At 71.6% G+C, this 115,343-nt stretch carries 89 protein-coding genes, 4 pseudogenes and 1 riboswitch (2 of these 94 only partly in view); of the genes and pseudogenes, 36 read left to right on the forward strand and 57 right to left on the reverse strand.

Annotated elements, in window-relative coordinates:
- Nucleotides 1-487, forward strand: the 3' portion of a protein-coding gene (locus MMA15_RS00585; protein WP_241056973.1) for a gamma carbonic anhydrase family protein. It extends 50 nt beyond the left edge of the window; 487 of the gene's 537 nt are visible here — the last part of the coding sequence; the start codon falls outside the window, past its left edge; it ends in the stop codon at nt 485-487.
- 81 nt (nt 488-568) lie between these two features.
- Here MMA15_RS00585 and MMA15_RS00590 read toward each other — a convergent pair whose 3' ends face one another.
- The 4 genes from MMA15_RS00590 to tuf form a co-directional block, all read right to left on the reverse strand.
- Nucleotides 569-1,243 (reverse strand): DedA family protein, encoded by a 675-nt coding sequence (locus MMA15_RS00590; protein WP_241062895.1) that lies wholly within the window; start codon nt 1,241-1,243, stop codon nt 569-571.
- A gap of 305 nt (nt 1,244-1,548) precedes the next feature.
- A complete protein-coding gene (locus MMA15_RS00595) occupies nt 1,549-2,004 on the reverse strand; it encodes a DUF4442 domain-containing protein (RefSeq protein WP_241056974.1) in 456 nt (151 codons plus the stop codon).
- A gap of 104 nt (nt 2,005-2,108) precedes the next feature.
- Nucleotides 2,109-2,957: a spermidine synthase gene (locus tag MMA15_RS00600; protein WP_241056975.1), complete on the reverse strand. Its 849-nt coding sequence runs from the start codon at nt 2,955-2,957 to the stop codon at nt 2,109-2,111.
- Nucleotides 2,958-3,157: 200 nt separating this feature from the next.
- Complete coding sequence (gene tuf / locus MMA15_RS00605; protein ID WP_241056976.1) at nt 3,158-4,333, reverse strand: elongation factor Tu; 1,176 nt, start codon at nt 4,331-4,333, stop codon at nt 3,158-3,160.
- Between the two features lie 200 nt (nt 4,334-4,533).
- Here tuf and MMA15_RS00610 point away from each other — a divergent pair, with 200 nt between their 5' ends.
- The 7 genes from MMA15_RS00610 to MMA15_RS00640 all read left to right on the forward strand — a co-directional run bounded on the left by MMA15_RS00610 (nt 4,534) and on the right by MMA15_RS00640 (nt 14,792).
- Nucleotides 4,534-4,731 carry a hypothetical protein gene (locus MMA15_RS00610; protein WP_241056977.1) on the forward strand — a complete coding sequence of 66 codons (198 nt, stop codon included), beginning with the start codon at nt 4,534-4,536 and terminating at the stop codon, nt 4,729-4,731.
- Nucleotides 4,732-4,909: 178 nt separating this feature from the next.
- Nucleotides 4,910-5,806 (forward strand): TVP38/TMEM64 family protein, encoded by an 897-nt coding sequence (locus tag MMA15_RS00615; protein WP_241056978.1) that lies wholly within the window; start codon nt 4,910-4,912, stop codon nt 5,804-5,806.
- A 91-nt stretch (nt 5,807-5,897) separates the two neighbouring features.
- On the forward strand, nt 5,898-6,782 hold the full coding sequence (locus MMA15_RS00620) for an undecaprenyl-diphosphate phosphatase (protein WP_241056979.1): 885 nt from the start codon (nt 5,898-5,900) through the stop codon (nt 6,780-6,782).
- 148 nt (nt 6,783-6,930) lie between these two features.
- Nucleotides 6,931-7,953, forward strand: coding sequence for a DMT family transporter (locus MMA15_RS00625; protein WP_241056980.1), 1,023 nt, complete (start codon nt 6,931-6,933; stop codon nt 7,951-7,953).
- A gap of 1,357 nt (nt 7,954-9,310) precedes the next feature.
- Nucleotides 9,311-11,392 (forward strand): bifunctional polysaccharide deacetylase/glycosyltransferase family 2 protein, encoded by a 2,082-nt coding sequence (locus MMA15_RS00630; RefSeq protein ID WP_241056981.1) that lies wholly within the window; start codon nt 9,311-9,313, stop codon nt 11,390-11,392.
- Between the two features lie 46 nt (nt 11,393-11,438).
- Nucleotides 11,439-12,956 (forward strand): LCP family protein, encoded by a 1,518-nt coding sequence (locus MMA15_RS00635; protein ID WP_277399980.1) that lies wholly within the window; start codon nt 11,439-11,441, stop codon nt 12,954-12,956.
- Nucleotides 12,957-13,148: 192 nt separating this feature from the next.
- Entirely contained in the window at nt 13,149-14,792 is a 1,644-nt protein-coding gene (locus MMA15_RS00640; protein WP_241056982.1) for a hypothetical protein, read from the forward strand.
- A 102-nt stretch (nt 14,793-14,894) separates the two neighbouring features.
- Here MMA15_RS00640 and MMA15_RS00645 read toward each other — a convergent pair whose 3' ends face one another.
- Together MMA15_RS00645 and MMA15_RS00650 are read right to left on the reverse strand one after the other, a co-directional pair.
- Nucleotides 14,895-16,685 carry an IlvD/Edd family dehydratase gene (locus MMA15_RS00645; protein ID WP_241056983.1) on the reverse strand — a complete coding sequence of 597 codons (1,791 nt, stop codon included), beginning with the start codon at nt 16,683-16,685 and terminating at the stop codon, nt 14,895-14,897.
- Between the two features lie 148 nt (nt 16,686-16,833).
- The gene (locus MMA15_RS00650) at nt 16,834-19,227 is read right to left on the reverse strand and encodes a GH92 family glycosyl hydrolase (RefSeq protein ID WP_241056984.1); all 2,394 of its coding nucleotides are present in this window, start codon (nt 19,225-19,227) and stop codon (nt 16,834-16,836) included.
- A 374-nt stretch (nt 19,228-19,601) separates the two neighbouring features.
- On the opposite strand from MMA15_RS00650, the gene lnt reads away from it, so the two are divergent.
- Nucleotides 19,602-21,374, forward strand: coding sequence for an apolipoprotein N-acyltransferase (gene lnt / locus MMA15_RS00655; protein ID WP_241056985.1), 1,773 nt, complete (start codon nt 19,602-19,604; stop codon nt 21,372-21,374).
- Between the two features lie 117 nt (nt 21,375-21,491).
- On the opposite strand, the gene MMA15_RS00660 is transcribed toward lnt, so the two are convergent.
- On the reverse strand, nt 21,492-22,778 hold the full coding sequence (locus MMA15_RS00660; RefSeq protein WP_241056986.1) for an FAD-dependent monooxygenase: 1,287 nt from the start codon (nt 22,776-22,778) through the stop codon (nt 21,492-21,494).
- A 130-nt stretch (nt 22,779-22,908) separates the two neighbouring features.
- Here MMA15_RS00660 and MMA15_RS00665 point away from each other — a divergent pair, with 130 nt between their 5' ends.
- On the forward strand, nt 22,909-23,580 hold the full coding sequence (locus MMA15_RS00665) for a TetR/AcrR family transcriptional regulator (RefSeq protein WP_241056987.1): 672 nt from the start codon (nt 22,909-22,911) through the stop codon (nt 23,578-23,580).
- A 32-nt stretch (nt 23,581-23,612) separates the two neighbouring features.
- Here the strand turns inward: MMA15_RS00665 and MMA15_RS00670 are convergent, their stop codons facing one another.
- From MMA15_RS00670 to MMA15_RS00700, 7 genes are all read right to left on the reverse strand, one after another.
- Nucleotides 23,613-24,086, reverse strand: coding sequence for a hypothetical protein (locus MMA15_RS00670; protein WP_241056988.1), 474 nt, complete (start codon nt 24,084-24,086; stop codon nt 23,613-23,615).
- A 58-nt stretch (nt 24,087-24,144) separates the two neighbouring features.
- Complete coding sequence (locus tag MMA15_RS00675; protein WP_241062897.1) at nt 24,145-24,858, reverse strand: uracil-DNA glycosylase; 714 nt, start codon at nt 24,856-24,858, stop codon at nt 24,145-24,147.
- A 236-nt stretch (nt 24,859-25,094) separates the two neighbouring features.
- The gene (locus MMA15_RS00680) at nt 25,095-26,687 is read right to left on the reverse strand and encodes an ABC transporter substrate-binding protein (protein ID WP_241056989.1); all 1,593 of its coding nucleotides are present in this window, start codon (nt 26,685-26,687) and stop codon (nt 25,095-25,097) included.
- Between the two features lie 326 nt (nt 26,688-27,013).
- Nucleotides 27,014-27,787: an SDR family oxidoreductase gene (locus tag MMA15_RS00685; protein ID WP_241056990.1), complete on the reverse strand. Its 774-nt coding sequence runs from the start codon at nt 27,785-27,787 to the stop codon at nt 27,014-27,016.
- Between the two features lie 17 nt (nt 27,788-27,804).
- The gene (gene fabG, locus MMA15_RS00690; RefSeq protein WP_241056991.1) at nt 27,805-28,566 is read right to left on the reverse strand and encodes a 3-oxoacyl-ACP reductase FabG; all 762 of its coding nucleotides are present in this window, start codon (nt 28,564-28,566) and stop codon (nt 27,805-27,807) included.
- A 180-nt stretch (nt 28,567-28,746) separates the two neighbouring features.
- A complete protein-coding gene (locus tag MMA15_RS00695) occupies nt 28,747-29,154 on the reverse strand; it encodes a DUF3037 domain-containing protein (RefSeq protein ID WP_241056992.1) in 408 nt (135 codons plus the stop codon).
- A complete protein-coding gene (locus MMA15_RS00700; RefSeq protein WP_241056993.1) occupies nt 29,151-29,993 on the reverse strand; it encodes a HipA family kinase in 843 nt (280 codons plus the stop codon). The genes MMA15_RS00695 and MMA15_RS00700 overlap by 4 nt, the downstream gene beginning before the upstream one ends.
- A gap of 416 nt (nt 29,994-30,409) precedes the next feature.
- Between MMA15_RS00700 and MMA15_RS00705 the strand changes: the two genes are divergently transcribed.
- Nucleotides 30,410-30,850, forward strand: a complete 441-nt coding sequence (locus tag MMA15_RS00705) for a Rieske (2Fe-2S) protein (RefSeq protein WP_241056994.1) — start codon at nt 30,410-30,412, stop codon at nt 30,848-30,850.
- 233 nt (nt 30,851-31,083) lie between these two features.
- Here the strand turns inward: MMA15_RS00705 and MMA15_RS00710 are convergent, their stop codons facing one another.
- Nucleotides 31,084-32,415, reverse strand: coding sequence for an aminotransferase class I/II-fold pyridoxal phosphate-dependent enzyme (locus MMA15_RS00710; RefSeq protein WP_241056995.1), 1,332 nt, complete (start codon nt 32,413-32,415; stop codon nt 31,084-31,086).
- A gap of 65 nt (nt 32,416-32,480) precedes the next feature.
- Between MMA15_RS00710 and MMA15_RS00715 the strand changes: the two genes are divergently transcribed.
- Nucleotides 32,481-33,209, forward strand: a complete 729-nt coding sequence (locus MMA15_RS00715) for a pyridoxamine 5'-phosphate oxidase family protein (RefSeq protein ID WP_241056996.1) — start codon at nt 32,481-32,483, stop codon at nt 33,207-33,209.
- Between the two features lie 108 nt (nt 33,210-33,317).
- On the opposite strand, the gene MMA15_RS00720 is transcribed toward MMA15_RS00715, so the two are convergent.
- Nucleotides 33,318-34,379, reverse strand: coding sequence for an EamA family transporter (locus MMA15_RS00720; protein WP_241056997.1), 1,062 nt, complete (start codon nt 34,377-34,379; stop codon nt 33,318-33,320).
- 37 nt (nt 34,380-34,416) lie between these two features.
- Nucleotides 34,417-34,962 (reverse strand): Clp protease N-terminal domain-containing protein, encoded by a 546-nt coding sequence (locus tag MMA15_RS00725; RefSeq protein ID WP_308290484.1) that lies wholly within the window; start codon nt 34,960-34,962, stop codon nt 34,417-34,419.
- Between the two features lie 212 nt (nt 34,963-35,174).
- Here MMA15_RS00725 and MMA15_RS00730 point away from each other — a divergent pair, with 212 nt between their 5' ends.
- Nucleotides 35,175-35,855 (forward strand): DUF4232 domain-containing protein, encoded by a 681-nt coding sequence (locus MMA15_RS00730; RefSeq protein WP_241056998.1) that lies wholly within the window; start codon nt 35,175-35,177, stop codon nt 35,853-35,855.
- 114 nt (nt 35,856-35,969) lie between these two features.
- Here MMA15_RS00730 and MMA15_RS00735 read toward each other — a convergent pair whose 3' ends face one another.
- Nucleotides 35,970-36,599 (reverse strand): PadR family transcriptional regulator, encoded by a 630-nt coding sequence (locus MMA15_RS00735; RefSeq protein WP_372498155.1) that lies wholly within the window; start codon nt 36,597-36,599, stop codon nt 35,970-35,972.
- A gap of 203 nt (nt 36,600-36,802) precedes the next feature.
- Here MMA15_RS00735 and MMA15_RS00740 point away from each other — a divergent pair, with 203 nt between their 5' ends.
- Complete coding sequence (locus MMA15_RS00740) at nt 36,803-37,657, forward strand: PhzF family phenazine biosynthesis protein (protein WP_241057000.1); 855 nt, start codon at nt 36,803-36,805, stop codon at nt 37,655-37,657.
- 102 nt (nt 37,658-37,759) lie between these two features.
- Here MMA15_RS00740 and MMA15_RS00745 read toward each other — a convergent pair whose 3' ends face one another.
- Nucleotides 37,760-38,584, reverse strand: coding sequence for a CPBP family intramembrane glutamic endopeptidase (locus MMA15_RS00745; protein ID WP_241057001.1), 825 nt, complete (start codon nt 38,582-38,584; stop codon nt 37,760-37,762).
- Between the two features lie 167 nt (nt 38,585-38,751).
- The gene (locus MMA15_RS00750; protein WP_241057002.1) at nt 38,752-40,248 is read right to left on the reverse strand and encodes a glutamate-cysteine ligase family protein; all 1,497 of its coding nucleotides are present in this window, start codon (nt 40,246-40,248) and stop codon (nt 38,752-38,754) included.
- 495 nt (nt 40,249-40,743) lie between these two features.
- Between MMA15_RS00750 and MMA15_RS00755 the strand changes: the two genes are divergently transcribed.
- Together MMA15_RS00755 and MMA15_RS00760 are read left to right on the forward strand one after the other, a co-directional pair.
- Nucleotides 40,744-41,352, forward strand: a complete 609-nt coding sequence (locus tag MMA15_RS00755; protein WP_241057003.1) for a hypothetical protein — start codon at nt 40,744-40,746, stop codon at nt 41,350-41,352.
- 267 nt (nt 41,353-41,619) lie between these two features.
- Nucleotides 41,620-41,826 (forward strand): DUF5999 family protein, encoded by a 207-nt coding sequence (locus MMA15_RS00760; RefSeq protein ID WP_028437360.1) that lies wholly within the window; start codon nt 41,620-41,622, stop codon nt 41,824-41,826.
- Between the two features lie 85 nt (nt 41,827-41,911).
- Here the strand turns inward: MMA15_RS00760 and gcvP are convergent, their stop codons facing one another.
- A complete protein-coding gene (gene gcvP, locus MMA15_RS00765) occupies nt 41,912-44,800 on the reverse strand; it encodes an aminomethyl-transferring glycine dehydrogenase (RefSeq protein ID WP_241057005.1) in 2,889 nt (962 codons plus the stop codon).
- A 184-nt stretch (nt 44,801-44,984) separates the two neighbouring features.
- A riboswitch (glycine riboswitch) is annotated at nt 44,985-45,080 on the reverse strand.
- A 256-nt stretch (nt 45,081-45,336) separates the two neighbouring features.
- On the opposite strand from gcvP, the pseudogene MMA15_RS28390 reads away from it, so the two are divergent.
- Nucleotides 45,337-45,477 (forward strand): annotated as a pseudogene (locus MMA15_RS28390) (PRC-barrel domain-containing protein); the annotation flags it as partial.
- 152 nt (nt 45,478-45,629) lie between these two features.
- Here MMA15_RS28390 and MMA15_RS00775 read toward each other — a convergent pair.
- The 10 genes and pseudogenes from MMA15_RS00775 to clsA all read right to left on the reverse strand — a co-directional run bounded on the left by MMA15_RS00775 (nt 45,630) and on the right by clsA (nt 55,464).
- Nucleotides 45,630-47,207: a DNA polymerase IV gene (locus MMA15_RS00775; RefSeq protein ID WP_241057006.1), complete on the reverse strand. Its 1,578-nt coding sequence runs from the start codon at nt 47,205-47,207 to the stop codon at nt 45,630-45,632.
- Between the two features lie 47 nt (nt 47,208-47,254).
- Nucleotides 47,255-47,569: a hypothetical protein gene (locus tag MMA15_RS28395; protein ID WP_372498156.1), complete on the reverse strand. Its 315-nt coding sequence runs from the start codon at nt 47,567-47,569 to the stop codon at nt 47,255-47,257.
- Between the two features lie 9 nt (nt 47,570-47,578).
- Nucleotides 47,579-47,788, reverse strand: a pseudogene (locus MMA15_RS28400) (MerR family transcriptional regulator); the annotation flags it as partial.
- A 263-nt stretch (nt 47,789-48,051) separates the two neighbouring features.
- Nucleotides 48,052-48,525: a bifunctional nuclease family protein gene (locus MMA15_RS00785; protein WP_028437364.1), complete on the reverse strand. Its 474-nt coding sequence runs from the start codon at nt 48,523-48,525 to the stop codon at nt 48,052-48,054.
- A gap of 356 nt (nt 48,526-48,881) precedes the next feature.
- On the reverse strand, nt 48,882-49,415 hold the full coding sequence (locus MMA15_RS00790; RefSeq protein WP_372498157.1) for an FHA domain-containing protein: 534 nt from the start codon (nt 49,413-49,415) through the stop codon (nt 48,882-48,884).
- A gap of 430 nt (nt 49,416-49,845) precedes the next feature.
- Nucleotides 49,846-50,958, reverse strand: a complete 1,113-nt coding sequence (locus MMA15_RS00795) for a DUF881 domain-containing protein (protein ID WP_241057008.1) — start codon at nt 50,956-50,958, stop codon at nt 49,846-49,848.
- 5 nt (nt 50,959-50,963) lie between these two features.
- On the reverse strand, nt 50,964-51,296 hold the full coding sequence (locus MMA15_RS00800) for a small basic family protein (RefSeq protein WP_028437366.1): 333 nt from the start codon (nt 51,294-51,296) through the stop codon (nt 50,964-50,966).
- The gene (locus MMA15_RS00805) at nt 51,297-52,193 is read right to left on the reverse strand and encodes a DUF881 domain-containing protein (protein ID WP_241057009.1); all 897 of its coding nucleotides are present in this window, start codon (nt 52,191-52,193) and stop codon (nt 51,297-51,299) included.
- Between the two features lie 58 nt (nt 52,194-52,251).
- Nucleotides 52,252-54,747 (reverse strand): mannose-1-phosphate guanyltransferase, encoded by a 2,496-nt coding sequence (locus tag MMA15_RS00810; RefSeq protein ID WP_241057010.1) that lies wholly within the window; start codon nt 54,745-54,747, stop codon nt 52,252-52,254.
- Between the two features lie 108 nt (nt 54,748-54,855).
- Nucleotides 54,856-55,464 carry a cardiolipin synthase ClsA gene (clsA, locus tag MMA15_RS00815; protein ID WP_241057011.1) on the reverse strand — a complete coding sequence of 203 codons (609 nt, stop codon included), beginning with the start codon at nt 55,462-55,464 and terminating at the stop codon, nt 54,856-54,858.
- A 691-nt stretch (nt 55,465-56,155) separates the two neighbouring features.
- On the opposite strand from clsA, the gene MMA15_RS00820 reads away from it, so the two are divergent.
- Nucleotides 56,156-56,605: a PTS sugar transporter subunit IIA gene (locus MMA15_RS00820; protein WP_241057012.1), complete on the forward strand. Its 450-nt coding sequence runs from the start codon at nt 56,156-56,158 to the stop codon at nt 56,603-56,605.
- Nucleotides 56,606-56,693: 88 nt separating this feature from the next.
- Entirely contained in the window at nt 56,694-58,364 is a 1,671-nt protein-coding gene (gene ptsP / locus MMA15_RS00825) for a phosphoenolpyruvate--protein phosphotransferase (protein WP_241062900.1), read from the forward strand.
- 99 nt (nt 58,365-58,463) lie between these two features.
- Here the strand turns inward: ptsP and MMA15_RS00830 are convergent, their stop codons facing one another.
- Together MMA15_RS00830 and MMA15_RS00835 are read right to left on the reverse strand one after the other, a co-directional pair.
- Nucleotides 58,464-59,450: a DUF8829 domain-containing protein gene (locus tag MMA15_RS00830; RefSeq protein WP_241057013.1), complete on the reverse strand. Its 987-nt coding sequence runs from the start codon at nt 59,448-59,450 to the stop codon at nt 58,464-58,466.
- An 83-nt stretch (nt 59,451-59,533) separates the two neighbouring features.
- Nucleotides 59,534-61,588 carry an acetoacetate--CoA ligase gene (locus MMA15_RS00835; protein WP_241057014.1) on the reverse strand — a complete coding sequence of 685 codons (2,055 nt, stop codon included), beginning with the start codon at nt 61,586-61,588 and terminating at the stop codon, nt 59,534-59,536.
- Nucleotides 61,589-61,884: 296 nt separating this feature from the next.
- Between MMA15_RS00835 and MMA15_RS00840 the strand changes: the two genes are divergently transcribed.
- Nucleotides 61,885-64,299 (forward strand): glycoside hydrolase family 31 protein, encoded by a 2,415-nt coding sequence (locus MMA15_RS00840; RefSeq protein WP_241057015.1) that lies wholly within the window; start codon nt 61,885-61,887, stop codon nt 64,297-64,299.
- A 13-nt stretch (nt 64,300-64,312) separates the two neighbouring features.
- Nucleotides 64,313-65,178, forward strand: a pseudogene (locus MMA15_RS00845) (M15 family metallopeptidase).
- Nucleotides 65,179-65,275: 97 nt separating this feature from the next.
- Here the strand turns inward: MMA15_RS00845 and MMA15_RS00850 are convergent.
- Nucleotides 65,276-66,736, reverse strand: a complete 1,461-nt coding sequence (locus MMA15_RS00850; RefSeq protein WP_241057016.1) for an aldehyde dehydrogenase family protein — start codon at nt 66,734-66,736, stop codon at nt 65,276-65,278.
- 651 nt (nt 66,737-67,387) lie between these two features.
- Here MMA15_RS00850 and MMA15_RS00855 point away from each other — a divergent pair.
- Together MMA15_RS00855 and glpK are read left to right on the forward strand one after the other, a co-directional pair.
- A complete protein-coding gene (locus MMA15_RS00855; RefSeq protein WP_241057017.1) occupies nt 67,388-68,122 on the forward strand; it encodes an MIP/aquaporin family protein in 735 nt (244 codons plus the stop codon).
- Between the two features lie 62 nt (nt 68,123-68,184).
- Nucleotides 68,185-69,693: a glycerol kinase GlpK gene (gene glpK, locus MMA15_RS00860; RefSeq protein WP_241057018.1), complete on the forward strand. Its 1,509-nt coding sequence runs from the start codon at nt 68,185-68,187 to the stop codon at nt 69,691-69,693.
- A gap of 186 nt (nt 69,694-69,879) precedes the next feature.
- On the opposite strand, the gene MMA15_RS00865 is transcribed toward glpK, so the two are convergent.
- The 4 genes from MMA15_RS00865 to MMA15_RS00880 are packed head-to-tail and all read right to left on the reverse strand — an operon-like array spanning nt 69,880 to nt 74,227.
- Entirely contained in the window at nt 69,880-70,509 is a 630-nt protein-coding gene (locus tag MMA15_RS00865) for a GTP-binding protein (protein WP_241057019.1), read from the reverse strand.
- Nucleotides 70,490-70,963, reverse strand: a complete 474-nt coding sequence (locus tag MMA15_RS00870; RefSeq protein ID WP_241057020.1) for a DUF742 domain-containing protein — start codon at nt 70,961-70,963, stop codon at nt 70,490-70,492. The genes MMA15_RS00865 and MMA15_RS00870 overlap by 20 nt, the downstream gene beginning before the upstream one ends.
- Nucleotides 70,964-70,985: 22 nt before the next feature.
- A complete protein-coding gene (locus MMA15_RS00875; RefSeq protein ID WP_241057021.1) occupies nt 70,986-71,429 on the reverse strand; it encodes a roadblock/LC7 domain-containing protein in 444 nt (147 codons plus the stop codon).
- Nucleotides 71,426-74,227, reverse strand: a complete 2,802-nt coding sequence (locus tag MMA15_RS00880; RefSeq protein ID WP_241057022.1) for a nitrate- and nitrite sensing domain-containing protein — start codon at nt 74,225-74,227, stop codon at nt 71,426-71,428. The genes MMA15_RS00875 and MMA15_RS00880 overlap by 4 nt, the downstream gene beginning before the upstream one ends.
- Nucleotides 74,228-74,461: 234 nt before the next feature.
- Here MMA15_RS00880 and MMA15_RS00885 point away from each other — a divergent pair, with 234 nt between their 5' ends.
- Nucleotides 74,462-74,773 carry a hypothetical protein gene (locus MMA15_RS00885; RefSeq protein ID WP_241057023.1) on the forward strand — a complete coding sequence of 104 codons (312 nt, stop codon included), beginning with the start codon at nt 74,462-74,464 and terminating at the stop codon, nt 74,771-74,773.
- Between the two features lie 168 nt (nt 74,774-74,941).
- On the opposite strand, the gene MMA15_RS00890 is transcribed toward MMA15_RS00885, so the two are convergent.
- From MMA15_RS00890 to MMA15_RS00910, 5 genes are all read right to left on the reverse strand, one after another.
- The gene (locus tag MMA15_RS00890; protein WP_241057024.1) at nt 74,942-79,699 is read right to left on the reverse strand and encodes a coiled-coil domain-containing protein; all 4,758 of its coding nucleotides are present in this window, start codon (nt 79,697-79,699) and stop codon (nt 74,942-74,944) included.
- Nucleotides 79,700-79,764: 65 nt separating this feature from the next.
- Nucleotides 79,765-80,649: a hypothetical protein gene (locus MMA15_RS00895; protein WP_241062901.1), complete on the reverse strand. Its 885-nt coding sequence runs from the start codon at nt 80,647-80,649 to the stop codon at nt 79,765-79,767.
- 44 nt (nt 80,650-80,693) lie between these two features.
- Nucleotides 80,694-80,855 (reverse strand): hypothetical protein, encoded by a 162-nt coding sequence (locus MMA15_RS00900; RefSeq protein WP_241057025.1) that lies wholly within the window; start codon nt 80,853-80,855, stop codon nt 80,694-80,696.
- Nucleotides 80,852-82,462, reverse strand: coding sequence for a hypothetical protein (locus tag MMA15_RS00905; RefSeq protein WP_241057026.1), 1,611 nt, complete (start codon nt 82,460-82,462; stop codon nt 80,852-80,854). Before MMA15_RS00905 ends, MMA15_RS00900 begins: the two co-directional genes overlap by 4 nt.
- Nucleotides 82,463-82,692: 230 nt before the next feature.
- Entirely contained in the window at nt 82,693-84,153 is a 1,461-nt protein-coding gene (locus MMA15_RS00910; RefSeq protein ID WP_241057027.1) for a HEAT repeat domain-containing protein, read from the reverse strand.
- A 375-nt stretch (nt 84,154-84,528) separates the two neighbouring features.
- Between MMA15_RS00910 and MMA15_RS00915 the strand changes: the two genes are divergently transcribed.
- Nucleotides 84,529-86,118: a PP2C family protein-serine/threonine phosphatase gene (locus tag MMA15_RS00915; protein WP_241057028.1), complete on the forward strand. Its 1,590-nt coding sequence runs from the start codon at nt 84,529-84,531 to the stop codon at nt 86,116-86,118.
- A gap of 436 nt (nt 86,119-86,554) precedes the next feature.
- Entirely contained in the window at nt 86,555-88,693 is a 2,139-nt protein-coding gene (locus MMA15_RS00920; protein WP_241057029.1) for a glycoside hydrolase family 15 protein, read from the forward strand.
- Nucleotides 88,694-88,865: 172 nt separating this feature from the next.
- Here the strand turns inward: MMA15_RS00920 and MMA15_RS00925 are convergent.
- A pseudogene (locus MMA15_RS00925) lies at nt 88,866-90,408 on the reverse strand (DNA-binding protein NsdB).
- 246 nt (nt 90,409-90,654) lie between these two features.
- On the opposite strand from MMA15_RS00925, the gene MMA15_RS00930 reads away from it, so the two are divergent.
- Together MMA15_RS00930 and MMA15_RS00935 are read left to right on the forward strand one after the other, a co-directional pair.
- Nucleotides 90,655-91,845: an aminoglycoside phosphotransferase family protein gene (locus MMA15_RS00930; protein WP_241057030.1), complete on the forward strand. Its 1,191-nt coding sequence runs from the start codon at nt 90,655-90,657 to the stop codon at nt 91,843-91,845.
- Between the two features lie 250 nt (nt 91,846-92,095).
- A complete protein-coding gene (locus MMA15_RS00935) occupies nt 92,096-94,270 on the forward strand; it encodes an N-acetylmuramoyl-L-alanine amidase (RefSeq protein WP_372498158.1) in 2,175 nt (724 codons plus the stop codon).
- Nucleotides 94,271-94,385: 115 nt separating this feature from the next.
- Here the strand turns inward: MMA15_RS00935 and MMA15_RS00940 are convergent, their stop codons facing one another.
- The 7 genes from MMA15_RS00940 to MMA15_RS00970 all read right to left on the reverse strand — a co-directional run bounded on the left by MMA15_RS00940 (nt 94,386) and on the right by MMA15_RS00970 (nt 100,975).
- The gene (locus MMA15_RS00940) at nt 94,386-94,883 is read right to left on the reverse strand and encodes a hypothetical protein (protein WP_241057031.1); all 498 of its coding nucleotides are present in this window, start codon (nt 94,881-94,883) and stop codon (nt 94,386-94,388) included.
- Nucleotides 94,884-95,086: 203 nt separating this feature from the next.
- Nucleotides 95,087-95,317, reverse strand: coding sequence for a DUF397 domain-containing protein (locus tag MMA15_RS00945; RefSeq protein ID WP_241057032.1), 231 nt, complete (start codon nt 95,315-95,317; stop codon nt 95,087-95,089).
- A 181-nt stretch (nt 95,318-95,498) separates the two neighbouring features.
- Nucleotides 95,499-96,014 (reverse strand): VOC family protein, encoded by a 516-nt coding sequence (locus MMA15_RS00950; protein ID WP_241057033.1) that lies wholly within the window; start codon nt 96,012-96,014, stop codon nt 95,499-95,501.
- Between the two features lie 132 nt (nt 96,015-96,146).
- Nucleotides 96,147-96,611 carry a VOC family protein gene (locus MMA15_RS00955; protein ID WP_241057034.1) on the reverse strand — a complete coding sequence of 155 codons (465 nt, stop codon included), beginning with the start codon at nt 96,609-96,611 and terminating at the stop codon, nt 96,147-96,149.
- A gap of 172 nt (nt 96,612-96,783) precedes the next feature.
- Nucleotides 96,784-97,488: an alpha/beta fold hydrolase gene (locus tag MMA15_RS00960; protein ID WP_241057035.1), complete on the reverse strand. Its 705-nt coding sequence runs from the start codon at nt 97,486-97,488 to the stop codon at nt 96,784-96,786.
- Nucleotides 97,489-97,498: 10 nt separating this feature from the next.
- Nucleotides 97,499-98,941, reverse strand: a complete 1,443-nt coding sequence (locus MMA15_RS00965; protein WP_241057036.1) for an amino acid permease — start codon at nt 98,939-98,941, stop codon at nt 97,499-97,501.
- A 249-nt stretch (nt 98,942-99,190) separates the two neighbouring features.
- On the reverse strand, nt 99,191-100,975 hold the full coding sequence (locus MMA15_RS00970; protein ID WP_241057037.1) for a phytoene desaturase family protein: 1,785 nt from the start codon (nt 100,973-100,975) through the stop codon (nt 99,191-99,193).
- 662 nt (nt 100,976-101,637) lie between these two features.
- On the opposite strand from MMA15_RS00970, the gene MMA15_RS00975 reads away from it, so the two are divergent.
- The 6 genes from MMA15_RS00975 to MMA15_RS01000 all read left to right on the forward strand — a co-directional run bounded on the left by MMA15_RS00975 (nt 101,638) and on the right by MMA15_RS01000 (nt 107,743).
- Nucleotides 101,638-102,594, forward strand: coding sequence for a hypothetical protein (locus tag MMA15_RS00975; RefSeq protein WP_241057038.1), 957 nt, complete (start codon nt 101,638-101,640; stop codon nt 102,592-102,594).
- A 223-nt stretch (nt 102,595-102,817) separates the two neighbouring features.
- A complete protein-coding gene (locus MMA15_RS00980) occupies nt 102,818-104,269 on the forward strand; it encodes an amino acid permease (protein WP_241062903.1) in 1,452 nt (483 codons plus the stop codon).
- A gap of 174 nt (nt 104,270-104,443) precedes the next feature.
- Nucleotides 104,444-105,373 carry a GNAT family N-acetyltransferase gene (locus MMA15_RS00985; protein ID WP_241057039.1) on the forward strand — a complete coding sequence of 310 codons (930 nt, stop codon included), beginning with the start codon at nt 104,444-104,446 and terminating at the stop codon, nt 105,371-105,373.
- Between the two features lie 251 nt (nt 105,374-105,624).
- Complete coding sequence (dhaK, locus tag MMA15_RS00990; RefSeq protein WP_241057040.1) at nt 105,625-106,617, forward strand: dihydroxyacetone kinase subunit DhaK; 993 nt, start codon at nt 105,625-105,627, stop codon at nt 106,615-106,617.
- Between the two features lie 78 nt (nt 106,618-106,695).
- Entirely contained in the window at nt 106,696-107,328 is a 633-nt protein-coding gene (gene dhaL / locus MMA15_RS00995) for a dihydroxyacetone kinase subunit DhaL (RefSeq protein ID WP_241057041.1), read from the forward strand.
- Nucleotides 107,321-107,743: a PTS-dependent dihydroxyacetone kinase phosphotransferase subunit DhaM gene (locus MMA15_RS01000; protein WP_241057042.1), complete on the forward strand. Its 423-nt coding sequence runs from the start codon at nt 107,321-107,323 to the stop codon at nt 107,741-107,743. The genes dhaL and MMA15_RS01000 overlap by 8 nt, the downstream gene beginning before the upstream one ends.
- Nucleotides 107,744-107,875: 132 nt before the next feature.
- Here MMA15_RS01000 and MMA15_RS01005 read toward each other — a convergent pair whose 3' ends face one another.
- The 4 genes from MMA15_RS01005 to MMA15_RS01020 all read right to left on the reverse strand — a co-directional run bounded on the left by MMA15_RS01005 (nt 107,876) and on the right by MMA15_RS01020 (nt 111,774).
- Entirely contained in the window at nt 107,876-108,562 is a 687-nt protein-coding gene (locus MMA15_RS01005) for a DUF309 domain-containing protein (RefSeq protein WP_241057043.1), read from the reverse strand.
- A 111-nt stretch (nt 108,563-108,673) separates the two neighbouring features.
- Nucleotides 108,674-109,912 carry an NAD(P)/FAD-dependent oxidoreductase gene (locus tag MMA15_RS01010; RefSeq protein ID WP_241057044.1) on the reverse strand — a complete coding sequence of 413 codons (1,239 nt, stop codon included), beginning with the start codon at nt 109,910-109,912 and terminating at the stop codon, nt 108,674-108,676.
- Nucleotides 109,913-110,015: 103 nt separating this feature from the next.
- Nucleotides 110,016-111,122, reverse strand: a complete 1,107-nt coding sequence (gene tal / locus MMA15_RS01015; RefSeq protein WP_241057045.1) for a transaldolase — start codon at nt 111,120-111,122, stop codon at nt 110,016-110,018.
- Between the two features lie 169 nt (nt 111,123-111,291).
- On the reverse strand, nt 111,292-111,774 hold the full coding sequence (locus MMA15_RS01020) for an NUDIX hydrolase (RefSeq protein ID WP_241057046.1): 483 nt from the start codon (nt 111,772-111,774) through the stop codon (nt 111,292-111,294).
- A gap of 190 nt (nt 111,775-111,964) precedes the next feature.
- Between MMA15_RS01020 and MMA15_RS27725 the strand changes: the two genes are divergently transcribed.
- Nucleotides 111,965-113,104, forward strand: a complete 1,140-nt coding sequence (locus tag MMA15_RS27725) for an O-antigen ligase family protein (RefSeq protein ID WP_277399982.1) — start codon at nt 111,965-111,967, stop codon at nt 113,102-113,104.
- 91 nt (nt 113,105-113,195) lie between these two features.
- Here the strand turns inward: MMA15_RS27725 and MMA15_RS01030 are convergent, their stop codons facing one another.
- Both MMA15_RS01030 and MMA15_RS01035 read right to left on the reverse strand, forming a co-directional pair.
- Nucleotides 113,196-113,741 (reverse strand): hypothetical protein, encoded by a 546-nt coding sequence (locus tag MMA15_RS01030; RefSeq protein WP_241057047.1) that lies wholly within the window; start codon nt 113,739-113,741, stop codon nt 113,196-113,198.
- Nucleotides 113,742-113,918: 177 nt separating this feature from the next.
- The gene (locus MMA15_RS01035) at nt 113,919-114,803 is read right to left on the reverse strand and encodes a glutamate racemase (RefSeq protein ID WP_241057048.1); all 885 of its coding nucleotides are present in this window, start codon (nt 114,801-114,803) and stop codon (nt 113,919-113,921) included.
- A gap of 131 nt (nt 114,804-114,934) precedes the next feature.
- Here MMA15_RS01035 and MMA15_RS01040 point away from each other — a divergent pair, with 131 nt between their 5' ends.
- Nucleotides 114,935-115,343 carry the beginning of a glycosyltransferase gene (locus MMA15_RS01040; protein WP_241057049.1) on the forward strand. Its footprint extends 776 nt past the window's final position, so the window shows 409 of its 1,185 coding nt (coding positions 1-409); it begins with the start codon at nt 114,935-114,937; its stop codon lies beyond the right edge, outside the window.

Consider the following 115,343-nt stretch of genomic DNA (forward strand, 5'->3'; position numbering starts at 1 on the left):
GATCGACGAGGATGCGTACGCCGCACCGACATCCGTGGTCGTGGGGGCCGTCTCACTGGGCGCGGGCTCCAGCGTCTGGTACGGGGCCGTGATGCGCGGCGACTGCGACTCGATCTCGCTCGGCGAGGGCTCCAACGTCCAGGACAACTGCACCGTCCACGCCGACCCCGGTTTCCCCACGCACATCGGCTCCGGCGTCTCGGTGGGGCACAACGCCGTGCTGCACGGCTGCACCGTGGAGGACGACGTCCTCGTCGGCATGAGCGCCACGGTCCTCAACGGCGCCCGTATCGGCTCCGGTTCGCTGATCGCCGCCCATGCGCTGGTGCCGCAGGGAATGCACGTACCGCCGGGGTCGCTGGTGGCGGGCGTACCCGCGAAGATCAAGCGGGAGCTGACCTCCGAGGAGCTGGAGGGCATCAAGGCGAACGCCGCCGTCTACCGGGATCTGGCCCGTACCCACCGCGACGAGACCACTCCGCTCTAGGACGGAGCGGTTCCGTTCCGGGGCTCGTGCTGGCGGGAGGTCCGGAAGGCCGCGCCGGTCGCCCGTGCGTACCGCCCGGGACTACGCGCGGCCCTGCCCGGCCCCGGCGTGCTGCTCCCCGTCCGCCTCGGCGGCGGCCGCCGCCTGCTCCGCTTCGGTCTTACGGGCGCGCCTGCGCAGGACGATCATCGAGCCGAGCCCGAACAGCACGGCGACCACGAGACCCATCCACGAGAAGCGCTTCAGCCACGCCTCCGCGACGATCCCCACGTAGTAGATGACGGCCGTCGTACCGCCCGCCCAGACGATGCCGCCCAGCACGTTCGCCGTGAGGAACTTCCAGTACGGCATCCTCAGCACGCCCGCGAGCGGCCCGGCGAAGATACGCAGCAGCGCCACGAACCGGCCGAAGAAGACCGCCCACATCCCCCACCGCTCGAAGGCCCGCTCGGCGGTGGCCACATGGTGCGGCCCGAAGTGCCGTGGGAACTTGCCGCCGAGCCAGCCCAGCAGTGGTTTGCCGCCCTTGCGTCCGATCGCGTAGCCGATGGAGTCGCCGATGATCGCTCCCGTGGTGGCACAGGCGCCGAGGATCAGCGGGTCGATCTCGCCGTGCTGTGAGGCGAGGAGCGCGGAGCTGACGAGGACGATCTCACCGGGAAGGGGAATGCCCAGGCTCTCCAGCCCGATGACCACCCCGACCAGGAGATAGACGCTCATGGGCGGCACGCTCTCGAGCAACTCCTGGACGTGCAACTGGACTTCCTCCCGCCGGTTGTGGATGCGGGAGGCGCCGGTGGGCCACGTCCCGCGCACGCGCCCGGAAGGCCACGGGCACGCGTGCGGGCAGCCTACTCGATGCGGGGAAACGCGGTACGGCACCGCGGAATGCCCCCTCCCAGGTCGCGGGCTGCGCCGGGGTGCCGGGCGGGCGGCTTCGGCCCACGGGCCGTGACTCGCGGCCCCGGACATGGGGCCCGAACGCGGGGTCCCGGACATGGGGCCCGGACGTGGGGTCCCGGACGTGGCCGCGGGTCAGGGCCACGGTCCGGGGGCCAGGCTCAGGATTGCGGGCGGAGGGTCCAGACGATCGTCATCTCGCCGGTGACGGCACCGTCCTCACGGGCGATCCGGACCTCGACGGGGAACTCCGGCCGTTCACCCGCGTCCAGTTCGGCCAGAACGTCCGCTACGGGCCTGCCGAGTTCGGCGGTCGCCGTCACGGCGCCCATGGCCAGCTTCTTGTAGCCGATCTCGGCCTTGACCGCCAGCGGCACCGCACGGCCGAGCTGGTCGCCGAATGCAGCGAGGACGACGGCTCCGCTGGCCGACTCGGCGAGCGTGAACATGGCTCCGGCGTGCGGGCCGCCGACGTGGTTGTGGTAGGCGCTCTGGTCGGGCAGCGATACGACGGCCCGCTCGGCGCTGGTCTCGGAGAACTCGAGGCCGAGGGTGCGGACCATCGGGACGGTGTCCGCCATCATCTGGCCGATGGACGGAAGGGAGTCAGTGGACATGGCGCGACGTTACCACTCAGTAACTACGGCTGGCCAGGGCTTCCTTGCATGAGGCCGCACCCGGGTTCCGCCGGGCCGTGCGCCGCGCCGCGACCGGCCGGCGGTCAGCCGACGGTGAAGGCGCCGTCGGGCGGCTCCGGTGAGGGCACCGCGTCACCGTCCTCCACGGGCGCGGCCCCGTCGATGAAGCGCTCCAGCGCCGCCCCGTGCTCGACCCGGGCGGGAAAGGCGTCCGACGCCGCACGACGGGCGAGCGCGTCGACGGGGAAGGGCGTGTGCGAGGCGATCAGAACGATGTTCCCGAAGCGCCTGCCGCGCAGCACGGACGGCTCGGCCACCAGGCACAGATGCTCGAACTGTGTCTCGAATGTGGCGAGTTGGGAGGCGGCGAAGCGGAACGGCGCGGCGTCGGCGACGTTGAGCACGCAGAAGCCGTCCTCCCGCAGGACACGGCGCACGGCACCCGCGTAGGAGACCGTCGTCAGATGGGCCGGCACATGCACTCCGCCGTACACGTCGGCGATCACCACGTCCGCGGAGGCTTCGTCGCGGCCGTCGAGGAAGTCGCGGGCGTCCTGGGCCGCGACCTCGATCCCGGAGGCGGGCGGCAGCGGAAGATGCTCCGCCACGAAGCCGAGCAGCGCGGCGTCGTCGTCGGCGACCCACTGCCGCGATCCGGGCCTCGTCGCCGCCGCGTACCGGGGCAGGGTGAGTGCGCCGCCGCCCAAGTGCACTATGTCCAGGGCGTGTTGGGGCGGCGCCGCCAGGTCCAGTGCGTGTGCGACGCGGCGCGCGTACTCGAACTCCAGGTGCGCGGGGTCGAGCAGGTCGACGTAGGACTGGGGCGTGCCGTCGACCGTGAGCAGCCAGCCGCCCTCGTTGTCGACGTCGGGCAGCAGCTTGGCGGTGCCGCCGTGGACGGCACGGCTCACGGGTATCGGCTCATCGTCCACCGTGCCATTGTGCGGGCGGACGGCGCGCTCGTGACCGGTACGTACCCGATGGCCCGTCCGCGGGGGAAGCGGCAGCGCGGGAGCCGTGTGCCGGGCGGGCCGAGACGAACGGGCGGCCGGGCCGATGCCCGCCCGCCCGTTCGCTCCCCGCGCCTCTCTCAGCCGGCGCCGGTCACCCGGAGCCGGTCACCCGGAGCCGGTCACTCGTCGCCGACGCTTGTGACGGTCCCCGCGCCGACGGTGTGGCCGCCCTCGCGGACCGCGAAGCCCAGGCCCTTCTCCAGCGGCACCTCGTGGCCGAGTTCGACGTCGAGCGTCACGGTGTCGCCGGGCAGGGCGACCGCGTCCGCGCCGAGGGTGACCTCGCCGACCACGTCGGCCGTACGCAGATAGAACTGCGGCCGGTAGCCGCTGTGCACGGGGGTGCGGCGACCGCCCTCCCGCGTGGACAGCAGCCGTACCCGTGCGGTGAAGCGGCGGCGCGGAGTGAGACTGCCCGGCGCCGCGACGATGTGCCCGCGCCGGACCGCGTCGCGTGGCACGCCGCGCAGCAGCAGGGCCACGTTGTCCCCGGCCTGCGCCTCCTCCATGGGCTTCCCGAAGGTCTCCACTCCGGTCACGACGGTCTCGATGCCCGCGCCCAGCACCTCGGCCTTGTCCCCGACGCGTACTGTGCCGCGCTCCACCGCGCCGGTGACGACGGTGCCGCGCCCGGTGATGGTCAGCACGTTCTCCACCGGCAGCAGGAACGGCGCGTCGAGATAGCGCTCCGGGACCGGGACGTAGGTGTCCACGGCGTCCAGCAGCGCCTCGATCGCGGCCGTCCAGCGCTGGTCGCCCTCCAGGGCGCGCAGTCCGGAGACCCGTACGACGGGCAGCGTCTCGCCCGCGTAACCGTGGGCGGTCAGCAGCTCACGTACCTCCAGCTCGACCAGTTCGGTCAGCTCCTCCTCCCCCGCGTCGGCCTTGTTGAGGGCGACGACGACGTGCTCGACGCCGACCTGCCGCGCCAGCAGCACGTGTTCGGCGGTCTGCGGCATCACGCCGTCCACGGCGGAGACCACGAGAATCGCGCCGTCGAGCTGGGCGGCGCCCGTCACCATGTTCTTGATGAAGTCCGCGTGACCGGGCATGTCGATGTGGGCGTAGTGCCTGGTCTCGGTCTCGTACTCGACGTGCGCGATGGTGATCGTGATGCCGCGCGCCGCCTCCTCGGGCGCCTTGTCTATGCGGTCGAACGGCACGAACGCGCCCGTACCGCGGTCGCTGAGCACCTTGGTGATGGCGGCCGTGAGTGTCGTCTTGCCGTGGTCGACGTGCCCCATGGTGCCGATGTTGAGGTGCGGCTTGGTGCGCACGTACGCCTGCTTGGCCATGTCTCTTCCTCGTGTGCTGCGCCGCGTCCGGGCGGCGCGATGGGAACGGGACCCCCTGAGACGGCCGACCCTCCCCCTGAGGGGTCCTCGGTGCGGTCCGGGAAGGGTCAGCCTCGGGCGCCGTCGGCGGCGACGGAGGCGGCGCCTGCGGCAGCGGCGGCGATGCCGCTGCGGCGCGTGAGGCGGCACAGGCGCACGAGATGGCGCCGTTCCGCGAGAAGGCGTCGTCGGTGTACGAGACCGCCCTGAGGTGTGCGACGCCCTCGACGTTCGAGGCGCCCTCGACGTTCGAGGAAGCGGCAGCCCTGAGCACGCCCGCTGCCGCGGGCCGTGCCGAGTGGAGGGTCTGCCGGAACATGACCTTGATACTGACGCCCCGACAGCCGTACGTCGACTGATTTTCGCCCCGCACGCGGCCGCCCGCTCCGGCCGTCGTACGACCCCGCGAAGCCGCCGCTGAAAGGCGGTGAGACGGCCGCGGACCGGTGCCGCACGGCGGGGGATGTGACCGTTCCGGGGAGAAGCGATGTTCGTTCCGCCCGGCGGGCGGTCACATCCGTCGGTTACGCTCGCCGCGTGTCCGTCCCCGCCAGGCAGCAGCCAGACGGCCTCCCCAGCCGGCTGGCACAGAAGCTGCTCTCCCCGAGGTGCAGGCTGGCAGCACTGCTGGTGCTGCTGAGCGCCGCCGCGATATCGGTGGTGGTGTACGAGCCGCAGCAGTACGTCACGGGCGGACTCCCCGCCCATCTCTCGGGCGGACTCGCGGGCGTCCTCTTCACGGTGTCGTACGGGCTGTGCACCGCGGCCTTCGTTCCGCGTCCCGTACTCAACGTCGCCGCGGGCGCCCTCTTCGGCACCCAGGCGGGCACGGCAGCGGCCGTGGTGGGGACGGTCATCGGCTCCGGTCTCGCGTTCGGCCTCGGCAGGGTCCTCGGCCAGGACGCGCTGCGGCCGATGCTGCGCAAGCGCTGGCTGACCACCGCCGACCGGCAGTTGAGCCGTCACGGCTTCCGTTCGATGCTCTTCATCCGGCTGCTCCCCGGAGTGCCGTTCGCGGCCTCCAACTACGGCGCCGCGGTCTCCCGTATGGGGTGGACGGCGTTTCTGACCGCTACGGCCCTGGGCGTCGTGCCCAACACCGCCGCCTATGTCGTCGCCGGCAGTCACGCCGCGTCGCCCACCTCGCCGCTCTTCCTGGCGGCGTTCGCCTTCATCGCGCTCTCCGGGCTCGGGGGCGCGGTGCTGGCCTGGCGCAAGCGGGCCCTGCTGGGCGGCACGGCACCTTCCACGGCGCCCTCCACGGGGCCGTCGAAGGCAGCGGCTCCGGCCGGGACTCCGCATGGGACTCCGGCCGCCGGCTCCACGACGAGCCCTCCGCACTCCACACCCGTGCCCGCGTCCGCGACGGCCTCCGCGACGGCACACGCGGACGCCGGAAACGGCCCGTACGGCGGGGGCGTTCCGCCCTCCTGAGCCCCTCGAAGAACCCGCCGCAGCGCGCCATCCGCGTGACTGTAGTCTGCTCCGCGTTGATCAAAGCCGCGGCGAAGACGGGTCATTGAAGATGTCTTGGTTCGAATCGTTCATTCTCGGGCTCGTCCAGGGACTGACCGAGTTCCTTCCGATCTCCTCCAGCGCACATCTACGGCTGACCGCGGCCTTCGCCGGATGGCAGGACCCCGGGGCGGCGTTCACCGCCGTCACCCAGATCGGCACCGAGGCGGCGGTGATCATCTTCTTCCGCAAGGACATCGGCCGCATCGTCTCCGCCTGGTTCCGTTCCCTCGCCGACCGCAGCATGCGGCGCGACCACGACGCTCAGCTCGGCTGGCTGGTGATCGTCGGCTCCATCCCGATCGGCGTCCTCGGGCTGCTGTTCAAGGACCAGATCGAGGGCCCGTTCCGCGACCTGCGGCTGATCGCCACGACACTGATCGTTCTCGGCCTCATCCTCGGCGTCGCCGACAGGCTCGCCGCGCGGGACGCGCACCGCGGCGGTCACGCGCGCCCCCGCAAGACCATCGAGCAACTGACCGTCAAGGACGGACTGCTCTACGGCTGCGCCCAGGCGCTGGCTCTGGTTCCGGGCGTATCGCGGTCGGGCGCCACCATCAGCGGCGGCCTGTTCATGGGCTACACCCGCGAGGCCGCCGCCCGCTACTCGTTCCTGCTGGCGATCCCCGCCGTGATGGCCTCCGGAATCCTGGAGCTGGCGGAGATCGGCGAGGGACATGTCTCCTGGGGGCCGACGATCTTCGCCACGCTGCTCGCCTTCGTGGTGGCGTACGCGGTGATCGCATGGTTCATGCGGTACATCTCCACCCGCAGCTTCATGCCGTTCGTGATCTACCGGGTGCTGCTGGGGATCGCGCTCTTCGTGCTGGTCGCGACGGGCGTCCTCAGCCCGAACGAGGGCGCCGACCCGGCCGGACCCGTCTCCTCCGGCTGATCGCGGCGGGTCCGCGGCGGGCCCGTACGTAAGACCTGCGGCGCACGCGGGACGGAGGGTGTACTCCTGGGGCCGTACGGCAGGACTCACCCGGCGGACGAGGACAGCGCGCCCGCGCACGAGGCATCGTTGACGGTATGAACCGGATGTGGACATTCCGCCTGGGTCGTCCGTGAACGCCCTTCTGGCAGCGGTGCTGCTGTCACTGGTGTCGGCGGTCTGCTACGCCACCGCGGCCATCGTCCAGGAGCGCCTCGCCGCGACCACACCGCCCAGCAGGTACGGGCTGCTGCGCTCGCCCCGCTGGTGGGGAGCCGTAGCGCTCAACAGCCTCGGCGCCGTGCTCCATGTGGGAGCCCTCGGGCTGGGGCCCCTCACCGTCGTACAGCCGCTGGGCGTGCTGACCCTCGTACTGGCGGCGCCGCTGGCGGCTCTGCTGGTCAAGCGGCCGGTCAGCGCGGCGGCCTGGCACGGGATCGTCCTCGTCTCCGGCGGACTCGCGGTCCTTCTCGTACTCACGGGGTCGACGCCTGCCCGCGGGCTCGCCGGGACGGAGCAGCTCACGCTGGCGGTCGCCGTCGCCGGTGTGCTGGCCACGTTGCTGCTCACCGCCACGACCGTGGGCCGGCGGGCGCGGATGCTGCGTTCCGTGGCGCTCGCGGCGACGGCGGGCGTCGCCTATGGGACGGCATCGGTGTTCATCAAGACGGTCGCCGACAACTGGACTCCCTCGCTGCCGGGTCTGCTGACCGCGCTGCCGCTGCTGGCGCTGATCGGTCTGCTGGCCGCGGGCGGGCTGGCGGCCTCGCAGTCCTCCTACCGCGGCGGCGGGCTGGCCGCGCCGCTGGCGACGATGACGGTGGTCAATCCGGCGTTCGCCGCGGCCGTCGGCATCGTGCTGCTCGGCGAGGGCTTCCGCTTCGGGGCGCTGGGCGCGGCGGGTGCGGCGGTCGCCGCGCTCGTCACCGCCTGGGGCCTCGTGGTGCTGTCGGCGGACAGTGCGGGGCACCCGCTGCGGCGGCGTCCGGCTCCCCGGCGGGTTCCGGTGGAAGGTCCGGGGCCGGTCGTCGTCCGCGCTCCGGGACGGCTGTCCGGGGCGATGCACCAGGTGGTCGTACGCAGGCCGCACCCCCTCAGGGAGCGCTCGCGGACGCCCGCCTCGCGGCACTGAACACCCGTGTTGTGCCCGGCACTTCGGCCCGCACTCGATTTCCCCGTTGAACACCGGGTGCTCAACTCCGGCCCGGCGCTTGGGAGTCGGGCTTCCGCCCGGGGCGCGGACCCGGTTCGGGCCCGCGATCAGGTCCCGCGCAGGCCCCGCGATCAACGCGGCGGGCACAGAATCTTTACATCGTGTTCATATAGCCAACGGGCGGCGACAGGCAGCACGAAGCCGGCGCCGAATGTCGCTTTTCAGCGGAAGATGCGGCTTCATTCTCCGGCACGCAATTCGTCTTCGCATGAGGGAAACAAAAGCGCATTTCCACAAGGGCGGTTACGCGACGTATTCACAACTTCCTTGCGGAATTCAAGCCGCGCGGCAGCTTTACATGGTGAGGGTGACCCACGGGTATGGAGCGATCGATTCAGGCCAATGTCATGTCCCCGGCAGGCTGATTCAAGTCGCCCCGGACGCTTGCCAATTCAGCATGAAAGGGACAGAACGGCAAGCCGTCCGTATGCGCTTCCGTAGCTGACGGTCCGCCAGTCAACGCGCGTCGCCCGTACCGGAAAACCAGCCCTGAGCTGGGACTTGACGCCGAGCCGAGCCACCCGCCGCAGGGCCGGTCCACGCCGCCGCACCCGCTGCCGCCCGCCTGCCGGGCCCCGCCGGGGCGGATTTCCGCGCCACCTGTCCTCAGCTCGTCCCTGCGGTCAGGACAAGCCCCTCCCTCGCCAGTCGGCGTACAAGCGCGCTGAAGAGCGGCATCATGCGTCTGGGGAGCGGGGGGAGACCGACAGCCCGACCATGAGTTGGTGGACCATGCAAATCCGAACTCTGCTCAGTGAACCCCGGACGAGGGCGACACAGTTCACAGATGGATTACTGAATCTTTCCGGGTCGCTCGCGTTCTCGGCTGGCTACACTCACGCCCCATGCGATCCATGAACCACAGCCGTCGGAGGCGTGCAGACGAGAATCACCCGATATTCATTGCCAGTTCAGGTCGGCGTAGACGCCTGGTCCGGACGGCGGCGGTGACGGTCGGGTGCGCCTGCACCGGGTACATGGCGCTCTTCGTAGCTGTGTTCGGTGGTGTGCACGACCCTGCCGGGGATCAGCCCCCGCGTATGGATCAGCCCCTGCCGAGCAGCTCCTCACAGGACGACTCCGATGTACCTGCGGGCGCTCACTTCCCGGCCCGCACAGCCTCCCCCCACAATTCGTCCTCCCCCCACGACCCCTCGGCCCCGACCAGGCCGGGACGTAAGACCACACCCCCCACCCCCTACGGCGACCCCGCCGGAAGCAACACCAAGACCACCCCCACCCCCGCCACTTCGGCCCGTCCCGGCGGCGCGACCAGGTGAGCCGGCACGCGCTGCGCCGAGACCCACGGGGGCACTGGCTGCTGCTGGTGCTCTTCCTGCCCGTGGTCACCGCCGCCCTCCTCTTCGAGGGCTGGACGAACCACGAGGTCGACGCCGCACGCTACAAGGCCCCCTGCACCACCCCGATCCCGCGCGCCGCGGACAACGGGGACCCCGTACTGCGTCTCGACGGCAACAAGGTCGAGACGGCGTCCATGCCTGCCCGCACGGCGGCGCTGACCTTCAACGGCGGACCGGACCCGGTGTGGACGCCGCGCATCCTCGACCTGCTGCGCGACCGCCACGCCAAGGCCACCTTCTTCGTCTACGGATCGCAGGCCACCCGGCACCCCGAACTGATACGGCGCATCCACGCCGAGGGTCACGAGATCGGCTCGTACACCTACACCGGCGGCGACCTCGGCGTCGCCTCGCCGATCCGCTCGCAGCTCGAACTCTCCCTCACCCAGACCGCGCTCGCGGGCACCGCCGGTGTCAACACCGGCCTGCTGCGGCTGCCCCACACCAAGGCCGCGGACACGATGTGCGGCAAGGAGTGGACCGCGGCTCAGCGCAGCGCCGAGCAGGGCTATCTCCTCGTGGCGACCGACCACAAGTCACGCAAGCCCTCGCAGGGAGTGATCCGCCAGTTCAGCCACACCGACCTCGGTTATCACGAGGCTGAGCAATTGCTCCGCAACCGGAACGTCAAGAAGTTCACCACCGTCACAGGTGGGCTGGGACAGCAGTCCTCCATGACGACGGTGACCGCGGCCGAACGGCTGCGGGGTGAGGGGCTGATATGGGCGCGGACCCTGGGCCGCTTCTTCACCGAGGGCATGGCCTGGGCGCTCGGCATCGCCGGCGGCCTCGGCGTGCTGCGGCTGCTGATGCTCGTGCTGTTCGCCAGGGTCCATATGCGGCGCCTCCAGCGGTTCCGGCCGGGCTCGCCATGGCTGCGCGAGGTCAACGAGCCGGTGACGGTGCTGGTCCCCGCGCACAACGAGGAGGCGGGGATCGAGGCGACGGTGCGTTCGCTGCTGGCCTCGACACATCCGTACCTCCAGGTCATCGTCATCGACGACGGCTCGACGGACCGCACGGCGCAGATCGCCGAGGGCGTCAGGGACCCCCGTGTGACGGTCGTCCGGCAGCCCAACACGGGCAAGCCCGGTGCGCTCAACACCGGCCTGGGATACGCGCGTCACGACATCGTGGTGATGGTCGACGCGGACACCGTCTTCGAGCCCGACGCGCTCTTCCGGCTGATCCAGCCGCTGGCCCACCCGGCGATCGGCGCGGTCAGCGGCAACACCAAGGTCGGCAACAGGACCAAGCTGCTGGGCCGTTGGCAGCATCTGGAGTACGTGTTCGGCTTCAACCTCGACCGGCGGATGTTCGAGGTGCTGGAGTGCATGCCCACGGTGCCCGGCGCGATCGGCGCGTTCCGCAGGGACGCGCTGATGGGCATCGGCGGCGTCAGCGACGACACCCTGGCCGAGGACACGGACCTGACGATGGCGCTGTGGCGCGCGGGCTGGCGGGTCGTCTACGAGGAGTCGGCGATCGCGTGGACCGAAGTGCCGGGCAGCCTGGGCCAGTTGTGGCGGCAGCGCTACCGCTGGTGCTACGGCACGCTCCAGTCGATGTGGAAGCACCGCCGTGCCGTGCTGGAGGTCGGCCCGGCCGGGCGCTTCGGCCGCAGGGGCCTGAGCTATCTGGCGCTGTTCCAGATCGCGCTGCCGCTGTTCGCGCCCGTGGTGGACGTCTTCTTCCTCTACGGCGTCTTCTTCCGCGACCCCGCGCAGGCGGTGGGCGTCTGGCTGGGCTTCATGGCCGTCCAGATGGTCACGGCCGCCTACGCGCTGAAACTGGACCACGAGCGGATGCGCGAACTGTGGGCGCTGCCCTTGCAGCTCTTCGTCTACCGCCAGCTTCTCTACCTGGTCATCATCCAGTCGGTGGTGACCGCCATGCTCGGCAACCGGCTCAAGTGGCAGCGCATGCGCCGCTCTGGCACGGCCGACGAGTACCTGCTCAGCGAACCGGTGCAGCGCAGGAGCCTGTTGCCGAAGTGAACCACCGAACCTGACCGAGTCGACGTGATCGAGGGAGAGTCGGACCATGAAGGACCCACTTGACCAGTGGGCCGAGGGCGAGACGCCAGGGGCGTCTCAGGGGGATTCTCCGGGCTACACCGCCGAGTTGGCCGGCGAGTGGAGGCAGTACGGGCCCCGGGGCTCCAGCGTCCACGGCTGGTCCGGTACGGGGCAGGGCTGGGCCGTCTCGGACCCTGTGAACGTGCGGGGCCCCTCGCGGCGCGGCGACGGGCAGCCCCTGCGGCCGTCCTGGGAGACCAAGGAGACGATCAGGGGCGAGGTGGCCCGCTCGACGACGGAGCCGCTGCCCGGCGGTCCCGCCGCTCCGGCCCGCGCTCCGATGCCCGCGCCGGGGCAGCGGCAGACACCGCAGCCAGGCGGCCCGGGAGAGTACGCGGGTCCCGGCGGCCCGGGTGGGCCGGGAGGCCCCCAGGGTCCCGGAGGCGGAGGACACGGCGGCGGTCCGGCCGGTCCCGGTGGCGGCCCCGGCGGCATTCCGCCGTCCAGGGAGAACAACTCCCGCTTCGGTCCCACTCCCCCGCGTGCGCCGCGCCGCCCCAAGCGCCGCAGGCCGCTGCGGCGTGCGGCCGTGGTGCTGCTCGCCACGATCCTCGTCGGTTCGGGCGGCACCTTTGCCTGGGCGGAGACGAAGCTCCAACGCGACGTGAATCTGGACAAGTTCAGCGGGCGTCCTGCCCCGGGGAAGGGCACCAACTACCTCATCGTCGGCTCCGACAGCCGCGAAGGACTCTCCGAGGCGGACAGGAAGCAGCTCCACACCGGTGTGTTCGGGGGCCGCCGTACGGACTCGATGATCCTGATGCACAAGGGCGCGCACGGCACCACCATGATGAGCCTCCCGCGCGACTCATGGGTGACCATCCCCGGCTACAAGCGCCCGTCGACCGGCAAGCAGTCCAAGGCCGCGGGGAACAAGCTCAACGCCGCGTTCTCGCTGGGCGGTCCGGAGCTGCTGATAGCCACCATCGAGCACAACACGGGGCTGCGCATCGACCACTACGCCGAGATCGGGTTCGCGGGCTTCGTCAACATCGTCGACGCCGTCGGCGGCGTGCCGATGTGCCTGAAGAAGGACATCAAGGACGAGGACTCCGGCGCGGATCTGCGCAAAGGCTGCCAGAACCTCAACGGCGCGCAGGCCCTCGGCTTCGTACGGCAGCGCCACCAGGAGGCGCAGGGCGACCTCGGCCGTACGCAGAATCAGCAGAAGTTCCTCTCCGCCCTTGCCAAGAAGGCGACTTCGCCGGGCACGATGCTCGACCCGTCACAGCTCTACCCGGCTCTCAGCGCGGGCCTGGACACGCTCGTCGTCGACCATGACATGAGCATGAGCGCACTGGCCACCATGTTCCGCTCCGTACAGGGCGTCTCCAAGGGAGGGGGCAAGCAGGTCAACGTGCCTACGGCGGGCGGCATTTCGACGCCCAAGGGCAGTGCCCTGCGCTGGAACAAGACGCAGTCGAAGAAGCTGTTCTCCCAGCTCAAGCACGACCGGCCGGTGACCGTCGGCGGCAGCAAGTGACCTGGGCCGGCGGCCAGTCGAGGGCCGGGTAGCGCGACCGATCCGGTACCGGCGGCGGGCCGGCCCGGCTCAACCGACCGCAGTCGGCGGCCCGTTGCGCCCGCCCCGGTGCCTCGCCGTACCTCCCGCGGCGGCCGGCCGTATGCCGGACCGCCGGGAGTGACCAGGCCGGTCAGCGGATACGGTGCTGACATGGGGAGCGGGGCACGGCACGAGCACAGTGCACAGAACGAACAGGCAGGCCACGGCTACGGACTGCTGGTGGCGGCCACTCCACCCGGCAAGCATCCGGCCGTCGCCGCGACCGACGCCCTTCCCGGGCTCGCCGCGACCGCGCCGCCGGTGCTGCTGGGCACCGGCACCGGCAGCGTCGTGCAACTCCCGGACCCCGCCGACCAGAACACCGTGCTCTCTCATCTTCGTACGGCCGCGGCGCACGACGGTCCGCTGCTCGTCTATGTCGCCGGGCAGCTCATGCTCGACTCGCGGGAACAGCTTCCCCATCTGGCGCTGACACGCTCCACACCGAAGTCCGTGCGCTACACCGGGCTGCCGTGGCACTGGCTGGCCGCCGAGCTGGGCCGCAGACCCGCCGGTCCCACCGCGGTCTTCGCCGATCTGGTCGCGGACGAGGCGATGTGGCGGCAGCGCACGCAGCGCCCACTCGGCGGCCCCGGGCTCCTGCTGTACGGGGTGCTGTCGGCGCCGCCTGCGAGACGGGGCACGCGGGCACCGGAGTACAGCCGTGCGCTCGCCGGTGTGCTGCGTGCGAGCCGGGTGCGTCCGCCGCTGGAGGAGCTTCACCAACTCGCCTTGCACAGCGCCGGGTTCGGGCCGGGCGGCTACGGCGCGGAGGAGCGGATGCTGCTGGGCGGTGCGCCTGCTCCCTCCGGGGGCGGCGCCGTCCCCGGGAACACGGCGGTCAGCACGGCGATCGGCACAGCGGGGAATCAGACGGGTCCCCTCGGGCCGATGCACGCAGGCACGGACATGCCGGGGGTGCCGGGGATGCCGCCCGTGCCCCCGCCCGCATACGCGTCGCCCGTGCCGGGGACCGGCTTCACGGCCCGTACGGACGCCAGTCCGGCACCGCCGAGTCATGCGCCGGGGAACGCGGACGGCGGCCCTGCGGCCGCAGAGGCCCGAGGAACAGCGGGGCCCGGAGAGACCGGAGAGACCGCTTCGGGGGAGGGCGTCGGGTTCCCGGAGGCGCCGTCCGCGGCCCCGCCCGCGAACCCCGCGCCGCAGTCCCCTCCGCCTTCCCCGCCCGCCGCGTCCGCCACGTCGGCGCCCGACTCCCCTGCCGCGCCCGCCGGTTCGCCGCCTCCCTACGGTCCGGCGAGTACGCACGGGGCAGAGGACGCCGCGCTCCCCGGAGACGTACCGCCCCATGTCCATGACGCCATCTACCAGGCGGCAGGCGAGGGACGGCACGGCGAGGCCGCCACCATGGCCGCCCAGTGGGAGACCGCCGCCCTGCGCGCCTGGGGTCCGCACTCGCGGCAGGCCGTCCACTGGGTGGAGGTACGTGCCGACCTCGCCCATCGCGCAGGGGAACCCGCCCGCGCCTGCACGCTGTGGCTCCAGGCCGCGTCCGTACGGCTTCAGAGCGGTCAGACCCCGGACGAGGCCGATGTCTTCGGCGCCGTGGACCGCGCCCACCACTGCTGGCATCAGGTCACCGACCCCGCACAGGCGCACCCGCTCGGAGTGCGCCTGGCGGAGCTGCGGGAGCGCGCGCCCGGCCGCCGCCCCGGGGCGGTACGCGACGTACAGGAACGGCTCGCCTTACTGGCCCCCGGCGAGGGCCGTGGAGAGTGCCCGCCCGCCGGATGACGGCCCGGCGGGCCCCTCCCGGACCCCAACGCGGCCCCGGCGCCCATCAGTTGGGGACGCCGGCGGGGATACGTTCCGCCGTGACGCGTTCGCAGCCGTACGTCAGTGGGAGTGCCGTGGTACGCCGCTGCCGCTGCGGCCGGTGAGGAAGTCCAGGTCGGCACCGCGGTCGGCCTGCATCACATGCTCGGTGTACAGCTTCGCCCAGCCGCGGCGTGCCTCCCCGGAGCCGCCTGCCGTCCCAGGGGCTCCGGCGGCTCCCGGGCCCTGGCTTTCCCCGTCGCCTCCCGCGGCCTTCAACTCCTCGGCACGGGCGGCCAGTTCTGCCTCGTCGACGCACAGGTCGAGCCGCCTTCCCGGCACGTCCAGCTCGACGGTGTCCCCGCTGCGTACGAGAGCCAGCGGGCCGCCGACGGCCGCCTCGGGGGCGACGTGGAGTACGCAGGTGCCGTAGCCGGTGCCGCTCATCCGCGCGTCGCTGATGCGCACGACGTCCTCGATGCCCTCCTCCAGCAGCACCTTGGGTACGGGCACGTTGCCCACCTCGGGGAAGCCCGGGTAGCCCTTGGGTCCGGCGTTGCGCACGACGATGACGGTGGACGGGTCGACCGGCAGTTCCGGGTCGTCGGCGGCGGCCGTGTAGTCCTCGACGCGGTCGAAGACGAGGGCGCGGCCTCGGTGGACGAGCAGTTCCGGGTCGGCGGCGGAGACCTTCAGCACCGCCCCGTCCGGGCAGAGGCTGCCGTAGAGCACCGCGGTGCCGGCACCCGCGGGCATGAACGGTTCGGCCAGGGTGCCGATGACCTCGCGGTTGTAGCACTCGGCACCGGCGATCTCCTCGCCGATGGTCCGCCCGGTGACGGTGATCTCCTCCCGGTGGACGAGGTCGCCCAGTTCGCGCATGACGACCGGGAGTCCGCCCGCGTAGTAGAAGTCCTCCATCAGGAAGCGGCCGGAGGGCATCATGTCGGCCAGCACGGGCACTTCGGCGGTCAGCGCGTCGAACTCGCCCAGCTCCAGGGGCACTTCGACTCGCCCTGCGAGAGCCAGCAGATGAACGACGGCGTTGGTGGAGCCGCCGAGCGCGGCGTTCACGCGGATCGCGTTCTCGAACGCCTCACGAGTGAGCACCTTCGACGGCCGCAGGTCCTCCTCCACGAGCCGTACGGCCTGACGTCCGGACGCCTGCGCCAGGGCGTACCGCCTGGAGTCCGCCGCGGGGATGGCCGCGCCGCCGGACATCTGCATGCCGAGGGCCTCTGCCATGCACGCCATGGTCGATGCGGTGCCCATCGTCATGCAGTGGCCGCGGCTGCGTGACATGCATCCCTCGGCCTCGCGCAGATCGTCCTCCGTGAGCTTTCCGGCGCGCATCTCCTCGCTGAGCTTCCACACCGCCGTGCCCGAACCGATGTCCCCGCCACGGAACTTGCCGTTGAGCATCGGGCCGCCGGTGACCATGATCGAGGGGATGTCGACGCTCGCGGCGCCCATCAGCATCGCCGGTGTCGTCTTGTCGCAGCCGGACAGCAGCACGACTCCGTCGAGGGGGTTGGCCCGCAGGGTCTCCTCGACCTCCATGGCCATCAGATTGCGGTAGAGCATCGTGGTGGGCCGCATCAGCGTCTCGCCCAGCGACATCGTGGGGAACTCCAGCGGCAGTCCGCCCGCCTCCCATACGCCGCGCTTCACGGCGTCGGCCACGTCACGCAAGTGGGCGTTGCACGGGGTGAGTTCGGAGAAGCTGTTGCCGATTCCGATGACGGGCCGGCCGTCGAAGACCTCCGGCCCGAAGCCCTGGTTGCGCATCCAGGACCGGTGGATGAAGCCGTTGCGGCCTTCCGCCGCGAACCAGGCCGAACTGCGCCGCGCGGCCTTGTCGTTGCTGCTCATGCTCACTCCCTGGTGCTGGCGTGCGTCCGTACTCGCTGACGGCCCCCGGGCCGGCAACGATCTTGGGTCGCGTCCGTTGTGCGGGTCAACGGTCGTGCGGGCGGCGTCCTTCGGGTCGGTGCTCGTGCGGGTCGGCGCCCTCCCCGCGTCAATGCCCGTGCGCGCCGGGCTCGTCCGGGCCGCCGAGCGGCGGTGGCGCGTCCTGCTCGCGGGTCCCCCACCGTGACGGCTCGGCGCCGAGCCGCAGTTCGAGGGAGCCCGCGTGCCGGATGTCGTCCGTGGTGATCCAGCTCCGGGGGGTCTGCGAACCGCCGACGGCCGCCGAGCGTATGTAGCGGTCTCCTCGGCCGTGCCCCTGGCCGTCCGCCTGCCCGCCGCGCGGCGCCCGTACGCTGAAGTGCCCGCGCGGATACCACTCGCGGTCCAGCTTCAGCTCGACCCGTTCGAACTCGGGGGTGTTCAGGGCCCAGGTGTCGGTGCCGGGGGCCACGGGATACAGGCCCATGGACGACAGCACCATCCAGGACGACATGGTGCCCAGGTCGTCGTTGCCGGTGACGCCGTCGGGGGCGTCCGTGAAGCGGCACAGCGCGGCGTCGACGACGTCCGCCGTCTTCCACGGCGATCCGGTGGCCAGATACATATACGGGGCGGTCAGATCGGGCTCGTTCTGCGGGTTGTACTTGTCCGAGCCGTAGTAGTCGTAGGGGCCGTCGACCCACTCGTCGTGCACGGTGCCGCGTGGGTCCTCCTTCAGCCGGTCGTAGGCGAAGAAGGAGTCCAGGCGCTTCTCCGCCGCCTTGCGTCCGCCCATGCGGGACATCAGCCCGCGCGGGTCCTGCGGCACCATCCACATGTACTGCGCGGCCGTCCCCTCGTGGAATCCCTTGCTGCGGGCGGGGTCGGCCGGTCCGGCGAAGGTGCCGTCCGCCTCGCGGGCGCGGAAGAAGCCGGTGCCGGGGTCGAGGATGTTGCGGTAGTTGCGCGAGCGGTCGCGGTAGCGCCGGGCGTCGGCGGTATGGCCGAGGTCGCGGGCCATACCCGCCAGGGCACCGTCGGCGGCGGCGTATTCGAGGGTGGCGGAACCACTGTGCCTGAAGTCCGGAGTGCCCGGTTTGATCCGTTCATGGTCTGGTTCGTAGGGGATGTAGCCCTTCTCCAGGTACTCCTTGTTGGCCGTACGCCCCAGATAGGGCGATTCGGCGGGCGGCACACCGTCGGCGTTCTTCTTCAGCGCCCGGTAGGCGCGCTCCTCGTGTCCCTTCAGCAGGCCCTGCTGATACGCGTTGGCGAGGAAGGGCGTGACCGCGTCGCCGGCCATGATGTTCGTCTCCCTCGTGGCGTAGCCCCAGCGGGGCAGCCAGCCGCCCTGCTCGTCGACGTCCAGCAGGGACAGCGCCATGTCACGGGACTCACGCGGTGCCACGAGCGCGAGAAGCTGCGCCTGGGCGCGATACGTGTCCCACAATGACCAGTTCTGGTAGTAGGCGTGATCCTTCGACCGATGTATTCGCTGATCCCAGCCCCGGTAGCGGCGGTCCACGTCCTCGCCGGTGTTGGGGTGCAGCAGCGCCCGGTAGAGCGAGGAGTAGAACACGCGCATGCGCTCCTCGCTCCCGCCGCCGACTCGCACGCTGCCGAGCCGCTGCTGCCAGGCGCGCCGTGCCGCCCGGCGGGTCTCGTCGAAGGAACGGCCGTCCACCGCTTCGAGGTTCCGCTCCGCACCGGCCTGGTCGACGTACGACAGCGACGTCACGGCCTCTACGTCGCGGTCGCCGTCGCGGGTGTCGAAGCGGGCGTAGGCGCCGCGCCGGCCGCCGCCGGCGGAGGAGTCGCCGCCCTCGGTGACCTTGTCGCCGTCCCATGTGCCGTGGGAGGCGAAGGGCCGGTCGAAGCGGGTCACGGTCCACACGCTGTACGGCTCTGTGCCCTGGCAGAAGCCGCTGCCCGTGACCTTGGAGGCGATGGTCCGCTCGTCCAGCACGCGCACCGAGCTGTCGCTCACCTTGTGCAGCGCCTGGCCGGAGTTCAGCAGCACGTTGGCCTTGCCGGTCTCGGGGAAGGTGTAGCGCTGGTGCCCGGTGTGCCGCCCGGCGGTGAGTTCGGCCTTCGTGCCGCCGTAGTCGTCGAGCGAGACCTCGTACGAGCCGGGCGACGCGCTCTCCCTGTCGTGGCTGAACCGGGAGGCGTAGTCGCCGTTGTCGGTGCTGGTGACGTCCCCGGTGGTCGGCATGGCGGGCAGGTCGCCGCCGAGTCCGCATCCCACGCCGGACAGGTGTACGGAGGAGAAGCCGCGGATGCGGTCGTCGTCCCAGTCGTAACCGGTGGTGCTCCCGGTGGTGTCGGGCGAGAGCTGCACCTTCCCGAACGGGACGGCGGCGCCGGGGAAAGTGTTGCCTTCGTTCCGTGTCCCCGTGAAAGGGTCGACGAACGCGGCCGGGTCCTTCACCGGGCCCGCGTGGAACTCCCCTCCCCCGCACGGGGCTGCGGGCGGCGACGCTCCTACGAGCCCCGCCGTGAGCGTGGCGACGGCCAGACCCATGAGGGTCCGGATCCGTTTCGCTCGCAGCACTTGGGCCTCCGGACGGGACATCGTTGTCGAACGGCCCAGCGTTGGGCACGGCCTCGGCCGCTGTCTATGCCCCAGGTCACAACGATTTCGCACGGGTCCGACCGTCAGGGCCTCGGTCCGTACGGGCTTGGCTCCGTACGGGCCTGCCCGGTGCATGCGCGTCATGCCGCCGGGGAAAGTCCTGGCACAGCCGGTGGGCCGGTGGGCCGGTGGGCCGGTGGGCCGGTGGGCCGGTGGGCCGGTGGGCCGGTGGGCCGGTGGGCCGGTGAGCCGGTGAGCCCCGGCGGGAACGGTGGAGTGGACCGGGGGCGAACCGGTACCGGACGGGAGGGTGGAGGCGAGTGATGGCCGCAGGGCATGAGGAGGCCCCTCGCGCACGGGGACTCGGGCGCCGGGCACGTCCCGCGCTGGCGGCCGTGGCGGGCGCGGTGCCCGCGTTCGCTTTTCCGGCGCCCTCGCTGTGGTGGCTCGCATGGGTGGCGCTGGTGCCGTGGCTGCTGCTCGTACGCGGCGCCCCCACGGGGCGTCAGGCGGCGGTGGCGGGCTGGCTCGGCGGTACGGGCTTCATACTGGCCGTGCACCACTGGCTGCTGCCGAGCCTGCATGTCTTCCTCTTCGTACTGGCGGCGCTGCTGGGCCTGTTGTGGGCGCCGTGGGCGTGGCTGGTGCGGCGGCTGCTGGGCGGGCGTCCCGGCCCTGGCGGAGTGGCCGCTGCCGTCGTGCTGGTGCCGTCGGGCTGGCTGATGGCCGAACTGGTCCGCTCCTGGGAGTACTTGGGGGGACCGTGGGGGCTGCTCGGCGCGAGCCAGTGGCAGGTCACGCCCGCGCTGCGGCTGGCATCGGTGGGCGGCGTGTGGCTGGTGACCTTCGTGCTGGTGGCGGTCAACACCGCGCTGGCGGCGCTCGCCGCGATGTTGCTCGTACGCAGGGACGGCGGCGCCGCGGACGCGGGCTCGGGCCCGGGAACCGGCATGGGCATGGGCGCGGCCTCCGGCAAGGACACCGGCGCGGGCGCGCACGAGGCGAAGTCCGGGCGCCCGGCCGTGAGTTCGGCTCTGCGTTCCCCGCTGAGTCCGGCCGTCGCCTCGTGCGCCGCGCTCGCCGTGTGCGGTGGTGCGGTGGCCGCCGCGTGGGCATGGGCGCCCGTACCGCGGACGGACCGCGAGCTGCGGGTCGCCGTCGTACAGCCGGGGGTGGTCACCGGGCAGCGTGCGCGACTGGAGCGCAGCGAGAGCCTGACCCGCGAACTGACCGGCCGTTCCATGGATCTCGTGGTGTGGGGCGAGAGCAGCGTCAGCTTCGACCTGAACTCCCATCCCCGGCTGCGCGAACACCTCTCCGCGCTCTCCTCCAAGGTCGGCTCGCCGATCCTGGTCAACGTCGACGCCCGGCGTTCCGACCGCCCCGGCATCTACAAGTCCTCCATACTGCTCGGCCCCGACGGGCAGGTGGGCAGGCGCTACGACAAGAACCGGCTCGTGCCCTTCGGCGAGTACATCCCCGCACGGTCGCTGCTGGGCTGGGCCACGTCGGTGGGCCGCGCGGCGGGAGAGGACCGGCTGCGCGGCGACGGCCCGGTGATGATGCGGGGTTCGGGCGTGAAGTTCGGGCCGCTGGTGTGCTTCGAGAGCGCCTTCCCCGACATGAGCCGCCAACTGGCCCTCGACGGTGCCCGGTTGATCGTCACCCAGTCCTCCACCTCGACGTTCCAGCACAGTTGGGCGCCCGCTCAGCACGCCTCGCTTGCCGCGCTGCGTGCGGCCGAGACCGGGCGGCCGATGGTGCATGCCACCCTCACCGGGGTCAGCGCCGTGTACGGGCCGCACGGCGAACGCATCGGGCCCTGGCTCGGCACCGACCGCCACACCGCCGAGGTCTACAAGGTGCCCCTGGCCACCGGCAGCACGCTCTACCTCCGTACGGGCGACTGGATCGTGCACACGGCGGTGGCCGCACTGGTCGTCTACGGGGCGGCGGAGGGCGCAGGGGCGTTCCGGCGCCGGCGCCGGGGCGGGGGCCGCGGTGGCGGTGGCAGGGGCAGCAGTGGGAGCAGGGACAGTGGCGAAGGGCCGGAGGGGGCTGGCAGCTCCAAGTCCTCGTCGCCCGGAGGCGATTGAGAGCCACGGGCGGCTCTCAGCAGCCGGTGCGCGCCGCGGACATGAGCGCCCCGGGAGGATCGGACGCCGCCCCTCTCACGTTCACTCAACCCCAACGCACCGCACCCGCACCCCACTTCAGCGCTGTCGCTTACCGTCGCCACCGTGTCCGGGCGGGCTCCAGTCGGCGATCCCGTCGAGTGCGCGCAGTGCGAGGTGCGGCGCGAGCCGGCCGACCGTGACCATCGCGGCGTCGCGCAGTGCGCACGCGGTCGCCGAGGTGAGGGTGATGAATCGGCTGACGCGAATCGCCCGGTGTACCACCTCGCTCGTGCGGGGCAGCCGGTCGTGGGTGTAGGCGGCCAGCGCCGACGGGATGTCCGCCCGTGTCGTGGCGTGGTGTGCGAGCACGACGGCGTCCTCCATGGCCTGGTTGCCGCCCTGTCCGAGCGTGGGCGGCATGGCGTGTGCGGCGTCTCCCAGTACGGCCACCCGCCCGCGGTGGTAGGCGGGCAGCGGCTCGGCCGCCTCGTAGACGTCGTTGCGCAGTACGTCGTCGGGGCGGGCGGCGGCGAGAAGTCCGGGCACGGGCTGGTGCCAGGTGCCGAACCGGCGCCGCAGTTCGGCGAGTTCGCCGTCCGGGGACCGCTCGCCCGCCGGGACGGCCGCGGCTGCGTAGGCGTAGATCCGGCCGTCGTGGAGCGGCTGGGTGCCCCATAGGACGCCCCGCCCCCATGTCTCGTGCGGAGGGCAGGCCACGTCAGGGGCGGGGACCACGAAACGCCATGCGGTGAACCCCGCGTTGCGTGGCGCCGGGCAGCCGGGGAAGAGGAGCGAGCGCGCGGCGGAGTGGACTCCGTCGGCGGCGACGGCCAACTCCGCCTCGTGCTGCGGCAGTTCGCGCGCCGACGGCTCGTGTTCCACTCCGCCCTTGCCCGCCGCGAGCCCCGCCGTCCCATGCTTCGCCACCGTGCGGCGTATGCGAGCGGGGCGATCCGCGTCGCCCGGATCGGCGATCTCGGCCTCCGCTCCGGTGACGACCGCGCTCTCCGGCAGCCGTGAGCGCAGCAGCGAGATCAGCGTGGCCCTGTGCAGCGGCACGAGCGGACCCCCGAAGCGCTCGGCCGCGGCCTCCTGACTGGTGCGGGAGAGCCAACGCCCCGAGGGGGTACGCAGTCCGCCCTCGGCGTTCCACGAGCGCATCGATCTGACCGTGTCGCCGAGGCCGATCATGTCCAGTGCGCGCAGGGAGTTGGGGGTCAGGCCGAGACCCGCGCCCACCGCCTCGATCGCGGGAGCCCGTTCGAGAACGGTGACGTGCCACCCCCGCTGATGGAGCGCGACCGCCGCGGTGAGTCCGCCGACTCCCGCACCGATCACGACGGCACGTGGCCCGTCGACGGGCGAGGAGCTGGATACGGGCATGACGCTCTCCTTCTCCACCGGGCGGGCCGCACGACCAGACGGCCGTCGAACCGCCGTCACTACATCTGTAGTCTACTACATCAGTAGTGACCGGCCGCCGACTGCCCTCTCCCGTCGTACATTTGCTGCCATGAACGCCGCCCGCTCCTCCCCGCCGGCCCCCCGTTCCGAGGTCATCGCCGACGCCGCGATCGATCTGCTCGTGCGAGGCGGCCTCCGTGCGCTGACGCACCGGGCCGTGGACGAGGCGGCCGGACTGCCGCAGGGCTCGACGTCGAACCACGCGCGCACCCGGGCGGCCCTCATCGAGGCCGCGGTGCGGCGCCTGGCGGTACGCGAGTCACAGGTGATCTCGATGGAGGAGATGCCGCAGGGCGAGAGCGCCGCGGAACTCGCGGACGGCCTGGCCCTCGCGCTGTACCGCTACCTCACACGCGACCCGTCGCTGCTGATCGCCCGCTACGAGCTGGCACTTGAGATCACGCGCCGCCCGGAGCTGCGGGAGATGTATGTACGCACCGGCACCGCGGCATTCCGGGAGCCGCTGGTGGCGATGCTCAGCCGCGCCGGATCGGCCGAACCGGAGCGGCACACACTGTCGTTGGTGGCCTGGTGTGACGGCATGCTCTTCTCCTGCACGGCGGGCTCGTACGCCGCGGAGGTGCCCACCTACGATCAACTGCGCGCGGGCCTTGAGGAGTTGCTCGACGGCATGCTGGGCGCGTCGTCGGCCCGCAGCGGCTCGTCGACACGTACCGGATCTTCGGCCCGTAACGGCTCTGCGGCACGCGGGAAGAACTGACGTCGTCAGCCGACGAGCGCAACGGCGGCGGCTCAGCACCCCAGGCGGCTCTCCAGCCTGCCCACGGCCGCCTTGATGCCCGCCCCGTACTCGTCGTCGGCCAGCGATCCCAACGCGCCCCGCGCCCGCCGCAGTTCACGGCGCGCGGAGTCGCCGTCCCCCAACTTCGCATGGTCCGCGGCGAGGTTGAGATAGAGCGAGGGGTACAGGGAGCGCACGGCCAGGGAGTGCTCTCCCCATTCCACCTCCTCCTCGGTGAGGGCGTCCGCGGCGGCGAGCGCCCGGCGGTCCCACTCCAGTTCCGCGCACGGGTCGTCCTGGGTGTCCGCCATGTAGTGCGCGATGGTGCAGCGGTGGAAGAGGTCGCCCTCGCCGCTCGTCTCGGACCACAGCAGCGCGAAGCGGTTCCTGGCCTCCTCGCGGTCGCCCGCGCGGTGAAGCATGATCGCCTGGCCGATCCGGACCGTGATGCCGTCGGGGGACGTCTCCTGCTGCCGCTCCGTCACGGGACTCCTCCTCCACCACCGGGCGCACCGACTGCTGCTCTCACCTGCCTCGACGACGCTAGCCGCCGGCACTGACAATCGCGCTCAGGCGCGTGCGCCGGCTGTCGGGGATGCGCCAGTCGACAGGCGAGTGGCCCGCCGCGGCGACCGCTTCGTCGATCCGGCTGAAGGGCCGTGAGCCGAAGAACTTCTTCGCGGACAGCGGCGAGGGGTGTGCGCCCTGCACCACGGTGTGCCGTGCGGTGTCGATCAGCGGCAGCTTCTTCTTGGCGTGATTGCCCCAGAGCACGAAGACCGCGGGCTTCTCCCGCGCCGCCACGGCCCGGATCACCGCGTCGGTGAACGTCTCCCACCCCTTGCCCTTGTGGGAGTTGGCCTCGCCCGCCCGCACCGTCAGCACGGTGTTGAGCAGCAGCACGCCCTGCTCGGCCCACGGCATCAGATATCCCGTGGCGGGCACCGGGTGGCCGAGGTCGTCGCGCATCTCCTTGTAGATGTTGCGCAGCGACGGCGGGGTGCGCACCCCGGGCCGCACGGAGAAGCACAGGCCGTGGCCCTGCCCCTCTCCGTGGTACGGGTCCTGGCCGAGGATGAGGACCTTGACCCGCTCGTACGGGGTGGCGTGCAGCGCTGCGAAGACCTCTTCGCGCGGCGGGTATACGGGACCCCGCTCCCGCTCCTGCTCGACGAACTCGGCCAGCTCCTTGAAGTAGGGCTTGCCGGTCTCATCGCCGAGGGCCTGCTGCCAGGAGTCGGGCAGCGTGCCCAGCATGTCGTTCAACTCTCGTACCTCCGCGGGGGCTTCACTCCGTCATCGAGGTCACGAACGTACCCGCTGCCACTGACATCGGGCGCCGCGCCCGGTATGGGATCGGGCCGCGCGGACCGGCACGGCACCGCACGCCCCGGCAACGCACGCCCCCGGCAACGAGTGAGCCCCGCCGGTGTCCCGGCGGGGCTCCTGCGCTACCGCTGTTCGTGGCCGTGATCCGCCGGTGCCGCCGTGCCTTACCAGCTCGACTTCTTGTGCAGCTCCCACAGGCGCGGAAGCGTCGACGGGTCGAGCACCCACTCGACACCCGCGACGTCCTTCAGCGAGGCCACATAGACCCGGCCCTGCCACAGCGGCAGCAGCCGCGCGTCCTTCGCGATGATCTTCTGGGCGCGGGTGAAGGCGCGGCTGGCGGTCGCGCGGTTGCTCTCCTTGCGCGAGGTGGGCAGCAGGTCGTCGGTGATCTCGGAGTTCTCGTAGGGGGTGCCGAGCGCGTTGTTCTTGCCTACGAAGGGCGCCACGTAGTTGTCGGCGTCGGGGAAGTCGGGGAACCAGCCGCGGCCGAAGACGGGGTACTTGCCCTTGCTGTAGCCCTCGACGAACTCCGACCAGGGGCGCCCCTTGACCGTGACGTCGAACAGCCCCGACTTGTTGAGCTGGCGCTTCAGCTCGGCGAACGTCTCACCCGTCGTGGAGCCGTAGCGGTCGGTGGTGTACCAGAGCTTCAGCGGCACCTTCTTGTCGATGCCCGCGTCGCTGAGCGTCTTGCTCGCCTTGTCGCGGTCCGGCTCGCCGTAGCGGTCGTAGTAGGCGCTGGTGTGTCCCGTGATGCCGCCGGGGACCATGGAGTAGAGCGGATCGGCCGTGCGGTTGTAGACGTTGCGCACGAGCGCCTTGCGGTCGATCAGTTCGGCGACTGCCTTGCGTACGGCGGGATTTCCCGCCATGGGGTCCTTGGGGTTGAAGACGAGATAGCTGATCTCGGAGCCGAGCAGCTCGGTCAGCTCGATCTGCTGGTCGCCGTTCGCCTGCGCCTTCTGGAATCCGCTGACCTGGTCCGGGGTCAGTCCGCGGTATGCGACGTCGATCTTCTTGGCCTTGAGGGCCTTCACCATCTTCCCCGAATCCTGGAAGTACTCGATGGTGACGACGTCGTTCTTGGGCTTCGCGGGACCGCGGTAACCGTTGTACTTCGTGAGTTCGGCCTTCTTGCCCTTGGTGTAGGACTTCAGCGAGTACGGCCCGGAACCCACGAGTTTGCCGCCCTTGCGCAGCTTCTTCGCCGGATACGTCTCCGGGTCGACGATCGCGGTGGCCGGGGTCGCGAGTATGAAGGGGAAGGTGGCGTCGGACTTCTTCAGATGGAAGACGACGGTGCTCTTGTCCGGTGCCTCCACGCGGTCCAGGCTGCCCATCAGCCCGAGCGGACCGGACTTCGACTTGATCGTCATCACGCGGTCCACGGAGTGCTTGACCGCGCGGGCGTCGACCGGGTTCCCGTTGGAGAACTTCAGCCCGTCGCGCAGTGTGCAGCGGTAGACGCGGCTCGCGGAGTCGGTGAAGCCGCAACGTTTGGCCGCGTCGGGCTCGGGCGAGGAGCTGCTGCTGGGAAAGGAGAGCAGCGTCTGGAAGACGTTCTTGTACAGCTCCCACGAACCGTCCCAGGCCGCCGCCGGATCGAGGGTGCTGGGAGCGCTGGTGGTCCCCGTGACGATCTCGCGGCGCTGCTCCTCGGCGTCGTCACCCGACATCGAACTGCACCCGGCGACCAAGGACGTCACCATGGCGACGGTCGCTGCGATCCTCAGAGGTCCGTTCCGGTCGAACACCTGCGCGCTCCTCAGTCGGCGGGGCCACTTCTGCCGATGCGGTTACAAAAGGGAATGCCGTCGGCTTACCAATGCGCTTGCGCTGTCTACACGCCGTCGTACGGAGCACGTCGACGCCGTACGCGGACCCGCTGGCCGAGAGGCGAGAGAGACCCTACCTCAGCACCCGTGCCATCGAACATGCAGAGGTCAACCATTCGTCAATTGCCAACGAGACTCCGTACTTTCCGATGACAGCGGGTGCCGGTCCGACGACGGACCGGCACCCGAATTCGCGAGAAGCGATGCCCTGCGGAGGGCGAAATCCCACTCTTCCTACTCGGCCCCTACTCGACTCCGGCGTTCAGCGCGAGACCGCCGTCGACGACGAGGGTCTGGCCGGTGATCCACGCCGAATCGGGAGAAGTGAGGAAGGCGGCGGCCCCACCGATGTCAGACGGAACCCCGAGCCTCCCCATGGGATAGCGGGCGGCGGCGTCCTGCTCACGGCCCTCGTAGAGCGCGGCGGCGAACTTCGTCTTCACCACGGCCGGTGCGACCGCGTTGACCCGTACACCCGGCGCGAACTCGTGGGCGAGCTGCTGCGTGAGGTTGATCATCGCCGCCTTGCTCATGCCGTAGGCGCCGATGAAGGGAGAGGCGGACATTCCCGCGATGGAGGCGATGTTGACGATCGTGCCGCCGTGGTCGCGCTGCCAGGCCGCCCAGGTGGACTGTGCGAATCCGAGGGCCGAGACCACGTTGGTCTCGAAGACCTTACGGGCGACGCCGAGGTCGAGTTCGGCGATGGGCCCGAAGACCGGATTCGTACCCGCGTTGTTGACGAGGTGGTCGACGCGGCCGTAGGCCTCCATGACCTGCTCGACGGCGGTGCGCCTGTGGTCGTCGTCGTGTGCCTTGCCCGCCACGTACATGGCGCGCTGCGGACCGAGGGCGGCGACGGCCTCCTTCAGGGCGTCCTCATTGCGTCCAGTGATGCACACTCGGTGCCCTCGGGCGATCAGCGCCTCGGCGACGCCGTAGCCGATGCCCCGGCTTCCGCCGGTGACGATCGCGACCTCGCCGCTGTCCTGCTGCTCTGCTGCGTCGTGCTGTGCCATCTTCGGTGACCCTCCGGTCAGTTGAGCGGGCCGCCGGCCACGTACAGGACCTGCCCGGAGACGAAGCCGGCCTGCTCGCCGCTGAAGAAGGCGATGGCGTTGGCGATGTCCTCGGGCCTGCCGACACGCTGCACCGGGATCTGCGAGGCCGCGGCGGCCTGGAAGTCCTCGAAGCCCATGCCCACGCGCTCGGCGGTGGCGGCCGTCATGTCGGTGACGATGAAGCCCGGCGCCACGGCGTTGGCGGTGATGCCGAACTTGCCCAGCTCCTTGGCGAGGGTCTTGGTGAAGCCCTGCATGCCGGCCTTGGCCGCCGCGTAGTTCACCTGGCCGCGGTTGCCGAGCGCGGAGGACGAGGACAGGTTCACGATGCGCCCGAACCCGGCGTCGACCATGTGCTTCTGGCAGGCACGCGACATCAGGAAGGCGCCGCGCAGATGCACGTTCATGACCGTGTCCCAGTCGGCGTCGCTCATCTTGAACAGCAGGTTGTCCCGCAGCACTCCCGCGTTGTTCACGAGCACCGTGGGCGGTCCCAGCTCGTCGACGACGCGCGCCACGGCCGTCTCGACCTGGCCCGAGTCGGAGACGTCGCAGCCCACGGCGACGGCCTTGCCGCCCTCGGCTGTGATCTTCTCCACGGTCTCCTTGCAGGCCGACTCGTCGAGGTCGAGCACGGCTACGGAGCGGCCCTCGGCCGCGAGCCTTACCGCGGTGGCCGCGCCGATGCCCCGCGCCGCACCGGTGACGATCGCGACGCGCTGGTCGGTGGTGGACATGCTGTTTCTCCTCGCCCTGAATTCGTCGTGAGCCGCGTGGACGGCCATGTGGTGAGCAGTGGTTGTGAGCGGTGGTCCTTTGGACCGCCCTAGGGGTGAGCAACCGCTTAGTCTCTCGCGGTAGTCGTGACGCTATGAGCCGCGCCATCCGCTGTCAACAAGTGCTCCGCGACATGAGATTCACCGCACGAGCAGTTCCAGCAGCCGTCCGGCCTCCGCCTCCGGGTCACAGGTCAGGCCCGTATGCACAGGGCCGGCCTGCACCACCGTGCTACGGGGGGCGACGAGCCAGCGGAAGCGGCTGCCCGGTGACTCGGCCGCCGCCTGGCCCGCGGCCTCACCGCCGTGGCAGACGTCCTCGGCCGCGTGCAGCGCCGCGCGTACGCCCGCCAGGTCGGCCCGGGGGTCGAGTGCCCGCAGACGCGTCTCGTCGAGATGCGTACGGGCCACGACGAGGGATCTGGCGCGGCAGTAGACGACCACGCCCGCGTTCATGACCTCGCCGCGTTCGATCCTCGGCACGACGCGCAGCAGCGCGTACTCGAACACCTCGCGCTGGGCGGCCCGTCCACTCGTGCCGCCGCTCACCGCCGGGCCTCCCGGCCGTCGCGCCGGCTGTGCGGCCAGGCGCCGGTGAGCCAGCCGGGCGCACGCGAGGGGCCGTCGGCGGTCGGTTCGCCGAGGACGACGCGCTCGCCGAGGCCCGGGAGGCGCGCGGCGAGCGTGCTCACATATGCGTCGCGCACCTCGTCGGGAGCGGCGAACCCCGGCTCGTCCGCCAGCCACTCGTCGGGGACTTCGGCCGCGCACTCCGCGAGCAGGTCCTCGGTGACCAGTGGCGCCAACTCGGCGGAAGCAGCGGCCAGATCGGGCCGGAACGGCGCCAGTACGTGGTCGGACGCGTCGTAGGGCCTGCCCGGGGAGGCCGCGGCGGAGGGCCAGTCGTGATGCCAGATCATGCTCGCCCCATGGTCGATCAGCCACATCTGTCCGTGCCACACCAGCAGATTGGGGTTGCGCCAGGATCTGTCGACGTTGCCGATGAGCGCGTCGAACCACACCACTCGGCCCGCTTCGGCGGCGCTCACGCCGAAGGCCGGGGGGTCGAGGCCCAGGGAGCCCGGCAGGAAGTCGATACCGAGGTTCAGGCCGCCGCTGCCCTTGAGCAGGGCCTGCACCTCCTCGTCCGGTTCGCCGAGGCCGATGACGGGATCGAGCTGGATGCGCACGAGTTCGGGGACGCGAAGGCCGAGGCGCTGGGCCAGCCGGCCGGCGAGCACCTCCGCCACCAGGGTCTTGCGGCCCTGTCCGGCGCCGGTGAACTTCATGACATACGTGCCCAGATCGTCCGCCTCGACGATTCCCGGCAGCGAACCGCCTTCCCGCAGAGGGGTCACATAGCGGGTGGCGGCGACTTCGCGAAGCATCCGCTCAGGCTAGCCGCCCGTGAGCCGGGACTCTCCGCAATAAATCCGCGGCCGGGCATGCGGGGAACGCGGCAGCGGATCGTCAGCAGAAGCAGCGGATCGTCAGCAGAAGGGGTCATGGAGAAGGGGGCGCGGGGCGCTGCCGGGTGCGGGCCGCGGCCGGGCCGAAACGCCCTTTCGGCGCCGCCGCCAGGGCAGTCATACATCGTATGCGAGCAGGTGACCGCCCGCAGGGGGCTCCATGTTCAATTGGTCTTTCTTGACAAAGCCCTTCGCCGCCGCGGAACGCCTGTGCAGGATGCCCAGGGCAGCGGCATCTACAGCCGAGAGCCGCCCGGGTGCCCGGAAGAGGACCACGAAGGACACGACAGGCTCAGATCACCGCGTGCAGCCCCCGACAGAACAGGATCTTCCCCATGACAGCATCGACCACCCGTAGGTCCGTGCTCGCCGCCGCGGGCGCGGCCTCGGCCGCCGTCACCCTTGCCGCCTGCGGCTCCGGCGAGAGCTCCGGAGGCGACGAGAACGCCGGAGGCGACAGCGGCAGCGAAGGCGGCGGCGCGAAGGGCGAACTCGGCGATGCCGCGGACATCCCCGAGGGCGGCGGCATGATCTTCAAGGAGCAGAAGGTCGTCGTGACGCGGCCCAGCGGCTCCGACTACAAGGCGTTCTCGGCGGTGTGCACGCACAAGGGCTGCTCGGTCTCCGAGGTCAAGGGCGGCACCATCAACTGCCCCTGCCACGACAGCAAGTTCGACATCTCCGACGGCAGCGTCAAGGGCGGCCCGGCGACCAAGCCGCTTCCCCCGGCGAAGGTCTCCGTCAAGGGCGGCAAGATCCACCTCGCCGAGGGCTGAGCCCCGGCTCTCCACAGGCCCCGAACGCGGGGTGCGGTGCACGGAGACGAGCACCGCACCCCGCGGCGTGTACGGGCAGGAATCCGCGGCGGTCCCGCCCCGTGCCATCGCTACCGCGCCGCGCAGCACGGCGCCGCTCCCAGCTCGTGGCCCGGTCCTCAGTCGTTGCGCGCCTCGGGCCAAGCCCCAGCACGTCGGCCATGACGCCGCGCTTCGCGTCGTAGCCGAGCGCCTCAGTCGTAGCGCCGCGCCGCCGACGGTCGCAGGACTCCCGCCACCGCCGCGCCCACTTCCTCCGCGCTCTCCACCGTCAGCGGGGAGACAGTCAGCCGGATTCCGGGCGGCGACGCCAGCCGGAAGCGCGCACCGGGGGCGACCGCCCAGCCTGCCTGTAGCAGACGCGCGACGGTGCCGGTCTCGTCCGGCACCGTCACCCATACGTTCATTCCGCTGCGCCCGTGTGCCTCGACGCCGCGTGCCTTGAGCGCATCGACGAGGGCTTCGCGGCGCTCGGTGTAGGAGCGGGCGACCGCGTCGACGTCCACGGCCCGCGTCTCCCAGAGGTGCAGCACGGCGTCCTGTAGCAGGCGGCTCACCCAGCCGGGCCCCAGAAGCTGCCGTCCGCACAGCCGGTCCAGCGTGACCTCGTCCCCGGTGACGACCGCCAGCCGCAGGTCCGGGCCGTACGCCTTGGCCGTGGATCGCACCAGGGCCCAGCGATCCGTATGGCCCGCAAGGGAGTTGAGCGGTTCGCCGACGATGCCGTGCCCGTGGTCGTCCTCGATGAGAAGGGTGCCCGGGTGTCCGGCGAGGACTTCACGCAGCCCTGCGGCGCGTGCGGCGCTCACCGCGGCTCCGGTCGGGTTCTGCGCCCGTGCGGTGACGATCAGCGCGCGGGCGCCCTCGCGCAGCGCACGTGCCGTCTCCCCCGGCAGCGGCCCCTCGTCGTCGACGGCGACGGGCAACGTACGCAGCCCGAGCGCGGGGATCAGATCGAGCAGGCTGCCCCAGCCCGGGTCCTCCACGGCTACGGCGTCGCCCGCGCGCAGATGTGCCACGAGTACGCGCTCGATGGCGTCGAGGGCGCCGGAGGTCACGGCGACGGGCCCGCCCGGCACGCCGTCCTCGTCCAGCCTGCGGCGCGCGGCGCGGGCGAACCGCTCGCTCACTGCCGGGTCTCCGTAGAGCACGCTGCGCCGGGCGGCGTTCGCCGCGGCCGTCGCCAGCGCGTCGTGCAGCGGCGGCAGCAGTGCGGTGTCGGGATTGCCGGTGGAGATGTCCACGCAGCCTTCGGGCACCTCGGGCCGGATGGCCTCGCGTGGGGTCCCGGCCGGGCTCTGCCGTACGCGGCTGCCGCGGCGGCCCGCGGTCTCGATGACTCCGCGCTCGCGCAGTGTGCGGTAGGCGGCGGCGACCGTGTTGGCGTTCACCCCGAGTTCGAGCGCCAACTCCCGTAGTGGCGGCAGCAGTTGACCGGGGCTGAGGCCGCCTTCGCGTACGCCGCTCTCCACGCTCGCTGCGATCTCGGCTGCGCGGCGGCCCTCGATCCGATATTCTCCTAGCACAAAGATGATTATGCACTAGTTCAAAATGCGGCGCAATGAGCGCACCGAACGCAAGGGAGAGTTCCTTGGCGTACACCGTTCCCTCCCCCGGGCCCTCCCCCGAGTCATCTGATTCCTCGGAGTCCCCCGGCACCCCGGACTCGTCCGGCACATACGGGTCCACCGCCCGCACCGTCCCGTCCCGGCACCGTGAACGGGCCTCGTACGACCGCGAATTGGTGCACTCGATCCTCGACGAGGACTACGTCTGCCATCTGGGATTCGTGCGCGACGGCGCTCCGGTGGTGCTGCCGACCCTCTACGCCCGCTCGGGCGAGCGCCTGTATCTGCACGGGTCCACGGGCTCGCGCCCGCTGCTCGCCGCCGACCGCGAGGACGGGCTGCCGGTCTGCGTCACCGTGACGCTGCTCGACGGGCTCGTACTGGCACGTGCCGCCTTCCACCACTCGCTGAACTACCGCTCGGTGGTGGTGCACGGGACCGCGCACCGCGTGCCCGAGGGTCCCGAACTGACCGCCGCGCTCGATGCGTTGGTCGACGGCGTGGTGCCCGGCCGGGCGGCGGACTCCCGCCGGGCCGACGCAAGGGAACTCGCGGCGACGGCCGTGCTCCGCCTCGATCTGGAAGAGGTCTCCGCGAAGGTGCGCCAGGGCGGCCCCAACGACGACCCGGAGGACATGGCGCTTCCGCACTGGAGCGGCGTGGTGCCCGTCGCCCGCAGCTACGGCACGCCCGTACCGGCCGGGGACCTGGCGCCGGGCACGCCGCTCCCGGCGTATCTCGACGGCCGCTGATCCAGGGGCGGTTCACGGCCGTCACGGCGGGCCCGTCCCGGGGTCAGGACGGAGCAGGTCCCGGGATCAGGGGGGACCAGGTCCCGGGCGGCGGACGGCGCACGGGTGTCAGGTGCGCCCCTCGGTGGTGTCCCTGGGAAACCCGCCGACGACGGCGCCCTCCTTGCCGCCCGCCGCGACGGGCTCCTCCTGCCGCTGCTTCGGTGCGGAGCGCTGTGCGATGAAGGCCCCGAGGAGTACGACCGCGCCGCCGAAGAGCTGTACGGGCGCGAGGTGTTCACCGAGCAGCACCCAGGCGAGCACCGTTGCGATGACCGCTTCGAGGCATGCGACGACTCCGGCGACCTGCGGGGAGAGCCTGCGCACCGAGAGCACCCCGGTGAGATACGCGGCGACCGTGGCGACGAGCACGATCCACCCCAGCAGGACGGCCGCGGGTACGGCCGTGCCGTCCATGGACGCCTCCCGCCCCAGCACGGACCACTCCATCTCCCACGGCCTCGCCGGCACGGTCAGTACGGCCGCTCCCGTCAGCAGCCCGTAGGCGATGACGCCCAGCGGATCGGGGGCACGGCGGCCGTCCGATCCGTCGCTGCCGTGGTCGGAGAGCACGAAGTACCCCACCTGGCAGCAGGCCGCCCCGAGGGCGAGCAGCAGACCCAGGAGGTCGAGCGTCAGCCCGGACCACACACGCACCACACAGGCCAGGCCGCCCACCGCGAGTACGACGCCCACGCCCGCGGACCGGCTCACCGGACGCCGCTGTACGAACCGCACCCAGCCCAGCACCAGCGCGGGCGCCAGATACTCGATGAGCAGTGCGACGCCGACGGGGATGCGGGAGAGCGCGGCGAAGTAGCACGCCTGCACGCCGGCGACGGCAAGCAGCCCGAACCCCACGAGCAGACCCGGCCGTTCACGCACCAGCGCCCGGTGGCGCCAGGCGAGCGGCAGCATCACGAAGGCCGCGCCCGCCACCCGAAGCCACGTCACATGCAGCGGTTCGAGCCCGGCCTCGATCAGCGGTTTGGCGGCCGGTCCCGAACCGCCGAACGCGAAGGCGGAGACGAGCGCGAGGGCGAGGCCGAAACCGCGGGACGAGCCGGGAGCGCGGGAGATGCCGGAGCGACCGGACGAGCCTGACCGGCCGGACTGCGTGGTGTCGTGCATGACTTCATGATGTCAACGCCCGACAGTAGTGTCACCCCTAATACACCTGACAGTGGGGTGTGACCGCGAGCCCGGCGGCGACGCCCCGTACATCGACCCCGGCCGTACGGAGCACGTCCGCCGCCCGGCACTCCGGGTCGGACGCGAGCCCGGCGAACAGGTCGACGCCCTCGGCACGTTCGGCGCCCCGAGCCTCGGCCCGTGCCAGGGCGAAGGCCAGCGAAGCGGCGGCGGCAGGCGACCATCCGGCTGGGAGCCGCACCGTCGCCGGTCCCGCCGCGGGCGGCCGGCCGGAGGTCTCCACGGTGTCCTGCCAGCGCAGCCCGTACCCGATCGAGCGCTGCGCGAGATAGCCCAGCAGCTTCGCGGTCTGCGGACCTCCACCGCCGAGGAACGCCCGTACGACGGCGTCGGATTCGAGGAGACCGTGCAGCAGATGCGCGGTGTCCACCTCGCGGTCGCCGCCCAGCGAGGCCCGTCGGCGCGCGGTCGCGACGACGGCGGCCAGCGGCGCGCTGAGCCGGTCCTCGATCACCGCACCGGCGGCGCCGGCGGCAGGTGCAGGGGGCGTACGGATGTCCACGTCACCACCGCATCACGAGCGCACAGGGGCGCACATCCTCGCCACGGGGCATATGCGCGTACCCCGGTGGTCGGTGTGCGCCCCGTCCGCCTCCTACTGGAGGAGGAGCACCGACTCAGGGACCCTCGGGATGGGCATACAGGAACCGAATGCCCGGAAGGTCGCGTCTTGTTCACCAACAGCCCCCCATACGGCAGCACTTGGAGATTCCCATGGGCGCACGCCATGCACGCTCCGTTCTCGCCGCTCTCGCCCTCGGCGCCGCTGTGACCGTCAGCGGGTGCACCGCGGGCTCCGACTCCTCGACCGACTCCCCGGCGTCCGTGGACGGCGCGGATTCCGGCTCCGCCTCGTCGCCGGGCTCCGAGCAGGATGCGGACTCCGGTCAACCGCCGCGCGCCCAGGGCGCCGAGGGAGACGACGGCGGGCGTCCTTCCGGAGCGGGCAGCGAGGAGAGCCGCCCACGCTGGTGCACGACGGACGCGCTGTCGGTCTCGCTGCGTCCGGGCCGGCCCGCCGCGGGGAACCGCTACGCCGCCCTCGTGCTCACCAACTCCTCGTCGCACACCTGCCGTACGCAGGGGTGGCCGGGTCTCCAGCTCACCGGCGACGACGGAGGGAAGATCCCGACCCGGGTCGTACGGGACCACTCGACGCCGTCGCCCCAGTTGACCCTCTCCCCCGGCGGGACCGCGTCGGCCCGCATGCACTGGACCGTGGTGCCGAGCGAGGGCGACCCGGCGGACGGCAAGTGCCCCGGGCCCGCCGCGGTGCGTGTGATCCCGCCGGACCAGCGCGCCTCCAAGTCGGCGTCCTGGAAGATGGGCGAGGTCTGCGGCGCCGGAAAGCTGGACGTACGGCCGCTGCTGCCGGGATCGGGCCCCTCGGAGTGACTTCAGCGCTGGTCACGACCGGGCACCCTCAGGCGTCCGGCCGTGATCGGCTGCCGGGGCCCGGCGGGGCGGTCGGCGCACGCCGCCTTCCGCCGCACCGCTCCCGTGCCGTGGTCACTCCTCCTCGGCGAGGATCAGATAGAGCTTCTTACGGGCGTCGTTGACGACGCCGAGCGCCTTGTCGCGCTGCTCCTGCGTGCCGTTCGCCCACACCTGCTGGAAGGCGCTGACCAGTCCGCCGCCTGCCTTGCGGACCTCGTTCATGGCCTCCCAGTCGATGCCGCGGCCGGCCTCCTCCCAGGGGGCGTCCGGCCCGGCCTCGGCCTCCTCGCGGCCCGCGTCGGTGAGCGAGAAGAGGTTCTTGCCGCCCTCGCTGGCACTGCTGATCAGGCCCTCGTCCTCCAGGAGCTGGAGCGTCGGGTAGACCGAGCCGGGGCTCGGCTTCCAGGCGCCGCCACTGCGTTCGGCGATCTCCTGGATCATCTCGTAACCGTGCATCGGCCGGTCCTTCAGCAGCGCCAGGATCGAGGCACGCACATCGCCGCGCCGCGCACGGCCGCGCGGCCCTCCACGGCCCCTGCCACGGGGACCGAAGGGCGGGCCGTCCCCGAAGGGCGGACCGAAGGCACCGAAGGCCCTCCGCTCCGACGGACCGAAACCGGCAGGGCCGCACTGGCCGGGCCCATGGCCGTGACCGCGCCCGCGGCCACCGAATCGCTGTTCTTCCTTACGCATGTACGACATCCCTTCAATGATCTGTCTTCGACAAGCTTTGACTTGTCGTGATGGCTCAACGATATATCGGCGATGCTCTTATGGCAACGCCCGTCTTTGAGGCCCTCTTACGTACCGGTCCGAGCCCCGGCCCCGCACCGGCCCAGGGACCGGTCCACCCGCGCCGCATTGGCCGTCGCCGGGGCGGCCGCGGTCCTCTACCGTCCCGGTCCATGAGGATTCGTACCGTCGACGCCTTCACCGACCGGCCCTACTGCGGCAACCCGGCGGCCGTCGTGCTGCTGACCGGGGACGACTCCGGCGGATTCCCCGCCGACGAGCGCCTTCAGAGGGTCGCCAACGAGATGAACCTCTCCGAGACCGCCTTCGCACACCCGCTGACCGGGGACGCGGAGGCCGACTGGGCGCTGCGCTGGTTCACGCCCGCCGCCGAGGTGGATCTGTGCGGCCACGCGACGCTGGCCACCGCCCACATCCTCCGCGCGGACGGCCTTGTCGACGGAACCGTGCGCTTCCGTACCCGCAGCGGCGTGCTCAGTGCCGACACCGCTCACGACGGTGCGATCACCCTGGACTTCCCCACGGCTCCGCTGGCGCCGGTCGCGGCACCGCCGGGACTGGCTGCGGCTCTCGGCGCCGAACCGGTCTCCGTGCACGACACCGGACCGCTCGGCGATCTCCTCGTCGAGGTCGCCGACGAGGAGACCCTGCGCGCACTGACGCCGGACAGCGGCGCCGTCGGCCGTCTGCCGCACCGGGGCGTCATCGTCACCGCGCTCGCCGACGATGCGTCCGGGGACGCCGACCGCGATGCCCGCGACCGCGAATACGACTACGTCTCCCGGATGTTCGCGCCCTCCGTCGGCATCCCCGAGGACCCGGTCACCGGCAGCGCACACACGGCGCTCGCACCGTTGTGGTCGGGGCGCCTCGGCCGTGACTCGCTGACGGGAATGCAGTGCTCCGCGCGTACGGGCCTGGTACGTACGACCCTTCGCGGCGAACGCACCGAACTGACCGGCGGCGCGGTCACGGTCCTCGACGCGCGGCTTCGTGCCGGATGGTGACCCGCCGCGCCTCCGGCGAAAGCCGGGGCCGGGGCCGGGGCAGTGACCGAGGCAGTGACCGGGGGCCGGGGTCGAGGCAGCGGCAGCGGCAGCGGGCCAGCGTCAGGGCGTGGGCAGCCAGTCCACCTTGCCCGCGAAGAGCGCGTAGCCGGTGAAGGCCACGACGTCGATCAGCGCATGCGCCACGACCAGCGGCCCGACGCGCCCCCAGCGACGGTAGAGCACCACGAAGATCACGCCCATCGCCATGTTCCCCAGCAGCCCGCCGATGCCCTGGTAGAGGTGGTACGAGCCGCGCAGCGCCGCGCTCGCCGCCAGCGCCGCCCACGGCGACCAGTTCAACTGCCCCAGCCTGCGCAGCAGATAGCCGACGACGATCACTTCCTCCAGCACGGCGTTCTGCACCGCGGAGGCGATCAGCACCGGGATCCGCCACCACACGTGCGGCAGCGACTCGGGCACGACGGTCAGGTTGAATCCGGCCTTCAGCGCCACCAGGTACAGCGCCAGCCCGCTACCGCCGATGGCCGCGGCGAGCAGCGCACCCCGCCCCAGGTCGAACGCGGGCCTGCCCCGGTCGAAGCCGACCGTACGCAGCCCGCCGAGCCCGTCGCGCAGTGCCGAGCCCTCGCGCGTCAGCAGATGCGCCACGAGCGCTACGGGCACCAGTGCCGTGGCGATCCCGAAGAGCTGCCAGGCCAGGTCCAGCCACGGCCGGTCCGGAGCGCGCGAGGTGTTCAGCCGCGCCGCCTGGTCGGCCAGGGCGCCCGAGGCGGTCAGCGACCCGATGAAGCTGATCAGCGCCGAGACGGCGCTGGCACCGAGTGAAAGGGCCAGCACCAGCAGCGTCTCCCGCCGCAGCGTGCGCTCCGGCAGCAACTCCCCATGCGCCGGGGACCGAGCGGGGTCGCTCGCTTGCGACTGCACACATGCCTCCAGTACACCGGTCCGCGACAGGCGGGGACGTCCATAGCTTGCCGGACGGTGCGGGCCCGTGCGAAGCGGGGTACGTACGACTCCGGCGTACGGCTAGGGCGTACGGCTACGGAGCACCAGGGCCGTCACCCGCCAGGCCGCCGCCCCGCAACCGGCCGTCACGCCCCCAGCGGCCAGGTGTGCACCGGCTCCCCGGTGCGCGCGAGTTCGCAGTAGCGCCGGGTCACCGCCGCGAGCGCCTTCTCCCGGTCGAGCCCGGAGTCCACGGCACGGTGGTAGGACGTGGCCTGCCACGACGCCCCGTTGACCCGGCGCCGGCAGCGCTCCTCGATGACGCGCAGACAGCGCTCCCGGTCGCCGCGCTCCACGCCCCACGCCTCCAGCCCGGCGGCCGCCATGGGCAGCAGCTCCTCCTGTACGAGCCGCACCGCGGGCACCTTCGCCAGGCCGCCGGGCCGTCCCGGGCGCGGCCAGGTCAGCTCGGCCTCGATTCCGTACCGGCACGCGGCGTCGAAGTTCGCGGACGCCGCCGCGAAGGGCAGCCGCGACCAGACCGGGCGCGGCTCGTCGGCCAGGCTGCGCACCAGTCCGTAGTAGAGGGCGGTGTTGGCGAGCACGTCGGCGACGGTGGGGCCCGCGGGCAGCACCCGGTTCTCCACCCGCAGATGGGGCACCCCGCCGGAGACCGCGTAGACCGGTCTGTTCCAGCGGTAGACGGTGCCGTTGTGCAGCACCAGTTCGGGCAGGCCGGGGGTGCCGCCCGCCCTCAGCACGCTGTGCGGGTCCTCGTCGTCGCAGATCGGCAGCAGCGACGGGTAGTAGCGAAGGTTCTCCTCGAACAGGTCGTGGGCCGAGCCGATCCACCGTTCCCCGAACCAGGTGCGCGGCCGTACGCCCTGGGCCCTCAGCTCTGCGGGGCGGGTGTCGGTCGCCTGAAGGAACAGCGGTACGCGCGACTCCCGCCACAGCTCACGCCCGAAGAGGAAGGGGGAGTTGGCGCCCATCGCGATCTGCACGGCGGAGACGGCCTGCGAGGCGTTCCACACGTCGGCGAACCGTTCCGGCGTGACCTGGAGATGGAGCTGCACCGAGGTGCACGCGGCCTCGGGCGCGATCGACGCGGAGTTACGGGTCAGCCGCTCGACGCCTTCGATGTCGAGGACGACCTCCTCGCCGCGGGAGGCCATGATCTGGTCGTTGAGCAGGGTGTAACGGTCGACCTCGGTGAGGTTGGAGGAGACGAGGTCCTCGTCGGTGAGCGTGGGAAGAATGCCGATCATCACGATGCCGGCGCCTTCCTCACGGGCCTGCCGGTCGGCGTATCCCAGGCCGGTGCGCAGCTCCTCCGCGAGCTGGTCGAAGACCCTTCCGGCCAGGCGGTGCGGCACGATGTTGACTTCGAGGTTGAACTGCCCGAGTTCGGTCTGGAAGTCGCGGCTTCCGATGCGCCTCAGCACCTCGGTGTTCATCATGCGGGGCATTCCGTCGGCGTCCGCGAGATTCAGCTCGATCTCCAGACCCATGAGATTGCGCGGACGCTCGAACCGCCCCTCTTCCAGGAGCACTCCGAACGCCTCAAGGCACTCCTTCAGTTTCCGCCTGTACCGATGCCGAGCGGACAGGTCGAACCCGTCGGAGACGACCTTCTCACCCATCGGGGTGTCCCTCCTCGATACGGCCGCGTGGTGTCAGCCATGATGCCCGTCGAACTCTCGGATAACGCCTCCACGACCTGCCCGTACCCGGGTGCCGGTAACCAATCACCCGACGCCTGACGGCACGTTCCAGCGGCATGCGGCAGCGTCCAAGACCAGGCGCACTGTCCTTGTGGGAAACGCAGACGGAATTCGGCCGACCCCATGACGGGAGTCAGCCGAGGCGGAAGGGGCACGCCTCCCGGAGCAACAGCTCGAGCGGTGACGATCCCGGCCGGATACCGCCTTGCGTTAACAACCGCGGTGCATTAGCCGAAATGGTGATGTAGCACCCTTCGTATAAACTCCTGCACAGGCTGAGACGCGGTATCACCGGACCGTCCTGTGCCCGCAGTCGACGCTCCCCGCCGCTCTTCCGCGGCCTTCACACGCAGACAGTGCCGTCCGCGCGCCCAGAGCACCATGTGTCTCTCCAGTGAGAGGTGGCGATCCATCATGCCGCTGCACCTCCCCTCCGCCCCCGCTCCCGCGGCGCGCAGCGTGCTCGCGGCCCTGCGCTCCTCTTCTTCCGCGCCAGGGGGACGCAGGGCCCTCGCCGCTGACGGCACGCGACCATCGCTGGAGATCGAACTCCCGCTGCCCGTTCATGAGTTGACCGCCCTCGGGCCGCACGGCGCGGCCTCGTCCACGCGTCTCACGGCATGGCGCTTCCTTCTGCGGGAGGCGGACGCCCCCGCCGGTGCCGCGGCCGTAGGCGCCGCGGAGACCCTGCTGACCTCCGACGGCTGGGCGTTCGCGTACTTCTGCGGAGGCCCCTTCGTCCCCGCGTCCCAACGGGCCCTGCGCCAGGCCGAGTCGCTGCCCGGACTGCATCAGCCGCGTCTGCTGTCGGTGCCCAGGCTCTACATGCTCACCCTGTGGCTGCACGGGGACACCGCGGCGGACAGCACCGAGGGCAGCCCGCGCCCCGGGGACCTGCTGATCCCCCTCTCGCCCGCCCCTCCGGGGATCGCCGCTCATGTGCCGCACCGTGCGGAGGCGCTGCTGCCGCTGCTGACCGGCGGTTCGGTTCCGGCGGCCCCGCTGCTGAGAAGCGGGGCGTGAGCGTCCTGCGGTACGGTACGCACCCCTGACGGTGGTCCGCGCGGGCTCCCCTTGACCGGAGTACGCCGAAACACCGGCGAATGCGGCTGAGTTGGCGGCAACCACTCACAAGAGTGACGCGTCTGTCCTGGTTAAGGAGCGGTGACACGAAATCCCTGCGGAATCTCCTCCGCGGGGGGAACACTGGGACGGACAGAACGGGGGGCGGCCATGCACACCGTGCCGAGCCGCAGCGACATCACGACACAACGGAAGACGACAGCGACAATGTGCCAGCACCAGCCACCTTGCCCGACAGCCGAGTCCGCCGACCGGGAGGCCGCGCACCCCGTGGCCCACTTCCCGGAGCAGGGCTGGAGCCTGCTGTGCAACGGTGTTCTGCTCTTCGAGGACACGGGCGAACTCCTGCCCGACGGCAAGATCATCGACCCGCACCGTCCTCTCGACAGCCGTAACATCGCCACCGCCGCCTGACAGGGCGACGGCGAACTGCCAGGGCCGGCCCGGTGATTCACCGAACCGGCCCTGAAGTACGCGGCTCTCACGCCGCGCTCACGCCTCAGCCGTCGTACTCCTCCAGCGGCGGGCAGGAGCACACCAGATTGCGGTCGCCGTAGGCGCCGTCGATCCGCCGCACCGGCGGCCAGTACTTGTCCGAGGCGTGAACCCCAGCGGGGAAGGCCGCCTCCTCCCGGCCGTAGGGGTGGTCCCAGTCGCGGCTCAACTGCGCCGCGGTGTGCGGCGCGTTGCGCAGCGGATTGTCCTCGGCGGGCCACTCTCCAGAGCCGACCTTCTCGATCTCTCCGCGAATCTCGATCATCGCCTCGCAGAAGCGGTCGAGTTCGGCCAGGTCCTCGCTCTCGGTGGGCTCGGTCATCAGCGTCCCCGGTACGGGGAACGACATGGTCGGCGCGTGGAAGCCGTAGTCGATCAGGCGCTTGGCGACGTCGTCGATGCTCACGCCGGTCTGCTTCGTCAACTGCCTTACGTCGATGATGCATTCGTGCGCCACGAGCCCGCGGGGCCCGGTGTAGAGCACCGGGTAGTGCGGCTCCAGGCGCCTGGCGATGTAGTTCGCCCCGAGCACGGCGACCTGCGTGGCACGGCGCAGCCCCTCGGCTCCCATCAGCCGTACGTACGCCCAGGAGATCGGCAGGATCCCGGCGGAACCCCAGGGCGCCCCTGACACGGGGCCGATGCCGCCGGCCGGGCCCGCGGCGGGCTGGAGCGGGTGGTTGGGCAGATGCGGCGCGAGGTGCTCGCGCACGCCGATGGGACCGACGCCCGGCCCGCCGCCGCCGTGCGGGATGCAGAAGGTCTTGTGCAGGTTGAGATGGGAGACGTCGGCCCCGAACCGGCCGGGCTTCGCGAGGCCCATCAGCGCGTTGAGGTTCGCGCCGTCCACGTAGACCTGGCCGCCCGCGTCGTGCACCGCCGCGCAGATGTCGGTGATGTGCTCCTCGAAGACGCCGTGCGTGGAGGGGTAGGTGACCATGAGCACGGACAGTTCGTCGCCGTACTGCTCGATCTTCGCGCGCAGGTCGTCGGTGTCGACGTCGCCGTCCTCGCTGGTCTTCACGACCACGACGCGCATGCCCGCCATCACGGCGCTGGCGGCGTTCGTCCCGTGCGCCGAGGACGGGATCAGGCAGACGGTGCGCTGGTCGTCGCCGCGTGAACGGTGGTAGGCGCGTACGGCCAGCAGCCCCGCCAGCTCGCCCTGGGAACCGGCGTTGGGCTGTAGCGACACCTTGTCGTAGCCGGTGATCTCCGCGAGCTGGTCCTCGAGTTGACGGATCAGCGCGAGGTAGCCCTCGGCCTGGTCGACCGGCGCGAAGGGGTGCAGCCCGGCGAACTCCGGCCAGGTGACGGCCTCCATCTCGGTGGCGGCGTTCAGCTTCATGGTGCACGACCCGAGCGGGATCATGCCTCGGTCGAGGGCGTAGTCCCGGTCGGCGAGCCTGCGCAGATAGCGCAGCATCGCCGTCTCGGAGCGGTACTCGTGGAAGACGGGGTGGGTCAGGTAGTCGTCTTCGCGGAGCAGTTCCTGGGGCAGCGCGTCGTCCGTCGTACGGGCGTCCAGCTCGCCGATGTCGGCCTGGACGCCGAACGCCTGCCATGCGGCGTCGAGTTGGGCCCGCGTCGTGGTCTCGTCGCAGGACAGGCCGACATGGTCGGCGTCCGTCTCCCGCAGGTTCACACCCGCCTCGCGTGCGCGGGCGACGATCTCGGCCGCGCGCCCCGGCACCCGTGCCGTGACGGTGTCGAAGTAGCTGCCGTGCACGATCTCGACGCCGCCGGCGCGCAGCCCCTCGGCGAGCAGCGTGGCGTAGCGGTGGGTACGCCGGGCGATCTGGGCGAGGCCCTCCGGTCCGTGGTGCACGGCGTACATCCCGGACATCACGGCGAGCAGCACCTGGGCGGTGCAGATGTTGCTGGTGGCCTTCTCCCGGCGGATGTGCTGCTCACGGGTCTGCAACGCGAGCCGGTACGCCTGGTCGCCGTCGGCGTCCTTGGAGACTCCGACGAGTCGTCCGGGCAGGTTGCGCGCGTACTTGTCTCGCACCGACATGTATCCGGCGTGCGGCCCGCCGAAGCCCATGGGCACGCCGAAGCGCTGCGCGGAGCCGACGGCGATGTCCGCGCCGAGCGATCCCGGTGAGGCGAGCAGCGTGAGGGCGAGCAGGTCGGCGGCGACCGTGACGATCGCGCCCAGTCCGTGCGCCTGCTCGATGACCGCCCGGTAGTCCCGCACGGCGCCGGAAGCCCCGGGGTACTGGAGCAGCATGCCGAAGACGCCGCGCTCGGCGACGTCGGCCGGAATGCCGTCGCCGAGGTCCGCGACGACGACCTCGACCCCGGTCGGCTCGGCACGCGTACGGATCACGGCGACGGTCTGCGGAAGGCAGTCGGCGTCGACGAGGAAGACGCCCTGCTTGACCTTGCCCACGCGGCGGGAGAGCGCCATCGCCTCGGCCGCCGCCGTCGGCTCGTCCAGCAGCGACGCCCCGGAGGTCGGCAGGCCCGTCAGATCGGCCACCATCGTCTGGAAGTTGAGCAGCGCCTCCAGTCGGCCCTGGGAGATCTCCGGCTGGTAGGGCGTGTACGCCGTGTACCAGGCCGGGTTCTCCATGATGTTGCGCAGCACGACCGACGGCGTGTGGGTGCCGTAGTAGCCGAGCCCGATCATCGACGGCAGCACCTGGTTACGGGCGGCGAGCTCCCGCAGCTCCGCGACGACCTCGGCCTCGGTGCGGGCGGGAGGGAGATCCAGGGCGTCCTGGCTCTTGATCACGTCGGGGACCGCGGCCGCGGTCAGCTCGTCGAGGGAGCCGTATCCGACCTGGGCGAGCATCTTGGCCTGGGCCCCGGCGTCGGGGCCGATGTGGCGGCGCTCGAAAGGAGTTCCGCGTTCCAGATCGGCGAGAGGGATGCGGTTGGCAGTCATCTGCGGGGGCCTCCTGGTCGCATTGACCTACGGCACCACGGCGCTGGTGCCCGGACGGCCTCCCCCTCTGTCATCTCAACCTGAGAGTTTCACCGGCCCGCTCCGGCTGAGCGGGAACCCGGCTTTCACCGTCGGTGAGGAGGAGCCCAGGCACTGCTCGGCCCGCCCTGCTTTCCAGAGTGACCTCACCCGCGCGGTACGTGAGCCTGAGAGATTCCGGGGAGGAGTTGCTCCTTCGGCGCCTCCGGCTGCTGCCGGAGGACTCTCCCGCTCGGGGTCGACGGCCGTCTACGAGCCTACCAGCGCTCCCTTGAGCGGGAGCTGGAGGTGCACTCGGGTGGCCAACCGCTCAAATCTGCCTTTGGGTGGTAATACGGCTGTACGACCGGCTCCCGGCGTCCTCGGCGCCCCCGCAGCACGTCCGTTGCGCGGCAGTACGGCAAGGCCGAGGGAGGGGTTCGCCAGAGATCACAGAGCCAGGGCCGGCCTCGTCCCCCGACGCACCCGGTGCCCCGGTACGACTGCTTGGAGGGACCGTGCAGCACGACATCGACCCCCGGAGCCTGATCGGGCGCAGAGCCTTCGACAGCACCGGCTGCAAGATCGGGACCGTAGGCGAGGTCTACCTCGACGACGCGACCGGCGAGCCCGAGTGGGCCGCCGTCCGCACGGGCCTCTTCCGGCGTGAGGCCCTCGTCCCGCTGGAGCCGAGCGAACTCGTCGGCGGCACTCTCCGGGTCCCCTTCGAGCGGGCCCTCGTACGCAGCACCCCGGTACTCGGCGTCGGCAGGCATCTCTCCCCCCGCCAGGAGCTCCAGCTCTATCTGCACTACGGGCTGGAGGTGCCGCCGCCCGCGGAGGCGTCGGCACCGTCCTCGCCCCCGGCCGCTCCCCCGACCTCTGCTTCGCCGTCGTCTTCGTCCGCGTCCGAACGGGACTTCGGACGGATAGCGGGGTCCGAGAGCTGAGACGGCTCCCCCGTCCGGCCCAACGGGCCCGCACGTTCTTGCCGCGCCATCGCCGCGAGCGGCTGCGGCCCCGCCGGTTCGAGCGCTGGATCGTCCACCCCGTACGTACGGACCCGGCCCGGCGGTGATCCCGGAGTCTCGAAACGGACGGTGACCCTGCCCAGGCCGCTGCCCTGCACCCAGCCGTAGCCGTGATCCGGATGGTGCACATCGCGGCCAGGAATCCAGCGCCGGTCGGCCGGGACCGGTTCGCCCTCCTCCGCGTGCCCGTCCCCCGTGGCGCCGCCGCCGGGCCCTGTCCCGTCGGCGGACTCCGCGTCCGCCCGCTGGTGTTCGTGCGCCCGCTGCTGTTCCTCGGCCTGTGCCTGTGCGAAGAGATCCTCCTGCGTGAAGTCGGCCAGCCCGCTGACACCGACGCCCAGCAGCCGCACCCCCGCGGTGGTGTCCACGGTGTCGAGCAGCCTGGCGGCGGCCTCCCGCACCACGCCCGCGTCGTCTGTGGGACCGCGCAGCGTCTCCGAACGCGTCAGCGTCGAGAAGTCGTAGCTGCGCACCTTGATCACGACGGTGCGGCCCGATCTGCCCGCCGCCCGCAGGCGCTCCACACAGCGGTCGGCGAGCCTCGCGACATGTGCCTGCACGAGCGCCCGGTCGGTGAGATCCACGTCGAAGGTGTCCTCCACGGACACGGACTTCGCATCACGTTCCGCGATCACCGGCCGGTCGTCCCAGCCGTTGGCCATCGCGTACAGCGAAGTGCCGTGCGCTCTGCCGAGCAGCCTGAGCAACTCGTCCTCCCCCGCCTCCACCGTCTCCCCGACGGTGGTGATCCCGGCCCGGCGCAGCACCTCCGCCGTGGCGGGGCCCACGCCCGGCAGCGTCCGTACGGACATCGGCGACAGCAGGTCCCGCTCCGTGCCCGGCTCGATGACGATCAGCCCGTCCGGCTTGGCCTCCTCCGACGCGATCTTGGCGAGCATCTTGGAACCGGCCAGCCCCACGGAGCCGCTGAGGCCCGTCGTCTCCTGGATCGTCTTCCGCAGCCGCTCCCCCACGGCACGTGCTGCCTGGGACGACGAGCCCTCCGTGAGCGCGTCACCGGCCTCCAGATCGACGAACGCCTCATCGAGACTGAGCGGCTCGACGAGCGGCGACAGCCCGCCGAGGATCTCCATCACGGCCTCGCTGACGTCGCGGTAGAGGCTGAAGCGCGGCGCGAGATACGCGGCGTTGGGGCACAGCCGACGGGCCTGCCCCATGGGCATGGCCGAGTGCACGCCGAAGATCCGCGCCTCGTACGACGCCGTGGAGACGACCCCGCGCGGACCCAGGCCCCCCACGATGACCGGCTTCCCGCGGAGGCTGGGCTTCGCGGCCTGCTCCACGGCAGCGAAGAAGGCGTCCATGTCCAGATGCAGGATCGTCGGAACGCTTCTCACACTCGTCGATGCTGCCCCATGGCTCTGACAGTGGCAGCCGGCCGCGCTCAGCCGGCGCGGTTGCGCCGCCGTGCCAGCTCGTCCCCGGGGTGATCGCCGACGATGGTCTCGCCCGTGTCGACATGCTCGCCGTGCAACTGCGACAGCGCGCCCTCGACGTCCTTCCACACCACGCCGACGGCGATCCCGAAGACGCCCTGGCCGCCTTGCAGCAGGCCGACGACCTCGTCGGGAGACGAGCACTCGTAGACCGTCGCGCCGTCGCTCATCAACGTCATCTGCGCGAGGTCGCCGGGCCCGAAGGAGCGCAGATGCTGTACGGCGGTGCGGATGTTCTGCAACGAGACGCCGGTGTCCAGCAACCGCTTGACGATCTTGAGGACGACGATGTCGCGGAAGCTGTAGAGCCGCTGGCTGCCCGATCCGTAGGCGGGCCGGATGCTCGGCTCGACCAGCCCGGTACGGGCCCAGTAGTCGAGCTGGCGGTAGGTGATCCCGGCGGCCGAGCAGGCGGTGGGGCCTCGGTATCCGACCTGGTCGGAAGGCGTATCCGGAGTGCCCGGTGCCTCCTCCGCGTGCAGCGGCCCCGCCGGCCCCCTGTGGAGGGGAGTCGCCCGCTGCCATACCGTCGCCGGTACCTCTCACGCCGACCTCCGTCCTCCACATTCCGGGGCACACCCCGGAACCTGCCTCACCGAAGGTAGGCAGTCACCCGTGGTGCGTCAACGATCGCCACACTTGGGCACGCCGGGTGATATTGCCCCAAGGTGTGGTTTGCCGTAACCGGGCGTGGGGAACACGTGGCCGCTGCGCTGCCGCGGGGCGGGTCGCCCGCGGCCGAGAGTCACTGACTGCTGGTGCCGAAGTCCTCGGGCGAGATCTGGTCGAGGAACTCGCGGAACTTCTCCACCTCGTCCTCCTGCTCGTCCGGAATCGCGATCCCAGCGTCGTCGAGCACACCCTCGCTGCCGTAGATCGGCGTGCCGGTGCGCAGAGCGAGCGCGATGGCGTCGGACGGGCGGGCGCTGACTTCCACCCCGCTGGCGAAAACCAGCTCGGCGTAGAAGACGCCCTCGCGGAGATCGGTGATGCGGACGGCTGTCAGCTCCTGCCCCACGGCCTCCAGCACGTCCTTGAAGAGATCATGGGTGAGCGGGCGCGCAGGCGTCATGCCCTGCTGCGCGAAGGCGATCGCAGTCGCCTCCCCGGGGCCGATCCAGATGGGGAGGTACCGGTCGCCACCCACTTCACGCAGCAGCACGATCGGTTGGTTGGAGGGCATTTCGACCCGGACACCCACAACGTCGAGCTCGTTCACACAGCAACCCTAGGCCGTGCCCCGCCTGTTTGGGTAGTCGGGACCCGCCCTGAGCTGTCGTATGAACCTACTCACCCGGCGTCGCCCCGACTGCTCCCGCGCAGCGGCCCTGCACACAGTGCTGCCTGTACGTATGCCGTCCGGAAGGCTCGGAGAAGCGGGCCCGCATCTGTGATTTACGCCGCCTTCGGAGAGCGGATCAGGGAAGAAAACGATCTCGGAAAACTCTCGAAGATCGCGAAGACGTCTCTACGAGGCGCACCCGGCACGGCTCCGGTGCCCGGACAATCGTCACCGCCCGGTGATGCCTGCGGCACCGCCGGGCGGTGTGGGCGTCGCTTCCGGTGGCCGGAGCGTCAGACCGCGCGCTTGCTGGCGAAGAAGACCAGCCGGAACTTGCCGATCTGCACCTCGTCACCGTTCGACAGCGGAACACCCGCCTCGATGCGCTCCCGGTTGACGTAGGTGCCGTTGAGGCTGCCGACGTCGGAGACGGTGAAGACCCCGTCCGGGCCGCGGCGGAACTCGACATGGCGGCGCGAGACCGTCACGTCGTCGAGGAAGATGTCGCTCTCGGGGTGGCGGCCCGCGGTGGTCAGGTCCCCGTCGAGCAGGAAACGGCTGCCGGAGTTGGGCCCCCGGCGGACCACCATCAAAGCGCTGCCCAGCGGGAGGGCGTCGACCGCGGCCTGCGCCTCGGGGGACAGCGGCGGGGTCTGCTGGCCCGTCGCCTCCGCCTCGTATGCCTCGATACCGGAGATCGAGATCGTGGAGGTCGTCTCGGAGGAACCTTCGCCCGCGGGGCCCGCGCCCCGCAGCGGTGCCCCGCAGTTGGAACAGAACCGGCTCGCCTCGGCGACCTGGGTCCCGCACCTGCTACACACCGGCACGGCAGATCCTCCACCTGTACTCGAGGTTGATGGTGCACCGGAACCTATGCGGCCCGATGCCGCGGGGTCAACAGAAACCCCTCCGTGACCACCCGCATGGCCATCGCCGCCGGAACCGGCGACCTCATCACGGAACAGCGGCCGTCCGGCGTCCTCCCCCTCGGGGCCCGACACGGCGTCGTGCTGCCGTGAGGTCCGGCGCCGCGCGGCGCCGCCGCCGTGGTCCTCGCGGCCCTTGCCGAACAACCTTGCAAAAAAACTCACGGGCGATTCCCCTCGCATGAAACAGACCCGCCCGTGGGGCAGGACAGACCCTCGATGCTCTCACTCCGCCGCTACTACGCCCAAACAACGTTCATGGCCTACGGACAGTTTCCCTCACGCGATGGTCACCGGGTCCGCCGACCCCCCGCAAGACTCCGCCGTGACCTCACCGGGCAGATGACCGAGCGTAATCAGGCCGCTTCGAAGAGCGCAAGGCGTCCACGACGATCCTCTCGGAGGGCTTGACCGAGGCGTCGGCCTGTTCCTTGCGCAGTGTCTGGACGACCCCGCCGGGGATGTTCAGCGCCGGTTCCAAGTCCTTGGGCTTGCCGATCACTTCGAAGCGGTACGGCGGACTGATCTTGTGGCCGTCCACGCGCACTCCGCCCGAGCTGTCCGAGAAGTACGTGCTGGCCACGACGCGTACGTTGTTGACCTCGATGGCCTCGGCTCCCGCGGCACGCAGCTCCTGTACGGCGTCGAGGAGCATGTCGGCCTCGACGGACTTGCCGGGGTCGGTCACGGTCAGTTCGATGCCGGGGCCCTGGGCGCCCACCGTGCCCGCGAGCACGCCGAGTTGGCGCGCCTTCTGGCGGGTCTGCCTGCGGGCCTCCTCCGCCTGGTCCGAGCTGTTCTCCAACTCGGTGCGCTGGCCTTCGAGGCTCTGCTTCTCGTCCTCCAAGCGCTTGGTGCGGTCGTCGAGTTCGTCGAGGATGCGCACCAGGTCCTCCTGGCGCGCGCCGCGCAGCGAACTGTTCTCGCTCGTGGAGCGCACCTGGATCGCCAGGCCGAGGCCGAGTACGAACAGCAGCAGGGCGACGATGAGTTGGGCCCGGGTGACGCGGGGCGGCCAGACGGCGGCAGCGAGGCGCTGACGGCCGGTGCGTTCCGACCCGCCGCCCTCGCCGGGAGCGGCGGACGGCTCCCGGCTCGTGTCCCTGCTTCCGTGCGAGTCCGTGCGGGCCTCGTGGGAACCGTGGGCCTCGTTCCCGGCAGACGCCTTCTCCGGCTGCTCTGAGCGCTGTTCCTCACGGCGCGAAGCACCGGCCGGTTCCCGTGAACTCCCCTGCGTACGGCCGGAGTCGGAGGCCCTGCCGGTACGGGACTCCGGGGTCTCGCCGCCGCCGGACGTGGTCTCCCCGTCGTCCGGCCCTCCCTTCCCTACGGAATCGCCGCCCCGTACGGGCTTGTCCGCACGCTCCTCGGGCGGCAGTTCACCGGGGTGCCTGCCCCCGGGGCGCTCGCCGCCGGGCCGCTTGCCGCCGTCCTGGTCGCTCATCGGCCTCACGCCCGGAACACATGACGGCGGATCGCCGCCGCGTTGGAGAAGATGCGGATGCCGAGCACCACGACGACGCCGGTGGAGAGTTGGGCCCCGACCCCGAGCTTGTCGCCGAGGAAGACGATCAGCGCCGCGACCACGACGTTCGACAGGAACGAGACGACGAAGACCTTGTCGTCGAAGATTCCGTCGAGCATGGCCCGCAGCCCGCCGAAGACCGCGTCCAGCGCCGCGACGACGGCGATCGGAAGGTAAGGCTCGACGATCGTCGGGACGACGGGCCGGACGACGAGTCCGGCCACCACCCCCACGATGAGGCCCAGTACGGCGATCACTTATCTGCTGCCCTCTCCTGTCTGCGCCGGCTTTGCCGTCCGGACGATCAGGCTCGGCGCGGCCGGCAGCCGCACCTCGTCCTGAGTGCTGATGCTGGTGCGCACACCGTAGTTCTCTTGCAGCACCTGCAAGTACTGCCCGTCGGCACTGTCCTGGAACGTCGTGCTCAGCTTCTTCCCCGGCCCCACCGCGAGCAGGGTGTACGGAGGCACGAGCGGCTTGTTGTCCACGAGTATCGCGTCGCCCGCGGCGCGGATCGCCGAAAGAGACGTCAGGCGCTGGCCGTTGACGGACACGGCCTCGGCGCCGGACTCCCACAGGCCGTTGACCACACGCTGGAGATCCCGGTCCCGTACCCGGCCGTTGTCGGAGAATCCGCTGCTCTGCCGGGGGCCGCCGGAGTCGCTGTCCTGGGTGTCCTTGGCGTCGTCGACGACGAGCCTGATGCCGGGACCGTGCACGGGAAGGGCGCCGGAGAGCAGCCCCGCGACCTCCGCCTCGCCGCCGCCGTGCTTCTCAAGCGCCTTGCGCTGGCGGGCCTCCACGTCCTTGCGCAGTTTGTCGACGCTGTGCTGGAGGGAGTCGGCGCGGCTGTCGCCGTCGTCGATCCGGGCGATCAACTCCTGCCGCTCCTTGGCCAGTTCGGGCGCCGAGACGCGGGCCTGCGCGGCGCCGAGGGTGACCACCAGAGCGGCGAGGACCAGTCCGGCACCGAGCCACAGCTTGGCGCGTACCGTGCGCGGCATGCCGGACCGGCCCTCGGCCCCACGGCGGGCGGCGGCCTGCGCGTACCCGTCGTCGAGGCTGTGGTACATCGCGTCGTTCAGCAGCGACATGGACGCATCGGGCGGCGCAGCCCGCGACGCGGTACTCCGTTCAGGGTGCTGCTGCGACATGACGCACATCGTCGCACGGCAAGGTCACTGCCACCGAACGGGCCCGCCCCTCCCGGCGTCAGCGCCCGGCGCTGTCGACCACCGCGGACCATTCGTCCAACAGCGCCTGTGCGGACGCCTCGTCGGGCCCTTCCGCCCACAGGTGCGTGACCGCCTCTGCCGGGTCCGGCAGCACCATCACCCAGCGGCCGTCGGACTCGACGATGCGGATGCCGTCCGTGGTGTCGACGGAGCGGTCGCCCGCGGCCTCGACGACGGTCCGCATCACCAGGCCCTTCACGGCCCACGGGGTGGCGAGGTCGCGCTTGAGCACATGCGCCCTGGGGATGCGGGCGTCGATCTGGCTGAGGGTCAACTGCGCGCGTGCCACGAGTCCGATGAGGCGCACGAAGGCCGCCGATCCGTCGAATACGGAGCTGAACTCGGGGACCACATAGCCGCCACGGCCGTCGCCGCCGAAGACGGTCGTCTCGTCGCGGCCGACCCGGGTGAGGTCGTCGGGCGACGTCGTCGTCCACTCGACCTGTGTGCCGTGGTACGCCGCGACCTGTTCGGCGATACGGGTCGTGGTCACCGGAAGCGCGACCTTGCCGCTGCGCCGCTCGGCGGCGATCAGGTCGAGCATCACCAGCAGTGCCCTGTCGTCCTCGATGATCCGCCCGCGCTCGTCCACGAGGGAGATACGGTCGCCGACCGGGTCGAAGCGGACGCCGAAGGCGGCACGCGCGGAGGCGACGATCTCACCGAGCCGGACGAGGCCGGAGCGGCGTTCGTCGGCCGTCTCGGTGGGACGGGACTCGTCGAGACCGGGGTTGATGGTCAGCGAGTCCACGCCGAGCCGTCCCAGGAGGCTCGGGAGGACCAGTCCGGCGCTGCCGTTGGAGGCGTCCACGACGACCTTGAGGCCGGATTCCTCGACTCCGGTGGTGTCGACGGAGCGCAGCAGCGAGCCCGTGTAGGAGTCGTAGACGCTGGAGGGGAAGCGCAGGTCGCCGATCTCGCCGGGGAAGGCCCGCCGGTACTCCTGCCGCGCGAAGACCCGGTCGAGCTTGCGCTGCGCGGCCTGTGAGAGGTCGGCGCCGCGCTCGTCGAAGAACATGATGTCGACGTTGTCGGGGACGCCGGGGGTCGTACGGATCATGATGCCGCCGGCGCTGCCGCGGGCGGTCTGCTGGCGGGCCACGGGCAGCGGCACGTTCTCCAGGTCGCGTACGTCGATCGCGGAGGTCTGGAGCGCGGAGATCATGGCGCGCTTCAGGGCGCGGGCGCCGCGGGAGTGGTCGCGTGCGGTGGTGACCGTGGAGCCCTTCTTGAGGGTGGTGGCGTAGGCGCCTGCGAGCCGCACGGCGAGTTCCGGCGTGATCTCGACGTTGACGATCCCGGAGACGCCCCGGGCGCCGAACAGATGGGCCTGTCCTCTCGACTCCCAGATGACGGACGTGTTGACGAAGGCGCCTGCCTCCACGGTCTTGAAGGGGTAGACACGGACGTTGCCCTGGACGATCGACTCCTCGCCGATGAGGCATTCGTCCCCGATGACGGCGCCGTCCTCGATGCGGGCGGCGCGCATGATGTCGGTGTTCTTGCCGACGACGCAGCCTCGCAGGTTGGCCTGCGGCCCGATGTAGACGTTCTGGTCGACGACGGCGCGGTGGAGGAACGCGCCGCTCTTGACGACGACGTTGGAGCCGATGACGGAGTGCTCGCGCAGTTCGGCGCCCGCTTCGACCTTGGCGTAGTCCCCGATGTAGAGGGGGCCGCGCAGCTCGGCGTCGGGGTGCACCTCGGCGCCCTCGGCGACCCAGACTCCCGGGGAGATCTCGAAGCCGTCGATCTCGACCTCGACCTTGCCTTCGAGTACGTCGGCCTGGGCCTTCACATAGCTCTCGTGTGTGCCCACGTCCTCCCAGTAACCCTCGGCGACGAAGCCGTAGATGGGCTTGCCTTCCTTCATGAGCTGCGGGAAGACGTCGCCGGACCAGTCGACGGAGACGTCCGGTTCGACGTAGTCGAAGACCTCGGGCTCCATGACGTAGATGCCGGTGTTGACGGTGTCGGAGAAGACCTGGCCCCAGGTCGGCTTCTCCAGGAAGCGTTCGACCTTGCCGTCGTCGTCGATGATCGTGATGCCGAACTCGAGGGGGTTGGGCACGCGCGTCAGGCAGACGGTGACGAGAGCGCCCTGCCGCTTGTGGTAGTCGATCAGCTCCGTCAGGTCGAAGTCGGTGAGGGCGTCCCCAGAGATGACGAGGAAGGAGTCGTCCTTGAGGGCCTCTTCCGCATTCTTGACGCTGCCCGCGGTGCCGAGGGGCTTCTCCTCCCGGGCGTAGCTCAGCTCCATGCCCAGTTCTTCGCCGTCGCCGAAGTAATTCCTGACGAGGGAGGCGAGGAATTGCACGGTCACTACGGTCTCGGTGAGCCCGTGGCGCTTCAGCAACCGCAGTACGTGCTCCATGATGGGGCGATTGGCCACGGGCAGAAGCGGCTTGGGCATGCTCGCGGTCATGGGGCGAAGGCGGGTGCCTTCGCCTCCGGCCATTACGACGGCCTTCATATCGGCAGCGTCCTCCTCGGTAAGATGACGGTCATACCGACTTCCCCGATCAGGGAACGGCCACACATTCACCCGGTGCGAACCAGCCGCCGCAGTCCGGGAAAAACTTCAAGCCGCCGCCGTTCCGGAGTTGATGAGTCGGCGCACCTGGACAACGTAGAGGATCCCCGCCCACCAGTAGAGCGCCGTTCCCCAGCCGGCGAAGGCCCATCCGAAAACGGCCGCGAGCGATGCGATCCAGCCGCCGCCGTCGCTGAGAAGCAGCAGCGGAAACGCGTACATCAAGTTGAACGTCGCGGCTTTTCCAAGGAAGTTCACCTGGGGAGGCGCATAGCCGTTGCGGTCCAGCAGCCACACCATCACCAGCAGCAGAAGCTCGCGGGACAGCAGCGTGGCGGTGAGCCACAGCGGGAGGATCTCGCGCCAGGTGAGGCCCAGCAGGGTGGAGAGGATGTACAGCCGGTCGGCGGCGGGGTCGAGGATGCGTCCCAGGTTGCTCACCTGGTTCCAGCGGCGGGCGAGCTTTCCGTCCAGGTAGTCGCTGATGCCGCTGAGCGCGAGGATCAGCAGGGCCCACCCGTCGCTGTTCGGGCCGCCGAAGACCGGCCACAGGATCAGCCACAGGAAGACGGGCACGCCGACCAGGCGGGCCATGCTGAGGATGTTCGGGATGGTGAAGACCCGGCCCTCCTCGGACTTCGCGTCCTGGACCTCCACCGGGAGCCTCCTGATGACACTCGAACCGACGATGCACCCAGACCCTACCGGCAGCCGTGTCGCCCGCGTACAGGGGCCCTTACGGGTCGGGGCCGGTCACGCGAGGGCTGTGCGGCGGCCTGCTCTCCGCGCCTCAACTCCGCTTCTGCGGTTGCGAGTTGAACGACGACCCGGCTCTGCGGGCTACTTCGTCGTGCGGTATTGTCGGTCGGTTCAGGACCGTTCCTTGTTCTTGCCCCGGGTCGAATGCCGGAGGGGTTTGGTTCCGGCCAGGATTACCGGAACATGCCGCCGTCCGGAGACGGAGAATTCCGCGCCTGCTTCTTCCGGCGCATTCTTACGCCGCAGTCGCCGCCGCTTTCGAGCGGTGTTCTCGTCTTCCGTTCCGGTTCGAAACAATCCGGCGGATCCGGACTCGGGGACCGGAAATCGACCCCCGGCCCGAGTAGCCGGCGGCCGGGCCTTGTTGTGGACGGCGCCGACCGCGGAAACGCATAGAGCCGATTTCCCTCGGCACAGACCGGGACGGCCCGTACGCCCTCACGGAAGCGGCCCGTAAGAGCGGCCGCAGGCGTACGCCACACCCTTACGCTGGCACTGAGCGGGCTGTTTCGATGACTTACGCTTCTCAACGCGCCGTCGAGGACAGACCGGAGACGGCGGACGTTCCGTTCCCTGATCGGGAGGCACCATGACCACCGTCACGTCCCCTCTGGCCGGAGTCGCCGTCGGACTTTCGTCGGTGCCGGACCCCGTCTTCTCCTCCGCGATGGTGGGCCCCGGCACCGCCGTGGACCCGGTACGGGAACCGATCGAGGCCGTGGCCCCCGTCGACGGGATCGTCGTCTCGCTGCATCCGCACGCCTTCGTCGTCGTCGACGCGGACGGAAAGGGGCTGCTGACCCATCTGGGCATCGACACGGTGCAGCTCAACGGCGAAGGCTTCGAACTGCTCGTCGCCAAGGGCGACACGGTGACACGCGGTCAGCCGCTCGTGCGCTGGAACCCCGCCGTCATCGAACAGGCCGGGAAGTCGCCCGTCTCCCCCGTGATCGCGCTCGAGGCCGCCGCCGACTCGCTGGCCGCCGTCGTCGAGGAGGGCGCGGTCGATACCGGTACGACGCTCTTCAAGTGGAAGTGACGCCCACGGCGGCTCCCGCGCAGAGCGTCCTGGTACCCGTGCAATCCAGCGGTGGCCGGGCTCACCGCACCAACCGGAGATGAGTGAGATGGACACGACCCTTCGAGGTGTCGGCGTAAGCCACGGCGTAGCGGTCGGCGAGGTCCGGCACATGGGAACGGCCGTCGTCGAACCGCCCGCGGGCCAGATCCCGGAGACCGAGGCGCCCAGGGAGCAGCAGCGGGCGCGGCGTTCCGTCGAGGACGTGGCCAACGACCTGATGGCGCGGGGCAATCTCGCGGGCGGTGAGGCGCAGGCCGTGCTGGAGGCGCAGGCCATGATGGCTCAGGACCCCGAGCTGCTGGCCGACGTCGAGCGGCGGATCGCGGTCGGCAGCACGGCGGCGAGGGCCGTCTACGACGCGTTCGCCGCCTACCGTGCGCTGCTCGCCGGCGCCGGAGACTATCTCGCGGGGCGGGTCGCGGACCTGGACGATGTGCGGAACCGCATCGTCGCGCGGCTGATGGGCGTGCCCATGCCGGGGGTGCCGGACAGCGACCGGCCGTTCGTGCTCATCGCACGCGATCTCGCGCCCGCGGACACGGCGCTGCTGGACCCCGCGCTCGTGCTCGGCTTCGTGACGGAGGAGGGCGGTCCGACCAGTCACAGCGCCATTCTGGCCCGTGCGTTGGGGGTGCCCGCGGTGGTGGCGCTGGCCGGTGCCTGCGACGTGGCGGAGGGCACGGTGGTCGCGGTCGACGGCAGCACAGGCACCGTAGGGATCTCGCCCACCGAGGACGAGCAGGCCGCTCTGGTACGTGAGGCACAGGATCGCAAGGCCGCGCTGGACGCGGCGAAGGGCCCGGGGGCGACGTCCGACGGTCACAAGGTGCCGCTGCTCGCGAACGTCGGCGGGCCTTCCGATGTGAGTGCCGCGCTGGAGGCGGGCGCTGAAGGCGTGGGTCTGTTCCGCACGGAGTTCCTCTTTCTCGACGACAGCACGAAGGTGCCCTCGGAGGAGAAGCAAGTCGCGGCCTACCGGCAGGTGCTGGAGGCGTTCCCCGAGGGGCGTGTGGTCGTCCGGGTGCTGGACGCCGGGGCCGACAAGCCGCTCGACTTCCTCACCCCCGGCGACGAGCCCAATCCGGCGCTGGGTGTGCGTGGTCTGCGTACTCTCCTCGACCACCCCGAGGTGCTTCAGGGTCAGCTCACGGCGCTGGCCAAGGCGGCGGACGGGCTGCCGGTCTATCTGGAGGTCATGGCGCCGATGGTCGCGGACCGGGCCGACGCCAGGGCCTTCGCCGACGCCTGCCGGGCGGCCGGGCTGGAGGCGAAGTGCGGCGCGATGGTGGAGGTGCCGTCCGCCGCGCTGCGGGCCAGGTCGGTGCTTCAGGAGGTGGAGTTCCTCTCGCTGGGGACGAACGATCTCGCCCAGTACACCTTCGCCGCGGACCGTCAGGTGGGCGCCGTCTCACGCTTGCAGGACCCCTGGCAGCCGGCGTTGCTGGACCTGGTGGCGCTGGCGGCGGAGGCGGCGTCGGCCGAGGGCAAGAGCTGCGGGGTCTGCGGCGAGGCCGCGGCCGATCCGCTCCTCGCCTGTGTGCTGACGGGGCTGGGGGTGACCAGCCTGTCGATGGGTGCCGCGTCCATTCCGTACGTACGGGCGACGCTGGCGAAGCACACGCTGGCGCAGTGCGAGCGGGCGGCTTCGGCGGCCCGGGCGGCGGACAGCGCTCACGATGCGCATGTCGCCGCTCAAGCCGTGCTCTCCGGGGAGTGAGCGGGGCCGCGGGGCCGGCGCCCCGGCGGGCGGAAGCAGCGCTGAACGCGTGGCCGCCGGGGCGGAGTCGACGCTGCGGGACGTGGGTCGGCGATCGGGTCAGCAATGGAGCGCACCTCCCGGGTGCGGGAGGTCGAGGCCGGGTGCGTGCTCCACTCCCGGGTCGGGTGCGATCGGCTCCCGGGTGACCGGGTCGGTGCAGTAGGCGGCGAAGACCTCGGCCGCGCTCAGCGGACGCAGCCAGCTTCTGACGGGGTCGAGCCGCCAGCCCCGTACGACGTCCTTCGGCAGGTCCCCGGGCCGGTCCGGCCCGCCGCTCCCGTCACCGCCCTCGCCATCGCCGGGGTCATCGCCCGCGACGCCGTCGCCGTCCGCCCCGCCCGCTTCCGTACGGAGCACCAGGCCGCCGGGGCTGACCGTGGCGAAGCCCGCGGCGAGGGCGGTGGTCAGCGCCAGCGCCGCCGTCTCATGGGCGTGGATGTCCCCGCCGGTCGTGCGGCGCACATCGAGCGCGGTCACCAGCGGCGATCCCGGTACGGCGACGCTGACGACCAGATGGTGCGCCCCGGGGCCGACCGCGTCGAGGACCGTGCTCAACGCCCTTGCGGCGCGGTCGAAGGCGGCCTTCCCCACGTCCTCGCCGCAGCGCGCACACGTGCCGGCCCGCGCGAGGATCTCCGCTCCCGTGTGCCAGGTGACGCGGCAGGCGTGGGCCTCACGCAACTGCGGCAGCAGCCGCGCCACGCTCTGGCCGCTGTAGACGACCGTGGTGCCCGACGCGGCGACCTCCGCCACGTAGCGGCCCCGGCTGGCCGTCGTGTCGGGGTCGAGGCGCCGCTCCTGGCAGTACAGCTCGTAGTCCACGGGGTCGAACAGGGCCACGCGCGCATGGACGTCGTCGGCTCTCAGCGCGCGCAGCAGACCTTCCAACTGGCGCAGATAGCTTCGGTGATCGTCGAAGCCGAACGATCCGTAACCCCTCATGCGGGCGAAGTGCGTCTCGTCGGCCAGGACCGGGACGATGCTCGGTGCCTCCCGGCGCAGGGTGCGGCGGCTGCTGCGCTTACGGCTTCTGCTGTGTGCCATGGACTCCCCCTCGTCCCGTACGGATCACTTGCTCACTCACCGTAGTCGGGGGGTCTGACAACGGCCGCCGCGTCCGCCGGGGATCAGCCGTCGCGGCCGTCGCCCTCCCCGCGTTCGCGGGCCAACCGCTCGTAGAAGCGCAGCAGTTCGACGTCGTCGACGGAGCCGGGGTTGACCGCCTTCTCCAGTCGCGTCCCCTGGAGCAGGCGCTTGACGGGGACTTCGAGGCGCTTGCCGGTGAGGGTGTGGGGCACTCCCGCGATCTCGATGATCTCGTCGGGGACATGGCGTGGTGAGAGGCCCTCGCGGATGGTGCGCTTGACGCGGTCGCGCAGCGCGTCGTCGAGGACCGCTCCCGGGGCGAGGTGGACGAACAGCGGCATCCAGTAGCCGCCGTCGGGCTGTTCGACGCCGATGACGAGGGATTCGCGGATCTCCGGCAGCCGCTCGACGGCCTCGTAGATGTCGGCCGATCCCATGCGTACGCCCTGGCGGTTGAGCGTGGAGTCCGAACGGCCGTGGATGATCACGGTGTTGCGGTCGGTGACGGTGATCCAGTCGCCGTGGCGCCAGACTCCGGGGAACATCTCGAAGTAGCTCTCGCGGTAGCGCGATCCGTCCGGGTCGTTCCAGAAGCGTACGGGCATGGACGGCAGGGGCCGGGTGACGACGAGTTCGCCGACCTCGCCGGTGAGGGGCTTGCCGTGCGGGTCCCAGGAGTGCAGGTCCGTGGCGAGGGACGGCGCCTGGAGTTCACCGGTGTGCACCGGAAGCGTCGGCACGGCGCCCGCGAAGCAACTGCACACGTCCGTACCGCCGCTGACGGATGCGATCCACATGTCGTCGGAGATCTCGCCGTGGATCCAGCGGAAGCCGTCGGGCGGCAGCGGAGAGCCGGTCGTGGCAACGCACTTGACGCGGGAGAGGTCCAGGTCGCGGCCCGGATGGATGCCCGCCTTGCGACAGGCCATGATGTACGCCGCCGAGGTGCCGAAGAAGGTGGTGCCGGTGCGTGCGGCGACGTCCCACTGGGCGTTCATGTCGGGGTAGCCGGCGCTGCCGTCGTAGGTGACGACCGTGCAGCCCGTGAGCAGGCCGGAGACGAGGAAGTTCCACATCATCCAGCCGGTGGAGGTGTACCAGAAGAAGCGGTCGTCCGGGCCCGTGTCGTTGTGCAGGCCCAACTGCTTGAGGTGTTCCAGCAGGATGCCGCCCTGTGACTGGACGATGGCCTTGGGCAGCCCGGTGGTGCCGGAGGAGTACAGCACCCACAGCGGGTGCGCGAAGGGCACCTGCTCGAAGACGGGGCGGGCGTCCTCGGAATCGTCGGGCGCGGCGGTGAGGGCCTGCCATTCGAGCATGCCTTCGGGCGCGGCGGTGCCGAGCAGCGGAACGTGAACCACCGCGCGCAGGCTGGGCAGTTCGCGTCGGAGTTCGGCGACGGTCTCGCGGCGGTCGTGCTCCTTGCCTCCGTAGCGGTATCCGTCGACGGCGAACAGGACGGAGGGCTCGACCTGCTGGAAGCGGTCGAGGACGCTGCGGGCACCGAAGTCGGGCGCGCAGGACGTCCAAACGGCGCCGACGGCGGCGGTCGCGAGAAGGGCGACGACCGCCTCGGGGACGTTGGGCAGATATCCGCTGACGCGGTCGCCGGGCCGCACGCCGAGGCGGCGCAGTTCGGCGGAGAGGGAGCCGACCTGGCGGCGGAGTTCGGCCCAGGTGACGGGGCGGGGCTCGTGCTCCTCGTCCACGTGCAGCAGGGCCGGGTCGTCCGCGCGCTGCGGGTCCTCCGCTGTACGAAGCGCGTGCTCGGCGTAGTTGAGGGTCGCGCCCGGGAACCATTCGGCGCCGGGCATCGAGGAGTCGGCGAGCACGGACTCGTACGGGGTGGAGAAACGCACGTCGAACCACTCTGTGATCGCCTGCCAGAACGCGGGCAGTTCCGCCACGGACCAGCGGTGCAGCGCAGCGTAGCTCGCCTCCGGGTCGCCCGGAACGGCGGCGGGCGCCCCGTGGTGCTGTGCCGCCCACGACTGGAAGCGGGTGATCCGGGCGCCGGCGACGCGGTCGGGGTCCGGCCGCCAGAGAGGTTCCGGCGCGGAGGACTGCGACTGCGGCGTGCTGTGCGCTGTGGTCATGGCGGGGCGGCTCCGGGTCCGGGCGGGCTGGCGGCATGCCTTGCGGGCGTACAGGGGACGTTCAGGACGATGCCATGTGATCAACACTCACGCCAGGGCGCACACCACATGCCTGCCACCCGGCGAATGTGGGCGGGGCACCCTACGGCGGCCGGAGGCACGGTTGCGCGCACCACTGACGTCGAACGGACGCATATGAAGGCGCAGAGGGCGCAGGGCACCGGCGGATGGTCGCCGGATGAACTCCGGTTGAACGCCGCTGACTTCGGCCGCCGCCCGCTGGCACGCTGAAGGGCATGGACGGGCGGGGCCTGGTGGGGACGGTGAGGGCAGCGGGCGCGGCGTGGTGGACGAGGGCGGGACGGCCGGTTCCCGGGCGGCGGGAACCGGAGCCCGCGGGGCGGGGACGTGCCCCGTGGAGGCGCAGACGCCCGGCGGCGGGCAGGACGGGGGCGAAGGGACCGGAGCGCGCACGGGTCCCAGGGCCCGCGCGCGGTGCGCTGGCGGGTCCGGGCGGCGGCGTGGTCCGCTTCGAACGGTCGTCGCTCACGGTGCGTGTCGCGGTGGGCGGTGCCCTCTTCCTCGGCTGGGACGGCGCGGAGCCCACTCCGTCGCGGGCGCTTCCCGGGAAGGCCCCCGAGGCGGACACCCGTGCGGTGCTCGAACCCGACAAGGACGGCGGCTGGCGGGTCGTCTCCGAACGGCTGCTGGTGGTCGTCTCCCGGCACGGCGCCGTGGAGGTACGCACACCGGGCGGCGAACTGCTGCGCCGGGATCTGCCGCCGCGCTGGTGGGAGACCGACGCGGGGCGACGGGCGTACGCGGAGCGGGACTTGGACGCGGACCTGGACGGGGAGTCGGACGGGGGCTTGGGCGGGGACTTGGGCGGGGAAGGGGACTCCGGCGAGGGGGCGCCCACCGCTGGTTCCGCGCCTGGTCCGGGCTCCGGTTCCGCGGCGGCGGCCCAGTTCGCGTCCGCGGCAGCGTCGGCGTCTGCGGCAGCGGCCCCGTCGCAGTCCCCCGGTGACGGCCGCTGGATGCAGCGCTCCCAAGTGGCCGCCGACGCACGCTTCTTCGGGCTCGGCGGCCGTACGTGCGGGCCACGGCTGCCCGACGGTTCGTACCCGCTGCACCCGGGCGGCAGCGTCTCCGCGACGGACGCGCCCCGCGATCCTCAGGCGCCGCGGATCACGATGCCCGTACAGCTCGTCGTGGCGGACGCGGGAACGCATCTGGTGTTCCACGACAACGCCGGTGAGGGCCGGATGACGATTCGCGAGGGCCAGGAGGGCAGGGGCTCGGGGCACGACCGCACGGGATCGAGTGAGATCCGCATGGCCGGCGGCCCGTTGCGCTACTGGGTGATCACGGGTCCGCCCGCCCGCGTACTGCACGGCTGGTCACGGCTCACGGGCGCTCCCTCGCTGCCTCCGGGCTGGGCGCTGGGCTATCAGCACGCGGTGCCCGCCGCCGAAGGAGCCCAGCGTTTACGGGGACTGGCCGACGGATACCGCGAGCACGAACTGCCTCTGCGCGCCCTGCACTTGGACGCGGACGCCGGTCACGCCGGGCGCCGGGTGCTCAGGGGACACCGGCACCGTCCCGCCGATCTGCCGCGTCTGGCGGCGGAGTTGAGCGCACAGGGCGTTCGGCTGGTGTCGTCCGGCGACGCGAGCCCGCGCGTCGCAGCGGATACGGCACAGACGCCGGGCGCGACCGGGACGACGAGCGCGACGGCCGCGACCGGCACAACAGGCTCGACGGGCTCGACCACAGCAGCGGAGACGGCCCGCACGGACGCGCGGCCTGCCGCACCGACATGGCCCGACCCCCGGCCCGACTCCCCTCATTCCGAGGGCGAGTTCGCCCTCGTGGGCTCCGGATGGGCGGGCATGCAGCGCGAAGGCGGCACATGGGGCGGCGAGTTGGCGACGGGCTGGGACGGGCTGCGTGCGTCGCTGTCACTGGTCGTAGGGCTGGGGCTGTGCGGTGTGCCGTACTCCGGGCCGGGGATCGGCGGTTCGACGGCCGCGGCCTCGCCCGAGCTGTATCTGCGCTGGTTCCAACTGGCCGCGTACTTCCCGCTGTTCCACGCTCACTGCGCCAAGGGCGCCGGATTGCGCGAGCCTTGGGCCTTCGGCGGCGAGGTGCTCAAGGGCTGTGCGGACGCGATGGCCGAACGCGAGCGGCTGCGCCCGTACTTCACCACGCTCGCCCACCTCGCGCACCGCACGGGGGCTCCTTATGTGAGGCCCCTGTGGTGGCAGCATCCGCGCGAGCGTTCGCTGCGCGAGTGCGGCGACGCGTTCCTGCTGGGAGACGCGCTGCTGGTCGCGCCCGTGCTGGAGGAGGGCTCCCGCAGGCGGCCTGTGCGGCTGCCCTACGGCCGCTGGTACGAGACGTCGACCGGCTCTGTGCACGACGGCCCCGGTGAAGTCCTCCTCGACGCACCGCTGTCGCGGATTCCGGTGCTCGCACGTGCCGGTGCCGCGGTGCCGGTGCGGGGCGCGGACGGTACGACGGAACTGGACGTGTGGCCCCCCGCACCGGGCCGCACCGGCAAGGGACTCGTCATCCGGGACACCGGCCACGGCCCTCGGCGGCACCCGGCTGCCGCCGAGCGCTTCACGGTGCTGCGGCGCGAGGGCACCACGGAGGTGGCTCGTGAAGACGGTGGCCCCGTGGGCTACCGGGTACGCCTGCGCGGCTGATAGACGAATGCCCATGGCAGCTTTCAGAGGATCATTCAGCCGTACGGCGCTCACCGCCGCGCTGCTCGCCCTGGCCACTCTCGTCCCTGCGGCGCCGGTCTCGGCGGCGTCCGGCGCCGACGCCTCCGTACGGAAGGCCGGTACCTCCATACGGGAGGAGACCCAAGAGCCGTCCGCTCCCCGGGAGTTCGTCGCGCTGCGGGACGTGGCGCCGACCGTCCTCCAGGAGATGCGCTACCGCACGCGGCACAACTTCGTCGGGGACCGCGTGAACGGCTACCGGCAGGGCATGTGCATCGTCACCCGCGACACCGCGCGGGCGCTGCGCTCGGCCCAGCGTTCGTTCCTGCGCAGGGGCTACTCCCTGAAGGTGTACGACTGCTACCGGCCGCAGCGGGCAGTCGACCACTTCGTCTCCTGGGCGAAGGACCTCGACGACGAGCGGATGAAGGACGAGTTCTATCCCCGCGTCGAGAAGGACCGTCTCTTCGAGGACGGCTATATCGCGGAGAAGTCCGGCCACAGCAGGGGCAGTACGGTCGATCTGACGCTGGTGAAGCTGCCGCTGCGCGGCCGACTCGTCCGTACCGGCCGGGCGAGCCGCTGGTGTCCTGCTTCGCTCCGAAGGACGTGCGCTTCCCCGACAACTCCATCGACATGGGCACGGGTTACGACTGCTTCGACACGCTCTCGCACACCCTCGACCCCCGCATCCAGGGCGAGCAGCGGGCGAACCGGATGCTGCTGAAGGACACCATGGAGAAGGCGGGCTTCACCAACCTCCCCGAGGAGTGGTGGCACTACACGCTCACCGAAGAGACCTTCCCCGACACCTACTTCGACTTCCCCGTGTGGCGCCGCGCCCTGCACGGGCACTGAAGGGCGCGGACGCCGAGCCGACGGCAGGTCCAGGGTCCCGGCGCAACTGGCCGCGCCGGGGCCGGACTTCACGACGGCCGGTCACGACCGCGGGTCCTCAGAACGGGTAGTGCGCGTGCCGCGTCGCGAGGGTCACCCAGCGGGTGTTGCTGAACGCGTCCACGCCCCAGCGTCCGCCGAAGCGGCCGTAGCCGGAGTCCTTGAAACCGCCGAACGGTACCTGCGGTTCGTCGGCCACCGACTGGTCGTTGACATGCACGATTCCGGTGCGCACACGGCGGGCGACGGCCAGGCCGTGCGTGCCGTTCTCGGTGATGATTCCGCACGTCAGGCCCTGCTCGGTGTCGTTGGCGAGGGCGACCGCCTCGTCGTCGTCGGTGAAGGAGGCGAGCGCGCAGACGGGGCCGAACGCCTCCGCGTGGTACAGCTCCATGCCCGGTACGACACCGCGCAGCACCGTCGCCGGATGCACGGCGTTCTCCGGTGCGCCTCCTCCGGTCAGCACCTCGGCGCCCTTGGCGACGGCGTCCCGTACGAGGGCGGCCACACGCTCGGCGGAGGCCGCGCTCACCATGGGGCCGATCACGGTGGCCGGGTCGGACGGGGCGCCGTGGGGCAGTCCCGCGACCTTGGCGGTGAACTTCTCGGTGAACTCCCCTGCCAGCGAGGCGTGTACGAGGATCCGGTCGCCGGACATGCAGATCTGACCGGCGTTCATGAAGACGGAGAACGCGGCGGCGTCGACCGCGTAGTCGACGTCGGCGTCGTCGAGGACGATCACCGAGTTCTTTCCGCCCAACTCCAGTACGGCGGGCTTGAGATGACGCGCCGCGAGATCGCCGATCCGGCGCCCCACCTCGGTGGAGCCGGTGAAGTTGACGGCACGCACGGCGGGTTCGGCTATGAGCGCTTCGGCGACGCCGGCCGCGTCCTCGCGTGCGTTGCTGACGACGTTGAGCACACCGTCGGGCAGCCCGGCCTCCCGCAGCGCGTCGGCGACGAAGTATCCGCACGCCAGGGGCGCGTCCTCGCTGGGCTTGACGACGACGGAGTTGCCGGCGGCGAGCGGCGCGGCGACGGCCCTGGTGCCGAGGATCACGGGCGCGTTCCATGGGGCGAACGCGCCGACGACACCGACGGGTTCGCGTATCGCGAGGCTCAACGTACCGTCGTCCTGGGGCGTGAGGACCTCGCCGCGTGGCGCCGTGACGGCTGCGGCCGCCTCGCGGAGCATCCCTGAGGCGAGATGCACGTTGAACAGCGCCCAGGGGCGGCTCCCCCCGGCCTCCCCCGCCATGAGGGCGGCGGCGTCCTCGCTGCGGGACTCCAGGATTCCGGCGGCCTTGAGGAAGATGTCGCGGCGTTCGGCGGGGCCGGTCGCCGCCCATGCCGGGAACGCCTCCTCGGCCGCGGCGACCGCCCTGCGCACGTCTTCCGGGCCGCCGGCCGCGACCGTGGCGTACACCTCGCCCGTGTACGGATCGTGGTCCTCTGCCGTGCGTCCGGAGGCGGCGGGGACCTCACGGCCGCCGATGAGCAGGTCGCGGTGGATGGTCATGGCGGGGGTCCCTCCTGAGACGGGCGGCCCGGCTACCGGGTGTCGTCGTCACCGGCAGGCGCCGGGGCGGCCGTGAGCCGCGGCCGTACGCGACGGTCGAGGCGATGTTCACCGGGCGGACGTTCGTTCACGGTCACTGGGCCGGAGTCTCCGGCCGCCCCCTTCCGCTGTCAACGGCCCTGCCGTGCTGTTCCACCTGCGTACGGGCGCCGACGCGCGGGACCCGCGTTGAACGGACGTCGCCGCGACGGCGTGAGCCGACGGACGCCCGGGACATGGGGGCGTGACGCGGAGCCCTCACGGGAGTCAGGCGGGACCGTCACCGGTGGCGGTCCGGTCCGCCCGGACTCCGCCAGCCCCGGCTCGTACCGAGAGGGGCCCGGGAACCGGGCGAAATGCGGAGCCGATCACTCCGACACGGCGGTGATGTCGATGACCTCCGCAGGCCCGCACGTCCATGATGTCCATGCCCTTGACGGTCCCTCAGCCCCGATGAACACTGCCGACACGCTCGTCACGGAGACCGGGCGGGGTGGCGCGCCGGACCGTGAACAGCAGCCCATTGCCCTGGCGCCGGCTCCGTGCCAGATCAAGCACCATCCCGAAGGAAAGCCCGGGGTCCCGGCCCCGGCCGAGGGACAAGGAGCCGTCATGAGCCAGTTCTCTAACACCGACATCTTCGCGGGCGAGGTGATCGGCACCGCGATTCTCATCCTCTTCGGTGCCGGCGTCTGTGCCGCCGTCAATCTCCGCTACTCCAAGGCCGCCGCGTCCGGCTGGATCGTCATCGCCTTCGGCTGGGGCTTCGGCGTCCTCGCCGGCGCGTACACGGCTCTGCCGCTGTCGGGCGGGCACATCAACCCGGCCGTGACGGTCGCCCTCGCGATCGACAGCGGCGACTGGAGCAAGGTGCCGCTCTACATAGGCTCGCAGATGATCGGCGCCGTGATCGGTGCCGTACTGGTGTGGGTGGCCTACTACGCGCAGTTCGCCGCCAACGCCGATCCCGAGTTCGCCCAGGGGACGCTGGGCAACTTCTCCACCATTCCCGAGGTACGCAATCCGGCGGCCAATCTCGCCACGGAGATAGTCGCCACGATCGCCCTGGTGCTGCCGATCCTCGCCTTCGGCGCGACGAAGGCGCTGGCCGAGAACGGCAACCAGGTCCTCGTCGTCGCACTGCTCGTCGTAGGCATAGGGCTCTCGCTCGGCGGTCCCACGGGGTACGCCATCAACCCCGCTCGTGACCTGGGTCCCCGTGTGGCCCACGCGCTGCTGCCGATCCCCAACAAGGGCGGCTCGGACTGGGGTTACGCCTGGGTCCCGGTCGCCGGACCGCTCATCGGGGCGGCGATAGCGGCGGGCATCTTCAAACTCGTCTTCTGACCCCCGGGCCCACGGACCCGGGACATCCTCCAGCACTCCGGTTCGGACAAGGGGACGCGACCATGTCGGACAAGTTCGTAGCAGCCATCGACCAGGGAACGACGTCGAGCCGCTGCATGATCTTCAACCAGGACGGCGCCGTCGTAGCCGTCGACCAGCGCGAGCACCGCCAGATCTTCCCCAAGCCAGGCTGGGTGGAGCACGACGCGACCGAGATCTGGTCGAAGGTGCAGGCCGTGGTGGCCGGGGCGATCGCCAAGGCCGGGCTGCGCGCCGACCAGCTCAGCGCGCTGGGCATCACCAACCAGCGGGAGACCACCGTCCTCTGGGACAAGAGAACCGGCCAGCCGGTGCACAACGCCATCGTCTGGCAGGACACCCGGACCTCCACGCTCTGCACCGAACTGGGCGGCTCCGACGGCCAGGACCGCTTCCGCGACCGTACGGGCCTGCCGCTGGCCAGCTACTTCGCGGGGCCCAAGGTGGCCTGGCTGCTGGACAACGTGCCAGGGCTGAGGCAGCGCGCGGAGAACGGGGAGATCGCGTTCGGGACCATCGACTCCTGGCTGATCTGGAACCTCACGGGAGCGACCGACGGCGGCGTGCACGTCACCGACGTCACCAACGCAGGCCGCACCATGCTGATGAACCTGGAGACCCTCCAGTGGGACCAGTCCATCCTCGACGCGATGAACGTGCCCGCGGCCGTGCTCCCGGAGATCCGCTCCTCGTCGGAGATCTACGGCACTGCCCACGGGCAGGTCGCGGGGGTGCCGGTGGCCTCCGCGCTCGGCGACCAGCACGCGGCCCTGTTCGGGCAGACGTGCTACTCGGTGGGCGAGGCCAAGAACACCTACGGCACGGGGTCGTTCCTGCTGCTCAACACCGGGCAGCGGCCCGTGCCCAGCAAGAGCGGCCTGCTGACGACGATGGCCTACCAGCTCGGGGGCGAGCCGCCCACGTACTGCCTGGAAGGTTCGATCGCGATCACCGGTGCGCTCGTCCAGTGGTTCCGCGACCAGCTCGGGATCATCCGGGAGGCCGCGGAGATCGAGACGCTGGCGGCGAGCGTCGAGGACAACGGCGGCGCCTACATCGTCCCGGCGTTCTCGGGGCTGTTCGCACCGTACTGGCGGTCCGACGCACGCGGTGTGGTGGCCGGTCTGACGCGCTACGTCACCAAGGGGCACCTGGCGCGGGCGGTGCTGGAGGCCACGAGCTGGCAGACGCGTGAGGTCGTGGACGCCATGTACACCGACTCCGGGGTGCACATCACCAGCCTGAAGGTCGACGGCGGCATGACGGGCAACAATCTGCTGATGCAGCATCAGGCCGATGTGCTCGACGTGCCGGTGATCCGTCCGGTGGTCGCCGAGACGACGTGCCTGGGCGCGGCCTATGCGGCGGGCCTGGCGACGGGCGTCTGGTCCGACCTGGATGAGCTGAGCAGCCACTGGAAGCGGGACGCGGAGTGGACCCCGCAGATGGAGCCGGAGGCCCGGGACCGGGAGTACCGGAACTGGCGGAAGGCGGTGGAGCGCAGCTTCGGCTGGCTGGAGGACGGCGAGTGACGGGCGGGCTGAGCCGCAGGGGGACCCGCACGGGTACCCGCTAGGTTCCGCAGGCTCGGGTGACCGGTCGCACCGGCTCACCGTGACCGGCTGACACCGGCTCACACCTCACCATCGGCTCGGCGCGGGCATACGTCCCCCGGGCCAGGTGCGGAACGACGGAGCCCGGTCCGGCCCCGGCGGCGTTCAGCGCGCCGGGGCCGGGCTGGGCTCCTTCTGCTGTGCGGCCACCGCACGGCGCATCGCGTGCTCGACGACGGACACCAGGGTGTCGCGTACGGAGGCGCGGCGCCGCGCGTCGCAGACCAGCACCGGAACCTCCTCGTCCAGGTCGAGCGCCTCGCGGAGGGCGTCGGCGGGATACATCTCCGCACCGTCGAAGTGGTTGACGGCGACGATGAAGGGGATCTTCCGGCGCTCGAAGTAGTCGATGCCGGCGAAGCTGTCCTCCAGTCTGCGGGTGTCGACGAGTACGACAGCGCCGAGGGCGCCCTGCGCCAGCTCGTCCCACAGGAACCAGAAGCGGTCCTGGCCGGGCGTGCCGAACAGGTACAGCACCAGCCCGTCGTTGATCGTGATGCGGCCGAAGTCCATCGCGACCGTGGTCGTGGACTTGGCCTCGACGCCCGCGGTGTCGTCCACGGGACGGCCCGCCTCGGTGAGTGTCTCCTCGGTGCGAAGCGGCTTGATCTCGCTCACCGCTCCGACCAGGGTCGTCTTGCCTACGCCGAAGCCGCCCGCCACGAGGAGCTTCAGCGTCACCGGTTCGGCTGGCGACGCCGTACCGGCGCCTCGTTTAGAGCGCCCGAAGACCATCGATCACCTCTCTGAGAATGCTTTCGTCCGGCAGTTCCGCCGGAGGGACGGGCCGGCTGACGCGGACCCAGCCCGCGTCGATGAGGTCTCCGATGAGAACGCGAACGACGCCTACGGGAAGGTCGAGTTCGGCGGAGAGTTCGGCGACGGACTGCGGGGCGCGGCGGCACTGGAGGACGATGTCGACGTGCTCCGGGGCGAGTGAGTTGTCCGCGTAGACGTCGGCGTTGTCCTGGGCGCCGCCGGTGCCGTCACCGGCGGCCCCGTGATTGTCGCCGCTCCCCACGGTGTCCTCGTGGGGCTTCGCGTCCCCTTCACCGTCCCGGCTCTCGGCGATCACCAGGGCGATGAGGTCGAGTCGCGCCTCATCGGAGCTGCTGCGGGTGCGGCCGCGCGTCATGGCGTACGGCCGCACCACAGGCCCTGCTGCGTCGTCGAACCAGCGGTCCGTCATCTGTGTGTCCGTTCGGGTCCCGTCAGTTCCCACCGGTTCGGCCGGAGGGATTCGACCGGGGGGCGGTGCCCAGGTGTGCCCCGACCCGCTTGACCAGGAGCGTCATCTCGTAGGCGATGAGGCCCACGTCGGCGTCGGCGTCGGCGACCACGGCCAGGCAACTGCCGTCGCCCGCCGCCGTGACGAAGAGGAACGCCTCTTCCAGCTCGACGACGGTCTGCCGCACGCCGCCGACGTCGAAGTGACGGCCGACTCCCTTGGCGAGGCTGTGGAAGCCGGACGCGACGGCGGCCAGATGCTCGCCGTCCTCCCGTGTCAGGTCCTGGGACGCTCCGCGGGGCAGCCCGTCGCCGGAGAGCACCAGGGCTTTGCTGATGCTGCCGACACGCTGTACCAACTCGTCCAGGAGCCAGTTGAGTTCACCGCTTCCGGAAGCGGTGTTCTCCGTGCCTTTCGGTGCGGTCATCGACCGTCCCCCTCCGGTGTCGTTCCTGGTGCTGACTCCGCCGCCTCGTCCCCCGACTCGCCGGCGTTGTGCAGGCGGCCCCGCTGCCAGCCGCGCTGGAGCGATGCCATCCGGTTGCGTACCTCGTCCGCGTCGCGGTTCGCCAGATCGTCCGAGCGTCGACCGGGGTCTCCGCTCGCCGGTGTGGCGTCGCCCGGGTCCCTTTTGAGCTGGGGTGCCAGGTTCGCCTGCCGGACCCTGCGCGGCAGTTTGCCGACCGTACCGGACTTCGCGGGTCCAGCGGACGGCTTCGCGCCTGTCGCGGTGGACTCTCCCGCGGGCGGGGTGTCCTGGCGCTCCCGGTCGTCTTCCTGGCCCTGCCTGGCGGGGCGTGCCTCGGCGTCCTCCGCCTCGGGGGCGTCCGGCCGGGCGACGGTACGTCCGTGGTCGGCGACCAGCACGGGCGTACGCGGCCGGCGCTTCGGCAGCGGCGCGAGTCCACCCTTGCCGTCGCTCTGCGGCGACGTGGGGCGCGAGGGGCCGTCGGTCTCGTCCTGTGCCTGCTGGTGCTGTTCGAGGCCGGGTCTCGGGCCGCCGAGTACGCCGGGGCCGGTGGGGCGCAGCGGTGCGTCCTCGCGCCCGGGCTTCTCCCGCCCGTTGCCGTCGCGTCCGTTTCCGTCGCGTGCGGGGCCTTCCCTGCCCTTGCCGTCGCGGTCCGCGCCTTCGTCGTCCCTGCCGCGTTCGCGGCCTGGGCCCTTCTCCAACTCGCCGAGCGGCGCCTCCAGTTCGACGGCGCCCTCCAGGGCGGCGCGCTGCCGCGGCGTCGCCGAGGCGGCTCCGGGGCCGCGTGTGAGGGCGTCGAGCCGGGTGCCGGTCACGCCGGTGCCGGACGCCGGTTCCCGCTCCAGGCGGTCCTCGTCCTGTCCTGAGGTCTCGGTGAGAATCCTGCCGGGGACGAGTACGACGGCCGTGGTGCCGCCGTACGGGGAGGGCTGGAGGGAGACGCGCACGCCCTGGCGCTGGGCGAGCCGGGAGACCACGAACAGGCCGAGGCGGTCGGTGTCGGAGAGTTCGAACTCGGGGGTCTCCGCGAGCCGCAGGTTCGCCTCCAGCAGCGCGTCGGCGGCCATGCCGAGTCCGCGGTCGTGGATCTCCAGGGTGTAGCCGTTCGCCACGCGTTCACCGAGTACCTGGACTGCGGTGTGCGGCGGGGAGAACACGGTGGCGTTCTCCAGCAGTTCGGCGATGAGGTGTGTGAGGTCGGCGACGGAACCGCCGTCGACGGCGAGCCGCGGCAGGCGGCGCACCTCGATCCGCTCGTAGTCCTCGACCTCGGAGACGGCGGCCCGTACGACGTCCATGAGCTGCACGGGCTTGCGCCACTGGCGGGAGGGTGCCGCGCCGGAGAGGATGACCAGGCCCTCGGCGTGGCGCCGCATGCGGGTCGTGAGGTGGTCGAGGCGGAAGAGGTCGGCGAGTTCGTCGGAGTCCTCGGTGCGGCGCTCCATGTGGTCCAGGAGGCTCAACTGCCGGTGCAGCAGCACCTGGTTGCGGCGGGCGAGGTTGACGAACACCTCGGAGACCCCGCGCCGCATGCCTGCCTGCTTGACGGCGGCCTCGACGGCCGCGCGCTGAAGGGTGTTGACCGCCTGCCCGACCTGTCCGGCCTCGTCCTGCGGGTAGTCGAGCCTGGGCGCCTCGGTCTCGATGTCGACGGTCTCGCCCGCCGCGAGACGGCGCATCACACTCGGCAGGCGTACGCCCGCTGCCTCCTGGGCCTCTCTGCGCAGCGTGCGCAGATCGCGCACGAGGCCGCGGCCGACGCGGAAGGAGATGACGATCGAGGCGATGACGGCGGCGGCTCCGAGCACCGCGGCGATACCGGCCTGGGTGAGCACCTTCGTGGCGTCGGGCTGCACGCGCTGCTCGTAGCGGTCGCGGGCCTCGAAGTTCATGCGCTCCAGGTCGGTGAGGACGGTGGAGGTGGCCGACTGCCAGCGCTCGGCGTTGACGACGCCCTGGGTGCCGCGGCTGCCGGCGGCGATGATGGCGTCCTCGTAGCTGCGCAGCGTGCGGCCGTCGGTGCCGTTCCAGTACGAGTCGTAGAACTGCCGTTCCTCGGCGGGCAGTTCGGCGAGGGTCGTCTCGTAGGTGAGGTTGCGTTCGGCCACGCGGTCGGAGAACGCGCGCCGGTCGCCCTTGGTCATCTCCCCGGAGGCGAGTGCCGCCGCCATCAGCGCGTCCTCGCGGGCGAGATACTCGCGGGCGCGTACGAGACCGACGAGGGCGCGGCCCTGCTTGTCGAGGTCGACGTCGTCGATGCCGCCGAGCGCGCTGAGGAACGTGTAGCAGGGGTCGATGAGTTCGTTGTACGCCTGGAAGGCGCCGCCGCGGGTGAGGGTGCTCTCCTCCGCCTTGCGGATCTTCTTCAGGCCCGCCAGCTTGTCCAGCATCACGTCGAGGCGCTGCTGTGTGCTGCCGGTGAGCTGCGAACGCAGCCCGGGGGTACGGGCGTTGGCGCGCAGCTTGGCTATCTGGGCGTCCGTGTCCCTCTGTTGCTTCTTGAGCTGGGACATCGCCTCGGACCCGCGGGGGTCGGCGAGGTAGACCATGACCTGCCGGCGCTCACGCTGGAGGGCTTGCGCCGCGTCCTGCGCAGGGTCGCCCACCTTGTCGACGGTGCTGACCACGTCGAGCAGTTCGCGGGCCTCACGGCCCGTCACATACGTGGCGAGGGCCCACAGGGACACCAGCGACAGCAGCGGCACCAGGAGCAGCGCCACGATCTTCCGGCGGATCGACCTACCGCGCAAGCGCATGGCCTCCCCTAGTCAACCCCGTCCGCCCGGGGCGAGTTCCGACAGCAAACGGCGTGAGCCTACTACTGACGCAGTACCGAGTCGTAGATGTGTCCGAGCGGGAAACCGGACGTCCAGGGTGCCTCATCCTGAGATGTCCTCCGATGCCCTACACGCGTTCCTGAATTGTGGCGCAGGCCACGGACGTGGAAACGTGTGACCTGTGGGGGAACGTGAGGGGGGAGTGAAAGGATCATGTACACGAGGTCCAGACTGCCGGATCCCGTACGTTCGGCGGCAGTTCGGGCGTTGGTCATAGTCGCGGTGACGCTGGTTCAGTTGATGATCGCCGTGCTGTGCTCGCTGGCGCAGGTGTGGCTGGCCTTTCCCATGGTGATCTCCACGGTGGTCAGCACCGTGGTGGCGACGTGGGCCGTGCTGGACGTATGGGTGACCCGCCAGGTGTGGCGGCAGCGGCACGGGGTGCTGTCGGAGCCCAGCAGCGCGGCGCGCCAGCGGGCCATGGAGAAGGCCAGGAGGAGGGCGCGGCACGGCCCGGACCGGTGACGGCGGAACACCACGGGCCTGGGACGGCGGGGACCGGCCAGGGCGCCTTCCGCGTGGGTCAACCGGCCGTGTACGGACGGGAGTTGCGGCGCGAGAGCCGGACAGCGGCGCCCCGGCCAGGCGACCCGGGCAGAGTGATCGGCTCCCGCCGCTTCCCTGCCGCCCGTATCACGACTCCCCGCGCTGACCGTCCGCCTGAGCCGGTACGCGGGGCTCCTGCGCGTGCTGTTCGGGCCTGCGGAACATCCGTGTCGCGGTGATCTCGCCGTGCACGGGCTCCTCTTCGGGGTCCTGCTGCGGCAGTCCGGGCCGCAGATGCTCCTCGACGCTGATGTACTTCAGCCCGGCCCGCAGGTCCGCGTCGTTGCGCAGCCGGATGACGAGGGGGAACTCCGCGAGCGCCGTCGTGTCGAACAGCCCGGTGGTGTACAGCAGTTGGACGCCGAGCGCATCGGCGACGGCCCGTTGCAGCTCCAGAAGATACGTGGCGTTGGCGCGGCCGATGGGATTGTCGAGGAAGAGCGTCCCGGCGTGCCGGTCCCTCTCATGGCCGCGGTCGTTGCCGCGCAGCGCCGCCATCGTGCAGTAGAGGGCGATGGCCGCGGTGAGCAGCTGGCCGCCGGAGAAGACGTCGCCCATCTGACCGACCGGCACCCGCTCGGCACGCAGCACCGCGTCCGGCTTGAGGATCTCCACGGACACCCCGCGCGGTTGCAGCGCGGCGTGAACTCCCCGCAGCAGCAAGGACATTCCGTCCCTGCGCAGGTCGGAGTTCTTCGCCACGGCGGTACGGGTGGCCTCGTCGACGACCTCTCCGAGGCGTTCGCTGAGGACCGCCTGGTCGGGATCGTCGAAGCGGATGCGCAGGAACTCCTGGCCCGACCACTCCCCCAGGCCCTCCGGGAGCCGCGAGAGGCGCTGCGCTGAACGCAGCGTCGCCAGTGCCGACTCCACCAGGCCCCGCAGGCGGTCGACGATGCTGTCGCGGTTGCGCTCCAACTGCTCCAGCTCGTCGGTGAGTACGCGAAGACGCGGCGCGAACGCCTCGGCCCAGGCGGCGGCGTGGTCGGGCAGCGCCGCGGCGGGCAGTTCGCGGATCTGCTGCCGTGCGGGGGTGCGTACCTGTTCGTAGCGGGAGGAGTTGGCGTGGCGTACGAGCACGTCGGACGCCTCACGCACGGCCTGCTCGGCGGAGGAGAGGTCGGCGGCGCAGCCGCGCAGCGAACGGCGGGCCTCGGCGGCGGCCTGCCGGGCGTCGGCGGTGCTCCCGGGGTAGGGCTCGGGGCTCTCGCCCGGCTCCTCGGCGGCGGGCTGCTGGGGGTCGCGCAGCAGATCACGCAGCAGCGCGGCGGTCTCGTCGAACGCCTCCGCGGACTCCTCGGCGGCGCGGTGTGCACGCAGCAGGGCGGCGTGCTCCGTACGGGCTTCCTCCAACTGGTCGCTGTGAGCGGCCAGTTCGGCATTGGCCGTACGCAGCAGCCGCTGGGCCTCCTCCGCGTCGGCGGGCTCCATGCCCTCGGGGAGGCTCGTATGGCGGTCGCCCTCGGGCGGGGCCAGCCGCTCCGCCTCGCCGCGCAGCCTGCCGAGCTGTTCACTGGCGGCGGCGGCACGGGACTCCAGCATCTGCACCCGGGACTCGGCGCGTGCTGCGGCGGCCTGGCGGGCGGGGCCGTCCGCGCCGTCGGGGCCGTCCAGCAACTGCGCCGCGCGGGTGCGGACCTTGTTGGTGAGCCGGTCGAGGGCGGCGCGGGCGGCGGACTCGTCGCTCTCGGCGTGTGCCTGCTCGGCGCGGAGGTCGGCGCCGACACCCACCTTCTCGTACAGCCGGGAGGCCGAGCGGTACGCCTCACGGAGGGCGGGCAGCGAGGTGCCCTCGGGCGGCGGCAGTGTCTCGTCGATGTCGTCGGGGACGCCTGCGATCTGGGCGCGTTCGGCACGCAGTGCCCGTGCGGTGCGATGGGCGTCGTCGGCGGCCCGCTGCGCGGAACGCCTGTCCTCGTCGGCCGAGCGTGCCCTGGTCAGACATGTCGCGGCGCGCTCCTCGGCCTCGGCCGTCTCCTCGGCCAGTGTGCGCAGCCGGGTCTGCCATCCGCTGCGTTCGCGCAGGCGTGAGGCCAGGCCGGCGAGGGCGTCGGCGGAGCGGCGGGCGCGCTGTGCCTGTTCCTGGCGTTCGTCGCGCACGCGGGCGGCGTCCGCCGCGGCGGCCTTCGCGTCGTCATGTGCCGTACGGGCCTGTGCGAGAAGGGCGCCGGCGGCTTCCGCGGCTTCGCGGGCGGACTCGGCCGCCGCCGCCAGTTCCGCGAGGCGTCCCGGTGGGCAGCCCGTACGCCACGAGGCGAGCCGCGCCGCGAGCGTGCGGTCGGCGGCGAGCCGGGCGGCGAGGGCGCGGATCTCCTCGTCGCGGGCGAGGGCGCGGGCACGCAGCTCACGGCGCTCCTCGTCGGCGGCCTGCTCGTCGTGCATGGCCGGATTCGGCGGTACGAGGAAGACGTCGTCACGACGGGCGTCGCCGCCGCGCGGTACGGGTGCGAGCAGGGCCGCGGCGGTGCCGACCGCCACGGCGGAGCGGGGCAGCAACGCGGCGCCCGCCAGGGCCTCTTGGGCACGCCGATGGCTGGCGGGGTCGGTGATGACGACGCCGTCCACCAGCTCGGGGCGGGCGGCGAGCACGTCGGCGTGGTCGGCCGGGTCGACGGCCTGGGCGAGATAGCGCCAGCCGGGAAGGGCCGGAACGCCGTGCTCGCCGAGGAATTCGACGGTCGCCGTGACGTCGGGTGCGGGCGGCAGCAGGCCGCCGTCGCCGAGGGCGCCGAGCATCCGGGAGTCCTCGGCGGCTGCGGTACGCAGTTCGAAGAGGTGCCGTTCGCAGCCGGTGACCGCGTCGTCGAGCAGTTCGGCGAGGGAGTCGCCTGCGGCGTCCAACTCCTCGGCGGTGAGGGCGCCGTGGGCCGAGCCGCCGCCGGTGAGGGCGCCGTCGGTCCCGTGCCGCCGTGCCGTGCGGGGCGGCGGCACGGAAGGGGCGCCCGCTGCGGCGGGCGGGGCCTCCTCGCCCCGCTCGTTCTGGCGGCGAGCCTGTCGGGGCAGCCCGAGGAGTTCCGCGAGGCGTTCCTCGGTGCCCAGGTCCTGCGCCGTACGGACCTCGGCGTGGTGGGCGGCGGAGGCCGCCTCGGCGGCGTCCTCGGCGCGGGCGGCGGCGAGTTCGGCGCGGGACAGCTCCGAACTCGCCTCCTGTGCACGTTCGTTGGCGCGGCGTGCGACCTCGCGTGCCTCCTCCCAGGCAGCGGCGGCGGCACGTTCGGCGTCCCCGGCCGCGAGCGCGGCGGCGGCGGGATCGGTGTCGCCGCCGTCCTCGGGCGTCTCGATCCAGCCTGCTCTTACGGCCTCCGCGGTCTCCCGTTCGACCTCGGCGAGGCGCTGGCGCAGATGGCCGGTCTCGCTGCGGGCACGCTGGGCGTCGGTGGCGGCCGCGGTCGCGCCCCGGTGCGCCTCCTCCGAGGCGGTCTGGAGGGTGGCCGAACGCTCCTCTTCCTCGGCGGCGGTGCGCTCTGCCTCCTCGGCGGCGGCGTGCAGGGCCCGTACGAGGTCGGCGGCCGCGGTGGCCCGTGCGGCGAGGGCGGGCGCCGCGTCCCGCTCGGCCTCACGGATGGCGTCGGAGAGACGCGCGGCACGGTCGGCCGCGGTGCGGTGGGCGAGCACCGTCTCGGCGGCCTGCCACGCCGAGTGCAGCGTACGGGCGTCGGTCAGTTCACGGCGCTGCGCGGAGGCGGCCTTCTCCGCTCCTTCCAGTGCCAACGAGGCGTGCCGGTAGGCGAGTTCGGCGGCGATCAGGGACGAGCGCTCGCGGGTGGTACCGGTCTGTGCGACGGCCTCCTCCGCGTCCGCGACCTGACCGGCGAGTTCCTCGCTGTGCCCGCGTTCGGCGCTGCCCCGGGCCGACAGCCGGCGTACGAGCGCGCGGGCGCGCCCCTCGGCCGCGGTGTGGATGTCGCGGGCGCGACCGCGCTGCTGAGCGGCCTCGGCGATGCGGCGCAGCAGATCCAGGGAACCGGCGGTGAAGTCGCGTTCCGCGGTGAGTTCGGCACGGCGGCCCAGTTTGTGTGCGAAGCCGTGGACGAGATCGGCGAGGCCGTCGGTGTCGCGGGTGTCGGTGACGGCGCGCAGCAGCAGATCCGTGAAGTCGGAGTCGTTCTTCACGGCGAAGAGACCCGCGGCTTCGCCCTCGTCTGCGTTCATCTCCCGCTGGTAGCGGAAGAGTTCGGGGTCGAGGCCGAGGCCGGTGAGGCGTTCCGTCCAGCGTTCGTGCACCTCCTCCCAGGCGACGTCGAGATTCGGGTACGCCTTTCCCGTCTCGGTCAGCACGTCGCGGAAGCCCTTCATGGTCCGGCGGCGGCCACGCGCGGACGAGGCGCCCTCGGACGAGGGCCGCAGCGCGGCGGACTCGGCGACGGGAAGCGAGTCGAGGCTCATGCCGGGGCCCGGCCGGAAGGAGTACCACGCTTCGGCGAACTTCCGTGGGTCGCTGGAGACTTGGCGTCCGCGCCACTCGCTGACCTTGCCGACGACGACGGTCTCGCCCGTACGGGTGTGCTGCCACTCCAGGGCCACGTGACCGCAGTCGTCGGCGAGCAGGAACTTGCGCAGCACCCCCGAGCTGGCGCCGCCGAGGGTGTTGCGGTGGCCGGGCAGCATCACGGAGAAGATCAGCTTCAGCAGGACGGACTTGCCGCCGCCGTTCTCCAGGAACAGCACCCCGGCGGGAGCGGGTCGGCGCGGCGGCTCACGGGGCTCGTCCTCGAAGAAGTCGGCCTGGGCGGGTGCCGGGCTGGGCACCGGGCCACCTACTCCGCGCAGATCCAGAACGGTGTCGGCGTAGCGCGCACCGGCCGGGCCGATGGAGTAGAGACGGATCCGGGACAGCTCGTACATGGCGGCGGGGCTCTCGGTGGTCAGGGGTCGGTCGGGGCGGCCTGTGCTGTGGTCGGGGTGGTCGGTCAGGTGTGGAACGGGAGGCCCGCGTCGGCCGCGACCTCCAAGTCGTCGCCGTCCGTGGGCGGTACGAGCGTCGCCGTGCCGTCGCTGACGGGGACGACGCCCAGCTCGAGCAGCTCGGACATGGCCGCGCTGCCCGCCATGTCGCGGACCTGGAGCTGGTACCGGGCCGTGGTGCGGTAGGTGCCTCCGGCGTCGTCGCCCGTGCGCTGGAGGAACCCGGAGTCGACGAGGAAGGCGACGGCCTTGCCGATGATGCCGGTCGTCGAACCGGCAAGCCTGCGGGCGTCCTTGGTGGCCCCGGTGGCGCTGCGCCGTGCGTAGACCCGCCAGGCGGCCTCCAGCCCTGGAGCGTCCGTGGCCGGGTCGGCGTTCTCCCCCGCCTCCTCGGCGCGCTCCGCCAGCCGCCTGCACGCCTGACGGACGAAGGAGTCCACTCCGTTGACCGTGATACGGCCGATGTAGGCGTCGTCGGCGAGGTCTTCGGGGCGGGGGAAGGCCATGGCGGCGACGGCCAGATGAGCCAGTCCGTGCAGGAAGCGGTCCGCGGAGTCGGCGTTGGCGCGGCGAGCGTAGTCGCCCATGCGGACGGCGAAGACGGAGTCCTCGTCCGCGGCGAGCGCCATTCCGGCGCGGGTGGAGACCTCCAGGACGACCAGGCCGAGGCCGGTGGCGACCGCGTCGGCGAGGCGGGCGAAGGCAGGCTCGTCGCGGTAGCGCCGCAGCAGGCCCGCGTATTCGGCGTCGCGGGCGGGGAGCAGCTTGGGATGCAGCCCGAAGGAGACCAGGCGTGCGGCGTCCGCGGTGTCGGCGGGAGTGACCGGCGACTGGGGCGCGCGGGAGGCGGAGGCATCGCCCTGCGCGGTCTCCTGAGCGGTCGGGGTCACGGAGCCCGTGGAGGGGAGGGCGGCGTCCTCGTCGGGGTGGTCGGTCACTGGTGCGTCGCTCCTGCGCCTCGGGGCATCGTCGTGCCGGTGTCGGGGTGCCGGTCGTGGGGCCGGTCGTCGTGGTGCCGGTCGCCGTCGTCGTGCCGGTCATGGCCGTGGCCGGTCACCGTGGTGCCCGCCGTGGCCGTCGCCGTCCGGTGCCTCATGCCGCCCCCTCTCGGGTGTCCCGTGCCTCGTAGCCCTCGTGGCTCTCGTAGCCCTCGTGGCTCTCGTAGCCCTCGTGGCTCCCGCGCTCCTCGTGGTCGTCCCGGCCGTCGTGGCCCGGCGGCGCACCCCCCACGTCCAGTTCGGCCGTGCCGACGATCAGGTCGGCTCCTCCGAACTCCTCGTCCTCCAGCTCCGCGCCGTCGTCCACGGCGAACAGCAGCCGCCGCTCGCCCTGACGGTGCGCCGTGCCCACCGGCGGGCTCGCCGCATGAACCGCCAACAGGCTGACGAGGTACGGCAGTTCGGGATCGAGGCGCCTGGCGTCGGCGAGCAGCCCCGAGAGCCTGCGCGGTGCGTCGGCGGGCAGGTCCAGCAGCTCCATCGCCGTGTCGAGCTGCTCTTCGCTGAACCGGCTGTCGTCGGGGGTCGCGATCAGATCCGGCTCCGGCATCTCCGCGCCCAGGTGCTCGCGGGGAGCGGGCGGCGTGAGCAGGATCTCCGTGAGGTCGCCCAGCCGTACGGCACCGGGGGTGCGCAGGCCCGCGCCCCGCACGAAGAAGGCGTCGGTGACCGCTACGGCACGCTCCACGGGCAACGGCAGTACGGGCGCGAGGAGTTGGCCGTAGAGGTCGATGCCCGCGCGGGCGGCGGGCGGTGCGAACGCCTGGCGGTCCTGCTCGGCGCGGAAGAGCGGCCCGGCCGCCAGCAGCCGCGACTGGAGCTGGGTGTGGCGGCGGATGCAGTCCTTGACGATGTCGACGAGTTCGGCCGCGCGGCGCCTGTGGTCGGGGCCGCGCTCGGTGGCGGCCTCGTCGCGGGCGCGGCGGATGTTGGTGAGGATCGCGTTCTCATGGCGGTAGCGCTCGGCGACGTGGTCCAGGGCCTCGCCGATCATGTCGGGGACGCCGCGCAGCCAGTCGACGGCGCGCACGTCCCGGCGGGTGGCCTCCAGGGTGCGGCGCAGCGTCTCGGCGTACTGCACAGTGCGGTAGCGGGCCTGTTCGGCCGCGAGTTGGGCGTCGGCGAGGCGCCCGCGGCTGACGAGGACCTCCAGTTTGACCTCGGCCGCGATCTGGGCGCTGGTGACGTCTGTGTCGAGCGCGCCCACGAGGACGTTGACCGCTTCGTCGGTGGTACGCAGATACACGCTGCCGCCGGGCCCTGGGACCTCCTCGATGAGCTTGAAGTCGTAGTCGCGGCGCACATAGGAGCCCTCAGGCCCGAACGTGCCGTAGACGGCGCGGAATCCGCGGTCGACGCTGCCCACGTTCAGCAGGTTCTCCAGCACCCAGCGGGCCACGCGCTCGTGTTCGGCCGCGGGCCTGGAGGGCGCCTGGGCGGCGACGCGGGGCAGCAGCCTCGCCACGACGTCCTCGTGGTCGGCACCGGTGTCGAAGTCCATCTGGAGGGTGACGAGGTCGATGGCGCTGAGGGCGACCTCCGCCATGGCGTAAGTGCTGTACTCCCCCGCGAGGTTGGCCTTGCGGACGTCCAGGTCGTGCAGCGGAGCCGTGCAGGCCAGGGCGCGAAGCCGCCGCGCGAGCCCCTCGTCGGCCGCGGGGCCGGGGGCCGGGGACGGGAGGATCGGCGGGGCGTGCTCAGTCACGACGGACACACTATGCGCTGGCACCGACAACGCCCGGAACGGGCCCTGATGTCGCTTACATGACCAGCGCGCGGCTCCGACTGCACGCCCCGCTACGGCAGTTCACGTCGGACGACGGCAAGTCCCTCGCGGCCGGGGCGAGTCACGTGCGGGGCGTCGTCGTCCGGCGGGGAAGGGTCCGGCGGCGACAGTTCACGTCCGCGGCGGCGCCGCCGCGGGCCCGCAGGTCCTCAACGTCCGCTCTCCGGGCTGAGCCTGCCTCGCACCGCGCTCTGCACACCGGCCTCCTCGGCCGGATCGGAGGCGAGCCTGCGCAGCCGTTCGACGACCCGTTCGTCTCCCGTAGCCGCGTACTCCGCCGCGAGGGCACGGGTGGTCTCCTCACAGTCCCACAGGCACTCCACGGCGAAGCCCGCCGGGAACGAGGGATCGGTGAGGGCGAGCGCACCGGCCGCGCGACCGCGCAACTGCGAGGAGGACGTCTCCCGGTAGATGTGCCGCAGCACGGGAGCCGCGCTGTCGACGCCGAGCCGTCCCACGCCGTCGACCAGCGGCCACAGGGCGTCGCTGTCGGGTCCCTCCTTGCGTACGGTGCGGCGCAGCGCGCCCAGTACGGCACCGGCGTCCTGTGCCCCTCCGCAGCACGCCAGCATCTCGGCGGCCACGGCCGTCAGGGACTCGGGCAGCGACCCCTCGGGCGCGGCGGCCCACTGGCGGGCGCGGACGATCGCGGCCGTGCTCCGCATGCGTGCGAACGCGCACAGCGCGGCACCGGAGACGGTCTCGCACGGGTCGGCGGCGGCCAGTTCGACGAGGTCGAGTGCTTCGGGGTCGCCCCGGTCGGCGAGGTGGCGCAGCGCCGCGGCGCGGGCGGCCTCGTAGGGGCCGCGGGCGGCGGCGAGCAGTTCCTCGCGGTCCTCCGGTCCCGCCACCGCGGAGAGGCACCGGGCGGCGGCGCCCTCGCGCGGTACGCGTGGATGCTGCTCGTATCCGTCCTGGGCCCAGGCGAGGACCTCGCGCACGCTCCAGCCGGGGCGGGGGCCCTCGGAGTGCAGCTGGCGCTGCCAGCGGTCGAAACAGCTTCGTTCGCGCACCCGTCGCAGCCGTTCGGCCTGTTCCGGGCGGTCCGGGTCCTCGGCCCACAGCCGCCATGGGCGGGGCTCGAAGGCGTCCCGTGCCGCCGCGGCGAGTTCGGCGTCGCCCTCCGGCGTCTGCGGGAACCGGGCGAGCACGGCGGGTCCGAGCAGTCGCAGCCCGGAGTCCTCGTCGCGGACGGCGAGTTCGTCCAGCGCCCACTGCCAGTTGGCGCCGGATGTGGCGTAGCGGCGCAGCAGTTCCATGGCCGCCGCGTTCTCATACGAGGCGAGGTGGCCGAGCACGGACAGGGCCAGGCCGGTGCGCGCCTCGCACTCGTCTGCCGAGGACAGGCCGTCCTCGGGTGCGAAGAGATGTTCCTCGATGTCGTCGAGCGAGGCGTCCAGTTCCATGTGGAGCCGTGCGTAGTAAAGGGAACGGTGCTCGATCTGCCAGTCCCGCCGCGGGTCGTGGAGCACACAGTGCCGCAGCGCGGCGAGCGCCTCGGCGCGCGGCGCCGCCAGCGCGTGCAGCGTGCCGTCGCCGCGGCCCCTCTGGAGGAGGCCGAGCAGCGTACCGCTGGGCGCTATGTCTGAATCGACGGAATCGGCGAACATAAGGGTCAGCATCCGGTGCGGGGTGTTCGACTGGCAACGGGATTTCCGTTGACCAGCATCCTTGCCGGTGAGCTTCGTTCTACTCCTGGGTGCGCGGCGGCATACGGTGCCCGGCGGCGTAAAAGCGGAATGCCGGTACGGGGGGTACGGAGCGGGAGCCTACCGTCAGTCACCGCCCGTGCCACCCGCCCCCGCGGCGGACGGCTCCCGGCGGACGCCGGGAGCGCAGGCCCGCAGGGGCCCGGACCTGCCCCGGCATGCGGCGACATATGTCCCCAGCACCACCGGAACGGGTATCGGGAAACCACTTACGGCCCGTCGCAGGCTGTGCAACAGTCGTAACCGAGCCCTCACTTCGCGTATCCGGAGATCTCGATGCCCTCCCACACCGATGCGGACCGCCCGGTGTCCCCACCTCCACCGCGAGGCGTGCTGGACGACCTCATCACACAGGCGCGGCAGCTTCGCGGCAGCATCGACGCCGTGCGTCCGAGAGCGTCGGACGAGGACGGGCACGAGGCAGAGGAGCCCGCCCGGCGCTGGCAGCGCGCGCTGTGCGATCTCGCCGCCCACCAGCTCGACGACCTCGGCGAACACCTCGGCCAGTTACGAGAGGCAGGGCTCGGCCCTTGCGGTCCTTACGACGCGGAGACGGCCGCGTACGGCGCCGGCACCGAAGCCCGCACGGGGAACGCGGACCGCGCAGACGGCGCTGAGGACGCCGGGAGCGCGGGCGACTGCGTATATGCGTCCGGCACGGCCACCGGCACGCTCACCAGCAGGGCGGGCAGCGCCGAGTGGAATCTGCTGACCGACGAGGTGTCCTGGTCGCAGGAGCTGTACGCGATCTTCGGGCGGACCGCCGACGACGGCCCACTCTCCCTCGACGAGCTGCCCTCCTGGGTGCTCCCCGACGACCAGCCGCCGCTGGCCGCCGCCGTGACGGACTGCCTGGTGGACGGCAGGCCCATCGACCAGGAGTTCCGGATAATGCGTCCGGACGGCGCCGTGCGCAGCCTCCATCTGCTGGGCGAGCCGGTGCTCGACGGCCAGGGCGGTACGGCGTCGATGTGGGCGGTCGTCCGCGACGTCAGCGAGCTGCGCCGCAGCGAACTCGCCGTGCGCGAGATGGGCCGGAGCGTGCCCCGGAGGCGCGACCGGCGCCACCCGTACGAGCGCGACGAAGGCGCGGACGTACAGGCCGAGCGCCGTCTCGCGGCCGAGCTCCAGGAGTCGGTGCTCCCGCCCTGGCAAGGCACCCGGCGGGTTCCGTACGACGGTCACGGCCGCGCAGGCGGCGAGGGCGCCCTCGACATCGCCTCGCACTATCTGCCGTCCGCCGCGAGCACCCTGATCGGCGGCGACTGGTACGACGCGCTCGACCTGCCCGACGGCGCCACTCTGCTGTCCGCGGGAGACCTCACGGGGCACGGCGTGGCCGCGGCCTCCGGAATGGCGATGCTGCTGGGGGCGGTGCGCGGCATGGCGTTCGCAGGGGTCGGTCCCGGCGCCCTGATGGGGCATCTGAACCGGCTGCTGGACGCCTCCGCTCAGCCCGCTCTCGGCAGCGCGGTGTGCTGCCGTTACGACCCTCGTGAGCGCACCCTCGTCTGGTCGCAGGCGGGCCATCCGGCGCCGCTGGTCTTCCGTGGCCGTACGGGCCGGGCGCTGAGCCCGCCGAGGGGCGTGCTGCTGGGCGCCGCGTGCGGAGCGGCGTACGGCGAGAGCACCGAAGTGCTGTGTCCGGGCGATGTGTTGGTGCTCTACACCGACGGACTGGAGCCGCTGGCAGGGCAGTCGGGCTCTCCCGGCGGACCGCGCACCGCACCGGAGCGGCTGCTGCGTCTGGGGCCGCGCTTCGCGCAGGCCCGCTCGGCGCAGGAGTGCCTGCGTACCGTCGTCGAGGAGTTCGGCGGGGAACGCGAGAGCGACGCCTGTGTGCTGGTCGCCAGGGTGAGCGGCTGACGGGGCCTTCGGCGGCTGCGGCACGAAGACCCTCGGCTGGGATCGGGATGGGGGCCGGGATCGGGGTCGGGGTCGGGGTCGTCAACTCACCTCAACTTCCCCTGCGTCAGGGGAGGTTCGGGCTCGCGGTGCTACCGCCACATGTGGGGCGGCGCAGAAGAAAACGCCCGTGTGCGTTCATTTCTTGGAGTCGAATCACTCGCTCTTGACGTCACGTTGCTCCACCGCAAAGCTTTCGCACACCCGAAGCCCGGCCGTCCGGCCTGACGGCTTCATGCGGTGAACTCATCGGTGAATCAAGGGCGCGAGCCTGTGTGGACCGCCCGTTGCTCTCCTCAATTGGAGGACCCGTGCCTACGAACTCCCGTCGGAACTTCCTGCGAGCCGCGCTCGTCGGCGCGTCGGCGATCGCCGCGCCCGTGCCGCTCGCCGCGGCGTGGCCGGGGCGGCCGAGGACGGCGCCCGCACGGGAGGCGCCAAGCCCTCCGGGGAGGCACCCGGAGGGCCGGGCGACGACGCGGGCTTCGCACCGGCCGACAAGACGGGATTCGGCACCTCCCGCACCAAGGAGAGCCACGTGTGGTTCACCTTGCAGGGCGGCCGGATGAGCGAGACGTACTACCCGGATCTCAGCACCCCCGCCAGCCGTCAGACGCAGCTTGTGATCACCGACGGGAAGAGCTTCGTAGAGCGTCTCAGCGACGCCGAGACCCGCACTGAACTCTGCGGGCAGAGCGGTGCGCCCGCCTACCGGCTCACCAGCAGGGGCACCGGCTGGTGCGCGGTGACGCGCTACGTCACCGACCCCGGCCGCTCCGCCGTCCTCGTCGACGTCGAGGTGCGCTCCGAGACGGGCGCCCCGCTCCAGGTGTTCGTGCTGCACGACCCTTCGCTCTCCGGCGAGGGCAACGACGACAGCGCCTTCCCGCGGGACGGGATGCTGGTGGCCGAGGACAGGCACGCGGCGAGTGCGCTGGCCGCGCGGGACGGCTTCGCCGAGTCCACCGTCGGCTACCTCGGCGTGAACGACGGCTGGAGCGAACTGTCCGAGAACAACGGCAAGTTGAAGCACCACTACGCCACCGCCGGCCCCGGCAACGTGGTGCAGGCCGGACGGCTGCGCATGGACGGTCTGACGCGCACCCGGCAGACCGTGGTGCTCGGCTTCGGCGAGAAGCCCGCGGAGGCGGTGCGGAACGCGCGGCGCTCGCTGCGTAAGGGCTTCGAGGCGGCGGCGAGCGCCTACGAACGCGGCTGGTGCGACTATCTCGCCGGGCTGCGTGAAACTCCCGGAAGTCTGCGCGCGCCCGGGGACCGTGCCCTGTACACCGCTTCCGTCGTGACGCTGGCGGCCAGCGAGGACAAGCTCAACCCCGGCGCGTTCATCGCCTCGCCTTCGATGCCGTGGGCCTTCGGCACCGACCGCCACATCGCGCCCGAGACCGGCTCGTACCACCTGGTGTGGGCGCGCGACCTCTACCACATCGGTACGGGGCTGCTCGCGGCAGGCGACCACGACGCCGCCGACCGTGCGATGGACCATCTGCTGCGCAGCCAGATGGACGACGGGCACTGGTCGCAGAACCACAAGGTGGACGGCACGCCGTTCTGGACGAACATCCAGCTCGACGAGACGACCGCGCCGATGCTGCTCGCCTGGATGCTCGACCGGCACGACGCGAAGACGCTGAAGCATCTGCGCCGCGGCGCGGACTTCGTGCTGAAGTTCAAGAGCGAGGAGGGCTACAAGGCGCCCTTCAGCCCGCAGGAGAGGTGGGAGGAGCAGAGCGGATACTCCCCGTCGACCATCGCCTCCGCCATAGCCGGCCTGGTCTGTCTCGCGGACCTGATGCAGCGCGGCGGCCAAGCGGCCGACGCCGCCCGGTACTTGGAGGCCGCCGACGAGTGGCGCGAGTCGCTGGACGGCTGGACGGTCAGCACCAACGGCCCGCACTCCTCGAAGCCCTACTATCTGCGGCTCACCAAGGACGGCAAGCCCGACTCCGGTACCGAGTACGAACTCGGCAACAACAACGAGGGCAAGGCCGACCAGCGCACCGTCGTCGACGCCGGGTTCCTCGAACTGGTGCGGCTGGGCATCAAGCCCGCCGACGACCCGGTGATCCGCAACTCGCTCACCGTCGTGGACCGTGAGCTCGCCGTGGACACCCCCTCGGGCAGGCACTGGCACCGCTACAGCGGGGACGGCTACGGCGAACAGCCCGACGGGCAGCCGTGGATCGTCGACCGGCCCGAGGTGAAGACGACGTACGGGCGTGTGTGGCCCATCTTCTCCGGCGAGCGCGGCGAGTACGAACTCCTCTGCGGCGACCGGCAGTCGGCGGCCGGACGGCTGCGCGACATCGCACGCACGGCGGGCGAGACGCTGATGCTGCCCGAACAGGTCTGGGACGACCGGCCGCCGGTGCCGCGCGAGAAGTCCGGCAAGGGCACCAGGTCGGCGACGCCGCTGGCGTGGACGCACGCCCAGTACATACGGCTCGCGTGGTCCGTGGAGAGCGGAACGCCCGTGGAATATCCGACAGTTGTGGCGGAGCGCTATCTGCACCGCTGACCCGGGGGCGCCTGCCGCGCGGGGCACGGGTCGGGCCTGACCGGCCCCGGCCTGCGCGTGGTCCTACGCGCCGCCGCCTCTCGCCCGTGGGCCGTCCGCCGCCGACGGTGCCGTGGCAGCACGTAACACCCGGTCCCCCAACCGGCCCGGCCCGCCCGGGGATTGCTGACGCTCACACCGAGCGCAGCCCCCTGCCCCCGGGCAGCCGGGCCGGCTTGGGTTCGCCCGAGAGCTTCGGAGGCCTGGGCTGCCTGGGCAGCGCGTGGTGGATCTCCTCACGCAGATCCTCCACGAGGCCGTGCCCGGCGTACTGGCCGGTGAGCCGGTACATCTCGCGCAGCCTGTCCCAGGTGCGGTGGGAGGAGTTCTCGCCGATGCTGACGAGAGCGAGCCGGGCGTAGCGGTCGGCTTCCTCCGGCTCGTCCGCGATGAAGCAGGCCGACGCCAGGGAGATCCAGTCGAAGATCTTGGAACGCTGGCGCTCGTCGGCCCGCAGCTCCAGTGCGCGCTTCGCATGCACCTCGGCGGGGCCCGCCGCCGACGGCTCGTGCTCCGCGAGCGTACGGAAGGCCAGGGCCTGCATGCCGTGCAGATCGGCCTCGTCGAACATCTGCATCCAACTCGGCGGCGGCACATCGCCCTTGTCGGACGCGAAGAGTTCCTCCGCCTCGCCGAGAGTGCGCCGCATCTCCTGTCCCCGGCCCATCGACGCCTGGGCCCACGCCTCGATGGTGTGCAGCATCGCCCGCGTACGCGGCAGGGTCTCCTCGCCCGATCCCGTACGGGCCAGTTTCATCAGGTCGAGCGCGTCGTCGGGGCGGCCGAGGTGCACCATCTGGCGGGCCGCCCGGGAGAGGGCCTCGCCCGCACGTGGCCTGTCGCCGCCTTCGCGTGCGGCGTGCGCGGCGATGACGAAGTACTTCTGCGCCGTGGGCTCCAGGCCGACGTCGTGCGACATCCATCCCGCGAGCACCGCGAGGTTCGCCGCCACGCCCCACAACCGCCGCTGAAGGCGGTCGGGATGGCGGTAGGCGAGCATGCCGCCGACCTCGTTGAGCTGGCCGACGACCGCCTTGCGCTGGAGTCCGCCGCCGCGTGCGGCGTCCCAGGCCCGGAAGACCTTCGACGGAGTGTTCGAGGGCCTCGATCTCCTGCGCTCCCACGGGTGCGGCGTCGTACCTGTCGACGGCCGCCAGGTCCGCGTGGTGAGGAGGGCCCGGGCGGGCGGTGTGGCCGGGGTGGAGGACACCGGCGGCGGAGCCCGGGTCGCCGCGGAGCCAGTCGTACATGGCACTGCTGAGTGCCGATCCTGCTGTGAGCGCGGCGCCCGCGCCCACCAAGCCGCGTCGGTTGAGCATGAGGTCCATTCCCGTGAATTCGGTGAGGACCTCGGCTGTGCGCTCGGGCGCCCACGGCAGCCCGTCAAGTCCGGACTGCTGGCGTCTGGCCGACTGCCCTGGCTTGCTGAACCCGAGGTCCTCGATGGTAACGACACGGCCGAGTCGCTCGGTGAAAAGAGCCGCCAGCACCTTCGGCACGGGATCGCGCGGGGTCTCCCCCATGTCGATCCAACGCCGCACGCGCGAGGTGTCGGTCGACAGTTGCGCGTGGCCCATGGCCACGGACTGCCGGTTGACGAGCCGCGCGAGTTCGCCCTTGGACCATCCGGCGAGGCCGAACAGGTCCGCGAGACGGGTGTTGGGTCCCTTGGTCACGTCAAGCCCCCAGGTTCTCGGCTGAGTTGACAGTAACCCCCGCCCAACTGCCCTGCGAGGATTCGCCAGGGTTCGCCAGGGTCCGCCAGATGGTGTGCCACCCGCACGCGGGTGTCCTGTAGGAACGCGCCACCCACTCGGTCCCGTCCGGGGCCGGCCCGCACTCCCCAGGGTGCGGACAGCCGTCCCGGGCGGGGCCGCCAGGGGGGGCGCGACCCGCCGGCGTACGAAGGGATTCCGCTCACCATGCATCCAGCGACGTCCGCCGTGTCAGCACCGCCCCGGCCGTTCGGCGCCCCGTCATACGGAGGCGGTACGGGCGCAGCCGGCACCGCGGCGCCTTCCGTGCCGCGGACGTCCGTCCCCAGGGGCGGGGGCGGCACCGTGCAGAAGCGGCTCACGGCAGGCGCCGGTTCCCAATCCGTCAGCGGGAGACTGGACTTGTCCGGCCCACACGGTGCGCAGCTTCGCGCGGCCATCGCCTCAGTCCACCGGATCTGCCCGGAGTTCCATCCGGTGCAGGTGCTGCGCCGGGCGGGCCGTTCCGTACTGGTGTCGGGGACGGCCGGGCGCAACGCGGTCGTCGCCAAGTGCCTCGTGGACAAGGCGACTTCGTCCATCGAGCGCTTCCGGCACGAAATAGCGTCCTATCGCGCCTTCGTACGGCACCGTCCCCCGGTGCGCGTGCCGAGGCTGGTGGCCGCCGATCCCGACGAGTGCGTGCTGGTGATCGAGCGCATGCCGGGCCGGGTGGCGGCGTTACGGCGGCATCTGCTGGACTCCCCGCCGCGTGCCGATCTGCGTGCCGCGCTGGCCACGCTGTGCAAGGTCAATCTCTGGCAGCCTCCGGCCTCCGCCTTCACGCGACCGATCGACTATCCCTCGCGCCTCACCCGCTGCCACGAGCAGGGCCTGCTGACGGACCGTGACCTCGGGGACCTCCAGACGCTGCTGCACGGCATCGCCAAGGCGCACGGCGCCGCGCAGTCCCAAGGTCCGGGCGGCCACTGGCAGTTCTGCCACGGCGACGCGCTGCTGACCAATGTGCTGCTGGCGCCCGCCGGTCCGGCCCTGGTCGACTGGGAGCACGCGGGCTGGTATCTGCCCGGGTACGACCTGGCGACGCTGTGGGTGGTGCTCGGCGACGCTCCGATCGCCCGGCGTCACATCAGTCAGCTCGCCCAGTCGCAGGGCGCCGCGGCGCGCGACGCGTTCCTGGTGAATCTGATGCTCGTGCTGACGCGTGAGATCCGGATGTACGAGACCGCGATCCAGCGCACGATAAAGGACCCCGCCCCTGTCGCTCCTCCGGGCGGCGGCCAGGAGCGGCCGGGCGCCATGGCCACCGGCGAACAGCAGCGGCTGCTGCTGCGGCGGCTCCACGACGACTGCGGCCTCGCGCGGCGCGCGGTGCGTGCGGCGGTGGGCACGCGGTAGGCGACGGCCGGGCGAGCGGTTCCAGGGGTGGTGACCGCTCGTCACCTGCGGGGCGTCACCGGTCTGTACAGGTGGCGCCCCGCGGTCGTGCCCGCGTACGGTCGCCGCTTCGGCGGCGCACGACGGCACGACGGCGGCGCCCCTGTTCGCCGTCCCTCAACGCACCACGCTGACGTGCGAATTCTCCTCGCTGCACGGTCATTGACGGACGGTCGGGCAACCGATACCTCTGAGGCCAGCTCGCACCCGTATGCGACGAGCCCAGACCGAGGAGGCCGCATTGCCCGGATCACCCGGATCTTCAGGTTCGGTTCATGACGCTCCGGACCCGCACAGACAGCCCGCACGGGGCACGCCGGCACGGCCCGGCCTGCCACGTGGTCTTCGCTCCCGTGCCCTGTGGGCCGCCGGCACCGGCGTCGCCGCGGCGGCGCTGCTGGTTCCGCTGGTGGCCGCCGGCCCCTATGCGAACGCCGAACAGCGCGGCACCTCGCGTCTCCAGCAGCAGTTCGCCGACGCCGCCGACAAGTACGGCGTGCCGGAGAGCGTGCTGCTCGGGGTGTCGTATCTCCAGTCCCGCTGGGACTCCCACGGCGGGGCTCCCAGCGTCTCCGGCGGCTACGGGCCGATGCATCTGACCGATGCCCGTACCGCTCTGGCGCGTTCGGACTCCGGGGCCGCCGCTCCGCTCTCGCACCCGGAGGCGTCCGGTTCCGCGAAGCCGGAGGACGCCCGCGGTGACACGGCACGCCCCGCCCTCAAGCCTCACAAGTCCGCGTCGCACGGCGGCCGTTCGGCGAAGCCGGAGAGCGGGCGTCTGCCGGGGCGGCTGCGCACGGCGGACCGGGCGGCGAAGCTGACGGGCCTGCCGAAGAAGGAGCTGCGCGAGTCGCAGGCGGCGAATCTGCGCGGCGGCGCGGCGCTGCTGGCGGCGGCGCAGAAGAAGCTGGGCCGTCCGCTCGGCTCCGACCCGGCCGACTGGTACGGCGCGGTGGCCGCCTTCCCTGCCGCATCCGAGCGCGGGAGCGCCAAGGCGTTCGCGGACGATGTGTTCGACGTGATGCGCGAGGGCGAGCAGCGCACGACCGACTCGGGTCAGCGGGTGCGGCTCGCGGCCGATCCGTCGCTGCGTGCTGACGCCTCACAGGTGGACGAGGTGAAGCAGTCGGGGCTGCGCTCGTCGGCGAAGTCCGCGGAGGGGGCTGAGAAGCCCGAGTGCCCGAGCAGCGTCTCCTGCGAGTGGCTGCCCGCGCCCTACGAGGAGTACACCGACGACGACGGCAACCCGACCTACGGCAACCACGACAAGACCCGGCGGCCCTCCTCCGCGTCGATCGACTACATCGTCGTGCACGACACCGAGGGCGACTGGGACACCGTGATGGACCTGATCCAGGACCCGACGTATGTGTCCTGGAACTACTCGCTGCGCTCCTCCGACGGCCACATCGCCCAGCACGTACGGGCCAAGGACGCCGCCTGGCACGCGGGGAACTGGTACGTCAACGCCAAGTCCGTGGGCCTTGAGCACGAGGGCTTCCTCACCGACCCGGACGCCTGGTTCACGGAGGCGATGTACCGCTCGTCGGCACGGCTGGTGCGTTATCTGGCCGCGAAGTACGACATCCCGCTGGACCGGCAGCACATCCTCGGGCACGACAACGTGCCGGGTGTGACCACCGCCAACATCCCCGGCATGCACACCGATCCGGGCCCGTACTTCGACTGGCGGCACTACTTCGCGCTGCTGGGCCGCCCGTTCGCGGGCGACGGAGCGGACGGCAAGCTGGTGACCATCCGGCCCGACTACGACAAGAACCGGCCCACGTACACCAAGTGCGACGACTCGGGCAAGCCGTGCCCGTCGCACGGTTCGGGGGCGGTCCGGCTGCACACCGAGCCCGACGCGGACTCCGCGCTGGTCGAGGACGTGGGGCTGCACCCCGGTGGTGAGAAGTCCACCACCGGCGTCAACGACACGGGCGCACGCGCCAGTACGGGCCAGCAGTACGCGCTCGCGGGCCGCAAGGGCGACTGGACCGCCATCTGGTATCTCGGCCAGAAGGCCTGGTTCCACAACCCGAAGAAGCAGCCCACCGCCGTGCCCTCACGGGGGAAGGTGGTCGTTCCCAAGGCGGGCGAGGACGAGGTCCCCGTCTACGGGCGGGCCTACCCGGAGAAGGAGGCCTATCCGGAGGGCGTGCCGGCGCAGGAGCTCTCGCCGCTGCCGTACAAGATCAAGGCGGGGCAGGCGTACGCCGCGGGTCTCAAGACGAGGGGCGAGTACCTCTACGCCAAGGAGTTCGACCCGGACGCCGAGAAGTTCAAGGTGGTGCGCGGCGATCTCACGTACTACCAGATCCAGCTCGGGCACCGGGTGGCGTTCGTCAAGGCGGACGATGTGCGGGTGACCGGCTCGTCGTAGCGGGGACCGGCCCGCAGGAGCCACGGGGAGAGGGCCCGGCACCGCGTTCGGCGCTTCATGGCGCCGGACGCGGGCGGCCGGGCCCTCTCGCCTGTACGTACGCGGGCGCGGGGTGTCAGTGCTGGAACATCTCCGCGGGCAGCGGCTTCAGCAGCGCGTAGAGATCGTTGGTGATGGGGCGGTCCCAGCTCGCGATGGTGACGAGCACGCCGTCGCTGCGGTCGAACTGGACGCAGGAGATGCGTTCCTCGGAGCACTTCACACGGCGCACGATCAGCAGGTTGTCCTCGTGCATCACCGGGTCGTCCTCGACGCCGGTGACCTCGACCGGTTCGTCGTTCTCCAGCGCCGCCATGAGCTGGGCGACCTCGAAGGGCACCTGGCTGCCGGTCACCTCGCGGGCCGGGGAGCCCTCCGGCAGATTGCCGATGATCATGGCCGGGCCGCGCCCGCCGAAGAGGTCGTAGCGCAGGAAGACGCCCTGGCAGGTGCCGTCGGGGGCGGGCAGCAGGCCCGCTCCGAGGTTGCCGGGCCAGTCGGTCGGGTCCATGGCCAGGACGTCGAAGTCCGGACCGGCGGGGACGGACGCGCTGCGACGGCGGAGGAACGACATGCCGACATGGTACGTCCCGTGGCACAGGGCTCCTCCGGGGCGCCTCAGCATGGTTACGTTCCCATCACGCGGCTCGGGCCGGGCAGGGCGCCCGGCTTCGTCCGCCGCTGTGTCCCAGGTCCCGGCGCCGCCGCCTCCGTACGGCCCGTCCCCGCCCCGTACCGCCCAGATCAGGTCAGTCAGCCAGGTCAGGTCAGGTCAGGTCAGGTCAGGTCGAAGCGACCGTTGCGAGCGCCGAGCACGAAAGCGTTCCACTCCCCCGGCGAGAAGATGACCGCCGGGATCTCCGGAGTGCGGCCGTTGCGCATCGCGATCCACCCTTCGACGAAGGCGATCTCCACTCCGCCCATCTCCTGGGTGCCCGACTGCCAGCGGGCGTTGGTGAGATCGAGGTCCGGCCTCGTCACGGTGCTGGTGGTGGTGCGCTCGGCCACGTGCGCTCCTCCTGTCTGTCTTCGGAAGGGAGTTCAGCGTAACGACCGCGCGAGGGCGGCCGACAGGGCTTCGGCGCCGCAGATTGCGCCCCGGATCGCAACGGTGATCGCACCCGGGATCGCATCGGCGGACCGTGCCCTGCCCGGGTCTCTGCCCGGCACACGGCCCGCCGACGCCCCGTCAGATGATCTCGCGGCCGTTGAAGACCCCGAGACGCTCCCGGTACAGCTCGACGGGAACGCCGTTGGGGTCGCGCAGATACAGGCTCTCGTCCACGCCTCGGTCGGGTCCGGCGTACTCGATGCCTGCCGCGTCGAGCGCGCTGCGGGCCGCCGAGTGGGTCTCGTCGTCCATGGAGAGCGCGAGGTGCTGCACGCCGCCGACGGTCTCCGCGAACGGCGGGTGGTCGTGGCCGGGGAAGTCGAAGAAGCCGAGCAGGTTGCCGTGGCCGATGTCGAAGAAGAAGTGGGTCGAGCCTCGGTAGTCGCGGTTCTCCACCACCTCGACGAGGGGGAAGCCGAGCAGCTCCTGGTAGAAGCGGATGGTCTCCTCAACGTCGCGGCAGATGAACGCGACATGGTGGACGCCGCGTGCTGTGGTGGCCGGCCGGTCGGGAACCTCGACCAGGTAGCGGGCGCGCAACGACTCCCGCCGGGTGCGCAGTTCCTCCAATGCCGTTCCCTCGGGCTCAGCCATCGCGGATCGTCCTCCAGAAGTGATTGGTCGTTCAACCATTCACTCTAGGGTGCTTTTGCGGTGCCGTGCGACGTACGTCATCGGAGGCGGGCAGGTCACCGGCTGCGCCCGGTCCCGCGTCCGCCGACGGCGTCAGCCCGCACCGCCGCCGAGGCTGATCTCGTTGCCGTCCGCGTCCCGGTAGATCACCTTGGTCACGCCGCCCTCGTACGTCTCCTGCCTTGCGGGCTCGATGCCCCGCCCGGCCACCTCGGCGACCCGGCTGTCCAGGTCGTCGACGAAGGTCAACGCCAGGGCGTTCCCTGCCCGTTCGCGGTCCTCCACGATGTAGACGTAACGGTGCTCGGCCACCTCCCACACCGCCTCGACGTCGTTCGGCAGGAACGACGGCTCCCTGCCGAAGAACCGCTCGTACCAAGGGAATGCCGCGGCGTAGTCGGCGACGGGAACGCCGACGAAGAGATCCAGGGCCATGCCGTCCTCCGTGTGCAGTCGATGGGTCGGTGTCCATGCCGACCCCGGCGGCGTCGAGAACTCATCGGTGGGCACCGCGGCGACGGCGGTACACGAGGGGTACACGGCACGCGAGGCGGACATGTGCCTGCGGATACGGGCGTGATGGGCCGGGGCACGTCAACTCGACGGCACAGCAGCGGAGTTCGAAGACCGCGACCGGAGACGCGTCAGCGCGGGGAGGCGCCGGCCTCTCCGGCTTCTCCGGCCTCTCCGGTCGCTTCGTCCTTCCCCGGCCAGCTCCCCTCGTTTCGCCCTACCCCGCGAGGAAGCCCAGCACGGCGGAGGCGAACTCCTTCGGCCGCTGCTCGTGCACCAGATGCCCGCCGTCCTCGATGGTGACGAAGGTGCCGTTCGGCAGCAGTTCGGCGATGGCCGCCATGTCGCTCTGCGGCAGATGGCTGCCCGGTCCACCGCCGACGACGAGAGCGGGCGCGGTGACGCGGGCCAGCCGCTCGTACCAGCGCGGGTCGGGCTCGTTGCGCTGCCGGTTCCACTGCCTTCGGACCTCGAAGTCGAACGACTGCGGCCCCGGCGGCACTTCGGGGATCTCTCGGGGCGGGTCGAGCGGCAGCAGCGCCGCGGTCTCCTCCAATACGAGCCGCTCCACCCGCGCCGGATGGTGCCCCGCGAAGACGCCCGCGACGACGGAGCCGAGGGAGTGGCCGATCAAGATGACGCGCTCCAGGCCGAGTTCGTCCAGCAGGCAGCGGACGTCCTCGCTCATATCGTCGAGCCCGTACTCCCCCGGCCGGTCGCTTCGGCCGTGCCCGCGCAGATCCGGGGCGTAGACCGGGTGCGCGGCGGCGAGCTGGGCGATCAGCGGGCCGCGCCAGTCCTCGCCGTCCTCGCCCAGGCAGTGCAGCAGCACGACGGGGGTGCCGCCGGAACTCTCCGTGCCCCAGGTGCGGTAGGCGATGCGGATGCCGTTGGCCCTTACCGTTCGGACTTCATCGCTCATACGGGCGACGCTACTGCACGTCCTTCACAGGCCCCGGCGGCTGCTGCCTGGCCAGTTCGGAACGGCGGTAGGAGTAGCCGAAGTAGACGACCAGCCCGAGCAGGAACCACACGGCGAAGCGCACCCACGTCTGCCACGCCAGGAAGGTCGTCAGCCACAGCGAGAACACCACGCCTATCGCGGGCACGAACGGCATGCCGGGAGTGCGGAAGGTGCGCGGCAGATCGGGGCGGCGGTAGCGGAGCACGATCACCGCGACGCACACCACGACGAACGCCAGCAGGATGCCGATGTTGGTGAGTTCGGCCGCCTCCTCGATGGGCAGGAACCCGGCGATCACCGCGGAGGCCACGCCCACGATCCAGGTGACGCGCGTGGGCACGTGCCGCGTGGGATGGGTCTTCGCGAACCACTTCGGCAGCAGCCCGTCGCGGCTCATGGCGAACCACACCCGGGTCACGCCCAGCATGAAGGTGAACATCACGGTGAGGATGCCGATGATCGCGCCTACCGCGATGACGTCGGCGATCGCCCCGAGACCGACCGACTGGAAGGCCGAGGACAGGCCGCTCTCCTTGTCGATGTCGGAGAACTTCTGCATGCCCGTCAGCACCAGGCACACCAGTACGTACAGGGTCATCGCGATGGCCAGCGAGTAGACGATCGCCTTGGGCATGTGCCGCTGTGAGTCCTTGGACTCCTCGGCCGCGGTGCTCATCGCGTCGTACCCGAAGACGGCGAAGAAGACGGTGGCCGCGCCGGTGAAGGCGCCCGAGACGCCGTAGGGGAAGAACGGGTCGTAGTTGGCTGTGTCGACGTGGAAGAAGCCCACCACGATGACGAGCAGCACCACCAGGACCTTCAGTGCGACCACCACCGTCTCGAAGCGGGCGGCGCTGCGCATGCCCCGGTTGAGGAGGTAGGCGATGAGCAGGCACAGCAGCGCCGCGAACAGGTCGACGCGGTGCCCGGGGCCCGTGCCCGGCGCTCCCAGCATCCAGGCGGGCAGTTCGGCACCGGCCGACTCCACGAGGAAGGAGAAGTAGCCGGAGATGCCGATGCCGACGACGGCGACGATCGCCGTGTACTCCAGCAGCAGGTCCCAGCCGATGAACCAGCCGCCGATCTCGCCCAGCACCGCGTAGCCGTAGGTGTAGGCGGAGCCCGCCTTCGGGATGAGGCCCGCGAACTCGGCGTACGACAGGGCCGCGGCGGCGCTGGCGACACCGGCGATGAGGAAGGAGACCAGCACCGCCGGCCCGGCCTTGCCGTTGGCGACCGTGCCCGCGAGGGCGAAGATTCCGGCGCCGATGATGCCTCCGACACCGATGGCCGTGAGCTGCCAGAGGCTAAGCACCCGGGTGAGCTGTTCCCCGGAGCCTCCCTCGGCCTCCGTGATGTGCTCGATGGGTTTGCGTCGCAGTACGCCTTGAGTGCTCCAGAGCCCGCTCATCGAGGTCCTCCTCAGCCGACGGTGCTGCTGTCGTCGCCGGTACGCGGCCGGCGCCGACGGCAGCATCTCGCGGCCCCGGCACAACCGGAAGGACCGTGCAGCCGGTCGCGGCGGACGGGACGGGCGGCAGAAGTCGTGACGGGATACGGGGGTTGCGGGAGGGACGGGAGAGCACGCGGGGGTCGGTGATGCGCGGCCCGGTGCGGCGACGGTGATGTACGGCCGCTCGGTGAACCCGTCGGTCCGCTCTCAGCGCGCCGGTCCGCCCGCGCTGCCGCCCGACGCCTCCAGCACGGCCATCGCCGCGTTGTGCCCGCCGATTCCGCTGACGCCTCCGCCGCGTACCGAACCGGCGCCGCACAGAAGCACGTTGGCGTGTGCGGTCTCCACGCCCCAGCGTCCGGCGTGCCCTTCGGCGGCCCACGGGAAGGAGAGGTCGCCGTGGAAGATGTGACCGCCCGGCAGATTCAGCTCCCCTTCGAGGTCGCGCGGCGTCTTGGCCTCGATGCACGGCTTGCCGTCGGCGTCGACGGCGAGGCAGTCGGCGACGGGCTCTTCCAGATGGCGGTCGAGTTCGGCGAGGGTGCGTGCCAGGGCCTCGTCGCGCAGCGCGTCGCGCTCGGCGGCACTCCCGGCGTCGAAGCACTCGGCGGGGGTGAGCAGCCCGAAGAGGGTGAGCGTCTGATAGCCCTCGGCGGCGAGTTCGGCGCCGAGGATCGTGGGGTCGGTCAGCGAGTGGCAGTACAGCTCCGACGGAGGCACGCGGGGCAGTCCGCCCGCCGCCGCCTGGCGGTGGGCCTCGGCCAACTGCTCGTATCCCTCGGCGACATGGAAGGTCCCGGCGAACGCCTCGCGTGCGTCGACGGCGGTGTCCTTCAGCCGGGGAAGGCGACGCAGCAGCATGTTGACCTTGAGCTGCGATCCCGAGACCGCGCCGGGGCGGGAATCGGCGGCGGAGCCGATCGCCGTTCCGGGCCCGGCAGTCGAGGGCCCGGACTCGGTTTCGGACGAGGGCCCCGAGGCGGTTGCGGGCTGCTCGCCGAGCATCTCGGACAGGGCACGCGGCGAGGCGTTCACCAGCACGCGGCGTGCGGGGACGGTGCCTTCGCCGCCTTCGCTCGTGCGGTAGTGGACCTCGGCCTCGGTGCCGTCGGTGTCGATGCGGTGCACGGTACGGCCCGTACGGATCTCGGCGCCGGCGGCGCGGGCGGCCTCGGCGAGAGCGCCGGTCAGTGCGCCCATGCCTCCGACGGGCACGTCCCAGTCGCCGGTGCCGCCGCCGATGACGTGGTAGAGGAAGCAGCGGTTCTGAAGCAGCGAAGTGTCGTGCGCGTGGCTGAAGGTGCCGATGAGGCCGTCGGTGAGCACCACTCCCCGCACCAGGTCGTCGGCGAAGTACTCCTCGACCGTCTCGCCGAGGGGCCGCTCGAACAGCGCCTCCCACGCGGCCTCGTCGCCGATGCGTGCCCTCAACTCCTCGCGGCCGGGCAGCGGTTCGGTGAGAGTGGGGAAGACCCGCTGGGCGACGCGCTGCGTCATCCCGTAGAAGCGCTCCCAGGCCGCGAACTCCTTGTCGCCTCCGGTCAGCCGGGCGAAGGAGTCACGGGTGCGTGCCGTGCCGTCGCCGACGAACAGACCGGTGGCGCGCCCGTCGCGCACGGCCGGCGTATAGGAGGAGACCCCGCGCTTGCGCACCGCGAAGCGCACCCCCAGATCGTCGACGATCCGCTGCGGCAGCAGGCTCACCAGGTACGAGTAGCGCGAGAGGCGGGCGTCGACGCCGCTGAAGGTCCGCTCGGAGACGGCGGCGCCGCCGGTGCGGTCCAGGCGTTCCAGCACCAGTACGCGCTGTCCGGCGCGGGCGAGGTAGGCGGCGGCCACGAGGCCGTTGTGTCCGCCGCCCACGACGACGGCGTCATAGGCGGATTCGCCGCCGGAGGCAGTGGACGCGGCGGCAGGGACGGCGTCGGCGGCATCGGCGGCGTGAGGATCGCGTGAAGAATCACGGGAGGCGTCTTGGGAGGCGGCAGGCATGCCTCTTGTTAGCACGTAACGGGCCCGCGGCACACGGCCATCCGTCCGGTTCGGCAGGCGACGGGAGGACCGGGTCGCCGTCCGGTCGCCGCACGCGGGTCCGCTCCCGGGAGCCGGGGCGCACGCGGAAACGGACGGGAAGGTTCTGCAACCGCACTCCCCGCGCAGTGGAAGGATTCAGCCAGAGGCACTCCCGCAACCGCCCCGCCGCTGTTCAACGATTCCCAACTGCCGACTGAATCAGAACAGTTCAGGATTCAAGTGCGGCAGATTCCGGGACGCGTTCTCGAACAGACCCTCCGGACTTGGGCAGTTGCACCACGCACGGATCTACTCTCGGGAGCAGCCCTACGAGCATGAACACACCCGCTCCGGGTTCGCCCGCGAGGCCCCCGAGGCGCCAAGCGAATAGCGCCCGCAGGAAGCTGACATATGCTCAGCACATACTCGACCGCCACCTCCGTCCGAAAACGGGGGGCGGAAGCCGGGGAAAAACAGACCCTTGGGACGGAGCGATCGGGATTGGTGGTTCCGGTCGGTCATGACGCTGAGTAGGGTGTGCGTTGCTGCCGGGCACCGGACGGCTTCCGGTGGAATTCGGGTTGCCCGAATTGTGCACATTGGGGCGGCATCGGCAGACACAGCAGATTCGGCAGGAGAGCATGACCGCTGGCTTTTTCGAGGGGCAGTACGTGTGGCACCCGGCGGCCGATGACCGTCAGCTGGCACGAGCATGCGTCGACGTGCGGGCGGGCCGCTACCTCAGCGCCCACGAGGTACTGAAGGACGCACGCAGGGACCACGGCCTGCGCGCCCACCGTTCACTCGTCCTCGCCTCCGAGGCGTGCGACTCCGACCTGGCGGAACGCTGGCTGGCCGAGGAACCCAGCAAGGAGGCCACGCTGCTGTGGGCCCGGGTCTCCTCGCTCCGCGCGCTGCGCGCGGCCGACAGCGACGACCGCCGCGCCGGCGACCTCGGCCGCATCGCCTTCGCCGCCTGCCAGCGTGCCGCGCTGATGGCCCCGCGCGACCCGACACCGTGGGTCACGCAGCTCTCCCTGGCACGCCTCCAGCGTCCCCGGGACCCCGCGCCCCAGGGGCTGTTGACCTCGCCGCCGGGTCCCTGGTCCCTTCTCTCGCACATCCTCCGGCTCGACCCCTGGCACCGGGAGGCCCATCACCGGTTCCTGTCCTTCTTCTTCGCACGGCACGGCGGTTCGGCCAACGCCGCGTGGGACGTCGCCGCCTTCCTCGGCCAACGGGCGCCCGCCACCTCCCCGTTGAGGCTGCTGCCGCTCGTGGCGCTGATCGAGGAGCACGACCCCACCTCACTGCTCGCCGACCGCACGTGGGAGCAACCCCAGTGGAAGGCGACGGCGTTGGGCGCGTACCAGCACTGGCTGCCGGAGGTCGCCGACTACGAGTTCACGCCCGTGCTCGACCTGGCGTACCTGGCGCACGCACTGATCATGGCGCAGTGCGAGTTCGAGGCGCGGCCGGTGTTCGCCGCCATGGGCCCGTACGCGTCACGGATGCCGTGGAGCGCGCTGGGCGACCCCGAGGAGGAGCTGAGCAAGGCGCGGCTGGCGTGCGGGCTGCCCGTGCCGGGTTCGCGCTGAGCGTGCCGAACTCCGCGCCCGTTACGGCGAGTTGAGCAACCGCCAGGAACCGGCCGGGCCGCCACGCTCCGCCGCCGACCGCGGACTCCTGCCGCGGACCACGCTTTCCGGATGTCAACCCAAGAAAGGTCCGACCGTGTCCGACACCGATTTCTCAGCCCGTACGAGAATACGGCAGCGCGAAGCGCCTGTCGCTCTCGACGATGATGCGACGCTCCATGCGATGGGGTATCCGCGAAAACTGACGCGCAGATTCAGGGCGTTCGACAATTTCGCGATCTCCTTCACCATCATCAACATCATCTCCGGGATCTTCTCCTCATTCGGTTTCGGAATGAACGCGGGCGGGCCGCTGGTTCTCACCTTCGGCTGGATCAGCGTGTCAGTGATGGTGCTCTTCATCGGCGCATCGATGGCCGAGATCGCCTCCGCCTATCCCACCAGCGGCGCGCTCTATTTCTCCGCGGGAAAACTCGCCAAGTCGCACAAGGGCGCGTGGTCCTGGTACACGGGATGGCTGAACTTCGTCGGCCAGGTGGGAGGCACTGCCGCGACGGGATACGCCGCCGCCACCTTCATCCAGGCGTTCATCGCGATGCAGTGGCCGTCGTATGAGGTCACAGGCCAGCACACGGTGCTCATCACCGCGGTCATCCTGCTGCTCCAGGGCCTGGCCAACACCTACACGGTGCAGCTCGTCGCCCTCCTCAACCGCATCTCGGTGTGGTGGCTGCTGATCGGCATGGTGGTAATCGTCGCCTCGCTCACGGTGCTGCCCGACCAGCACCAGTCGGCGTCCTTCGTCACCCACTTCGCCAACAACACCGGCTTCGAGAGCGCCATTTACGGCGGGATGCTGGGCCTGCTCGTCACGAGCTGGACCTTTACCGGCTTCGACGGAAGTTTCCACATGTCCGAGGAGACGGTTCAGGCCACGGTGAACGCACCGCGTGGCATCATGCGTGCGATCGGTTACTCCGCGATCACAGGTCTGATCCTCATGCTCGCCCTCGTGTACTCGATCCGCGACTACGGCAAGGAAGCCGCAGCGGACGCCCCGCCGGTACAGATTCTCGTGGACGCACTTGGCATGAGCACCGCGAAACTTCTCCTGCTCATCGTGATCGGCGCGATGCTCTTTTGCGGCCTGGCGAACATGACCAGCAACACCCGCCAGATCTTCGCCTTTTCACGAGACGGCGCCATGCCCGGATCGCGGTGGTGGCATTCCGTCTCGCCGCGAACCCGTACGCCCGTCAAGGCCGTCTGGCTCGCGGCGGCCTGCTCCCTGGTACTGGTCGTCCCCGGCTGGTGGTCGGAGACCGCGTTCACGGCCATCGTCAGCGTCAACGTCGTCGGTCTCTTCCTCGCCTACGCGGTGCCCATCTACCTCCGTCTGCGGCTGAACGACTTCCAGCCCGGCCCGTGGCACCTGGGGCGCTGGGGCAAGCCGATCGGTGTCGTCGCCGTGACGTGGATCCTCGTCAGCAACGTGCTCTTCATGCTTCCGCACGCTTCGCCGATGACCCCGTCGACGTTCAACTACGCGCCTGTCGCCCTGGCAGTGGTCCTGATCATCGCCACGGTGTGGTGGTTCGCCACCGCACGGCGGCGCTTCCAGGGCCCGGTCAGCTACGGGCGCCCCGACGAAGTGGCGGCGATGGACCTGATCTGACGCAGCGGCGGCGGCCGGCCCGGGTGCCGGCCGCCGGCCGCCGGCCGCCCTCCCCGGCCACCGCCCGCGCCGACGGCCTCCAGGGCCCGTTCTCCGAGACCCCGCCATCCGAGACCCCGCCACCAAGACCCGCCATCCAAGACCACGTTCTCCGAAGAAAGGACGACACTCGGCATGGAACCCCTCGGCGACGACGCCAGGTACCAGCCCTCCCCCGCCGGACCCGGCTCTGCCGCGGCCCCGCAGGACGGCGGCAGCACGGACGGACTCCGCGTCGCCCCCGCCACCGCTCAGGAGTGGCTCGAGGTCGAGCAGTGGGCGGCGGAGGAGCAGTGGAACCCGGGCCTGGAGGACACCGGCTGCTTCCACCCCACCGACCCCGGCGGCTTCTTCCTGGGACGCCTCGACGGCGAGCCCGTCTCCGCGGTCTCCGTCGTCGAATACTCCGACTCGTACGCCTTCCTCGGCTACTACCTCGTCCGCCCCCAAGTGCGCGGCAAGGGACTGGGGATGGCGACCTGGCAGGAGGCAGTGCCGCACGCCGGCGAGCGGACGATCGGCCTGGACGCGGTGCCCGCGCAGGAGCAGACGTACGCACGCTCCGGCTTCGCCCCCGCCTACCGCACCCGCCGCTACGGCGGCCGTCCCGGCTCCCCCGGACCCCTCTCGCCGTCCGTCGTACCCGTGACCGGGGAACATCTCGACGCCCTGGCCGAGTACGACGAGCAGTGCTTCCCCGCGCCCCGCAGGGACTTCCTCGTCCGCTGGCTCGGCGCTCCCGGGCATCGCGCGCACATGTTCCTGAGCGACGGCAGGCCCGCCGGGTACGGCGTGATCCGCAAGGCACGAAGCGGCCACCGCATCGGCCCGCTCTTCGCCGACACCCCCGAGGCCGCAGAGGCTCTCTTCGACGCACTGATCGCACCTCTCAGCCCGGACGGCGAGGTCTATGTCGACATCCCGGAGCCCAATCAGGCGGCCGTCTCCCTCGCCACGAGCCGCGGCATGGAGGTCGGCTTCGAGACCGTACGCATGTACAAGGGCACGCCGCCCGAGCTGCCCCTGGACCGGGTCTTCGGTGTCACCAGCCTCGAATTGGGCTGACGCCGACGCCGTGACGGGCGGGCCCGGCGCCACGGCGGCGCCGGGCCCGGCGGCCCTTCCGGGCACGGGGCCTGACGCGAGGTCAGTGGAGCCTCGCGGCACGGCTCATGACGTATCCGCAACCGCGCGGCGCCTTCGCGCCAGGGCTGTCGCGCACCGCCGGGGCAGCAGGCTCACCAGCCCGCGATTTCGGTCCTGACCTGTAGTAATACTGGCAACTGGGACAGTGCTACGCTCACTCGGAGGTATCAATGAAGATGCTGATCAATGTGCCGGAGACCGTCGTCGCGGACGCCCTGAGAGGGATCGCCGCCGCGCACCCCGAGCTGACCGTCGACGTGGACAACCGCGTCGTCGTACGCCGTGACGCTCCCGTGGCGAACAAGGTGGGCCTGGTCTCCGGCGGTGGCTCCGGGCACGAGCCGCTGCACGGCGGCTTCGTCGGCCGCGGAATGCTGGACGCCGCCTGCCCCGGAGCGATCTTCACCTCTCCCGTGCCGGACCAGATGACGCGTGCCGCGGCGGCGGTCGACAGCGGCAACGGCGTCCTGTTCGTCGTGAAGAACTACACGGGGGACGTGCTCAACTTCGACATGGCCGCGGAGCTGGCCGAGGACGAGGGCATCCAGGTGGGCAAGGTCCTCGTGCAGGACGATGTCGCCGTCACCGACAGCGAGTTCACCGCCGGTCGGCGCGGCACCGGGGCGACGCTGTTCGTCGAGAAGATCGCCGGAGCGCTCGCCGAGGAGGGCGCGCCCCTGGAGCGCGTCGAGGCGATCGCGCGTCAGGTCGCCGACTCCTCCCGCAGCTTCGGAGTGGCGCTGGGCGCCTGCACCACGCCCTCCAAGGGGAGCCCCACCTTCGACCTGCCCCCCGGCGAACTGGAACTGGGCATCGGCATCCACGGAGAGTCGGGCCGTGAGCGGCGCCCCATGATGACCTCCGGTGAGATCGCCGACTTCGCGGTGGACGCCGTCCTCACCGACCTCGAACCGGACGGTCCCGTGCTGGCGCTCGTCAACGGCATGGGCGCCACCCCCCTGATCGAGCTGTACGGATTCTGCGCCGAGGTGCAGCGCGTCCTGGACGAGCGTCGCGTACCGGTCGCCCGTACCCTCGTCGGCAACTACGTCACCTCGCTGGACATGGCCGGAGCCTCCGTGACCCTGTGCCGGGCCGACGAGGAGATGCTGCGCCTGTATGACGCACCGGTGAGCACGCCGGCGCTTCGCTGGGGTTGCTGAAATGAGCCATGAGCACCGGGCCGGGCAGCGGCTGCCGTTCCGCGAACGGCCCTCGGCCCTAGTGGAGAGGGAGTTGTCTTGACCGACCTGACCGATGAGCTGGACGCCGATGTCATCTTCCGCTGGCTCACCGCAGCAGCCGCGTCCGTGGAGCGGGAGGCGGACGTGCTCACCGAACTCGACTCGGCCATCGGCGACGCGGACCACGGCAGCAACCTGCAACGCGGCTTCGCCGCCGTCGTGACGGCGCTGGGCAAGGAGTCGCCCTCGGCGCCGGGACCCGTACTGATCCTCGCGGGGCGGCAGTTGGTCTCCAGCGTCGGCGGCGCTTCCGGTCCGCTGTACGGGACGTTGCTGCGCCGTACGGGCAAGGCCCTCGGCGACGCCGAGCGCGTCACCGGCGCTCAGCTCGCCGAGGCGATGCGCATCGGCGTGGACGCCGTGGCCCAGCTCGGCGGTGCGGCACTGGGCGACAAGACGATGCTGGACGCCCTCTATCCGGGCGTCGAGGCGCTGGCGGCGGGCGGGCCCCATCCGTACGGAGCGGCGCGTACAGCCGCGGACGAGGGCGCGCTGGCCACCGTGCCGATGCGTGCGCGCAAGGGCCGCGCCAGCTATCTCGGCGAGAGAAGCGTCGGGCACAAGGACCCGGGCGCGACGTCGTCGGCTCTGCTCTTCACAGCCCTGGCCGGGGCGGTCGCCGATGAGTGAGCAGCAGGACACCCCACCGAGGGTCGGGATCGTGCTGGTCTCCCACAGCAAGGAGGTCGCCGACTCGGTGGCGCGTCTCGCCGTGGGGCTCGCCGCCGGAAGAGACAGCGCGCCCGTGGAGGGCGCGGGCGGCGGGCCTGACGGCGGCCTGGGTACGAGTGCGGAGCTGATCAGTGCCGCCGCGCACAAGGTCGACACGGGTGCGGGTGTGGCCGTCCTCGTCGACCTCGGCAGCGCGGTGCTGACGGTGAAGGTGCTGCTGGCCGAGGGGGACGAACTGCCGGAGAACGCACAGCTCGTGGACGCCCCGCTCGTGGAGGGCGCGATCGCCGCGGTGGTCGCGTCGGCGGGCGGTGCGGACCTCGCCGAGGTCGCGGCGGCGGCCGAGGAGGCGTACCACTTCCGGAAGGTGTGAACGCACCGGCGAGGTGAGCGCCCGGATCGGTGGTGGGCGCCGCTGCGCCGCACACCGCCCGGTCGCGCAGGCTTCCCCGGTCTGTCTGCCCGTAGCCCGGCGTCCGGCCCGCCGCGAAGGCGAAGGGGCCGCTCAGCCGGTGGCGCGGAGCCTCGGGGCCGCGGGCCTTTCGGCCGCCTCTCCGGACGCCTTCCGCCGCCGCGGCCGGTCCTCCCTCTCCGCTTCCTCCGCGTCCTGCACGCTGCCGGCCTTCGAACGCGCCCAGTCCGCGAGTCCCGCGACGTCGATGCCGTGGGGCGCTTCGCCGCGGTACGCATCGATGCCCCCGGCTCCACGCAGCAGCAGGCGTGCTCCGCCCTTCGTATTGCCGCGTGCGAGGTGGGTGATCCCCACCGCGAGCTGTGCGAGTCCCTTCCAGAGCGGGGCTTCCGCTTCCGGCGCCGACTTCCATGCGTCCTCCAGCACCTCGTGGGCGTGGAAGGGCATCCCATCGTCGAGCAGCCGCTGTGCTTCCGTCAGGGTCGCCTCAGGGGTCCGGACGACGCCCTCGGGCTGACGGGCGACGCCCTGTCGTCCGTAGGGCAGCGGCCTTCCCAACCCGTCGCGGGGGCGGGCGTTGCGTGCCTTACCGTCGGGGTCGCGGTCGCGCCGCCGTACGGCACCGGCGACCGGGAGGGACGGTGCGGAGCCCCGCGGATCGTGGCCGCAGAACTCGCACTCGGGGCGCGAACGGTCCTCGCGCACCCTGCCGCACTCCTCACAGACCTGGTCGAGCCAGCACGCCGCTTCCCCGCCCTGCTGTTCATGGCTCTCCTGCACGTGTCCCTCTCCCTCGCCGCACAACTCCCGGGCGGCAGCGGCACGTTCGCCGCCCGCCCGTCTCCGCGTCCCGCCGTCTCCCCGCCCCGCAGTATCGCCGCCCCCGCCGTCTCAGCCTTCCGCGTGGACCTCGGTCAGGGGCACGCCCACATCGCCGAGTTTCGCCTCGTCGACCGGCAGACCGGAAGTGACGAGGGTGCGGAGGGGTCCGGTGACGTCCCATACGTTGACGTTCATGCCGGCCAGCACCCGGCGGCGCCGGAGCCAGAACGCCACGAACTCCCGGGCCTCGGTGCTGCCGCGGAAGACGACCCGGTCGTAGCCGTCGCGCCCCACGTGGCCCGTGTACTCCATGCCCAGGTCGTACTGGTCGGTGAAGAAGTACGGAAGCCTGTCGTAGCGCACCTCGCCGCCGAGCATCGATCTGGCCGCCGCCGCGGGCTGGTTGAGGGCGTTCGCCCAGTGCTCGACGCGGATGTGCCTTCCCAGCAGCGGATGGAACGCACCGGCCACGTCGCCCGCCGCCCAGATGTCCGGATGGGAGGTGCGCAGCGCGGCGTCCACGCGGATGCCGTCCTCGACGTCGAGTCCGGCCGCGGCGGCGAGCCCCGTGTTGGGTGTGACGCCTACACCGACGACGACGGCGTCGGCCTCGATGCGTTCGCCGCCGTGGAGCAGCACGCCGTCGGCGCGCCCGTGCCGGCCGGTGATCTCCGTGACGTGCGCGCCGCAGCGCAGATCCACGCCGTGCGCGGTGTGCAGATCGGCGAAGACCTGTGCGGCCTCGCGGCCAAGAAGTCCCAGCAGCGGCAGTTCCCCGGCCTCCAGCAGGGTCACCTCCACGCCTGCCGCGCGGGCGGCTGCCGTGGTCTCCAGCCCGATCCATCCGGCGCCGATGACGACGATCCGGGAGGCTGTGCTGAAGGTCGCCTTGAGGGTGTCGCTGTCCGAGAGGCGGCGCAGATAGTGCACGCGGTCGAGGTTCTCGCCCGCGACCGGCAGCCGCCGCGGGGAGGAGCCGGTGGCCAGCAGCAGTTTCGCGTAAGGGAGCCGGGCGCCGTCCGCGAGCGACACCGTGCGGCCGCCTGGGTCGATTTCCGTGACGGGTGCGCCGAGCCGCAGTTCCACGTCGTTGTCGACGTACCAGTCGCGGGGGTGTACGTAGGCGTCCTCGCGTGGGGAGGTGCCCTGTAGGTAGCCCTTCGACAGCGGGGGGCGCTCGTACGGGCGCTCCTTCTCGTCGCCGACCAGGATGAGGGGGCCGTCGAAGCCCCCTTCGCGCAGTGCCTCGGCGGCCTTGGCTCCGGCGAGCCCGGCGCCGGCGATCACGAAGGGGCTGTCAGCGGCCATCTCTGCTCCTCAGCCTTGCTCCTGCCCTCTGCCACGAGGCCCGGACCGCGCACGTCCGGGCCCCCGGGGCCCGCTGCCGCCGGACGGAGGCGTCCTCTGCCGCTCAGGCTCCGGTGCGAAGTTCCTTCTCCAGTGTCCCGAACATCTCGCTCCAGGAGGCGGCGAACTTATCGACGCCCTCCTCCTCCAGCGTCGTCACCACGTCGTGGTAGGAGACGCCTGCCACTTCGAGATCGTCGAGGATCTGCTGCGACTCGGCGTATCTGCTGTGCACCGTGTCACCTCGTATCTCGCCGTGGTCCTCGACGGCACGCAGGGTCGCCTCGGGCATGGTGTTGACGACGTCGGGTGCGACCAGTTCGACGACATAGCGGGTGTCGTCGTACGACGGGTCCTTCACGCCGGTGGACGCCCACAGCGGACGCTGCGGCCGCATTCCCGCCCGCTCCAGCGACCGCCAGCGCTCGCCGGACCTCGCCTTCTCGAAGTGCTCATATGCGAGGCGGGCGTTGGCGATGGCTGCTCGGCCGCGCAGGGCCTGCGCCTGAGAACTGCCCAGCTTGTCCAGCCGGTTGTCGGTCTCGGTGTCCACGCGGCTGACGAAGAAGGACGCCACGGACGCCATGGACGACAGATCGTGTCCCGCGGAGCGCGCCTCCTCCATGCCTGCGAGGAACGCGTCGACGACCTGGTCGTAGCGGTCGAGGGAGAAGATCAGCGTCACATTGACGCTGATGCCCTCGGCGAGGGCCGCGCTGATGGCTCCCAGTCCCTCGCGGGTGGCGGGGATCTTCACATAGAGGTTGGGCCGGTCCACCAGCCACCACAGCGCACGGGCCTCGGCGAGGGTCGCCTCCGTGTCGCGGGCGAGACGCGGATCGACCTCGATGGAGACACGTCCGTCCTTGCCTCCGGTGGCCTCGTATACGCCGTGCAGTACGTCGCAGGCCCAGCGCACGTCGTAGGCGGTGACGAGCCGCGCCGCCTCGGGGACGCCCACGCCCCGGCGGGCGAGCCCCGCGAGCTGGGCGTCGTAGCGCCGGCCGGACCCGATCGCCTTGTCGAAGATCGTCGGATTGCTGGTGATGCCCACGACGCCCTGCTCGCTCACGAGCCGGGAGAGCCCGCCTCCGGCGAGCCGCTCTCGGCTCAGATCGTCCAGCCAGGGAGCCACGCCTTCCGCCGTGAGCCTTTCCAGGGTGGCGGTCATGTGTCCACTCCTCGGGTCGTCTCCCCCGAGAGTCCATGACTCCAACGTAACGCCGCGCGGAGCGGGGCCGTGACCTGGGCGTACGGGCCCGCTGATCTGCGCGTACGGGGCCCCGGAGGCCCGCGCGTACGGACCCCGCGGCCCGGGCACGCGGCCACGGCGGGCGGCGTCAGGCCCGGTCGATGCCCTCGAACCAGGTCGGACCGTCGACGGACGCCTGCTTGATGCGGGCCACCGCGAACTCCTCCAGCGGCGGCAGGGCGTCCAGCCCGAACCAGCCGACCTCCAGGGACTCGTCGTCGTTCACCCGGGCCTCGCCCCCGACGGCGCGGCAGCGGAAGCAGACGTCCATGAACTGGCATACGTCGCCGTTGGGGAAGGTCACCGGCTCCTCCAACGCCTCTACGCAGACGACGCGTTCGGCGACGCAGAGGACGGCCGTCTCCTCCTCCACCTCGCGCTGCGCCGCCGCCGCGGGCTGCTCGCCCGGCTCGGGGATGCCGCCGATGATCGACCAGCGCCCGGTGTCGGAGCGCCTGCCCAGCAGCACGCGTCCCTCGTCGTCGAAGACGATCGCGCTCACGCCCGGCAGATACAGCAGTTGGTGGCCCGCGGTGGCTCGGATGCGTCGGATGAATTCGGGTGTCGCCATGATCCAGAGCGTACGCCGTGGGCGGCGCGCCTCCCCGCACTGCTGTTCACAGCGGGCACATGACTTCGGTACGGGATATCCACAATCCGCCTTTCACGCACTACGGTTGACGCGCGTAGCCGCAGTCCGCACTGCTTCCGGGGCAGGGGAGGAGGGTGCGGGTTGCGCGGGTCTCGGGGGGTCGCAGGGGATGACGTCACCGGTGCTCCGGCCGTCCGCGGTCGGTGAACGGAACAACGGCGCCGCCGACTTCACGGGTGTGCTCGTGCTCGGTGCGTGCGCGGCCTGGGCGCTGATCACCGCCGCGGGCCGGGACGCCAGGCCGGAGGGTCTGCTTCTCGCGGTGCTCGCGGTGGGCGCCGGATACGCCACGGGCCGCATCGCGGGTGCGGTGCTGCCGGTCGGTGCGGCGGCGGGTGCCGGGGTGGCGGGGGTCTTCCTCGCGTTCTTCGGGCCTTCCTCCGCCCATGTGATCCCCGGCGGCATCGAGTTCGCGGGGCCGGAGGGGCGTTCCGGGGTGACCGCGGCGCTGCTCACGCTCGCGGTGGGCGCGTTCTGCTGTGCCGCGTGGGCGGCACCGGCGCGCTCGGTGCGGCGTACGGTTCTGCGGCTGACGGCGGCGGGGACGGTGGTCTGCGCGCTGCTCGTCGGCACGCCGGTGGGCTCGGCGGCGGGCCTGGCCGTACTGGTGTGCTCGCTCGCGCTGGGGCGGGTGCGCAGACGCCCGGTGTTCCTCGCGGCGCTGACGCTCGCCGCGGGGGCCGTGACCGGTGTCGCCTTCGCCGTGGCGCAGGGCGGTCTGCCGCACGGCGCCACCGTCGCACTGCACAAGCAGCTCACCGGTCACCGCGTGGAGCTGTGGCGCGACGCCCTGGCCATCACCCGGGACCATCCGGTGCTCGGCACGGGGCCCGACAGCTTCGGGGAGCTGAGCGCGACCGCACGCGCTGCGGGCGCGCGGGCCACCGTGGCCGACGAGGGGACGTTCGCGGAGGAGACGGCGGCCGAGACGGCGGGGCAGGCGGCGACCGGAAGCGGGCCTGCGGCCGTCGATGCGGCGTCCGCCTCGGACGGCAAGCCGCACTCCGCGCCGCTACAGGTCGCCGCCGAACAGGGCCTGCCGGGGCTGGCGTTGCTCGCGTCGGCGTTCGGCTGGCTGCTGCTGGCACTGCGGGCGTCGCCCCGGCCGACGCCGGTCGCGCTCACAGCGGCGGCGGCGCTCTCCGCGCTTGCGGCACTCGCGGCGATAGGCAACGCGCTGAGCTTCACGCAGGTGACCGCGGGCGCGGGTCTGCTGGCGGGCATCGCCTGTGCGAGGCGGCTGAGTTGAGGAGCTGAGTTGAGGAGGCTCAGCTGAGGAGAACGACCGGGCTTGGCCGGGGTGATCGGCCGAACTGATCGGTCGACATGAGGGGCGCTGTTCAGCCGCCGGGGGCGTCCGGGTCCGTGCTGAGGTGGCGGCGGATCGCCTCCACCGCGGACTCCGCGTCGTCGACGGTGAAGGTGAAGCTGTGCCCGCCCTCCAGGCGCAGCAGTACGCCGTCGCCGTGGCGCACCACCAGGGCCGTGCCCTTGCCCGGAAGCCATCGGTAGCCCCAGCCGCCCCACTGGCGCGGGGAGACGCCCCGTACCACCTCGGCCGACAGGACGTCGCCGTGCGGGATGCGGCGCCGTGGGAACCCCGCGTGCCCGCAGCGCAGTTCGATCGCCTCACCGTCGACGGTCACCCGTACGTGTACGAACGCGAGGGTGCCGAAGAGGCCCAGCAGCCCCACCGCGAAGCAGCCCACGACGGACATCGCGAGCGGAGGGCTCTCGAACTGCCAGGACGCCCGCGCGCCCAGCACCACGCCGAGGGCCACGCATGCGACGCCGAGGAGTGCCAGCAGCCACTGGACGCGGTTGGCGGCGCCGCCGGTCCAGGCCACGGCGGGCTCGGGTGAGACTCCCGGGTGCGGCTCGCTCATGCAGCGCAGATTACGCCGGGCCCCTGCGGCGGCCCCGGATCAGAGCCGAGGCCGGACCGGAACCGAGGGCCGGATCGGAACCGAGGCCCGGACCGGGAGCAGAGTCTCGTTCAGAAGGCCCGGATCAGAAGGCCCGGATCAGAAGGCCCGGCTCTGCGGGCCCGCTCAGGACCCGGGTCAGGGGGTGACCGCGGCACCCGCGAGGAGTCGGCCTTCCGCGTAGGTGCCCGCGGCCTCGGGCAGCCGGGCCGTACGGCCGCTGAGCAGCACCGTCAGCCCGCCGGTCGGGGCGGCTGCCGGGTCCGGGCGGGCGCCGGTACGGCGCAGGGCCTGAGCGGCGACGGCCTCGGCGGAGCCGTAGAGCACAGGCCGGGCGGGGCCCCGGTCGGCGCTCGCGTCCGGGACCTCCCGTTCCCCCGGCCCCTCGGTCCCGGCAGGAGCGACAGGAGCGTCCGGACCGGCCGGAGCGGCAGAACGGGCGGGCCCGGCGACGGCGGCGCGAATGCGTTCCCCGACGAGCTCGTAGTGGGTGCATCCGAGCACGACGGCACGCACACCGCGCGGCGTCAGCCCCGCCGCCGCCGCGACGGCCACGTCGATGGCGTGCTCCTGTGCGCTCTCCACCGCGTCGGCGAGACCGTGGCAGGGCACCTCCGTGAACTGGGCGTCGTGCCCGAACTCCGCGATGAGACGCCGCTGGTAGGGACTGCCCGTGGTGGCCGGGGTGGCCCAGATCGCCACGGGGCCGCCGCCCTGTGCGGCCGGTTTGACGGCGGGCACCGTGCCGATCACCGGCAGCTCCGGCTCCAGTTCGGCCCGCAGCGCGGAAAGGGCGTGCACGGAGGCGGTGTTGCACGCGACGACCAGCGCGTCCGGCTCGTGCGCGGCGGCGGCCTTCGCGCAGGCCAGAGCGTGCGCGGTGATGTCGTCGGCGCTGCGCGGGCCCCAGGGCATCCCGTCGGGGTCGCTGGAGAGCACGAGATCGGCGTCGGGGCGGGCCCTGCGTACTGCCGCCGCTGCCGCGAGGAGGCCGATACCCGAGTCCACGAACGCGATCTTCACGGCAGGCAACTGTAGTCGATGAGCCGTACGGGCCATCGCGCTCGTCCCCTTCCGCCGCCGGTGCGGGCGAGTGTCCGTGCACCGGCCACGGCGTACGGCCCGTGCGCCCCGCGTGCGGCAGACTGCGGCGGATGAGCGCGCTGACCTGGATCGCTTCGGCATCCCTTGCCGCGTGGGTGTGGCTGCTGGTGGGCCAGGCCCGCTTCTGGCGCACGGACATCCGCCTGCCGCCCGGAGCGGCGCCGGGCGGGCAGACGCCGGGCGGGACGCGGGACGCGGCACCGGGTGGCGTGGACGGCAGGTGGCCGACGGTGGCGGTGATCGTGCCCGCCAGGGACGAGGCCGAGGTGCTGCCGCTGAGCCTGCCCGGACTGCTGGCCCAGGAGTATCCGGGCCGGGCCGAGGTCTTCCTCGTGGACGACGGCTCCAGCGACGGCACGGGCGCGCTGGCCCGGCGGCTCGCCGCCCAACAGGCCCGGGGCGGCCTGCCGTTGACGGTCACCTCCCCCGGGGAGCCGGAACCGGGATGGACGGGCAAAC

The organism is Streptomyces marispadix, from assembly GCF_022524345.1.
Taxonomy (GTDB): domain Bacteria; phylum Actinomycetota; class Actinomycetes; order Streptomycetales; family Streptomycetaceae; genus Streptomyces; species Streptomyces marispadix.

Coding starts and splice junctions, on each gene's coding strand:
- MMA15_RS00595 (WP_241056974.1), bottom strand. CDS start 2,004: ATGTCCACTGACTCCCTTCCGTCCATCGGCCAGATGATGGCGGACACC.
- tuf (WP_241056976.1), bottom strand. CDS start 4,333: ATGGCCAAGCAGGCGTACGTGCGCACCAAGCCGCACCTCAACATCGGC.
- MMA15_RS00610 (WP_241056977.1), top strand. CDS start 4,534: ATGGCGCCGTTCCGCGAGAAGGCGTCGTCGGTGTACGAGACCGCCCTG.
- MMA15_RS00620 (WP_241056979.1), top strand. CDS start 5,898: ATGTCTTGGTTCGAATCGTTCATTCTCGGGCTCGTCCAGGGACTGACC.
- MMA15_RS00635 (WP_277399980.1), top strand. CDS start 11,439: ATGAAGGACCCACTTGACCAGTGGGCCGAGGGCGAGACGCCAGGGGCG.
- MMA15_RS00640 (WP_241056982.1), top strand. CDS start 13,149: ATGGGGAGCGGGGCACGGCACGAGCACAGTGCACAGAACGAACAGGCA.
- MMA15_RS00645 (WP_241056983.1), bottom strand. CDS start 16,685: ATGAGCAGCAACGACAAGGCCGCGCGGCGCAGTTCGGCCTGGTTCGCG.
- MMA15_RS00650 (WP_241056984.1), bottom strand. CDS start 19,227: ATGGGTCTGGCCGTCGCCACGCTCACGGCGGGGCTCGTAGGAGCGTCG.
- lnt (WP_241056985.1), top strand. CDS start 19,602: ATGGCCGCAGGGCATGAGGAGGCCCCTCGCGCACGGGGACTCGGGCGC.
- MMA15_RS00660 (WP_241056986.1), bottom strand. CDS start 22,778: ATGCCCGTATCCAGCTCCTCGCCCGTCGACGGGCCACGTGCCGTCGTG.
- MMA15_RS00665 (WP_241056987.1), top strand. CDS start 22,909: ATGAACGCCGCCCGCTCCTCCCCGCCGGCCCCCCGTTCCGAGGTCATC.
- MMA15_RS00675 (WP_241062897.1), bottom strand. CDS start 24,858: ATGCTGGGCACGCTGCCCGACTCCTGGCAGCAGGCCCTCGGCGATGAG.
- MMA15_RS00685 (WP_241056990.1), bottom strand. CDS start 27,787: ATGGCACAGCACGACGCAGCAGAGCAGCAGGACAGCGGCGAGGTCGCG.
- fabG (WP_241056991.1), bottom strand. CDS start 28,566: ATGTCCACCACCGACCAGCGCGTCGCGATCGTCACCGGTGCGGCGCGG.
- MMA15_RS00700 (WP_241056993.1), bottom strand. CDS start 29,993: ATGCTTCGCGAAGTCGCCGCCACCCGCTATGTGACCCCTCTGCGGGAA.
- MMA15_RS00705 (WP_241056994.1), top strand. CDS start 30,410: ATGACAGCATCGACCACCCGTAGGTCCGTGCTCGCCGCCGCGGGCGCG.
- MMA15_RS00720 (WP_241056997.1), bottom strand. CDS start 34,379: ATGCACGACACCACGCAGTCCGGCCGGTCAGGCTCGTCCGGTCGCTCC.
- MMA15_RS00730 (WP_241056998.1), top strand. CDS start 35,175: ATGGGCGCACGCCATGCACGCTCCGTTCTCGCCGCTCTCGCCCTCGGC.
- MMA15_RS00735 (WP_372498155.1), bottom strand. CDS start 36,599: ATGTCGTACATGCGTAAGGAAGAACAGCGATTCGGTGGCCGCGGGCGC.
- MMA15_RS00740 (WP_241057000.1), top strand. CDS start 36,803: ATGAGGATTCGTACCGTCGACGCCTTCACCGACCGGCCCTACTGCGGC.
- MMA15_RS00750 (WP_241057002.1), bottom strand. CDS start 40,248: ATGGGTGAGAAGGTCGTCTCCGACGGGTTCGACCTGTCCGCTCGGCAT.
- MMA15_RS00755 (WP_241057003.1), top strand. CDS start 40,744: ATGCCGCTGCACCTCCCCTCCGCCCCCGCTCCCGCGGCGCGCAGCGTG.
- MMA15_RS00760 (WP_028437360.1), top strand. CDS start 41,620: ATGTGCCAGCACCAGCCACCTTGCCCGACAGCCGAGTCCGCCGACCGG.
- gcvP (WP_241057005.1), bottom strand. CDS start 44,800: ATGACTGCCAACCGCATCCCTCTCGCCGATCTGGAACGCGGAACTCCT.
- MMA15_RS00795 (WP_241057008.1), bottom strand. CDS start 50,958: ATGAGCGACCAGGACGGCGGCAAGCGGCCCGGCGGCGAGCGCCCCGGG.
- MMA15_RS00805 (WP_241057009.1), bottom strand. CDS start 52,193: ATGTCGCAGCAGCACCCTGAACGGAGTACCGCGTCGCGGGCTGCGCCG.
- MMA15_RS00810 (WP_241057010.1), bottom strand. CDS start 54,747: ATGAAGGCCGTCGTAATGGCCGGAGGCGAAGGCACCCGCCTTCGCCCC.
- MMA15_RS00820 (WP_241057012.1), top strand. CDS start 56,156: ATGACCACCGTCACGTCCCCTCTGGCCGGAGTCGCCGTCGGACTTTCG.
- ptsP (WP_241062900.1), top strand. CDS start 56,694: ATGGACACGACCCTTCGAGGTGTCGGCGTAAGCCACGGCGTAGCGGTC.
- MMA15_RS00830 (WP_241057013.1), bottom strand. CDS start 59,450: ATGGCACACAGCAGAAGCCGTAAGCGCAGCAGCCGCCGCACCCTGCGC.
- MMA15_RS00835 (WP_241057014.1), bottom strand. CDS start 61,588: ATGACCACAGCGCACAGCACGCCGCAGTCGCAGTCCTCCGCGCCGGAA.
- MMA15_RS00840 (WP_241057015.1), top strand. CDS start 61,885: ATGGACGGGCGGGGCCTGGTGGGGACGGTGAGGGCAGCGGGCGCGGCG.
- MMA15_RS00850 (WP_241057016.1), bottom strand. CDS start 66,736: ATGACCATCCACCGCGACCTGCTCATCGGCGGCCGTGAGGTCCCCGCC.
- MMA15_RS00855 (WP_241057017.1), top strand. CDS start 67,388: ATGAGCCAGTTCTCTAACACCGACATCTTCGCGGGCGAGGTGATCGGC.
- glpK (WP_241057018.1), top strand. CDS start 68,185: ATGTCGGACAAGTTCGTAGCAGCCATCGACCAGGGAACGACGTCGAGC.
- MMA15_RS00865 (WP_241057019.1), bottom strand. CDS start 70,509: ATGGTCTTCGGGCGCTCTAAACGAGGCGCCGGTACGGCGTCGCCAGCC.
- MMA15_RS00870 (WP_241057020.1), bottom strand. CDS start 70,963: ATGACGGACCGCTGGTTCGACGACGCAGCAGGGCCTGTGGTGCGGCCG.
- MMA15_RS00875 (WP_241057021.1), bottom strand. CDS start 71,429: ATGACCGCACCGAAAGGCACGGAGAACACCGCTTCCGGAAGCGGTGAA.
- MMA15_RS00880 (WP_241057022.1), bottom strand. CDS start 74,227: ATGCGCTTGCGCGGTAGGTCGATCCGCCGGAAGATCGTGGCGCTGCTC.
- MMA15_RS00885 (WP_241057023.1), top strand. CDS start 74,462: ATGTACACGAGGTCCAGACTGCCGGATCCCGTACGTTCGGCGGCAGTT.
- MMA15_RS00890 (WP_241057024.1), bottom strand. CDS start 79,699: ATGTACGAGCTGTCCCGGATCCGTCTCTACTCCATCGGCCCGGCCGGT.
- MMA15_RS00900 (WP_241057025.1), bottom strand. CDS start 80,855: ATGAGGCACCGGACGGCGACGGCCACGGCGGGCACCACGGTGACCGGC.
- MMA15_RS00910 (WP_241057027.1), bottom strand. CDS start 84,153: ATGTTCGCCGATTCCGTCGATTCAGACATAGCGCCCAGCGGTACGCTG.
- MMA15_RS00915 (WP_241057028.1), top strand. CDS start 84,529: ATGCCCTCCCACACCGATGCGGACCGCCCGGTGTCCCCACCTCCACCG.
- MMA15_RS00930 (WP_241057030.1), top strand. CDS start 90,655: ATGCATCCAGCGACGTCCGCCGTGTCAGCACCGCCCCGGCCGTTCGGC.
- MMA15_RS00935 (WP_372498158.1), top strand. CDS start 92,096: ATGCGACGAGCCCAGACCGAGGAGGCCGCATTGCCCGGATCACCCGGA.
- MMA15_RS00940 (WP_241057031.1), bottom strand. CDS start 94,883: ATGTCGTTCCTCCGCCGTCGCAGCGCGTCCGTCCCCGCCGGTCCGGAC.
- MMA15_RS00950 (WP_241057033.1), bottom strand. CDS start 96,014: ATGGCTGAGCCCGAGGGAACGGCATTGGAGGAACTGCGCACCCGGCGG.
- MMA15_RS00955 (WP_241057034.1), bottom strand. CDS start 96,611: ATGTCCGCCTCGCGTGCCGTGTACCCCTCGTGTACCGCCGTCGCCGCG.
- MMA15_RS00960 (WP_241057035.1), bottom strand. CDS start 97,488: ATGAGCGATGAAGTCCGAACGGTAAGGGCCAACGGCATCCGCATCGCC.
- MMA15_RS00965 (WP_241057036.1), bottom strand. CDS start 98,941: ATGAGCGGGCTCTGGAGCACTCAAGGCGTACTGCGACGCAAACCCATC.
- MMA15_RS00970 (WP_241057037.1), bottom strand. CDS start 100,975: ATGCCTGCCGCCTCCCAAGACGCCTCCCGTGATTCTTCACGCGATCCT.
- MMA15_RS00975 (WP_241057038.1), top strand. CDS start 101,638: ATGACCGCTGGCTTTTTCGAGGGGCAGTACGTGTGGCACCCGGCGGCC.
- MMA15_RS00980 (WP_241062903.1), top strand. CDS start 102,818: ATGGGGTATCCGCGAAAACTGACGCGCAGATTCAGGGCGTTCGACAAT.
- MMA15_RS00985 (WP_241057039.1), top strand. CDS start 104,444: ATGGAACCCCTCGGCGACGACGCCAGGTACCAGCCCTCCCCCGCCGGA.
- dhaK (WP_241057040.1), top strand. CDS start 105,625: ATGAAGATGCTGATCAATGTGCCGGAGACCGTCGTCGCGGACGCCCTG.
- MMA15_RS01000 (WP_241057042.1), top strand. CDS start 107,321: ATGAGTGAGCAGCAGGACACCCCACCGAGGGTCGGGATCGTGCTGGTC.
- MMA15_RS01010 (WP_241057044.1), bottom strand. CDS start 109,912: ATGGCCGCTGACAGCCCCTTCGTGATCGCCGGCGCCGGGCTCGCCGGA.
- tal (WP_241057045.1), bottom strand. CDS start 111,122: ATGACCGCCACCCTGGAAAGGCTCACGGCGGAAGGCGTGGCTCCCTGG.
- MMA15_RS01020 (WP_241057046.1), bottom strand. CDS start 111,774: ATGGCGACACCCGAATTCATCCGACGCATCCGAGCCACCGCGGGCCAC.
- MMA15_RS27725 (WP_277399982.1), top strand. CDS start 111,965: ATGACGTCACCGGTGCTCCGGCCGTCCGCGGTCGGTGAACGGAACAAC.
- MMA15_RS01030 (WP_241057047.1), bottom strand. CDS start 113,741: ATGAGCGAGCCGCACCCGGGAGTCTCACCCGAGCCCGCCGTGGCCTGG.